General features: G+C 74.2%; 74 protein-coding genes (2 of these 74 only partly in view). 45 read left to right on the top strand and 29 right to left on the bottom strand.

Translation table 11 applies throughout. The features are described 5' to 3' along the window. Positions 1-288: the 5' portion of a LacI family DNA-binding transcriptional regulator gene (locus tag CLT72_RS07360; RefSeq protein ID WP_101410247.1), read on the bottom strand. The gene continues 738 nt to the left of window position 1, outside the view; the window shows 288 of its 1,026 coding nt (coding positions 1-288); the start codon lies at positions 286-288; its stop codon lies beyond the left edge, outside the window. Positions 289-784: 496 nt separating this feature from the next. On the opposite strand from CLT72_RS07360, the gene CLT72_RS07355 reads away from it, so the two are divergent. Together CLT72_RS07355 and CLT72_RS07350 are read left to right on the top strand one after the other, a co-directional pair. Further along, positions 785-2,143 (top strand): glycoside hydrolase family protein, encoded by a 1,359-nt coding sequence (locus CLT72_RS07355; RefSeq protein ID WP_144082212.1) that lies wholly within the window; start codon positions 785-787, stop codon positions 2,141-2,143. Positions 2,144-2,305: 162 nt separating this feature from the next. Then, the gene (locus CLT72_RS07350) at positions 2,306-3,133 is read left to right on the top strand and encodes a DUF72 domain-containing protein (protein WP_199184716.1); all 828 of its coding nucleotides are present in this window, start codon (positions 2,306-2,308) and stop codon (positions 3,131-3,133) included. 69 nt (positions 3,134-3,202) lie between these two features. Here the strand turns inward: CLT72_RS07350 and CLT72_RS07345 are convergent, their stop codons facing one another. The 8 genes from CLT72_RS07345 to CLT72_RS07310 all read right to left on the bottom strand — a co-directional run bounded on the left by CLT72_RS07345 (position 3,203) and on the right by CLT72_RS07310 (position 19,162). Continuing rightward, on the bottom strand, positions 3,203-5,257 hold the full coding sequence (locus tag CLT72_RS07345) for an amino acid adenylation domain-containing protein (protein ID WP_101410241.1): 2,055 nt from the start codon (positions 5,255-5,257) through the stop codon (positions 3,203-3,205). Then, entirely contained in the window at positions 5,254-8,130 is a 2,877-nt protein-coding gene (locus CLT72_RS07340) for a type I polyketide synthase (protein ID WP_101410239.1), read from the bottom strand. Before CLT72_RS07340 ends, CLT72_RS07345 begins: the two co-directional genes overlap by 4 nt. Continuing rightward, complete coding sequence (locus CLT72_RS07335; RefSeq protein WP_101410237.1) at positions 8,127-11,597, bottom strand: non-ribosomal peptide synthetase; 3,471 nt, start codon at positions 11,595-11,597, stop codon at positions 8,127-8,129. Before CLT72_RS07335 ends, CLT72_RS07340 begins: the two co-directional genes overlap by 4 nt. Beyond that, positions 11,597-11,863 carry a phosphopantetheine-binding protein gene (locus CLT72_RS07330; RefSeq protein ID WP_089000111.1) on the bottom strand — a complete coding sequence of 89 codons (267 nt, stop codon included), beginning with the start codon at positions 11,861-11,863 and terminating at the stop codon, positions 11,597-11,599. Before CLT72_RS07330 ends, CLT72_RS07335 begins: the two co-directional genes overlap by 1 nt. Beyond that, on the bottom strand, positions 11,863-14,130 hold the full coding sequence (locus CLT72_RS07325) for a polyketide synthase (RefSeq protein WP_101410235.1): 2,268 nt from the start codon (positions 14,128-14,130) through the stop codon (positions 11,863-11,865). Before CLT72_RS07325 ends, CLT72_RS07330 begins: the two co-directional genes overlap by 1 nt. Beyond that, on the bottom strand, positions 14,123-17,350 hold the full coding sequence (locus tag CLT72_RS07320) for a non-ribosomal peptide synthetase (protein ID WP_101410233.1): 3,228 nt from the start codon (positions 17,348-17,350) through the stop codon (positions 14,123-14,125). The genes CLT72_RS07325 and CLT72_RS07320 overlap by 8 nt, the downstream gene beginning before the upstream one ends. Positions 17,351-17,552: 202 nt before the next feature. Further along, the gene (locus tag CLT72_RS07315; protein WP_101410231.1) at positions 17,553-18,392 is read right to left on the bottom strand and encodes an aminoglycoside phosphotransferase family protein; all 840 of its coding nucleotides are present in this window, start codon (positions 18,390-18,392) and stop codon (positions 17,553-17,555) included. Between the two features lie 5 nt (positions 18,393-18,397). Continuing rightward, positions 18,398-19,162, bottom strand: coding sequence for a response regulator transcription factor (locus tag CLT72_RS07310; protein WP_199184507.1), 765 nt, complete (start codon positions 19,160-19,162; stop codon positions 18,398-18,400). Positions 19,163-19,694: 532 nt separating this feature from the next. Here CLT72_RS07310 and CLT72_RS07305 point away from each other — a divergent pair. The 4 genes from CLT72_RS07305 to CLT72_RS07285 all read left to right on the top strand — a co-directional run bounded on the left by CLT72_RS07305 (position 19,695) and on the right by CLT72_RS07285 (position 23,545). Beyond that, entirely contained in the window at positions 19,695-20,942 is a 1,248-nt protein-coding gene (locus tag CLT72_RS07305; RefSeq protein WP_101410227.1) for an MFS transporter, read from the top strand. A 170-nt stretch (positions 20,943-21,112) separates the two neighbouring features. Further along, a complete protein-coding gene (locus CLT72_RS07300; RefSeq protein WP_101410226.1) occupies positions 21,113-22,318 on the top strand; it encodes a peptidoglycan DD-metalloendopeptidase family protein in 1,206 nt (401 codons plus the stop codon). Between the two features lie 166 nt (positions 22,319-22,484). Further along, complete coding sequence (locus tag CLT72_RS07290; protein WP_158241986.1) at positions 22,485-23,189, top strand: hypothetical protein; 705 nt, start codon at positions 22,485-22,487, stop codon at positions 23,187-23,189. Then, positions 23,186-23,545 (top strand): winged helix-turn-helix domain-containing protein, encoded by a 360-nt coding sequence (locus CLT72_RS07285; RefSeq protein WP_101410220.1) that lies wholly within the window; start codon positions 23,186-23,188, stop codon positions 23,543-23,545. The genes CLT72_RS07290 and CLT72_RS07285 overlap by 4 nt, the downstream gene beginning before the upstream one ends. A gap of 24 nt (positions 23,546-23,569) precedes the next feature. On the opposite strand, the gene rph is transcribed toward CLT72_RS07285, so the two are convergent. Both rph and CLT72_RS07270 read right to left on the bottom strand, forming a co-directional pair. After that, positions 23,570-26,167 (bottom strand): rifamycin-inactivating phosphotransferase, encoded by a 2,598-nt coding sequence (gene rph / locus CLT72_RS07280; RefSeq protein WP_101410218.1) that lies wholly within the window; start codon positions 26,165-26,167, stop codon positions 23,570-23,572. A 1,604-nt stretch (positions 26,168-27,771) separates the two neighbouring features. Continuing rightward, complete coding sequence (locus tag CLT72_RS07270) at positions 27,772-28,263, bottom strand: FBP domain-containing protein (RefSeq protein WP_101410214.1); 492 nt, start codon at positions 28,261-28,263, stop codon at positions 27,772-27,774. Positions 28,264-28,334: 71 nt separating this feature from the next. Between CLT72_RS07270 and CLT72_RS07265 the strand changes: the two genes are divergently transcribed. Further along, complete coding sequence (locus CLT72_RS07265; protein ID WP_101410212.1) at positions 28,335-28,919, top strand: TetR/AcrR family transcriptional regulator; 585 nt, start codon at positions 28,335-28,337, stop codon at positions 28,917-28,919. On the opposite strand, the gene CLT72_RS07260 is transcribed toward CLT72_RS07265, so the two are convergent. Both CLT72_RS07260 and CLT72_RS07255 read right to left on the bottom strand, forming a co-directional pair. After that, positions 28,916-29,659 carry a GNAT family protein gene (locus tag CLT72_RS07260; RefSeq protein ID WP_101415003.1) on the bottom strand — a complete coding sequence of 248 codons (744 nt, stop codon included), beginning with the start codon at positions 29,657-29,659 and terminating at the stop codon, positions 28,916-28,918. The two genes, CLT72_RS07265 and CLT72_RS07260, sit on opposite strands and share 4 nt — an antisense overlap. A gap of 854 nt (positions 29,660-30,513) precedes the next feature. Continuing rightward, on the bottom strand, positions 30,514-31,776 hold the full coding sequence (locus CLT72_RS07255; RefSeq protein ID WP_101410210.1) for an FAD-dependent oxidoreductase: 1,263 nt from the start codon (positions 31,774-31,776) through the stop codon (positions 30,514-30,516). A 135-nt stretch (positions 31,777-31,911) separates the two neighbouring features. On the opposite strand from CLT72_RS07255, the gene CLT72_RS07250 reads away from it, so the two are divergent. After that, positions 31,912-33,489: a PucR family transcriptional regulator gene (locus CLT72_RS07250; RefSeq protein WP_101410208.1), complete on the top strand. Its 1,578-nt coding sequence runs from the start codon at positions 31,912-31,914 to the stop codon at positions 33,487-33,489. Positions 33,490-33,567: 78 nt separating this feature from the next. Here CLT72_RS07250 and recD2 read toward each other — a convergent pair whose 3' ends face one another. Then, complete coding sequence (gene recD2 / locus CLT72_RS07245; RefSeq protein ID WP_101410206.1) at positions 33,568-35,772, bottom strand: SF1B family DNA helicase RecD2; 2,205 nt, start codon at positions 35,770-35,772, stop codon at positions 33,568-33,570. 339 nt (positions 35,773-36,111) lie between these two features. On the opposite strand from recD2, the gene CLT72_RS07240 reads away from it, so the two are divergent. Both CLT72_RS07240 and CLT72_RS07235 read left to right on the top strand, forming a co-directional pair. Beyond that, the gene (locus CLT72_RS07240; RefSeq protein ID WP_101410204.1) at positions 36,112-36,573 is read left to right on the top strand and encodes a hypothetical protein; all 462 of its coding nucleotides are present in this window, start codon (positions 36,112-36,114) and stop codon (positions 36,571-36,573) included. Next, a complete protein-coding gene (locus CLT72_RS07235; RefSeq protein WP_101410203.1) occupies positions 36,570-39,377 on the top strand; it encodes a M48 family metalloprotease in 2,808 nt (935 codons plus the stop codon). The genes CLT72_RS07240 and CLT72_RS07235 overlap by 4 nt, the downstream gene beginning before the upstream one ends. A gap of 84 nt (positions 39,378-39,461) precedes the next feature. Here the strand turns inward: CLT72_RS07235 and CLT72_RS07230 are convergent, their stop codons facing one another. Further along, positions 39,462-42,917 carry a galactose-binding domain-containing protein gene (locus CLT72_RS07230; RefSeq protein ID WP_101410201.1) on the bottom strand — a complete coding sequence of 1,152 codons (3,456 nt, stop codon included), beginning with the start codon at positions 42,915-42,917 and terminating at the stop codon, positions 39,462-39,464. Between the two features lie 250 nt (positions 42,918-43,167). Here CLT72_RS07230 and CLT72_RS07225 point away from each other — a divergent pair, with 250 nt between their 5' ends. The 8 genes from CLT72_RS07225 to CLT72_RS07185 all read left to right on the top strand — a co-directional run bounded on the left by CLT72_RS07225 (position 43,168) and on the right by CLT72_RS07185 (position 51,115). Further along, positions 43,168-43,452: a GNAT family N-acetyltransferase gene (locus CLT72_RS07225; RefSeq protein WP_199184506.1), complete on the top strand. Its 285-nt coding sequence runs from the start codon at positions 43,168-43,170 to the stop codon at positions 43,450-43,452. A gap of 403 nt (positions 43,453-43,855) precedes the next feature. Then, positions 43,856-45,508 (top strand): family 10 glycosylhydrolase, encoded by a 1,653-nt coding sequence (locus CLT72_RS07215; protein ID WP_101410197.1) that lies wholly within the window; start codon positions 43,856-43,858, stop codon positions 45,506-45,508. Positions 45,509-45,582: 74 nt separating this feature from the next. After that, positions 45,583-46,122 (top strand): hypothetical protein, encoded by a 540-nt coding sequence (locus CLT72_RS07210; protein ID WP_101410195.1) that lies wholly within the window; start codon positions 45,583-45,585, stop codon positions 46,120-46,122. Positions 46,123-46,174: 52 nt separating this feature from the next. Continuing rightward, a complete protein-coding gene (locus CLT72_RS07205) occupies positions 46,175-46,927 on the top strand; it encodes an alpha/beta hydrolase (protein WP_144082209.1) in 753 nt (250 codons plus the stop codon). Between the two features lie 94 nt (positions 46,928-47,021). After that, complete coding sequence (locus CLT72_RS07200; RefSeq protein ID WP_101410191.1) at positions 47,022-48,602, top strand: phenylacetate--CoA ligase family protein; 1,581 nt, start codon at positions 47,022-47,024, stop codon at positions 48,600-48,602. A 3-nt stretch (positions 48,603-48,605) separates the two neighbouring features. After that, on the top strand, positions 48,606-49,046 hold the full coding sequence (locus CLT72_RS07195) for a DUF4188 domain-containing protein (protein WP_101415002.1): 441 nt from the start codon (positions 48,606-48,608) through the stop codon (positions 49,044-49,046). Then, on the top strand, positions 49,043-50,131 hold the full coding sequence (locus CLT72_RS07190; protein ID WP_101410189.1) for a GNAT family N-acetyltransferase: 1,089 nt from the start codon (positions 49,043-49,045) through the stop codon (positions 50,129-50,131). The genes CLT72_RS07195 and CLT72_RS07190 overlap by 4 nt, the downstream gene beginning before the upstream one ends. After that, positions 50,132-51,115 (top strand): nitroreductase family protein, encoded by a 984-nt coding sequence (locus tag CLT72_RS07185; protein ID WP_101410187.1) that lies wholly within the window; start codon positions 50,132-50,134, stop codon positions 51,113-51,115. It abuts the gene before it with no gap. A gap of 67 nt (positions 51,116-51,182) precedes the next feature. Here CLT72_RS07185 and CLT72_RS07180 read toward each other — a convergent pair whose 3' ends face one another. Continuing rightward, positions 51,183-52,472: an MFS transporter gene (locus tag CLT72_RS07180; RefSeq protein WP_101410186.1), complete on the bottom strand. Its 1,290-nt coding sequence runs from the start codon at positions 52,470-52,472 to the stop codon at positions 51,183-51,185. A 214-nt stretch (positions 52,473-52,686) separates the two neighbouring features. Here CLT72_RS07180 and CLT72_RS07175 point away from each other — a divergent pair, with 214 nt between their 5' ends. From CLT72_RS07175 to CLT72_RS07160, 4 genes are all read left to right on the top strand, one after another. Continuing rightward, complete coding sequence (locus CLT72_RS07175) at positions 52,687-55,635, top strand: MXAN_6230/SCO0854 family RING domain-containing protein (RefSeq protein WP_101410184.1); 2,949 nt, start codon at positions 52,687-52,689, stop codon at positions 55,633-55,635. A gap of 68 nt (positions 55,636-55,703) precedes the next feature. After that, positions 55,704-56,006 (top strand): type VII secretion target, encoded by a 303-nt coding sequence (locus CLT72_RS07170; RefSeq protein ID WP_101410182.1) that lies wholly within the window; start codon positions 55,704-55,706, stop codon positions 56,004-56,006. A gap of 10 nt (positions 56,007-56,016) precedes the next feature. Continuing rightward, positions 56,017-57,678 (top strand): alpha/beta hydrolase, encoded by a 1,662-nt coding sequence (locus CLT72_RS07165; RefSeq protein WP_486484197.1) that lies wholly within the window; start codon positions 56,017-56,019, stop codon positions 57,676-57,678. Next, positions 57,675-58,214: a hypothetical protein gene (locus tag CLT72_RS07160; RefSeq protein ID WP_101410178.1), complete on the top strand. Its 540-nt coding sequence runs from the start codon at positions 57,675-57,677 to the stop codon at positions 58,212-58,214. The genes CLT72_RS07165 and CLT72_RS07160 overlap by 4 nt, the downstream gene beginning before the upstream one ends. Positions 58,215-58,265: 51 nt before the next feature. Here CLT72_RS07160 and CLT72_RS07155 read toward each other — a convergent pair whose 3' ends face one another. Continuing rightward, entirely contained in the window at positions 58,266-58,433 is a 168-nt protein-coding gene (locus CLT72_RS07155) for an SIP domain-containing protein (protein ID WP_101410176.1), read from the bottom strand. Between the two features lie 50 nt (positions 58,434-58,483). Here CLT72_RS07155 and CLT72_RS07150 point away from each other — a divergent pair, with 50 nt between their 5' ends. From CLT72_RS07150 to CLT72_RS07135, 4 genes are all read left to right on the top strand, one after another. Then, positions 58,484-58,777 carry an ATP-binding cassette domain-containing protein gene (locus CLT72_RS07150; RefSeq protein ID WP_199184505.1) on the top strand — a complete coding sequence of 98 codons (294 nt, stop codon included), beginning with the start codon at positions 58,484-58,486 and terminating at the stop codon, positions 58,775-58,777. Between the two features lie 77 nt (positions 58,778-58,854). Further along, complete coding sequence (locus tag CLT72_RS07145; protein ID WP_199184504.1) at positions 58,855-60,564, top strand: ABC transporter transmembrane domain-containing protein; 1,710 nt, start codon at positions 58,855-58,857, stop codon at positions 60,562-60,564. Next, positions 60,561-62,579 (top strand): ABC transporter ATP-binding protein, encoded by a 2,019-nt coding sequence (locus CLT72_RS07140; RefSeq protein WP_101410174.1) that lies wholly within the window; start codon positions 60,561-60,563, stop codon positions 62,577-62,579. The genes CLT72_RS07145 and CLT72_RS07140 overlap by 4 nt, the downstream gene beginning before the upstream one ends. A gap of 138 nt (positions 62,580-62,717) precedes the next feature. Further along, positions 62,718-63,467, top strand: a complete 750-nt coding sequence (locus CLT72_RS07135) for a YqjF family protein (RefSeq protein WP_101415000.1) — start codon at positions 62,718-62,720, stop codon at positions 63,465-63,467. A 9-nt stretch (positions 63,468-63,476) separates the two neighbouring features. Here CLT72_RS07135 and CLT72_RS07130 read toward each other — a convergent pair whose 3' ends face one another. Further along, positions 63,477-63,971 carry a winged helix-turn-helix domain-containing protein gene (locus CLT72_RS07130; protein WP_486484196.1) on the bottom strand — a complete coding sequence of 165 codons (495 nt, stop codon included), beginning with the start codon at positions 63,969-63,971 and terminating at the stop codon, positions 63,477-63,479. Between the two features lie 384 nt (positions 63,972-64,355). Between CLT72_RS07130 and CLT72_RS07125 the strand changes: the two genes are divergently transcribed. Next, positions 64,356-68,711, top strand: coding sequence for a S8 family serine peptidase (locus CLT72_RS07125; protein WP_486484195.1), 4,356 nt, complete (start codon positions 64,356-64,358; stop codon positions 68,709-68,711). An 86-nt stretch (positions 68,712-68,797) separates the two neighbouring features. Here the strand turns inward: CLT72_RS07125 and CLT72_RS07120 are convergent, their stop codons facing one another. From CLT72_RS07120 to CLT72_RS07110, 3 genes are all read right to left on the bottom strand, one after another. Then, positions 68,798-69,298 carry a winged helix-turn-helix domain-containing protein gene (locus CLT72_RS07120; protein ID WP_101410169.1) on the bottom strand — a complete coding sequence of 167 codons (501 nt, stop codon included), beginning with the start codon at positions 69,296-69,298 and terminating at the stop codon, positions 68,798-68,800. A 346-nt stretch (positions 69,299-69,644) separates the two neighbouring features. Continuing rightward, complete coding sequence (locus tag CLT72_RS07115; RefSeq protein ID WP_101410167.1) at positions 69,645-71,456, bottom strand: serine hydrolase domain-containing protein; 1,812 nt, start codon at positions 71,454-71,456, stop codon at positions 69,645-69,647. Between the two features lie 10 nt (positions 71,457-71,466). Beyond that, a complete protein-coding gene (locus tag CLT72_RS07110) occupies positions 71,467-73,287 on the bottom strand; it encodes a glycoside hydrolase family 3 protein (protein ID WP_101410165.1) in 1,821 nt (606 codons plus the stop codon). A gap of 102 nt (positions 73,288-73,389) precedes the next feature. On the opposite strand from CLT72_RS07110, the gene CLT72_RS07105 reads away from it, so the two are divergent. Together CLT72_RS07105 and CLT72_RS07100 are read left to right on the top strand one after the other, a co-directional pair. Next, a complete protein-coding gene (locus CLT72_RS07105; RefSeq protein ID WP_101410163.1) occupies positions 73,390-73,959 on the top strand; it encodes a hypothetical protein in 570 nt (189 codons plus the stop codon). 232 nt (positions 73,960-74,191) lie between these two features. Beyond that, complete coding sequence (locus tag CLT72_RS07100; RefSeq protein WP_101410161.1) at positions 74,192-74,716, top strand: hypothetical protein; 525 nt, start codon at positions 74,192-74,194, stop codon at positions 74,714-74,716. A 185-nt stretch (positions 74,717-74,901) separates the two neighbouring features. Here the strand turns inward: CLT72_RS07100 and CLT72_RS07095 are convergent, their stop codons facing one another. Next, positions 74,902-75,843, bottom strand: a complete 942-nt coding sequence (locus tag CLT72_RS07095; RefSeq protein WP_350823169.1) for an alpha/beta fold hydrolase — start codon at positions 75,841-75,843, stop codon at positions 74,902-74,904. A 423-nt stretch (positions 75,844-76,266) separates the two neighbouring features. Here CLT72_RS07095 and CLT72_RS07090 point away from each other — a divergent pair, with 423 nt between their 5' ends. After that, a complete protein-coding gene (locus tag CLT72_RS07090) occupies positions 76,267-77,772 on the top strand; it encodes an aminopeptidase P family protein (RefSeq protein ID WP_101410157.1) in 1,506 nt (501 codons plus the stop codon). A 72-nt stretch (positions 77,773-77,844) separates the two neighbouring features. Here the strand turns inward: CLT72_RS07090 and CLT72_RS07085 are convergent, their stop codons facing one another. After that, on the bottom strand, positions 77,845-79,227 hold the full coding sequence (locus CLT72_RS07085) for a hypothetical protein (protein ID WP_101410155.1): 1,383 nt from the start codon (positions 79,225-79,227) through the stop codon (positions 77,845-77,847). 978 nt (positions 79,228-80,205) lie between these two features. On the opposite strand from CLT72_RS07085, the gene CLT72_RS07080 reads away from it, so the two are divergent. From CLT72_RS07080 to CLT72_RS07055, 6 genes are all read left to right on the top strand, one after another. Next, the gene (locus tag CLT72_RS07080; protein ID WP_101410153.1) at positions 80,206-81,147 is read left to right on the top strand and encodes an acetaldehyde dehydrogenase (acetylating); all 942 of its coding nucleotides are present in this window, start codon (positions 80,206-80,208) and stop codon (positions 81,145-81,147) included. Continuing rightward, entirely contained in the window at positions 81,144-82,154 is a 1,011-nt protein-coding gene (gene dmpG / locus CLT72_RS07075) for a 4-hydroxy-2-oxovalerate aldolase (protein WP_101410151.1), read from the top strand. Before CLT72_RS07080 ends, dmpG begins: the two co-directional genes overlap by 4 nt. A 101-nt stretch (positions 82,155-82,255) precedes the next feature. Beyond that, positions 82,256-83,062: a cupin-like domain-containing protein gene (locus CLT72_RS07070; protein WP_089000153.1), complete on the top strand. Its 807-nt coding sequence runs from the start codon at positions 82,256-82,258 to the stop codon at positions 83,060-83,062. Then, positions 83,062-84,315: an 8-amino-7-oxononanoate synthase family protein gene (locus CLT72_RS07065; RefSeq protein ID WP_101410149.1), complete on the top strand. Its 1,254-nt coding sequence runs from the start codon at positions 83,062-83,064 to the stop codon at positions 84,313-84,315. Before CLT72_RS07070 ends, CLT72_RS07065 begins: the two co-directional genes overlap by 1 nt. After that, positions 84,312-85,181: an HpcH/HpaI aldolase/citrate lyase family protein gene (locus CLT72_RS07060; RefSeq protein WP_101414999.1), complete on the top strand. Its 870-nt coding sequence runs from the start codon at positions 84,312-84,314 to the stop codon at positions 85,179-85,181. The genes CLT72_RS07065 and CLT72_RS07060 overlap by 4 nt, the downstream gene beginning before the upstream one ends. Further along, the gene (locus CLT72_RS07055) at positions 85,178-86,140 is read left to right on the top strand and encodes an ornithine cyclodeaminase family protein (RefSeq protein ID WP_101410147.1); all 963 of its coding nucleotides are present in this window, start codon (positions 85,178-85,180) and stop codon (positions 86,138-86,140) included. Before CLT72_RS07060 ends, CLT72_RS07055 begins: the two co-directional genes overlap by 4 nt. Position 86,141: 1 nt before the next feature. Here the strand turns inward: CLT72_RS07055 and CLT72_RS07050 are convergent, their stop codons facing one another. Next, complete coding sequence (locus tag CLT72_RS07050) at positions 86,142-86,636, bottom strand: MaoC family dehydratase (RefSeq protein WP_101410145.1); 495 nt, start codon at positions 86,634-86,636, stop codon at positions 86,142-86,144. Positions 86,637-86,789: 153 nt separating this feature from the next. On the opposite strand from CLT72_RS07050, the gene CLT72_RS07045 reads away from it, so the two are divergent. Together CLT72_RS07045 and CLT72_RS07040 are read left to right on the top strand one after the other, a co-directional pair. Then, positions 86,790-88,154: a hypothetical protein gene (locus CLT72_RS07045; protein WP_101410143.1), complete on the top strand. Its 1,365-nt coding sequence runs from the start codon at positions 86,790-86,792 to the stop codon at positions 88,152-88,154. A 170-nt stretch (positions 88,155-88,324) separates the two neighbouring features. Then, positions 88,325-89,896 (top strand): amino acid adenylation domain-containing protein, encoded by a 1,572-nt coding sequence (locus CLT72_RS07040; protein WP_101410141.1) that lies wholly within the window; start codon positions 88,325-88,327, stop codon positions 89,894-89,896. Between the two features lie 105 nt (positions 89,897-90,001). On the opposite strand, the gene CLT72_RS07035 is transcribed toward CLT72_RS07040, so the two are convergent. From CLT72_RS07035 to CLT72_RS07015, 5 genes are all read right to left on the bottom strand, one after another. Continuing rightward, entirely contained in the window at positions 90,002-91,243 is a 1,242-nt protein-coding gene (locus CLT72_RS07035) for an acyl-CoA dehydrogenase family protein (RefSeq protein WP_101410139.1), read from the bottom strand. Next, entirely contained in the window at positions 91,244-92,146 is a 903-nt protein-coding gene (locus CLT72_RS07030; RefSeq protein ID WP_101410137.1) for a phytanoyl-CoA dioxygenase family protein, read from the bottom strand. It lies immediately after the preceding gene. 13 nt (positions 92,147-92,159) lie between these two features. Next, positions 92,160-93,686, bottom strand: coding sequence for an aldehyde dehydrogenase family protein (locus CLT72_RS07025; protein ID WP_199184503.1), 1,527 nt, complete (start codon positions 93,684-93,686; stop codon positions 92,160-92,162). After that, on the bottom strand, positions 93,673-94,854 hold the full coding sequence (locus CLT72_RS07020; RefSeq protein ID WP_158241985.1) for an aminotransferase class I/II-fold pyridoxal phosphate-dependent enzyme: 1,182 nt from the start codon (positions 94,852-94,854) through the stop codon (positions 93,673-93,675). Before CLT72_RS07020 ends, CLT72_RS07025 begins: the two co-directional genes overlap by 14 nt. Positions 94,855-94,925: 71 nt before the next feature. Then, a complete protein-coding gene (locus CLT72_RS07015; RefSeq protein ID WP_158241984.1) occupies positions 94,926-96,158 on the bottom strand; it encodes an MFS transporter in 1,233 nt (410 codons plus the stop codon). Positions 96,159-96,431: 273 nt separating this feature from the next. On the opposite strand from CLT72_RS07015, the gene CLT72_RS07010 reads away from it, so the two are divergent. The 7 genes in view from CLT72_RS07010 to CLT72_RS06980 are tightly spaced (at most 38 nt apart) and all read left to right on the top strand, a layout consistent with a single transcriptional unit that may run on beyond the window. Further along, positions 96,432-99,725 (top strand): non-ribosomal peptide synthetase, encoded by a 3,294-nt coding sequence (locus CLT72_RS07010; RefSeq protein ID WP_101410132.1) that lies wholly within the window; start codon positions 96,432-96,434, stop codon positions 99,723-99,725. 38 nt (positions 99,726-99,763) lie between these two features. Next, positions 99,764-106,312, top strand: a complete 6,549-nt coding sequence (locus tag CLT72_RS07005) for a non-ribosomal peptide synthetase (protein ID WP_101410130.1) — start codon at positions 99,764-99,766, stop codon at positions 106,310-106,312. Further along, the gene (locus tag CLT72_RS07000) at positions 106,309-108,753 is read left to right on the top strand and encodes a beta-ketoacyl synthase N-terminal-like domain-containing protein (RefSeq protein ID WP_101410128.1); all 2,445 of its coding nucleotides are present in this window, start codon (positions 106,309-106,311) and stop codon (positions 108,751-108,753) included. The genes CLT72_RS07005 and CLT72_RS07000 overlap by 4 nt, the downstream gene beginning before the upstream one ends. Further along, the gene (locus tag CLT72_RS06995; RefSeq protein ID WP_101410126.1) at positions 108,750-109,781 is read left to right on the top strand and encodes an LLM class flavin-dependent oxidoreductase; all 1,032 of its coding nucleotides are present in this window, start codon (positions 108,750-108,752) and stop codon (positions 109,779-109,781) included. The genes CLT72_RS07000 and CLT72_RS06995 overlap by 4 nt, the downstream gene beginning before the upstream one ends. Next, a complete protein-coding gene (locus CLT72_RS06990; RefSeq protein ID WP_101410124.1) occupies positions 109,778-111,373 on the top strand; it encodes an MBL fold metallo-hydrolase in 1,596 nt (531 codons plus the stop codon). Before CLT72_RS06995 ends, CLT72_RS06990 begins: the two co-directional genes overlap by 4 nt. 29 nt (positions 111,374-111,402) lie before the next feature. Beyond that, positions 111,403-114,963: a CocE/NonD family hydrolase gene (locus tag CLT72_RS06985; RefSeq protein WP_158241983.1), complete on the top strand. Its 3,561-nt coding sequence runs from the start codon at positions 111,403-111,405 to the stop codon at positions 114,961-114,963. Next, a protein-coding gene (locus CLT72_RS06980) for an aspartate aminotransferase family protein (protein ID WP_101410120.1) crosses the window boundary here: on the top strand, positions 114,960-115,343 show its start. 933 nt of this gene lie beyond the right edge of the window; the window shows 384 of its 1,317 coding nt (coding positions 1-384); the start codon lies at positions 114,960-114,962; its stop codon lies beyond the right edge, outside the window. Before CLT72_RS06985 ends, CLT72_RS06980 begins: the two co-directional genes overlap by 4 nt.

Below are 115,343 nucleotides of genomic sequence, written 5' to 3'. Positions count from 1 at the left end.
GATGCCCAGCAGGAAGGGGTGGAAGAAGTCACGGCTGCCGCTCGGGAAGGCGGGCTCGTAGGTGAACACGCCGATGATCCGGTTGAACCGGGCGGCGAGCCGGCGGGCCACGGGGTCGGCGGCGTAGCCGGTCTCGGCGATGGTCCGCAGCACGCGGTCGCGGGTCTCGGGCGCGATGCGCACGTCGGCGTCGGCCCGGTTGTTGAGCACCAGCGACACGGTCGCCTGACTGACGCCGGCCAACCGCGCGATGTCACGCTGCGTGACGCGTCGGGGGGTAGAGGGCACGACTGGTCCTTCCGGTGCGGCTAATGCGTATTAGCGCTCGGCGTTGGGGAGGAGCCTGGCGGGCCGACCCCGCTTGTGTCAAGGGGTGGGCGAAGAGATTTCGCGGAGATGAAGTCGCAGTAGTAATGCGGATTAGCTCCGGCGTGACCGCTCGGCGGGCCCGGTGGCGGGGGAGCGCCAGCGGGGCTGTGGGGGCATCGCGCCGGGCGGTGGCCGAGCTCTTGACAAGACCCTTTCGGGTCGAGCAACATTCGAGAAGCATAGATGGTAATACGTATTAGCAGTCGACTGAGCGGCCCGCTTCGCCGCTGCGGTCAGCTTGTCGTCTCACCCAGCGTGACATCGCGCCGCCCTGCGGCCTGTCGCGCGACGTCCACAGTCGTCACCGGTGCGGGGAACCGTCCGCACCACCCTTCCGTCGACGGCCCCGCGCCCCGGCAGTTCGCCAGGGCGGCCGGGGCAGCCCCCACCTTCCCCCGACAGAGCAGGAACAGCGATGACGAAAGCACCCGTCCGAGTGCCCGCTCGCGCCGCCGTGGCGGCAGCCAGTGCGGGCATGCTGGCCGCCACCGTGGCCGGTGTCGCTCCGGCCGCCGCCGATCCGGCCTTCGACTTCCCGCGCTTCACCTACGCGGGCACCGCGTTCGACAAGAGCGCCCTGACCTACAACCCGACCGACGAGTTCATCTTCCCGAGCGTCATCCGGGCCGCCGACTACTTCCCCAACCCGCTGGGCACCTACTACCTGTACTACGCGCCCCACGAGCGGCCCGGCGGGATCGCCCTGGCGTACGCGGACTCGATCGACGGCCCGTGGACCGAGTACCGGGCCAATCCGCTGATCGGCAACACCTGGCTGCCCCACTACTCCACGGTCAGCCACATCTCCTCCCCGCACGCCATCTGGGTCGAGGGGGAACGCAAGCTGTTCCTCTACTTCCACGGCGAGAACTCGATCACCCGGTACGTCACCTCCGAGGACGGCATCCACTTCAGCTACGGCGGGACGGCGATCAGCCGCGACGCCAGCACCGGCGGGGAGACCTCCTACGCCCGGGTGTTCGAGCACGCCGTGCCGCGGCTGGGCAGCCGGTACCTGATGCTCTTCATGGACAACCCGACCGCCGCTCCGCCCGGGCCGACGGGGCCGGTGTCCCGGCGGATCCGCTGGGCGGTCTCCCCGGACGCGCGGACCTGGACGATCCAGCCCGACCCGATCGTGACCCCGCGCGGCATCCAGGGCCCGAACGCCTCCGGCCCGTTCTTCCTGCGCTGGAACGGCCGCAACCTGGTGATCTTCCACGCGGCCGACGGCAACATGCACGCCGTGGACGTCGGCGACGACTTCGACCGGGAGGCCCACCTCGGCGTCGTGCACGACTCGATGGTCGCCGCGCCCGACCTCGGGCGCTCGGCCGCGCCGACGTTCTACTTCGACGGCCGCACCGTGCACATGTACTACGAGGCCGGCGGGCGACTCACCGCGACGATCGGCCACGCCGTCGCCACCCTGGAACGGCCGGTACCCACCCGCGAGGTGGACTGCGTGGTGGACCGGCCGGTGCTGTGGCCGCCGAACCACCAGATGGTCGACGTGAGCGTGGCGGCGGACCTGCGCGACGGGGTCCTCGGCCCGCACGCGCTCAACCTGACGGCGGTGACCGGCGGCGACGCCGCGGACGTCGGCGACTTCACCGTCGGCACGCCCGACACCAACGGGCGGCTGCGGGCCGAACGCGACGGCGCCGGCGGGGACAGGGTCTACACCCTGACGTACGCGGGCCACGACGAGATCGGCCGCCCCCTCGGCTGCACCGTGACCGTCACCGTGCCCCACGACCAGGGCCGCGCCTGACCGCACCGGGAAGGGCGCCCGGCCGTACCGCACGGTGCGGCCGGCCGCCCGTGCGTGGACCCGCCCGGCGCGGCCGGATACCGTACCCGCGGCGCGGATCACCCCGCGTCCCGGCCGTCGAGCGGTGGGAGGCATCCGATGCGCCTGCACGTGGGGTGCGCCATGTGGACGCACAAGTCCTGGCAGGGGCGCTTCCTGGCGCACCCGCTGCCGGCGAACGAGCGGCTGCGCGCGTACGCCGGCTGGTGCACCGCCGTCGAGGGCAACACCACCTTCTACGCGACCCCCACCCGCGAGACGGTCGCCTCCTGGGCGCAGCAGACCGGCCCCGACTTCCGCTTCGTGCCCAAGCTGCCGAAGATCGTCACGCACGAGCGCCGGCTCACCGGCGCCGACGAGGAACTCCGGGCCTTCCTCGACGCCGTCGAACCCCTCGGCCCACGGGCCCACGCCCTCTGGATCCAGCTGCCGGGCTCGTTCGGGCCCGGCGACGTACCCGCGCTGGCCCGCTTCCTGCGCGGGCTGCCCGCCACCCACCGGTACGCCGTGGAGGTCCGCCACCCCGCGTTCTTCGACGATCCCCGGGCGGCGCGGACGCTGGAGGAGGCGCTCGCCGCGGCCGGCGCGGAGTGGGTCCCCTTCGACACGACCGCGTTCTTCCGTACCCCGCCGACCAGCGACGCGGAACGGGAGGCGTGGACCAGGAAGCCGCGCACCCCGCTGCGCACCCGCGCGCTGACCGACCGGCCGATCGTGCGGTACCTCGGCCGCGACGACCCCGCCCGTACCGTCGAGGGCTGGCAACCGTGGCTCGACGTGGTGACCGGCTGGCTGCGCGAGGGCCGCTCGCCGACGGTGTTCGTGCACACCCCGGACAACGCCGACGCGCCCGAGCTGGCCCGCCGGTTCCACGACGAGGTCCGGGCGCGCCTGCCCGGGATCGAGCCACTGCCGCAACCGGAGCCGGTCGGGCCGTCGACGCTGTTCTGAACGGACCGACGTACGCCGATCCCACCGGACGGCTACCCGGAGAATCAGGCGGGGGAGGTCCCGCCGCGCTCATCGACCTCCGGCCCTCGACAGCCCGGCGGCGACGTCGGCGGGTGCCACCCGCCTGCGCGCCCGGGCCGGTGGGACGGGCAGGGCCCGCCGGTCGACCTTGCCGTTCGCGGTCGCCGGCAGCTCCGGCAGGGCCACGTACCGCAGGGGCACCATGTGGTCGGGCAACTGCCGCGCCAGGAACGCGCGCAGCGCGGGCTCGGCCACGGCGTGCGGGTCGGCGTCGCGCTCGGCCACCACGTACGCCACCAGCGTCGCGGCGGCGCCCAGGTCGTCGCGTAGCAGCACGACGCTGTTGGCGACGAGCGGGTGCCGGTTGAGCACCGACTCGATCTCGCCGAGTTCCACCCGCTGCCCGCGGATCTTCACCTGGGTGTCGATGCGCCCGCCGTAGTGCAGGTGCCCGTCCGGCGACCACCAGGCCAGGTCGCCGGTGCGGTACACCCGCTGCGGCCATCCGGCGACCGTCACCTCGACGAACCGCTCGGCGGTCAGGTCCGGTCGCCCGGCGTACCCCCTGGCCAGGCAGTCCCCGCCCAGGACCAGCTCCCCGGGCACGCCCACCGGGGCCAGCTCGCCGCGCTCGTCGAGGACGTACGCGGCGACGTTCGCGATCGGCCGGCCGATGGGGACGGTGTCCTCGGGCTCGGGGCGGCGGCACGGCCAGGCGGTCACGTCGATGGCGGCCTCGGTGGGCCCGTACAGGTTGTGCACCTCGACCTGCGGCAGCGCCGCGGTGAGCTTGTTGACCAGCTTCGGCGGCAGCGCCTCCCCGCTGCAGATCACCCGGCGCAGACCGGCGCAGCGGGCCAGGCCGGCCTCCTCGACGAAGAGGGCGAGCATGGACGGCACGAAGTGCACGGTGGTCACCGACTCGCGGGCGACGACGTCGACCATCTCCTGCGGGTCGCGGTGGGCCTGCGCCTCGGCGGTGACCAGCGTCGCGCCGGTCATGAACGCCCACAGCAGCTCCCACACCGACACGTCGAAGGTGTACGGGGTCTTCTGCAGCACGACGTCGCCGGGGCCGACGCGGTACGCGTCCCGCATCCACACCAGCCGGTTGGCCAGCGACAGGTGCGTCATCTGCACCCCCTTGGGGGCCCCGGTCGAGCCGGAGGTGAAGATGACGTACGACAGCCCCTCGACGACCTCCTCCGGCGCCCGGTAGCCACGCCAGTCGACGGGCGCGGCGGGCAGGTCGCCCCCGGTCAGCGGCCGTACGGGCACGCACGGCTCGCCGCCGCAGCCCAGCGCGGCCCGCCCCGCGTCGTCGGCGAGCACCAGCGCGGCGTCGGCCGTGCCGAGCATGAGGTCCAGCCGCGGGCGCGGGTGGGACGGGTCCAGCGGCAGGTACGCGCCGCCGGCCAGCAGGACACCGAGCACCGCGACCACCATCTCGGGGCTGCGCTCGGTGCACAGCCCGACCACCGACCCGGGCCCCACGCCCTCGGCGCGTAGCCGCCCGGCCAGCGCCGCGGCCTCGTCCAGCACCTCGCGGTAGCTGCGCTCCCGTCCGCCCCCGCGCAGCGCGACGGCGTCCGGGGTGCGCTCCGCCTGGCGGCAGATCGTCTCGTGCACGGGCGTGCGCGGCGCGGGGGTGGGCGCCGGGTTGAAGCCGAGCAGCGTGCCGCGCTCCACCGGGCCGACCAGCGTGGCCTCCCGCACCGGCCGGTCCGGATGGGCGGTGAGCCAGGCGCGCAGGGTGTCCAGGCGCTCCCGCAGGTACGCCGGCTCCCCGGGCTCGCGGGCGAACCGGACCGGCACCCCGCCGAGGACCGCCGACGCCCCGGCGACATCCGTCCCGGGCGTGGCCAGCAGGACGTCCACGGCACCGCCCGGCGCGGGCGGGTCCGCCGCGCCGGCCGCGACGACGGCGTCCGGCCGCAGGCGGCGTGCCCGCTCGCGTACCCCCGTCAGGGTGCTGTCGGGGGACACCCGCACCAGGACGTCGCCGCGCGGGCCGCGCACCGCGACCGAGGTCGCGCCGGACAGGCGGTGGCAGAGCACGGCCGCCACCGCCGCGACCAGATCCAGCTCGTCGCGGCCGGTCATGCCGTCACCAGCCCGGCCAGCGCGCGCGGCGTCGGGTCCGCCGACAGCGCGTCGGCGGGGATGCGCACCCCGAACCTGCGCTGCACCTGGCTGATCATGCGGATGAACAGCAGCGACTCGCCGCCGAGGGTGAAGAAGTTCGCGTCCGGCCCGATCTCGGCGCTGCCGAGCAGCCTGCCCCACAGCTCCATGATCTCCTTGACCACCTCGTCCTCGCCGGTGACGGTGGGCTGCGGCGCCGGTTCGGCGACGGCCGCGCCCGGTGGTGGCGGCGCGGCGTCGAGCCAGTGCCGGGTGCGGGCGAAGGGGTACGTGGGCAGCGGGACCCGCCGCGCGGCGCTGTCGCCGCGCACCGCGGCCCAGTCGACGGACGCCCCGGCGGTCCACAGCCCACCGAGCCCGGCGAGGACGTCGCCGGCGTCGGCCCGCTCCGTCGGCCGGGGTTGCAGGGCGAACCCGGGCGCCCGCGACCCGCCCTGCCGGGCCGTACCGGTCAGCGCGGTGCCCGGCCCGACCTCGACCAGGACCGGGTCGGGCAGGCCCAGCCCGGTCAGCAGCGCGTCGTGGTAGCGCACCGGGCTGCGTAGCTGCGCGCCCCAGTAGCCCTCGGCGCGCGGCAGACCCTTGCCCAGCAGCGTGCCGTCGACCGTGCTGATCACCGGGACGGTCCGGGGCCGCCGGGCGACGCCGTCGGCCTGGGCGCCGAGCAGCCGCGCCGCGTCGGCCATCATCCGCGAGTGGAAGGCGCGCTGCGCGGGCAGCGCCCGGCAGTGCACCCCCGCCGCGTCGAGGCGTTCCCGCAACGCGGCCAGTGGTGCCACCGGCCCGGCCACCACCGTGAACTCGGGGGCGTTGCGGGCGGCGACGTCGAGGTCGTCCAGCCCCGCGAGGTGCTCCTGGAGGGCCGACGGCGGCGCGAGCACGGCCAGCATGGCGCCCTCGGGCGCGTCCTGCATCAGCCTGCCGCGGGTCGCGACCAGGCGCAGCATGTCGTCGGCGGCCAGCTCGCCGGCCAGCGCCGCCGCCGCGAACTCGCCGACGGAGTGACCGATCAGCGCCGCCGGGCGTACGCCCCACGACACCAGCAGCCGACCGAGCGCGAGCTCGTGCAGCGCCAGCGCGGGCTGGGTGACGTCGGTGCGGTGTACGAGCCCGTGCGGGTCGTCGTCGACCAGCACGTCGCGCAGGTCCAGGCCCAGTAGCGGGGCCAGCAGCGCGGCGCCGTGGTCGAGCTCCGCCCGGAAGGACGGATAGCGGTCGTAGAGGCCCCGCGACATGGCGGGGAACTCGGCCCCCTGGCCCGGGAACAGGAACAGCACGCTGGGCCGGCGCGCGGCCTCGCGCACGGGCGCCCTGCGCAGCCGGGCCAGCGCCGCCGGGACGTCGCGCGCGGCGACCGCGAGGCGGTGCGTGAAGTGCCTGCGGTACGTCTGCGACGTCAGCGCGACGTCGGCGACGGCCAGGTCGGGGCGCTGCCGCAGGTGCTCGCTCCACTGCTCGGCGGCCGCGCGGACGGCCTCCGGGTCGCGCCCGGACAGCACGATCAGCTCGGTGCGACCGTCGGCCGCCCCGGGACCGGACCCGGCCGGGCCGTCGGCCTCCTCCAGCACCACGTGGGCGTTGGTGCCGCCGAGGCCGAAGGAGCTGACCGCCGCCCGGCGCGGCCCGTCGGCGTCCCACGGGCGGGCCACGGTGTCCACGGTGAACGGGGTCGACCCGTCGAGCAGTTCGGGGCGGGCCTGCTTGAGGCCGGCCAGCGGCGGGATCTGCCGGAAGTGCAGGGCCAGCGCGGCCTTGATGAGCCCGGAGACGCCGGCGGCCGCGTCGAGGTGGCCGACGTTGGCCTTGACCGAGCCGATGGAGCACGCCCGCGCGCCCCGGCGGAACACCTCGCCCAGCGCCGCCAGCTCGATCGCGTCGCCCACCTCCGTGGCGGTGCCGTGCGCCTCCAGGTAGCCGACGGTGCCGGGATCGACGCCGGCGGCGGCGTACGCGCGGGTCAGCACGTCGATCTGCCCGGCGACGCCGGGCGCGGTGTAGCCGACCTTCATGCCGCCGTCGTTGTTCACGGCCGACCCCTTGATCAGCGCGTAGACGGTGTCCCCGTCGCGGCGGGCGTCCTCGGCCCGTTTGAGCGCCACCATGGCGACGCCGTTGCCGGGGACGGTCCCGGCGGCCGAGGCGTCGAAGGGCCGGCAGGCGCCGTCCGGCGACATGATGCCCTTCGTCTCGTAGAGGTAGCCGGCCTGCTGCGGCACCGCCACACAGGCCCCGCCGGCGAGCGCGACGTCCGAGTCGCCCGTACGCAGGCTCTGGCAGGCCAGGTGCACCGCCACCAGCGACGTCGAGCAGGCGGTCTGCACGGTCACGGCGGGGCCACCCAGGTCCAGCCGGTACGCGACCTTCGCGGCGAGGTGGTCCTTCTCGTTGCCCAGCACCACCGAGAGCAGCCCCTGGGTGTCGACCAGACCGGGGTGCGGGTACACGTGGTGCAGCGCGTAGTAGTTGAACCCGGCCCCGGCGAACACGCCGACCCGGCCGAAGGGTCGCCCGGTGGCCGAGCCGGCGGACTCCAGGGCGGCCCACGCCGTCTGCATCAGCAGCCGGTGCTGCGGGTCCATGGTCTCGGCCTCGCGCGGCGTGATGCCGAAGAAGGCGGCGTCGAACAGGTCCGGGTCGGCCAGCACGCCGCGCGCCGGCACGTACGCCGGGTCGTCGAGCCGCTGCGGGGGCACGCCCGCCGCCAGCAGCTCCCCGCGCGTCAGCTCACTGATCGTGATCTTCCCGGCGACCACGTTGGACCAGTACTCCCAGACGTCGGCGGCACCGGGGAACCGGCCCGCCAGGCCTACGATCGCGATGTCGCCGTTCATGAGGATGCGCCTGCTCCTTCGGTCTGTGCGTGCAGATGCCGGGCCAGCGTCTGGACGGTGGGGAAGCGGTAGAGGTCGGTCAGCGGGATGACCCGGCCGGCCAGCCGCTGCTGGAGCAGCCGGCGCACGATCGCCAGCCGCAGCGACTCGCCGCCGACGTCGAAGAACGCCTCGTCGACGTCGAAGTCGTCGGTGCCCAGCGCCTCCACCCAGGCGCCCGTGACCAGCTCCTCGAACTCGGCCAGCGACGCCGAGCGCGCGGCGGGCGCCGGCGCCGGTCGCCCCGCCGCGGCGGTGCCCGTCGCGGCGTCGGGCGGCGGCGCCCCGGCCAGCGCGGCCAGGGCCCGCAGGTCGACCTTGCCGTTGCGGTCGAGCGGGAACTCGGCCACGGTCACCCACTGCTGCGGCCGGGCGTAGGGGGCCAGCTCGGCCTCCACGGCGCGGCGCACGGCGTCGGCGTCCAGGCCGTCGGGCGCGGGCTTGAGGGCGGCGCAGAGGCGTACGCCCGTGACCGGGTCGCCGGTGGTGAACACCACCGCGTCGCGCACCCCCGGTCGCGCCCGCAGCCTGCGCTCGACGTCGACCAGCTCGACCCGGTGCCCGGCGATCTTCACCTGGCGGTCGTTGCGGCCCAGGAAGCGCAGCTGCCCGTCCGCGCCCCAGCGCACCAGGTCCCCGGTGCGGTACAGGCGTACCGGCGGATCCCCGTGCCGCACGAACGACGCGTCGGTGCGGGCGGGGTCGCCGAGGTAGCCGTCGGCGAGGCCGGTGCCCGCCGTGCGCAGCTCGCCGATCGCGCCCGGCGGGACGGGGCGCCCCGCCGGGTCGACCACGTGCAGGTCGGTGCCGCGCACCGGCGCGCCGATCGGCAGCGGGTCGGGCGTCGCGTCGGCGTGCTCGACGGACCAGGTCGTGGTGAACGTGGTGTTCTCGGTGGGGCCGTAGCCGTTGGTGACGCGCAGCCCCGGGCAGGCCCGCAGCACCCGGCGTACGTGCGCCGGGGAGACCACGCCGCCGCCGGTGAACACCTGCCGCAGCCCGGCGAACGCGTCCGGCCGGTGGTCGGCGACCAGGTGGAACACGCCGGAGGTCAGCCAGGCGTGCGTGACGTCGGTGGTGCGCAGGAACTCGGCCAGGCCGCTGGGCGTCGGCTCCCCGGGCGGGAACACCACCACCGTGTCGCCGTTGGCCAGCGGCACCAGCAGCTCCAGTGTGGACGCGTCGAACGCCAGCGGCGACAGCCGCATCATCCGCATGCCCGCCCGGTCGGCGAACAGCCCCGGGTCGTCGGCCAGCCGCAGCACCGCCCGGTGCGGGACGACCACGCCCTTGGGCACCCCGGTCGAGCCCGAGGTGAAGGAGACGTACGCGGTGCGCGCCGGGTCGGTCGGGGCCGCGCCGAGCGGGTCGTCGTCGCCTGCCGCGCCCCCGGGCCGCGCCACGCGGTCCGCGCCGGCCGGCGCGCCCGGGCGGTCCGGGCCGGCCAGGGCGCAGTCGGGGACGGTCGCGTACTCCGGGCCGGCCGGGGCCGTGCCGAGGCGGGCGCGCGGCGCGACCGTCGCGGCCAGGTGTGCCCGCCACTCGCCGGTGGCGTGCTGGTCGACCGCGACGTAGTGCGCGCCCAGCTGCAGCACGCCCAGCACCGCCACGGCCTCGGCGGCCGAGCGCGGCAGCTCCAGGAGCACCGCGTCGCCGGCCCGTACCCCGCTGGCGTGCAGCAGCCGCGCCTGCGCGACGGCGCCGTCGTGCAGTTCGCGGTAGGTCAGCGCGCGCCCGGCGTGCGCGTCGACCAGCGCGATCCGCTCGCCCGCGGATCGCGCGTGCGCCGCGAAGCGGCTCCACACGTCGTCGGCCGTGTCGTGCGACCCGCCCGTGCCCAGCGCCCGCAGCCGCGCGCGCTGCCCCGCCGACAGGGTGGTGACGTCGCGCAGGGCGGCGCCCGGCCCGGCGGCCAGCTCCCGCAGCGCCGCCTGGAACGACTCGGCCAGCTCGCCTGCGTCGGCGGCGGTGAGCGCCGACGTCGCGTACTCCAGGGCGAACCGGGGACGGTCCGACCACGACTGGAGGTAGAGCAGCGCGTCGAACACCGCGCCGTGGCAGTGGCCCTCGTGCACCCGCCAGGCGCGGCCCCCCGCGACCAGCTCGTCGGGCACCAGCTCGTGGTGGGCGGCGAAGCCGAGCTGCGCCAGCGGGTTGCGGCCCGGGTCGGTGGCGACGTCGAGCCCGGAGACGACCCGCTCGAACGGCACGTCGGCGTCGGCCGCCGCCTCGGCCAGCGACGCGGCCACGGCGCGTACGTAGTCCTGCGCGTCGAGGTCGTCGCCCGCCGCGCAGCGCACCGGGACGACGCGGGTGCACAGGCCCACGATGCCGGCCATGCCCGCCTCGAACCGCCCCGCCGCCGGCACCCCGAGCACCAGGTCGGTCAGGCCCGCGTGGCGGGACGCGGCCAGCGCCCACGCCGCCATGGCCACCGACGTCACCGTCACCCGGCAGTGCCGGGCCAGCGCGGTCGCGGCCCGCGTGGTCGCCGCGTCCAGGCGGAAGCGCAGGCGCGCGCCGTGGCCGTCGGCCTCGACGACCGGGGGCAGGTCCGTGGGGAGCGTGACCGTCCACGGCGCGCCGTCCAGCCGGGCCGCGATCCGCGCCAGCGCGCCGTCCAGCGCCCCGGACGCCTCCTGCGCGGCCAGCCGCGAGCAGACCCAGTCCGGCGACGGCGCGGGGCCGCTCGGGCCGGCGGCGGCGTAGAGCTCGGCGAACTCGCGCCAGAGCACCCCGATGCTCCAGCCGTCGGCGACCGTGTGGTGCACCAGCAGGGTGAGCAGGTCGCGCCGCCCGGCGCGGGTCAGCACGAAGACGACCGGTGGCTGTGCGAAGGGGCGCAGCAGCCGCGCGGCCGAGCGGCCGTACAGGTCGTGCACGGCGCGTACCGGGTCGTCGTCGGGCAGCGTCTGGTGCAGCAGCCGCGGCTCGTACGGCGCGGGCAGCACGATCCGCGCCTGACGCGGGTCGCGGACGAAGCGCGTACGCAGCGCCTCGTGGCGGGTCGTCAGCTCCCGCAGCGCCGTCCGGGTGCGGGCCTCGTCGAGCGGCCCGTCCGCCTCCAGCGTGAACATCAGGTGGTACGGCGCGTCGCGCTCGAGCAGGTGCGCGGCGAGCATGGCGCGCTGGCCGGGCAGCAGCTCCAGCTCGGCCGGCCGGCGTGCGGCCACCGGCGGGGCGGTGTCCACGTGCGCCACCGCGCCGGCCAGCGCCCGCGCCAGCGGCAGCGCCGACAGCAGCCGGGCGCTGTCCACGTGCGCCCCCAGCTCGCGCTGGCCGAGCGAGACCAGCGCGATGGCCTGGAGCGACGTGCCGCCCAGCCCGACGAACGACTCGGTGCCCGCCGCGTCGCGCAGCCGTTCGGGCGCGAGACCGAGCACCCGCGCGGCGAGCGGCGTCCAGGCGGAGAGATCCGGGGCGGCCATCACACGGTCTCCGCCACCGGCTTGTCCAGCGGCACCTGGCCCGCGACGTCCCGCAGGTCGGCGAAGCGGGGGTTCTCCAGCACGTGGCCGAACATCACCGCGAGGTTGAGTTCCTGGCGGATCAGGGTGCTCAGCCGCAGCGCGCTGAGCGAGTGGCCGCCGAGGTCGAAGAAGTCGTCGTCGTCGTCGACCGTGTCGACGCCGAGCACCTCCATCCAGAGCTGCTCGAACTCGCCCACCCAGGTCCGGTCGTGTACGTCGCGCATCAGTGCTGCCTCTCTGAGTCCAGTCGGGTCGCGGGGGCGTCCAGGTAGTGCCGGGTGGCCGCGAAGGGGTAGGTGGGGGCGGGCAGCCGGCGGCGGCCCGCGTCGTGCACGGGGTCCCAGGCGCCGGCGAGGCCCCGTTGCCACAGCGCGCCGACGATCGCCAGCAGCCGGGCGTGCCGGTCGGTGGGCAGCGCGGGCGCGTCCGGGCCCAGGTGCGCGGTGACGCTCGTACCGACCTCGATCCAGAGCGCCCCGTCGAGCTGCGGCGGCGCCGACGGTGCGGGCGGCTCGGCCGCACGCGCCCGCCAGTACGCGAGCCCGTCCGGCCCGTCCGGTGGCTGCCCGCCCGGCACGTGCACGGGCAGGTCGGCCGGGCCGAGCCGGAGGCCGTCGACGTCCGCGCCGCACACCAGCGCCAGCGCGTCCGCGACGGACACGACCCCGGCCACGACCGCGCACGCCACGGCGCCGAGGCCGGCGCCGGCCAGGGCACGCGGGGCCACGCCCCGGCTGCGCAGCGACCGCGCCAGGCCGACGCAGGCCAGCAGCCGGGTGCACCGCTGTCGTACGGCCTCGTCGAGGTCCCGGTCGCGCAGCAGCGCCACGCCCTCGTCGACGACCCGGCGGTACACCGGGTCGGCGTCGTAGTTGGGCCGGTTCCCGGTCAGCTCGCCGGCGCCGGTGAGGTGCAGCGCCACCCCGCGCGCCCGCGCCCTCGCGTCGACCTGCCGGGGCACGGCCGGCGCGCCGTGCGACCCGGTCAGGAACGCGGCCCGCCACGGCAGCTGTGCCCGGCCGGTGCGCAGCGTGTACGCCAGGTCGGCCAGCTCGCCGGGCGCGGTCTCCGCCACGCAGGCGACGGTGCGGTCCAGGCTGTCCTGCGCCACGGCGGCGGTCTTGGCGGAGACCAGGACCAGCTCGGTGACGTGGCGGCGCGACCGGGGCCGGGTGGGCGGGGCCTCCTCCAGCACGACGTGGGCGTTGGTGCCGCCGATGCCGAAGGCGCTCACCCCGGCGCGGCGTACGCCGTCGATCGGCGCCCAGGGCCGGGCCGTCGCCGGCAGCTCGAACACCGAGCCGTCCAGCCGCACCGCGGGGTTGGGCGTGGCGAGGTGGGCGATCGGCGGGACCACGCGGTGCTTCAGCGCCAGCACCGTCTTGATCAGGCCGATCACTCCGGCGGCGGTGTCCAGGTGCCCGACGACCGACTTGGCCGCGCCGAGCGCGCAGGGCGCCCGGTCGGGCCGGTCGCTGTCGAAGACCTGCCGCAGCGCCGCCACCTCGATCGGGTCGCCGAGCGCGGTGCCGGTGCCGTGGGTCTCGACCAGGCCGACGCTGTCCGGGTCGACGCCCGCGACGCCGATCGCCGCGGAGATCACGTCGGCCTGGCCGGTGGGGCCGGGCGCGGTGAAGCCCGCCTTGCGGGCGCCGTCGTTGTTGACCGCCGAGCCGCGGATCACGGCGTGCACGGTGTCGCCGTCGCGCAGCGCGTCGTCGAGCCGCTTGAGCACCACCACGCCCGCGCCGTCGCCGGGCACGGTGCCGTCGGCCGCCGCGTCGAACGTCCGGCACCGGCCGTCGGCGGAGAAGATCCCGCCGGGCTCGTGCAGGTGCCCGCGCCGCGTTGGCGGGGCCACCGTGGCGCCCCCGGCCAGCGCCATGTCGGCGTCGTAGGTCAGCAGCGCCTGCACGGCCTGGTGCACGGCGACCAGCGACGTCGAGCAGGCGGTCTGCACCGTCAGCGCCGGGCCCTGCAGGTTCAGCTTGTACGCGATGCGGGTGCCCGCGAAGTCCTTGTCGCTGCCGATGATCAGCCCCAGGCCGCCGGCCGCCTCGACCGCGCGCTCGTCGGGCCACACGTTGTCGAGCAGGTAGACGTTCAGGCCGGTGCCGACGTACACCCCGATCCGGTTGCCGTCGGCGGCGACCGGCGGGTGCCCGGCGTGCTCCAACGCGGCCCAGGCGCACTCCAGCAGGATCCGCTGCTGCGGGTCCATCAGCGCGGCGTCCGACGGCGAGTAGCTGAACAGCCGGTGGTCGAAGCGGTCCGCGTCGTGCAGTACCGCCCGGGCGGGCACGAAGTCGGGCCGCTCCACCACGTCCTTGGGCACGCCCCAGCCGAGGAGCTGCTCGGGGGTGAAGAAGGTGACCGCGTCGATGCCGTTCACCACGTGGTGCCAGAAGAGGTCCAGGTCGCGTCCGGCGCCGGGTACCCGCACGGCCATGCCGACCACGGCCACCGCCGCGCCGTCGTGCGGCTCAGCCACGGCGACCTCCCGTGGTCCGGCGCCGCTCCGCCAGCAGGGCCCGTCCCCGGTGGCGCTGCGCCACCCGCGCGTCGGCGACCACCGGTGCCGCCCGTTGCAGGTGGGCGGCGCAGCCGGCGACGGTGCCGGCGCGGAACAGGTCCGTCACGGAGACCTCCAGTCCCTCGTCGGAGAGCCGTTGCTGGAGTGCGATCAGCGCGAAGCTGTGCCCGCCCAGGTCGAAGAAGTTGTCGTGCAGCCCGACGTCGGCCCGGTCGAGCACCTCGCTCCAGCAGGCCCGGATGCGCTCCTCCAACCCGGTGCCGGCGGTGTGCCCGCGCGGTGCGGCGGGCGCGGTGGTGCTGCGGGCGGCCCGGCTGTCGGCCAGCAGGCGGGCGGTGTCCACCTTGCCGTGCGCGGTGAGCGGGACCGCCGCGACCGACAGGATGCGCGACGGCACCATGTACGCCGGCAGCGTCGCCCGGACGTGGGCGCGCAGCTCGCGTTCGGCGTCGGGGCCGAGGTCGCCGACGACGAAGGCGGCCAGCTCGTCGTTCTCCGCCGCGACGGCGCACGAGCGCACCGCCGGGTGGGTCAGGAACGCGCCCTCGACCTCGGCCAGCTCGACACGGTAGCCGCGCAGCTGCACCTGGGTGTCGTTGCGGCCGAGGTACACCAGGTTCCCGTCGAGGCCCCACCTGACGACGTCGCCGGTCCGGTACATCACGCCCCCGCCGTACGGGTCGGGCAGGAAGCGCGCCTCGGTCAGCTCCGGGTTGCCCACGTAGCCGTGCGCCACGAGCACACCGCCGCAGTACAGCTCGCCGGGCACGTTGCGGCCGGTCGGCCGCAGGTCGTCGTCGAGGACGTAGCAGCGCCCCGACGGCAGCGGCACACCGATGGTGCCCTCCCTGACCCGCGCCAGCTCCGCCGTGGGCGCCTCGAAGATCGTGACGTGGATGGTGCCCTCGGTGATGCCGTACATGTTGACGAAGACCGCGCGCAGCCCCGGCGCGCCGGCGACCAGCGACGCGACCCGCGACCAGCTCAGCGCCTCGCCGCCGAGGACGACGTAGCGGATGGGGGAGACCTCGTCGGCGTCCAGCAGCCGCAGGTACGGAGGCAGCAGCCGGTAGAGCGCGCCGGGGGTCTGGAACAGCACGGTGACGCCCTCGCGGCGCACCAGCGCGGCCAGCCGCTCGCGGTCCACCAGGTCGGCCTGGTCGGCGACGACCAGCCGCCCGCCGGTGCTCAACGCGCCCCACATCTCCCACACCGAGGCGTCGAACGAGAACGAGCTGGCGGCCAGCCACACGTCGTCGGCGGTGACGTCGAGGCCGGCGGGGGTCGGGTCGTTCAGCGCGTCCAGGCCGCCGTGCCCGACCATGACGCCCTTGGGCACCCCGGTGGAGCCGGAGGTGTAGATGACGTACGCCTGGTCGCCGGGCCCGGGGAACGCCGGCGCGACCACGGACACCCCGTCGAGGGTGTGCGCGTCGGCCAGCCGGATGGCGCGGCCCCGTGCCAGCGCCCCGGCGGTGTCGGCGGTGGCGGCCTCCACCAGCATGACCGGCAGGTCGGCGTTGGCCGTGATCAGTTCGAGGCGCTGTCGCGGGTACTCGGGATCCAGCGGCACGTAGACGCCGCCGAGCTTCCACACGCCCAGGACCGCCGCGACGATCGCGGGGGAGCGGCGTAGCAGCAGCCCGACGCGGTCGCCGCGGCCCACCCCCCGGTCGGCCAGCCCGGCCGCGATCCGCCCGGCCCACCGGTCCAGCTCGGCGTAGGTGACCTCCACGTCCCGATGGCGTACGGCCACCGCGTCGGGGGTGCGCGCCACGTGCTCGGCGAAGCGGCGCAGCACCGACGGGTGCTCGGCCGGCCGCCGCGTGACCGGCGGGTTCACCCCCTCGGTCAGCAGCAGCCGCTCCGCCTCGTCCACCATGCTCGGCTCGGCGTCCGGCCCGTCGACGACCGACCGCAGGAAGGTCAGGTAGTGCGCGAGCAGCGTCGCGACGGTCTCCGGGGTGAACAGCTCGGTGCTGTACTCGGCCCGCAGGAACGGCGTGGCGGTGGAGACGTCGAGGGTCAGGCCCAGGTCGAACTTGGTCACGTCGACCTCGACGTCGACCTCGGTGAGCGTCACCCCGTCGAACTCGGGGAAGGCGAAGGGGAAGTTCTGCACCGTCAGGGAGGTCTGGAACAGGGGCGCGTGGCTGAGCTGCCGTTCGCCGACGGTGGCCGCCACGATCTGCTCGAACGGCACGTCCTGGTTGGCGAACGCGGCCATGCAGGCCCGGCGGGCCCGCTCGACCAGCTCGGCGAAGCCGGGCCGGCCGGACAGGTCGAGCCGGATCGGCAGCGTGTTGACGAGGCAGCCGACGACGCGCTCCTCGGCCTCGTCCATCCGGTTGGCCACCGGCACCCCGATGACCACCTCGTCCTGGCGGGCGTAGCGCGACAGCACCGAGGCGTACGCGGCGAGCGTCACCGTGAACAGCGTCGTGCCCCGCGACCGGGCCCACGCGGTCAGGCGCTCGACCAGCCGTGGCTCGACGGGGTGGCGCAGCACCGCGCCGTCGGCGCTGAGCACGCTCGGCCGGGGGAAGTCGGTGGGCAGCGCGAGCTGCGGGACGTCGCGCAACTCGGCGCGCCAGAAGTCCAGCCCGGAGCTGTCGCGTGCGAAGCAGTCGCGTTGGCGCTGCGCGTACGCCAGGTACGACTGCGCCGGTTCGGCGTACGCGGCGGGCGTCCCCGACAGCGCCGCGTGGTACTCGGCCGCGAGGTCGCGCAGCAGCAGCCCCACCGACCAGCCGTCGCAGGCGATGTGGTGCACCAGCACCGCGAGGGTGTGCTCGTGCGGGCCCCAGGAACGCAGGAAGGCGCGCAGCACCGGGCCGTCGCCGAGGTCGAACGGGCGTCGGGCCTGCTCGGCCACCAGGGTGTGCAGGAAGGCCTCCTGGATCTCCCGGTCGGCCCACGCGCCTGTCTGCACCTCGACGTGCGGGTGCGGGGTGGGCGACACCCGCTGGGTGAGCACGCCGTCGACCAGCGCGAACGTGGTGCGCAGCGCGTCGTGCCGGGCGACCACGCGGGTCAGCGCCGCGCGCAGCGCCTCGGGCCGCAACGCCCCGTGCAGGTGGACGGCGAAGGCCACCACGTACGCCGGGTTGCCGGGCTGGAGCTGGTTGAGGAAATAGAGTCGTTCCTGAGCGAAGGAAGCACGACCGGTACGAACCATGGCTCGATGGTGGTCTGTGCGACGTCCCGCCCGGCAGAGCGAGCTTCCCCGCTCCAGCAGGGAAAACCTCCCGGTCGGGTGTCGGACGTCCCGCCTTCGCCGGACGCGGCGCGGCCCCCGGCCCGACGGGGTCAGCCGTCGGACCGGGGGCCGGTCGGGGTGCGTCGGGGCGGCCGTGCGGGGCCACCCGGTCGGGGAGTGCCTAGTACTCGCCGCGCCCGAAGGCGGCCAGCTCCGCGGAGTGTCCCGGGTTGCTGACGTACGTCGCGCCGATCGGGGCGGTGACCCGGCACCACGCGTCGAGGCGCGCCACGTCGATGCCGGCCGCCGCGGCCAGCTCGTCGCGCCGGCGCAGCATCTCCGCGCGGTCCAGGCCCTCCAGCACGTAGTCGACCGCGTCGAAGCACGGGTCGCCGGCGCAGGCCATCGGGTCGATGGCGACCAGGCCCTTCGCGCCGCCGGCGAGCACGTTGCCCAGGTGCAGGTCGCCGTGCAGCAGCACGGTGGCGGTGGGCGCGGCGAAGAGGTCGTCGCGCAGCCGCTTCGACCCGGCGAGGTCGGCACCCCGCCGCGTCGCCGAGTTGAACAGCACGTCGATCCAGTCCTCCAGCCGGCGCGGGGCGGCGGCCGGGTCACCCGCGCCGTGCAGGTCGTTGAGGAACGCGGCGTACTCCTGCGGCGACGGCGGTCGCGGCATCTTCTCCACCAGCGTGCCCGGGTGGATCGACTCGAGCAGCACCGCGCCCTTCTCCGCCGCCAGCACCGCCGGCACCCGCCCGCTGGGCGCGAACTGGCGCAGCATGTCGACCTCCTCGCGTACGGCGTAGCTGTCGGGCGACAGCTTCAGCACCGCCTCGCCGCGCGGCTGGCGGCACCGGAACACCACCGAGGAGTTGCCGGACTTGACCGGCTCGCCGAGGTCGAGTTCCCACCGCGCGACGAGCTCGTCGAGGCGTCGGGTCAGCGTGCCGACCCAGCGGTGCGCCGCCTTGCCGAACCGCGGCTCCAGCCGCTTCGCGACCGCTTCCAGATCCAGGGTCATCCCGCTCACCTCTCCGTCGATCTCGCGCCGGCGTACGCGGCGGAGCCGCCCGCCGCCGGCCGGGGGGTGCCGCCGTGCGCCCGGACCGACGGGGCGCCGCCGCCGGGCAGCGGGTGGGAGCCCGGCCTGTACGACCCGACGCGCTCCAGCCGGGCCTTGCGGGCGACCTCGATCGCCTCGTGCCGGTCCGACACGTTGAGCTTGCTGAAGATCGTCGAGATGTGGTTGCTGACCGTCTTCGGCGACAGGCTCAGCCGGGTGGCGATCGCCCCGTTGCGCATGCCGGACGCGATCAGCTCCAGCACCTGCCGCTCGCGCGTGGTCAGCTCCGGGAAGAGCTGCTGGTTGCGTGGTTCCCGCCCGAGCTGACGGACGATCTGGTCGGCCACGCGGGGGCCGAGGATCACCTCGCCCGTCGCCAGACCCCGGATCGTGCGGACGATCCCGTCGCCCGGGCAGCTCTTGAGCACGTAACCGCGGGCGCCCGCCCGCATGGCCGCGAAGACCGACGCCTCGTCCTCGACGGCGGTGAAGACCAGCACCGCGGTCGACGGTGACATCCGGGCGATCTCCTGCAACGTCACCCCCACCTGGAAGCCCGGCAGCTCGACGTCGAGCACGAGCACGTCGGGGCGCAACGACGCCACCGACCGCATCGCCTCCCGCGTGGTGCCCGCCTCGGCCACCACGGTCACCTCAGCCGAGGGCGACAGCAGGGCGTGCAGGCCCCTGCGTACCACCGGCTGGGCGTCGGCCAGCACAACTGTCACGGCGCGACGTTTTGCGCCGTCCGCGACGTCTCCCGGTTCCCGACTCATCGTATGAGCCGGTTCCGGGGTCGAGCCAACGCTGACCATTGCCACACCCCACCCGTCCTAACTGGTTCCGCGACGCCTCCCGGTCCGGAAGGCGTCGCGGAAGCGCCGACCGTGATCGGCGCGAACATTCTGACGGGCAATAGAACAACACATGAACTCGGTGTGGCAACAGCCATGTCAATCATCTGACGCATTTCCCGCGACCAATTAAATGAAAAGCGTCGAAGGCGATTCTCGGTCTGAATGGAGCAGGCCGCGACAGAACGGGAATGCCGGGACGAGGCGCCCGAAGGCCTGCTCACGCGGCCACGGAGGGCCGACCCGGCCGCCCCGGCTAGCGCATCGCCCGCCGGGCGTCCACGGGAGACCTTCCCTGGTCAGCCGGGAAGTCGTCCCGTGCCCCGTCCGCCGTACGCCCTGTCCCGCCCGGCGTCTTGGCCCGGAGGATTGACGCGACCGATCCACCACACCAGGATGTGCAAATATGCCGTTGTCTCGACTGCTCGATTATTCGTCGCGTCTGGTGCCGACCGATCCGCTGCGCAGGAAATTGATCGCGATCCGGCTGGCCGAATCGATCGGCAAGGGTGTCTTCCTCAGCGGCAGCGTCGTCTACTTCACGCTTCGCGTCGGGCTCGACGCCCGACAGGTCGGTCTGGGCCTGTCGGCGGCGGGACTGTCCGCCTTCATCTCGTCGGTCCTGTTCGGCGTCGTCGCCGACCGGGTGGGCGCGCGCCGGCTGCTCGTCATCCTCTTCGCCGCGCTGGCGGTGGGCTTCGGGCTCTACACCCTCGTGGACGGCGCGACCCACTTCTTCGTCCTGGTGGTCGCCGTCGGCTTCCTCGAGTACGGCACCGGCCCGACCAACGGCGCCCTCGTCGGCAACCTCGTGCCCGCCGAGGAGCGGGTCAAGCTCAAGGCGATGATGCGGTCGGTGTTCAACATCGGGTTCAGCATCGGCATCGGCGTGGCGGCCGTCGCCGCGCTCGACCAGCGGCTGCTCGTGCTGATCCCGCTCAGCACCGCCGCGCTGATGGCCGGCGCCGCGCTGCTGGTCACCCGCCTGCCCGACGTGCCGCCGCGTCCCGTGCCGGTGGGCTTCAAGCGCTTCGCCGCCGTACGCGACCCGCGCTTCCTCGCCGTCATCGGCGTCTCGACGGTGCTCGCCTCGCACGTCACCGTCATCCTGGTCACGATGCCGCTGTGGGCGCTCAACCGCACCTCGCTGCCGCACTTCCTGGTCCCGCTGCTGCTCATCTTCAACACGGTGTTCGTGATCCTGTTCCAGGTTCGGGCCAGCCGTGGCGCGGACACCGTCGAGGGCGCCGGCCGGCTCGCGCGGCGCTCCGGCTACTGGCTGGCGGGCGGCTGCGCCGTCATCGCGGTGAGCGCCCTCGGCGACAACGTCGTACTGGTCTGCGTCGCGATCGTCGCCGCGGTGCTGATCCTGTCGGTGGCCGAGGTCATGCAGGCGGCCTCGGGGTGGGGCCTCGCGTTCGGCCTCGCCCCCGAGCACGCGCAGGGCGAGTACCTGGGCGCGTTCGACCTGCACGTGATCACGCAGAACATCGTCGGCCCGGCCGCGCTGTCCGGCCTCGTCATCGCCTTCGGCTTCTGGGGCTGGCTCGGCATCGCGCTCGCCGCGCTGGCGGCGTCGGCGCTGATCATCCCGGTCGCGCACCGCAGCCGGGCCACCCTCGTCCCCGAGGCGGCCACCGCGACCAGCCAGTAGCCGCCGCCACGGGCAGGGCGTGCCGCCGCTGGCCAAGTCGTCGGCTGGCGGCGGCACGGGCGGACGAAACATACCTTCATTGCCGGCGGGTCAACATGTAGACAATCTTCTTCGTTCTGTCTATCGTCAGCACCACTTAGCGATGTCCTTCGATTTGAAAGAGGTCGTCAATGGTGCACTTCAGACGATGGGCCGGCATCGCCACCGCCCTGCTGGCGACGGAGCTCCTGGTCGCGGGCACTGCCGCGCACGCCGCCCGGCCCACCCCGGATCCGGTCCGGGTGAGCGTCGAGGACGCCGTGGCCGCCAAGCTGCGCGCCCAGGTCGACGCCGCGGCGGCGGAGCACGCGGACAGCCCCGCGGCGGAGGACGCCGCAAGCTCCAAGACCCGCGTGAGCGTCACCCGCAGGAACGGCCAGTGGGCCTTCGGCACCGCCGTCGCCGTCACCACCCACGAGAAGGACGTCCACCCCACCGGCGCGATCTTCATCGCCCGCGCCGAGGCCGGCACGTGGCGGGTGAACTTCGACGGCGAGGCCGGGTTCAGCGAACTGGCCGCCGAGTCGCCCCTGGTGAACAAGCAGGAGAAGGCGACCTTCACGCGTACGCCGGGCACCATGTACGCCGGCGGCGACTACCGGACCGGGATGGCCCTGCCCTTCGCGGTCGGCCAGACCTGGACGCTGACCGGCGGCCCGCACGGCTGGGGCGGCTCCGAGGCGCCGTACAGCTCGATCGACCTGGCCGGCGGTGACCAGGTGGTCCGCGCGGCGCGGGCCGGCACGGCGTACACGATGTGCACGGGCTGGATCCGGGTGATCCACGACCGGGGCTACTCCACCGACTACTACCACCTGTGGAGCAGCATCTCGGTCAACGGCGCCGCCGTCGGCCAGGGCGCCTACCTGGGCTACACCGGCACCGACGTCACCTGCGGCGGGGCGGCCTCCGGCCGGCACGTCCACTTCGGGCTGCGGCAGAACAGCGCCTACGTCTCCATCGGCGGGCACAGCATCGGCAAGTGGGCGTTCGAGAACGGCGCCGGCCCCTACCAGGGCGGCGCACGGCACGGCTCGACCTGGCGGGGTGCCGGCGGCGCTCTCTACAACTACGGGGCGCTGGGCTTCAACCAGGCGGTGGTCGACGCCAACGGCGGGGGCGCGGTGAACAAGCGGTCCGGGCCCGGCACCGGCTACGGCCTGCAGGGGTCGGTGGGCGACGGCGCGACCGTCACCGTCTCCTGCTCCGCCAACGGCACCACCCACACCGGGCGGTACGGCAGCACCGCGCTGTGGAACCGGCTGAGCGACGGCACCTGGGTGTCCGACGCCTACCTGTGGACCGGGGTGAACGGCCCGGTCAACGGTTGGTGCTGACCGTGCCCGACCGAAAGCCTCCGACCAGGGTCTCCGCCATCTCGGCGGGAGCCCTGGTCGCATGCGGGACCAACCGACCGCGACCGTCTCGGGCGGGGCGCTGGTTGGGTGGGATCCGGGCGCGAAGAGGCTGGCGCCAACAGGTTTGTTATGGAAACCTATTGGCATGACTTCAGACGTGGTTCCTGCCGGCGGCGATCCCCGCCGGCTCCTGGCCGACGTACGCGGCCTCGCCCGCCGCGTACGCCTGGCCCGGCGGGTGACGTGGCTGCCGCTGCTGGTGCTGGCCGTGGTGACCTTCGGCGCGATTCCCGCCTCCGGCGGGGGTCCCACGATCGTGAGCGACTGCCGGGTGGCCGACGGCGGTGAGGTGTGCAAGGTCTGGGAGCCGGTTGCGCAGCTCTACTGGCTGGCGGCGCTGCTGGTGGCGTACGCGGTGATCGCGGGCGGGTATCTGCGGGTCGCCCGGTCCCGGGGGGTCGACGCCCGGGTGCGGCCGTACGTGCTCACGGGTGCCGCGCTCACGGTCGTGCTGTTCGCCGCCGTCGCGGCGGGCGCCGGTGGGTGGATGGTCCCGGATCCGCAGCTTCTCGACCCGCACACCTTCGTGCGGGTGCTGTTCCGGCTGCTCACCCCGATCGGTGGGATCGGGCTGGCCCTGCTGGTGCTGGCCTGGCTGGAGCGGCACCACGCCCTGCTGGTGTTCGCCCTCGCGTACCTGGCGGTGGTGCTGGTGCCGATCGACTTCGGGTGGGGGGCCCACTGGGGCGGCCGGTGGCAGGCCGCGCCCATGCTGGTCATCACGGGCGGCCTGCTGCTGTCGGGCAGCGCCGGCTTCGCGCTCGCCCAGCGGCTGCGGCGGCCCCGATGAGCGACCCGGCGGACACCCCGGCGCCGGACGCGCCCGCGCATCCGGTCACCGACCTCGACGACGTGGTGCACCAGCGGGTCCGCCTCGGCATCCTCACCGTCGCGCACGAGGCCCGCCGCGTCGAGTTCGGGTTCCTGCGCACCCAGCTCGAGCTGACCGCCGGCAACCTCTCCAAGCACCTGAGCGTGCTGGAGGCGGCCGGCCTGATCGGGGTGGAGAAGGGCTACCAGGGCCGACGCGGCCGTACCTGGATCACCCTCACCCCCGCCGGCCACACCGCCCTCGCCGAGGAGATCGCACGGCTGAAGGCCCTCATCGCACGGGTCGAGAACACCGACACCCCGCAGGACCGGTGACCACCCGACACGGCCCCCGGCCGGTCAGGGCAGGATCTCGACGTACCCGTCGGTGGCGTGCAGGCGGATCCGCTGCCCGTCCCGGATCAGCCTGGTCGCGTTCTCCACCCCGACGAGGGCGGGCAGGCCGTACTCGCGGGCGACGACCGCCCCGTGGGTCATGAGGCCGCCCACCTCGGTCACCAACCCCCCGATTGCGACGAACAGGGGTGACCAGCTCGGGTCGGTGAAGGCGGTGACCAGGATGTCGCCCGGTTCGAGATGGGCCTCGGCCAGGTCCAGGACGACGCGCGCCCGCCCCTCGACGATCCCGCCGGAGACCGGGAGGCCGACCAGCGCGCCGGTCGGCACGTCGTCGCGCCGGTACGCCCCGGTGATGCCCTCACCCTCCGAGGTGAGCACCCGGGGCGGGATGAGCGTCCGGTACGACCTGAACGCCTCCTTGCGCCGGTGGATGAGCCGGTGGTCCACCTCGTTCGTGCGTACGACGTCGTGCAGCTCCTGGAACGTGAGGTGGAAGATGTCCTCCTGCTCCCGGAGCACGTCGGCCCGTACGAGGCGCTCGGCCTCCGCCAGCAGGGCCTGCTTGTAGATGAGGTAGCGGCTGACGATGGCGTACTTCGGGTACTCCCGGTAGCCGATGAAGGTGCGGACCCGGTCGATCATCCGCTTGGTCTCCGCCGCCTTCCGCTCCCCGTCCGGCAGGGCGCGCAGGCGCTCCAGGACCTCCCGTTGCTTCTGCTGTGCCTGCCGGCGTCCCTGCTCGAAGCGCCGCTTGCCGGCACCCGGCTCGAGGTTCCTGATGTTGTCGAGGATGACGGGCACGAGCGTGCTCGGGCGCTCGCTCCAGCGTGGCCGCGTGATGTCGATCTCGCCGACGCAGCGCATGCCGTACCTGTCGAGGTAGCCCTGGATGGCGTCGTGCGCCTCCCGGCCGCCCGGGAGCGCGACCAGCCCGTCCAGGAAGTCGTCGTCCCCGGCCTCCCGCAGGAAGGTCACGACCTGCGGATGCGGGCGGATGACGTCGGCGACGTCCAGGAGCGCCAGCCCCATCTCCGACGTGACGTTGTCAGGCGCGGACAACGTGAGCGTGTCGGCCGCGTTCCGCTCGCCGAGCCACGCCTGCAACCGCTCGTTGAGCCACCAGGTGGCCTCCATCCCCGCCATGATCGCCTGCATGCTCGACAGATCACCGAGGGCGCGCCTGTGCTCCTCGAAGGCCGTCAGGAGGAAGTCGAACAGCGCCGGCCCGGACACCGTCCGGATGTCGCGTCGCAGGGTGGCGATGGACGCCTGGCTGCGTTCGATCAGGTCGGTGACGATGGCCGGATCGGTCTCGATCGGGGTGGGCGCGCCGCCCCCCGGCGGTCCGGCCGGGCCCTGGTCGGGCAGCGACGGAAGGAAGTCGCCCCGGTCGACGACGCTCTGCAGCGCGTCGCGGACCAGCGGATCGGATCGCCCCACCATCTCCAGGAAGCCGGCGCGGCCCGCCGGCGAGGCCAGGGCCCGGGTGGCGTCCACGAACAGCCGCCCACCGGCCTCGTGCATCGGCGCCATGGCGGTCAGCTGCCACACGGAGATGCCCAGGGGCTTCATGGGATCGGTCATCATCTGCTGGTGCCCGACGGAGACGTAGACGCGGTTTCCCGCCTCGCCGGTCTCGGGGACGGGGAACAGCGCGGTGATCGGTCGGCTCTGGACGATCTCGAAGTCGTCGTCGACCAGGCACCATTCGATGTCCTGGGGACGGCCGAAGTGGGCCTCGATCCGCCGGCCCAACCGCACCAGCCGCACGACCTGCGCATCCGTCAGCGCCGGCTGCTCCTGCCGCTCGGGGGCGATCGCCTGTTCCCGCGTCCCGCCGGTCGGCAGGGCGTGGACGGCGAGCCGTTTGGCGGCGATCGTCCTGCCGATGATCTCGTCGTCGCGCACCCGGTAGGCGTCCGCGTTCACCAGGCCGGAGACCAGGGCCTCGCCGAGGCCGAAGCTGGCCTCCACGGAGGCGACCCTCCGGTTGGACGTGACCGGATCGGCCGTGAACAGGACGCCGGCGGCCTGCGGGAAGACCATCTCCTGCACGACGACGGCCATCTGGACCTCGCGGTGGTCGATGCCGTTGCGCTGGCGGTACGTCACGGCGCGCTCCGTGAAGAGCGAGGCCCAGCACCGGCTGACGTGCTGAAGGACCGCCGCCGGCCCCACGACGTTGAGGTAGCTGTCCTGCTGGCCCGCGAAGGAGGCGGTCGGCAGGTCCTCGGCCGTCGCGCTGGAACGCACGGCACAGGCGGTTCGCTCGCCGAGGTCGCGGAGAGCCCGGACGATCGCCGTGGCCACGTCGTCGGGGAGGACGGCTCCTTCGATGCTCCGGCGGATCTCCGCGCTGAGCGTACGGACCGCCTCCCGGTCGTCCGCGTCCAGGCGCGACAGCCGATCGAGCAGATCGCCGGCCGAGGGCGCTTCGGCCATGATGCGCCGGAAGGCGTGCGTCGTCACGCAGAAGCCTGCCGGCACCCGTACGCCGTCGATCCGCGCCAACGCCCCCAGGTGCGCGCCCTTGCCGCCCACGACGGCGACCTGCTCCTCGTCGACCTCCCGCAGAGCCGACACGTACCGCCCGGTCATCGCGACACCTCCGGGGCGGTCGTCCCGCGTCGCACGCCACCGGCCGGGCGGCGCACCGCCGACGGCTCCGCGCCGGCCGGCCGTGCCCGCATCCTCGATGCCACCAGCGATTCGACGCCACCGCGATCTCCGTGAGTCGGCACCAACACCCGCACGTCGCGCCCCATTTCTTCGGTTGATCCTGGTCCGGCCGACGATTGTGCGCCAAGGCCCGGGTCTTGCCGCAAGGCCCCGGGTGCGATATACGTTTAAGTGGGATCGAGTTCCCTTTGTTTACCGCCGCCCACTGAAATCATTTCGTGGCGATGACGCGTGCGGCGCCTTTCAGACCTCAGGCCTAAGCCGAGCAGTCCTTCCCGAACACCGTGCAGTGGACCGAGCACGACCGTGGCGGTCACTTCCCGGAGGCCGGAGCAGCCGGGTCTGCTGGCCGACGACATCCGCCGGGTTCGCCCGTACCCTCGCCGGGGCCTGAGCCCCGCGACACCGGACCGGGCCGGCGCCAGTTTCCTCGACGGGCGGCCGGCGGTTGTACGAGACGTGACGGGATCCTCGCCAGCCATCACCGCCGCCTCGGCGGTGGCGCAGCCCGAGTGGACGATCAGGTGGGCGGAGCGCGAGAACGACCGGCGACGGTGCGCGTACGACGCGGAGGTCGCGGCCTGGCGGCGGCACCACGACCACCTGGTCCGGCTGCGGATCGAGGCGGCCGGGTTCCTCGGCTGCACGCGGCCGCGGGCCGGCCTGCCGGTGGAGCTCGACGGCGACGAGGTCGTCTACCGGGTGCTGCCGGTCGCGGACCTGGTCGAGGCGGACGCGCGGCACGGCACGGGGCTGCCCCTCCCCGGTCCGACGGTCGTCACGGACGACGTCGCGGGCCGCGCCCTGCCGAGGGGCGTGCGGTGCGTCGCGACGGGCATGGCCGTGGTGACCAACCACCGCGTCGCCTTCGCCTCGCCGGGCGGGCGGCGGCGCGAGTGGCGGTACGCGGACCTGGTGGGGCCCGCGCACCATCCCGCGGCCCCGCTCACCCTGCTGCACGCCACCGACGGGCGCCGGCTGGCCGGGCTGCGGGTGCCGGCCGTCGCGGCCGTGAACTTCCGCTTCTACCTCACCCTGGCCTTCGCCGCCGCCACCGGCGGTCGGGCCGCCGTCGTCGGGCAGCTCGATGCGCTGCTGGCCGCCCACCGGCGCGCGCGACCGGCACCGCCGCAGCCGGTCCACCCTCATCAGGCGCCGCCGGGCGTGCTGCCGGCCGGACGTCGCGCGGCCCTGGCTGCCGCCGTCGTCGCGGTGGCGTTCGTGGCGCTGTCCTCGACGGTCCCGGTGTCGCCGTCCCGGGCCGGCGGTCCGGTCCCGGCCGTCAGCCCGGCTCCCGCCACCGCGCCGCCCGCGCCGCGACAGCCCACCCCCGGCCTCCGCGTGGACGTCGCGCTGCCGCTGGCGCGGTGGTACGCCTGTCCGCCGGACGGTCCCGGCGTCGACCCGGCTGCCGGTGGCGACGGTACGCGGCCTGGGCCCGGCAGGATGATCGTCGAGTCCTCGGCCCGCTCAGGTGGCGCGACGGGAGCGCTCGACCCGGCGGCGATGCCGCCTGCGGCGGTTCACGCGGTCACGGTGGCGACGAACGCGGCGACGTTCGCCACGGTCCGTTGGATCTTCTCCTCCACGGTGAGCGACTCGTGCAGCCGGGCGCCGGCGCCCGCGTCCTTCTTGCCCCGCACGTACAGCGAGCAGGCGAGGTCGCTGCACATGTAGGTGCCGACGGTGTTGCCCTGCTGCCCGGCCCTGCCCGCCCTCGGCGCGACCATCAGCGAGACGCCGCCGGTGGGCGAGGTCAGGCACATCGAGCACATGCCGCGCCGTGGCTGCGTGGGGGCGGGGCTGGGGCAGCGCAACGCGAGGGCCCGGGGCCGGCCGTCCAGCTCCGTGACGAGGTACGCGCGGTGGGGGGCGCGCGGATCCCGCCAGCCGAGGTAGTCCAGATCGTCCCACGGGCGCTCGGCCAGGTCACGCGGGACGGACAGGCGCCTGGCCTCGCCCTTGGTGCAGTTCACGAAGGCGGTACGGATCTCCTGCTCGGTCAGCGGCTTCATGCAACGCACGCTAATTTGCCTAAAGGTATTAGGCAAATGCATAATGAGTCATGGCGAGCGGGCGGAGGAGCATGGGCCGCGCAGGACTGACCACGGAGCGCCTGACCCTGGCGGGCGCCGAGCTGGCCGACGAGGTCGGCTTCGACCAGGTGACCGTCTCGGCGGTCGCCAGGCGGTTCGACGTCAAGGTCGCGAGCCTCTACTCGCACCTGAAGAGCTCCCAGGACCTCAGGACCAGGATCGCCCTGCTCGCCCTGGAGGAACTCGCCGACCGGGCCGCCGAGGCCCTGGCCGGCCGCGCGGGCAAGGACGCCCTGACCGCCCTCGCCGACGTCTACCGCGACTACGCCCGGGAGCACCCCGGCCGCTACGCCGCCGCCCAGCTGCGGCTCGACCCGCAGACGGCGGCTGCCAGCGCCGGCGGCCGGCACGCCCAGCTGACCCGGGCGCTACTGCGCGGCTACGACCTGAGCGAACCGGACCAGACGCACGCCGTCCGGCTGCTGGGCAGCGTCTTCCACGGCTACGTCAGCCTGGAGATGGGGGGCGGGTTCAGCCACAGCGCCCCCGACACGCAGGAGACCTGGTCACGGGTCCTGGACGCCCTCGACGCCCTGCTGCGCAACTGGCCCGCACCGGACGGCACGACGCGCTAGAGCCGGTGCCGGACCCAGACGTTGGGCTCGACGTAGACGGCGTGGTCGTGCGCCACGTCGCAGTGCACCGGCACCAGGGCCCCCGGCACGTGGACCGGCCCGCTGGTGTCGAACGGCAGGCCCGTCCAGCGACGCCAGTCGGCGAGCGTCCCGCTGATCGTCATCGACCGGGGGGCGACGCGCTCGATGCGCCCGCCCGCGCGGACGTGCACCCGCAGCCACGGGTCGACCGGTAGGCCGTCCTCGCGGACCTGCGCCGCGTACCGCACCATCGGCAGGTCGGGCAGGGTGTGCTTGCCGCTCGGCCGGACCGGCGCGACCAGCGTGTCGTAACCCAGTCCCGCGACGGCCTCCCGCATGGCGGCGAGCATCACGGCGGACAGCCCGGTGCCGCGGTGGTCGGGCCGCACGCAGATCTCCAACGCCGACACCATGTTCGGTTCGGCGCCGGTGAGGCGGTCGACGGCGGCGCGCTGGATCACCCGGTCCCAGCCGCCGTCGGGAAGCTCGGGCTCCGTCCAGCGCAACGGCACCGCGTACGCGCGGGCGACCGCCCGGGCGGGATCGGCGGGGTCCACGGCCGCGAACACGAAATCGGGATACAGGTCGTGGGCGACGTTGTAGTACACCGCGCCCATCGGGTCCCACAGCATGAACGGCGGCCACGCCCCGTCGAAGTCCTCGTCGAGGCAACGGCCGAGGTCGGGGCGGTCCGCGAGGCTCACGACGTCGAGGGTCACGGCGGAAACGTAGAGCGTCGGCCCCGCGCCGCGCACGCCGATTTCCTACGCTGTGCGCCGGGTCACGGCCGTCCCGACCGACCCGGCGAGCCGCCGCGTGGCCCGCGACCCGACGGGCGTTGGCCGGTACGCGGAGCCTCGGTCTATGGTGGCGCCGTGATCGTCCCCGGCCCCTCCCGGCAGCGCCGCACCGCGGCCCGCCAGGACCTCTGCGCCCCGTCGCGCACGGCCGCGACGGTCGGTCCGCGGACCCGCCCCGTGGCGGGTACGACCACCCGTCGCCTCGTCGTGCCGTCGGTCGCCCGCCGGGGCGCCGTCGCGCCGCCGACCCGGCGGGCGCCTCGCCCGCACCGCCCGCCACCGCCCGGTCGAGATCCACAGGACCGGCACCGGCGGGCGGAGCGCATCAGCGCTCCGCCCGTTCTTTTCGTCCCGAGCAGGAAGAGGAACCGATCGTGTACGTCGTGAACAGGCAGGCCGAGCTGGGGGTGCTCCGGATCGTCCTGGAGGAGCAGTACGAGCGGCACAGTACCCAGCTGGCGTTGCTGGCCCGGCAGGCGCGCCGGACGCGCTCGGACGGCGCGGACGTCGAGGCCACCTCCGCGCTGACCGCCGCCACGCGCCGCGCCCTCGGTGACATCGCCCGGGCGCTGCACTACCTGGAACAGGGGCACTACGGCACCTGCCAGGGATGCGGCCGCGACATCCCGATCGAGGAGTTGGCGCACCGCCCGGCGGCCCGCTACTGCGCCCCCTGCCAGCCGGGGTCGCACCGGCGATCCGCGCCACCCGCCGCCCTGCGGAGCGACGTCCGATCGTTGCCCGCCTCCCGTGGAACCTCCGGCGCGCCCGGCTCAGCGCAGCGGGTCGAAGGGGCGAAGCTCCACGGGCTGCCCGCCGCCGGCGATCTGCTCGGCGAGCAGTTCGCCGGTGAGCGGGCCGAGGGTGATGCCCCACATGCCGTGGCCGCCGGCGGCGAAGACGCGCGGTGACCTGGTCCGGCCGATCAGGGGAAGCCCGTCCGGGGTGCAGGGGCGCGAGCCGACCCACTCGTCGGTACGGTCGTCCAGGTCGGCGCCCCGCAGCAGTGGTCGGGCGGCCTCGGCGATGGCCGAGATGCGGCGCCGGTCCAGCGGCGCCTCGGCGCTGCGGAACTCCATCATCCCGGCGACGCGCAGCCGGTCGCCCAGTGGGGTGCAGGCGACGCGCTGGGCGGGGAAGTAGACCGGCCCGGCCGGCAGGTGCTCGATCGCGACGCTGAAGCTGTAGCCGCGGCCGGCCTGCACGAGGGTGCGGACGCCGAACCGCCGGGCGAGCTGGCCGAGCCAGGTGCCGGTCGCCAGCACCACCGCGTCGTAGCGCTCGTCGGTGCCGGCGGAGGTCACCACGCGCACGCCGCCCGCCTCGTCGCGCACGTCCACGACGTCCACGCCGGCCACGATCGCGCCGCCGCGCGCGCACACGGAGTCGGCCAGCGCGTGCACGTACTGCCCCGGGTTCACGTAGCGCTGGTCGTGCAGGCGGATGGCGGCGCCGACCGCGTCCGACAGGGAGGGCTCCACCTCGCGGGCCTCGGCCCCGGTCAGGACGTCGAACTCGATGCCCTGGCCCGCGGCGTGGATGTGCGCCAGCTCGTCGAGCAGCACCGACCGTTCGGCCTCGGTCCGGTACGCCGCGAGGAACGACTTCGCCTCGTGCGTCGGCGCCGCGACCCCGCCGGCCGTCAGCGCGTCGAACGCCGCCAGCGCCCGCCGGTTCATCGGGATGAGGGCCCGCATCGCGCGCTGCCACTTCGACGGCGTGCTGTGCCGCGCGAAGCCGGCCAGGAACCGCAGCAGCCGGGCGTCCGCGCGCGGCGGCACGTAGACCGGCGAGGACGGGCTGAGCACGGCGCGCACCCCGTAGCGCAGCACGGCCGGCTCGGGCAGGGGAGTGGTGATGCCGGGGGTGAGCCAGCCGGCGTTGCCCCACGACGCGCCCGCCGCCACGCCCGTACGGTCGAGCACGGTGACCCGGACCCCCCGCTCCTGAAGGAACCAGGCGGTGGCCAGCCCGACCATCCCCGCGCCGACGACGGCGACGTGCTGGGGGGTGGGCACTGACTCGACGGGGGACATGTCGTTTTCTCCTTCAGGTGCAACGGGGATTGCGGCCAATCCTGTCCCCGCCGGGCCGAGAGGTCATTGTCCGTCGCGGCCAAGGATCGCCCAGGTCGTTGGCCGGGTGGCACAAGACCGAGGCACAATCGCGGCATGCTCACCGTGGCCGGCGTGGTGGACGCGGCCGGCGCCGCGTTGCTCAAGGTCGTCGTCCCCGCCGGCGAGGCGGAGGTACGCGACGTGACCCTCGCCGAGCTCGACGACGCCACGCCCGGCCAGAGCGGCGACCTCGTCCTCGGCGCGGGCATCGCCACCCGCGAGCAGGCACTCGCCGTCGTCGCGCGCTGCCACGAGGCCGGGGCGGCGGGCCTCGTCCTCAAGCCCCCGCTGGCCGCGCACCCCGACGTGACGTCGGCCGCCACCGAGCGGCGCCTGACCCTGGTGGAGTTGCAGCGCCACGGCTCCTGGGCCCAGCTCGTCTGGCTGCTGCGCGGGGTGATCGACCGGGCCGTCGCGCCGGGCTCGCCGGAGACCGGGGAGCCCGGCGTGTACGACGAGCTGTTCGCCCTCGCCGACGCGACCGCCGCCGTCGTCGACGCGCCGGTCACGATCGAGGACGCCCGGTCCCGGGTGCTCGCCTACTCGTCGCGCCAGGACCGCACCGACCCGGCGCGCGTGTCGACGATCGTGGGCCGCCGCGCGCCCGGCGACGTGATCGCCCACTTCCGTTCCCGTGGCGTCTTCCGCAAGCTCGCGACGGGCAGCGAGCTGATCTTCGTACCGCAGGGCCCGGACGGGACGCTGCCCCGCCTCATCATCCCGATCCGTGCCGGAGGCGAACTGCTCGGCTCGATCTGGGCCGTCGTCGAGGGCCCCGTGCCGGAGGAGCGGCTGCGCGATCTCCAGGGCACGGCGTCGGTGCTGGCCCTGCACCTGCTGCGCCTGCGCGTACAGGCCGACGTCGCGCGCCGGGTGTCGGCCGACCGGCTGCGGGCCGTCCTGCGGGCCCCGGGCGGCATCGGGCGCGAGGAGTTGGCGCTGGCCGAGGGGCCGTGGCGGGTCGTGGCCCTCGGTGCGCACGGCGGTACGGGGGAGATGGTCGACAACCTCGCCCTGTGGGAGTCGATCACCCGCCGCCACGGCTGGCGCCAGCCGCTGCTCGCGGACGTCGGCGACGTCCTGTTCGCCGTCCTGGTCGACGGGGGCACCTCGCCCGGGTCGCGGCGGTGGATGGAGAAGCTGATCCACGACGTCGCCGTGCACGACCCGGGCCTGTACGCCGCGTCCGGCGGTGTCGCCCGGGACCTGACGGAGCTGCCGCGATCGCGCGCCGAGGCGGCGGAGCTGCTCGCGTTGTGCGCCCCGGCGGGGCGACGCGGTCCGGTGCTGCGGTTCGAGGACCAGTGGGCCGAGGTGGTCGTGCACCGGGTGGTCGGCGCGGTGCCGAGCGGCGACCTGCTGGTGGGTGGGCCGCTGCCCGTCCTCGTGGCCCACGACCGGGAGCACGGCACCGACTACGTCGCCACGGTGGCCGCCTGGCTGGACCAGCAGGGCGACCCGACGAGGGCCGCCCGACAGCTGCACGTGCATCCCAACACCCTCCGGTACCGGCTGCGTCGCCTCACCGAGGTCGTCCCCGTCGACCTCGGCTCGCCGCGCACCCGGCTGGCGTTGCAGATCCAGCTCGCGGCGCTGGACCGCGCGGGGTCCGCGCCCCGCCCGGCGGGTTGACAGCCGCGGGCAACCGGTGGGCCGGGCGCCCGGTTCGTCCCGACGGCTGGGCCCGGCGGCACGGGGACGTCGGACTGCTCAGGCGAGACGGTGGTCGAGGGCGGTGTGGCGGCGCCCGGCGCCGACGGTGCGGACGGCGGCGGCCAGGGCGCGGCGGGAGCCGACGAGGACGACGAGCTTCCTGGCGCGGGTGACGGCCGTGTAGAGCAGGTTGCGTCGCAGCATCATCCAGGCGCTGGTGGTCAGCGGGACGACCACGGCCGGGTACTCGGAGCCCTGCGAGCGGTGGATCGTCACGGCGTACGCGTGGGCGAGTTCGTCGAGCTCGTCGAAGTCGTAGTCGATGCTCTCGTCCTCGTCGGTGCGTACCGTCAGGGTCTGCTCCTCCGTGCTCAGGGCGGTGACGATGCCGACGGTGCCGTTGAACACGCCGGCCTGGCCCTTGTCGTAGTTGTTGCGGATCTGGGTGACCTTGTCGCCGACGCGGAACACCCGTCCGCCCAGACGCCGCTCAGGCTGCCCCTCGCGTGCCGGGGTGAGCCGCTGCTGGAGCAGCGTGTTCAGGGCCGCCGCGCCGGCCGGGCCGCGGTGCATGGGGGTGAGCACCTGGACGTCGCGGCGCGGGTCCAGGCCGAAGCGGGCGGGGATCCGGGCGCAGGCGACGTCGACGGTCAGGGCGGCGGTGGCGTCGGTGTCGTCGCTGGCGAACAGGAAGAAGTCGCTGAGGCCCTGGAGGAGTGGCGGCCTGCCGGCGTTGATCCGGTGGGCGTTGGTGACGACCCCGGACTCCGCGGCCTGGCGGAACACCTGCGTGAGCCGGACCCGGGGGATGGCCGGTGCGGCGAGCAGGTCCCGCAGCACCTCGCCGGCGCCGACCGAGGGGAGCTGGTCGACGTCGCCGACGAGCAGCAGGTGCGCGCCGGGCGGTACGGCCTTGACGAGCTTGTTGGCCAGGATGAGGTCCAGCATGGAGGCCTCGTCGACGACGAGGAGGTCGACGTCGAGGGGATTGTCCCGATCGTGGCTGGCCTCCCCGCCCGGGCGCAGCTGCAACAGCCGGTGCACGGTGGCCGCGGGATGCCCGGTCAGCTCCGACAGGCGCTTCGCGGCGCGGCCCGTCGGCGCCACGAGGGTGACCTTGGCCTTCTTCGCGGCGGCGAGTTCGACGATCGATCGGACGGTGAAGCTCTTGCCGCAGCCGGGCCCGCCGGTCAGTACGGCGACCCGGGAGGTGAGGGCGAGGCGGACGGCCTGCTCCTGCTCGGGGGCGAGGTCGGTGCCCGTACGGGCCTTCAACCAGGCCAGCGCCCTGCCCCAGTCGACGCCGGTGAAGTGGGGCAGCCGGTCGGCGCGGTCGCGCAGCAGCCGCAGCAGGGACCCGGCGAGGGACTGCTCGGCGCGGTGGAACGGCACCAGGTACACGGCCGTCGTCGGCTCGCCGTCCGGCCCGGGCAGCGTCTCGCGGACCACGCCCTCCTCCTCGACGAGTTCGTCGAGGCAGGCGGTGACGAGGTCGCCCGGCACGTCGAGGATCGTGACCGCGTCGTCGACGAGCTTCGGGTGGGGCAGGTAGCAGTGCCCGTCGTCGGTGGCCTCCGACAGGGTGTGTTGCAGTCCGGCCTTGACCCGCTGCGGGCTGTCGTGCGGGATCCCCACGGCCTGGGCGATGGTGTCGGCGGTCTTGAAGCCGATGCCCCACACGTCGGCCGCCAGCCGGTACGGCTCGTTCCTGACCACGGTGATGGCGGCGTCGCCGTACTGCTTGAAGATCCGTACGGCCAGGGAGGTGGACACGCCGACGCCCTGGAGGAAGACCATCACCTCCTTGATGGCCTTCTGCTCCGCCCACGCCGCGGTGATCTTCGCGGTGCGCTTCGGTCCCAGGCCCGGCACCTCGACCAGCCGGGCGGGCTCCTCCTCGATCACGCGGAGGGTGTCGAGGCCGAAGTGCGCGACGATCCGCTCGGCGAACACCGGACCGATGCCCTTGACCAGCCCGGAACCGAGGTAGCGGCGGATGCCCTGAATCGTGGCCGGCAGCACGGTGGTGTACGAGTGCACCTCGAACTGCCGCCCGTACTGCGGGTGCGAAGACCATCGGCCGGACAGGCGCAGGCTCTCGCCCGGCTGGGCCCCCAGCAGCGCACCGACCACCGTGAGCAGGTCGCTGCCCCGGTCGGTGGCCACCCGGGCGACGGTGTAGCCGGTCTCCTCGTTGACGTACGTCAACCGTTCGAGCACCGCGTCCAACACGGCGGAGGGTGCGTGGGTGGGGGCGGTCACCCGCCCATCCTGCCTCCCGCCGACGCCACGGTCCCCGCGGCCCGGCGCGGGACCGTGGCGGAGCCGTCCCGCGCGGACGGATCGTGGATCCCGCCGGTCCCCGGATACGCGGACGGCGGCGCGCTGGCTGGCGGGAGGACGTGCAAGGCGCGCAGAGCCGATGAACCACTGCCACCGGGACGCTGATACCTCTGCGGCATGAAAATACCTGTGTGGTATCAGGCAAGCGGAACCACACCGCCGCCGTCGAGGTCCGGCGCAGCCAGTCACGGTCCATGGAACAGACCGGAACCTTACTGTCGGGTTTTCGGGCTGGCGCCGTACCGGCACGATGATGTCGTGACCGAGCCCCAGAACGTCGCCGCCGATCTGGTCGTGGGCGCTGCCCACGCGGCGGTCCGTCGAATCGCCCCCGAGGAACTTCCGGTCTTCGACGAGGTGGCCGCCGGCTGGCGACGGCAGCTGTCGAAGGGACGCGTGAGCTGGTCCGTCCCGCAGGGTGGGGTCGGCTTCGGCATCGACGTCACCATGGTCACCGAACTCGTGCTCCAGGTGGTGGCCGCCGCCGTGGGCGAGGTTCTGGTCCTCGGTGCCACCACCGTCCGGGCCGGCCTGCTGCGTCGCCGCCGCCACGAACTGCCCGCCGCGCCCGACGCCCGGGCGGGGCTGGATCCCGAACAGGCGCGCCGATTGCGGGAGGCGTGCCACCGGCACGCGCTGGCGCTGGGCCTGGACCCCGACCGCGCGCGACTGCTCGCCGACGCGGCCGTCGGTGCGATGGTCGATCCGCCGGACGCATGACCGGACCGGGTGCCGGCGAGGCCCACCAGGAGGGTGGTCCCGGTGTCGGCGCGCGCCTTCCGCCGGACCGGCTCGGCTGGCTCTACGCACTCGTGCTGGCGTCCCTGGTCAGCGTCGGGATCAGCGCGGGCGGCCTCTACTTCCTCGCCGACCGTTCGCTCTCCCGACCCTGGGCGGCCACCGTCGACGTCTGCACCCGGGCCCACCCGGTGGAGGCGGCGGAGCAGTCGGCTGCCCGCGACCGCTGCCTGGCCGGGCAGTTCGGCCGGCGCGGTGTGGTCATGCTCGCCGGGGCCGGGATCGCGCTGGGCGCGGCGGCGGCGCTCGTCCTGGTCCTGCCGCTGGCCGACCGGCGTCGGCTTCGTCGCCGGCTCACCGTGCCGGGCGCGCAGGAACGCTTCGCCGATCTGTGCGACCGCAACGGGCTGGCTGGGCGACGCCGGCCGAGGTTGGTCGTCGCCGCCCCGCCCGTACGGCAGGCGTACACCACGGGTGGTGTGATCGGCCGGCCGACGGTGGTGCTCCCGGCGGCCGTCGCGGTGGCCCACGCCGACCCGGCGCGGTTCGACCCCGTGGTGGCGCACGAACTCGCGCACGTCCTCGCCCGGGACGTGGCCTGGGCGTCGGCCGTGCGCGGCCTGATCTGGTTGCCGGTGCCGGCAGTACTCACGGCCGGCCTGCTCGAGGTGGCCTTCTTCGGGCTGAACGCGACCTACCTGACGGCGCTCGGTCGCGCGGCGGTCATCGCGGTGCTGACCGCGCTGCTGGCGGCCGGGCTGCTGCGGCGGCGCGAGCGGGAAGCAGACCGGTACGCCGCCGGCGTCGGCCACGCCGGGCATCTGGCCGCACTGCTCCGTGCCGGAACCGTTCGTCCCGCGCGACGGCGTCGGCTGCTGGCCCGGCATCCGGACCCGGCGACCCGGGCGGCGGTGCTCGGCCGGCCGGCGGATCCGCCGGGTGGCATGACCCACGGGCTGGCGGTCGGCGCGGTCGCGATGCTGGCGGCGGGTGCCGCCGACGCCCTCGTGCGTGACCTCTTCCTGACCGCGCAGGCGGCCGTCGGCCCGCCCGTCGCGGTCTGGGTCGGGGCCGTCCTGCTGACCCTCGGGCTGTTGCCCGCGCTGGTCCGCCGGGCCGCCGCCGGGGCGGGCGGCTGGTGGCGGCCCGTTCTCGGCGCGGCCATCGGCTTCGCGGTGACGGCGTTCGTCGCCACCGCGCTGCCGGTTCCGGGAAGCTCGGGCGTCTCCGCCCGGCCGGACGTCCCCGTCGCGCTGTTCGTCGCCGCGCTCGCGGGGCCACTCGCCGCGTCGGTGGCCGGGCTCTGCGTGCTGCTGGCGCGGCTGGTGGTCGCCCTCCGGCCCGGGTCGGTCGGCTGGCGTTCCGCCACGTACCTGGTCGCGTTGGCCGCCGGTGTCGCGGTGCTCTGGCCGTTGCCGGCGGTGGCGTCCGTGCCGACCGACGGCCACGCGGCCCGCAACTGGCTGGTCTTCGCGCTGCCACGCAGTGGTTGGCCGCTGCTCGCGCTGCTGGTACCGGTGCTGGTCGGCCTGCTGCCGCGCGGGGCCGGGGCGGGACACCGACGCCCGCCGCGCCGGTGGGACCGGGGAGTCGTGGCGGTGGTCCTGACCGCCGTGCTGGTCGGTGCGGGGGCCGCTGTGTGGCGGACCGAGCTGTTCCCGCCGGACACCCTGGCCGAGGCGGTCCGGCAGGCCCAACAGCGCTGGCTGCTCTGCGCGCTCACCGGCTGGGCGGTCCTGGTGGTGCTCGCGGTCGGCCGCCGCGCCGGTGTCGGCCGGGCGTTGACCGCGGGCTGGGCGGCCGGCACGGCGGCGGCGCTGCTGCAGTACGCGCACGCCCTGGTGACCGGGCGGGCGGACGGGCTGGACGCCGCCGAGGCGCACCTGCTGGCCCCGCTGGCCTGGCTGGGTCATCTCGTCGCGTTCACCCTGCCGTTCCTGGTTTCCCGGCCGGTCCTGCCTGGACCCACCCGGTCCGCTGCGGGCAGCGCCCGCGTGGCCGTCGCGGCGGTCGGGGTGCTGGCGGCCCTGTTCGCGGTGGCGGTACTCGGTCCGGGGATCCCCGGGGCGTACGCCCCGCTTCCGGTGGCGGAGCCGGCCAGGCTCTCAGCGCCGTCGGCCGCTCCGACCGACCCGCCGGTGCCCGACGCCACCCCGGTGCCCACGCGGTCCGCTCCGGGGCGACCCGACCCCGGTCGGCCGCTCACCCGCGCGGAGGCCCGCCGGGCGGCCGGCGCGGTCAGGGCGGTGCTGCCCCGGGGGTGGCGGGTGCCACCCGACCGGCCTGAGGGCGGCGGCTCCCGGATAGAGCCGTCGGCCTGCCGGCCCCTGGCCGAGGACTCCTACCTGGACCGGCTCGGTGGAGTCGAACGGGTCCGGGAGCGGGCCCGCTACGACACGGTGCCCGGCCTCACCGCCACCGCGTCGGCCGAACTGGTGATCGAGGTCAGGTCCCACGCCGAACCGGTGCCCGCGTCGGTGCTCGCCGAGGCGGAGTCGGCGCGGCGGGCCTGCCCCCGGTTCACCGCCCGGGGTGGGGCCGGCCCGGCGCTCCGGTTCGCGGTCGACGCGCAGCCGCCGCCCGCGCTCGGTGAGCAGTCCTGGCGGGTGGACTACCGGCTCAGCGCGGGCAGCGGGCGGGCCCGTATCACCGGACGGTCGGCCTTCGTGATCGTCCGGGCGGGGCACAACCTCGTGACCGTCTACGCCGGCGCCGTCATGGAGCCCCTGGACGAGCGGCTGCTCGAGGCGGCGGTCGAGGCCGCCGTGGCGGGACTGGCCGACTGACCGGCGACCGTCGATCCGCCCACGGCGGGGCGATGGCCGAGGGGACGACGACCCGCGCGCGATCGTCGTCCCCTCGGTGGCGCGTCAGCGAATCGGTTCGACCCAGATGTTGCGGTAGTGGACGTTGAGGCCGGGGTCACCGTGGTCCTGCAGCCGGATCGGCCCCACGGCGGGTCCCTCCGGGGCGCCGTTGCCCGTGGGCCCGTTGATCACCGCGTTGTCGTGGACGGTGACGCCGTTCCACACGACGGTGACCCGGGCGTTCTCCGTCTTGACTCCGGCGCTGTCGAAGCGGGCCGCGCGGAAGGTGACGTCGTAGGTCTGCCACGTCTCCGGGGCGGTGGCCGCGTTGACCGACGGCGCGATCTTTCCGTAGATGGCGCCGCCCTCGTCGTTGGCCGGGGTGGTGTCGCCGAAGGAGTCCAGGACCTGAAGCTCGTAGCGGTCCTGTAGGTAGATTCCGCTGTTGGCACGGGCCTGGCCGGTGACGTCCGGCGGAAGGTTGGGCAGCCAGAATTCGACGTGCAGCCGGAAGTCACCGAAAGCGCGCCTGCTGCGGATGTCGCCGCCGAGGACCTCCACCCCGCCCTTGGCCAGCGGCCACGTCGCCGGAGTGCCGTTGGTGTACTCGAAGTTGTCGAGGTTGGACCCGTCGAGCAGCGTGACGCGGCCGGTGTCTCCTCCGGAGCCGTGGGCCTCGAACTCGTAGATCCGGGCCGCGTTGTCGGTGGTGCTGGTGGCCTTGGTGACGTTGAGTCGGACGTATCTGGCCTGGGTGGGGGAGATGTCGTGGGTGGTGGTGTTGGCGGTGTTGGCGGTGACGGTCACCGCGGTCGTCCAGGATGTGCCGTCGGTGCTGGTCTGGATGGTGAAGTCGCGGGTGTTCCAGGCGGTGTTCTCGCCGCCCGCGCCCGCGTGCCGTACGACGAAGCGGTTCACGCTCCGGGTGGCGCCCAGGTCGACCCGAAGCCACTTGTTCGTGCCCGACGAGCACCACTTGTCGCTGTTGCCGCCGGTCACGCTGCCGTTCACGGCCTTGGCCGGGCCCTCGGTGGCCGAACAGGAACTGTCGGCCGTCGCCGTCCTGCCCAGCGCGAGGTTCTCGGTGGCGGCCTGCCCACCGTAGGCCTCGAACTCGTAGATCCGGGCCGCGTTGTCGGTGGTGCTGGTGGCCTTGGTGACGTTGAGTCGGACGTATCTGACCTGGGTGAGGGAGATGTCGTGGGTGGTGGTGTTGGCGGTGTTGGCGGTGACGGTCGCCGCCGTCGTCCAGGATGTGCCGTCGGTGCTGGTCTGGATGGTGAAGTCGCGGGTGTTCCAGGCGGTGTTCTCGCCGCCCGCGCCCGCGTGCCGTACGACGAAGCGGTTCACGCTCCGGGTGGCGCCCAGGTCGACCCGAAGCCACTTGTTCGTGCCCGTCGAACACCACTTGTCGAGGTTGCCGCTGGTGGTCGTTCCGTTGACGGCCTTGGCCGGGCGCTCGGTGGCCGAGCAGGAGCTGTCGGCGGTCGCCGTCCTGCCGAGCGCGAGGTTCACGGGCGGCTTCTGCCCGGGGATGGCGTTGAGCGTGTACCACACCTCGGTGCTCCACAGCGACTGACCGTTGCTGGCCGCGAACGGCCGGGGTGATCGGACGTGCACCACCCGACCGGCCTTGAGGCCGTTGATCACCAGTGTGACCGTCTTTCCGTCCTGCGACAGCGTGGCCGACGAGACCGGCAGGGTCTCCTCGTCGACCTTCGGCCCGCCGTACGCGGCCGTCGCCACGTAACGCCACTGCTTCACCCGGTACCTGGTGGCCAGTGCCGTGGCGGTCGCCGCCGACAGCGGCTGGGTGTATTCGATCTCGAAGCCGTTGGGCAGGGCCCGCATCGCCCGCATGTCGAAGTGGTTGCCGCCGTTCGGGGCGATCTTCTGCAGGCCGTAGCTGAGCTTGCCGTCCTGCCCCCAGTTGCCGCCGCCGTGCAGGCCGCCGGTGTAGATGGCGCCGTCGGGGCCAACGCTGACCTCGGACACCCCCGCCTCCAGGCCCTGGGTCATCCTGAACAGCGCCCCCTGGTACTCGCCGTCGACCTTCTCCAGGTAGGCCCGCTGGAGCCCGCCGTAGGTCACGTCGCCGATGAGCATCTGCCCGGCGAAGGGGCCCTGCGTCACCATGACCGGGGTGCTCGGCGAGTTGCCGATCTCGTTCTGCGGCATCCACAGGACCGGCTGGACCACCGGGTTGTCGTCGAACGGCCCGGGCGGGTTCATGTAGTGGTTGAAGAAGCGGCCCTGCTTGACGTGCACGAGCTTCGACGACGGCAGCCAGCCACCCTGGTTGTCGGTGACGAAGATGTCGCCCTCGGGGCCCCAGCCGATGCCGTGCGGGGTGCGCAGGCCGCCGGCCACGTAGTCGACCGCGCCGGTGCTGCGGTTCACCCTGATGGTGGTGCCCCGGTTCGGGGCCGGTTGCGGGTCGGTCGTGGCCCCGCCGTAGTTGATGGACACCGAGAGGTTCAGGTAGAAGTACCCGTCCCGGTACAGCAGGCCGAACCCGAACTCGTGGAAGTTGCTGCCGAACGGCCAGGTGGCCACGGTGCGGTACTGGTCGGTCACGCCGTCGCCGTTGGTGTCGTTGAGTTCGGTGAGCTTCGCCTTCTCCGCGACGTAGATCTTCCCGTCGACGATCTTGATGCCCATCGGCTCCTGGAGCCCCGTCGCCACCCGTTGCCGGGTCACCTGGCCGGCGCTGGTGCTGCCGGTGACGTTGCCCAGGATCCACACCTCGCCCACGCTGGTCAGGGAGCCTCCCCAGGTGGACACGGCCAGGCGGCCGTCGGGGAACCAGTCGAACCCGGTGACCTGCGGCTGGAAGCCGCTCGGGCGCAGGTCGGTGAGGGTGTAGTTCGGGTGCACCGACGTGAGCGGCAGGCCGTCGCCGGGGGAGTCGCCACTGGCCTCGCATTCCTTGCGGCCGGGCGCGGTCACCCGCACGACGCCGGCGTCGGTGCTCAGCGCCGAGTCCGGGACGTCCACGAACGTGCCGGAGCCCGGCGTCTGCCACTGCAACGTGAGCTGCTGGCCGCCCGTACGCTCGAAGTGCTCGATGCGCAGGGAGTGGTATCCGGCGGTCAGGTCGACCGCGCCGTCCTTGGCCTCCGGGCCGTGCACACCGTCGTGGTCGACGATCAGGGTGTCGTCGATCAGCAGACGCGACCCGTCGTCGCTGATGAGCCGGAACGTGTAGCGTCCGGCCTGGGTGATGGTGAGGTTGCCGAGGGCATGGACCAGGAAGTGGTCCTCGATGCCGAAGTCCGCCGCGCTCGTCCAGTTGACCGTCGGCATGAGCTTGTCGACGTTCGGGGTCTGGCCGGCCTTCAGGGTGCAGAGCTTGTCCAGCGGCACCTGGAGGTCGAAGACGCGCAGGGTGACGCCGGGTTCCTGCGGGGGCGGAGCGGCAGCCGCGCTCGGCGAAGACAGCCACAGGCCGGCGACCGCCATGACGGCGGTGAGGGCGCTCGCGATGGGCACGCGTGCTCGTCGGGACGGTCCGAGCATTCTCTCCTCCAGGGGAGCGGGACAACGACGTACGTCGTCGCGCGGCGCTCGGGCTCAGCGGCGGGGCCCGGACATCGAACGGACATCGTTGTCATGTCCTGATGGTTGGCCTGGCACGCCGCTGCCTGGTGAGGCAACACTAGGATCCTTAAATCTAAATGTCTAGATGTTTGTGCGAGATCGTCTGAACTTTCGTCCGCACGGGCAAAAGTCGACACGCCGTGCCCGCGCGGTGATCTGACGTGCCGCCATGCCGCTCAGCCTCCGACCGCTCACGCTCGACGACACCGCAGCCGTCCACGACTGGGCACGCCTGCCGGATCCCCGCAACCTCGACTCGGCGGCGGCGCTGCGCAGGATCGGTATGCGGTACGAGGGCCCGATGCGTGGCACCGCCCACATCCGCGACGGCTGGCGCGACTCGGATCTGTACGCGGTCCCCGCCGACGACTGGGCCCCGGCCCGGTCGCACCTCACCGTCCCCGCCGGGCGTGGGAGCGGTAGGCTGTCGGAGCGGGTACGCGACGGCCGATGACGGGCCCCGACCACCCGCCTTCCTTCCGGCTCGCAGCTGCCAGTGAACATGTTGCGCGCCGCCCTGTGAAATCTTGGAGTACGTCTTGGCAGACATGACGCCGCCCGCCCTGAATCCCTTCGAATCAGAGGGAGACGGGGACGCCGACCGCGAACGCGGGCGAGCGGTGGACGTGAGCGCGGACGCGATGACCCGCATGCGCACCCCGTTCGTTCCGGCAGACAGTGACTGCGGCACCGCTGACGAGAGGCGGGCGTCGCGTTCCTGACGCGCCGCGCCGGAGTGGTCGAGGGCGACGACTCCGGCTGGACCCGCCACAGGATCGGCGTCCGGCCCTTAGCTGACCGTTAACTAACGCTCCAACTGGTTCACCAGGTGGGGCCGGACTGGGCAGACTGGGACGATGTCCGCCACTGAGTCGCCCGCCCGCCGCCGTCGTCGTACCCAGGCATTCGTCGCGGTGGTCGCCGCGCTCGCCGTGGCGGTCGCCCTGGGCGCCTGGTCGCTGCGGGACCGGGTGACCGGTGGACACGGCCTGCCGGAGCAGGGCGCCGTGACCGCCTCCGGTGCCGCCCCGGCGGATCGCGCCCCCGCCTGCGCCGGTCGACCGGCCCGGGCGCCCCGCGAGCTGCGGGGCATGTGGATCACGACGGTGAACAACATCGACTGGCCGAGCCGGCGGGGACTGCCGGCCGAGACTGCGCGGGCCGAGTTCCGGGGCTGGCTGGACCTGGCGGTGCGGCGCAACCACAACGCGGTCTTCGTGCACGTGCGCCCCAGCGGGGACGCGCTCTGGCCGTCGGCGTACGCACCGTGGTCGGAGTGGCTGACCGGGCGTCGCGACGGCCGTGACCCGGGCTGGGACCCGATGGAGTTCATGGTCGCCGAGGCGCACGCCCGCAACCTGGAGTTCCACGCCTGGTTCAACCCCTACCGGGGCGGGCAGCCGGCCACCGTCGGCGGGCCCGGCCCGAGGCTGGACCAGCTCGCTCCGACGCACCCGCTGCGGCGGCACCGCGACTGGGTGGTGACCTATCCCAGCGCCGACAAGCCCGGCAGCCGCCTCTACTTCAACCCCGGCATCCCCGAGGCACGCACGTTCGTCGAGGACGCGATGCTGGAGGCGGTCCAGCGCTACGACGTCGACGGCGTGCACTTCGACGACTTCTTCTACCCGTACCCGGAGGCCGGGCAGGACTTCCCGGACGACGCGACGTTCGCCCGCTACGGCCGGGGGTTCGCCGACAAGCGGGCCTGGCGCCGGGACAACGTGAACACGCTGGTCCGCGAGATGAGCGAGCGGATCAAGGCGATCAAGCCGTGGGTGAAGTTCGGCATCAGCCCGTTCGGCATCTGGCGCAACGACCGCACCGACCCGGCCGGCTCGGCGACCGCCGGGTTGCAGAGCTACGACGACATCCACGCCGACACCCGGCTCTGGGTCCGGCGGCAGTGGCTGGACTACGTCGTGCCGCAGCTCTACTGGCACATCGGGTTCGGCAAGGCCGACTACGCGAAGCTGCTGCCGTGGTGGGCGGCCACGGTACGCGGCACGCGGGTGCAGCTCTACATCGGCCAGGCCGACTACCGGGTGGGTGAGCGCGGCGCCTGGCGCGACCCGGCCGAGCTGACCCGCCAGCTCGCCCTCAACCGCCGTCACGGCGTCGACGGCAGCGTGCACTTCAGCGCCAAGCAGGTACGCGCCGACCGGCTCGGGGCCGTCAGCCGCTACAGCGCGGCCCACCACGCCGGCCCGGCGCTGGTGCCCACGATGGCGCACCTTCCGTCGACGCCGCCCGCCGCTCCCACGGTCACCGGCGCGCACCGCGCGAACGCCGACGGCGTGACGCTGACCTGGCGCGGGGACGGCGCCACGAGCTTCGCCGTCTACCGCGTCGACGGCGACGCGGCCCGGCTCGTGGGCACGGCCCGGGGCGCCGGCTGGGTGGACCGCACCGCCCCGGCCGACCGCCCGCTGTCCTACTGCGTGTCCGGCCTGGACCGCAGCGGCAACGAGGGCCCGCTCAGCGCCCCGGTCGCCGTCGGCGCGCGGTAGGAGACCACCCGGGCGGCAGCCGTCTGGCTGCCCCGGTCGCGGGGGCGGCCCGTCTCGCGGGCTACCCTGCGGCGGTGGTGGTCGGTGGGGAAGCGGAGCGGCTGGCGGCGTCGCTGGCCGACCGGATCGACCCGGTCACCTTCGCCGACCTGACCACGGACGAGGTCACCGCCCGCCTGATCGACACGGTGGTCGGGTGGGCGACGGCGCAGGGCTGGCGGGTCTACCGCCGGGCGGCGAGCGTGTTGCCGCTGCCACCGCCGATGTCCGCGCAGCAGTCGGTGCTCGACGTGGCGTGTGCCCGCCCGGACGGGCCGCCCGTCGTCGTCGAGGTCGACCACGGTACGCGCCGCCGCACGTGGGAGAAGCTGCTCGCCGAGGCCGACGCGGGACGGATCCCGCTGTGGGTGCGCTGGGGCGCCGGCCGGTTTACCGCGCCGCCCGCGCCGATCCTGATGGTGACCTGCGAGGTGAGCAGCCGTACGGACCCGACCGGCCGGGGCCGGGTGCACAGCCGTTCGCCGCGGGCCGACATGCCGCCGCCGACGCACTCGGCCGCGCGGGTCGAGACGGTGGCCGCCGTCGAGTTGCCGCTGCCGCCACCCGGGGCCTGAGCCGCGCGATCGAGGGCACCACCGAGTCGTCGCGCCGTGCCAGACTGTGATCATGGACGAGACGCCGAGCTTCCTTCGCCCGTTCGTGCTGACGCCGCCCGCCCGCCCGCACGAGCGGGTGGCGAACCTCGACTGGTACGTGCCGGATGGCGACGGTCCGCACCCCGCCGTGCTCCTCGTCCACGGTGGGCCGCTGCCGCCCGACCTGAACGTGGGTCCGCGTGACTGGCCGGTCTACCGCGGCTACGGCTGCCTGCTGGCCGACCTCGGTGTCCTGGCCGTCGCCGTCGAGCACCGGATGCGCGTCGTCGACGGCCCGCAGGGCCCCGCCACCGACTGCGCGACGGCCGCCCTCGACGTCGCCGCCGCCGTGGACCGGCTGCGCGCCGACCCGCGCGTCGACGGCGAGCGGATCGCCCTCTGGTTCTTCTCCGGTGGGGGACTGCTGAGCACGGACTGGCTGCGCGAGCGACCTTCCTGGCTGCGGGCGGTGGCGCTGACGTATCCGCTCCTCGCGCCGCTGCCGGCCTGGGGCGTCGACCCGCGCTTCGCGCCGGGCGCGGCGCTCTCCGGGCCGGGCGGGGCCGTACCGCCGCTGCTGCTCACCCGGGTCGGCCGGGAGCGTGCGGAACTGGCCGAGGCGGTCGCGGTGTTCCTCGACGGGGCGGCCGACGCCGACGTACGGGTGGAGGTGATCGACGTCCCGGGCGGACAGCACGGGTTCGACATGCTGGACCACACCGACGAGTCCCGGCGGGCGGTCGAGCGGGCGGCCGACTGGGTCTCGCAACGACTGGCCCCCTGACCGGAGCCGGCTGATCGGGGTAGGTGCGGATACTCAGCGCGGGGTCGGTGCGACGGCTCAGGCGTCCACGGCAGCGCCGGTCGAGGATTCACCCATGACCGAGACGTTGCGTCGATACTCCGATCCGTCACCCCTCGCGTCACCACGCCTGACGGCCGGCGAACGCTGGCGTCGGGCCCGTCTGACCATCTTCGTCCACGTGCTCGGGGCGGCGGCACGGCTGGCCGGACGCCACCCCGCCTCGTGGCGCTGGTCGGCCCGGCACCACCACCCGATGCTGGGCCGGCTCGCGGCGGCGAACGCGCGCGCGGGTTGTGCGCTCGCCGCGCTGGACGTGCCGGCGTACCGCGCCTTCCTGCGCGCCCGGCCGGCCGGAGCCGGCCGTCGGCTGCGGGACTTCCCGGAGACGGACAAGGTGAGCTACGTCGTGCCCTTCCCCGCCGCGCGGCGTTGCCGGGACGGGCGACTGCCGGACCGGGGCGTGGTGGTCGACGAGTCGGCCGGCTCGTCGGGCCGGCCCTTCAACTGGCCCCGGGGCGAGCGGGAACTGCGCGCCGTGCACCGCGACATCGTCGGCTACACGAGCCTGGTCTTCCCGATGCGCCGCCCGTTCGTCATCAACGCCTACTCGATGGGCGCCTGGGCGACCGGGACGACGACCGGCGCCGCCATGGCGCGGATCGCGGTGGTCAAGAACACCGGCCCGGACCTCGGCAAGATCGTCGACACGCTCCGCGAGTTCGGCCCGGACTTCGACTACCTGGTGACCGCGTACCCGCCGTTCCTGAAGCACCTGCGCGACCGGCTCGACGCCGAGGGCTTCGACTGGTCGCGCCACCGCATCTTCGCCAGCTGCGGGGGAGAGGGGATGACGGAGGCGCTGCGCGGCTACCTGGAGGAGCGGTTCCGCAAGGTCAGGTCCGCGTACGGCGCCTCGGACCTGACCATCGGCCTCGGCGCGGAGACCCGGTTCACGGTGTGGCTGCGCCGCCGCCTGCGCGACGACGCCGAGCTGCGGGCGGCGCTGCTCGGCGCCGACGAGCAGCGGCTGCCCATGGTGTTCCAGTACAACCCGTTGGCCACCTACCTGGAGACCAACGAGCGCCGGGAGTTGCTCTGCACGATGACCGGCCCCGACGTGCTCCAGCCACGGCTGCGCTACAACGTCGGCGACGAGGCGCTGCTCGTGCCCTACCGGCGGATCCTCGACCTGGTCCGCGTCGACCCGGATCGCTGGGCCGCGTGCCGCGCGGCGCTGGCGAACGAGCGGATGACCCTGCCGGTGCTGCTGCTGTTCGGCCGGCGCGACTCGACGGTGTCCTACCTGGGCGCCAACCTCTACCCGCAGGACGTGGAGTACGGCCTCTACACCGGCAACCCGTTCGCCGCCGAGATCAGCCGGTTCTGCCTCGCGCTGGTCGAGGACGCCGCGCTGGAGACCCGGCCGGTGATCCACCTCGAACTGCGACGCCCGCTGCCGGAGGCCGAGCGCGAGGCGCTGTCCGCCGCCTGCCGCAACGGCGTACGCGGGCACCTGGCGGCCGTGTCCCGCGACTTCGCGCAGTCGCTGACCGAGGATCCGGCCGCCGGCGACCTGCGCGTCGAGCTGCACGAACCGGGAGCCGGCCCGTTCGCCGGACAACAGAAGATCAAAAACGTCTACCTGGTGGGCTGAGTGATGCGTACCCGTGACTTCTCCCGCGCCCCGGCGCGCGCCCAGGCCGGCGCCATGTTCTTCGGCGCCACCCGCTACCGGAGCCCGCTGGCGATCCTGCGGCTCCTGCCGGCCTGGCGGCGGATGGTCCGCGACATGCGGCGCATGTCCGGCTACCGCTGGCACCGGATCTACTGGGAGTTCCCGTTCACCCTCGGCACCGTCGCGTTCTTCAGCGACCGCGAGGCCCTGCTGCGCTTCGCCCGGTCCCGGCACCACCGCGAGCTGATGATCTGGCTCACCGACGGCGACCGTCACGCTACCGCCGGCTTCATCCGGCTCTTCACGGCCGAACCCGACGGCTACTCCAACGGGGTGTGGCGGGCCGAGTCCACCGAGATGGGGCACATCCCGACGTTCACGCCGCTCGGCTCGGAGACGGTGGGACCGGCGGTGCGGCGATGAGCGCCCCGCCCGCACTGCACCGGGTCGTCGACCGGCGCGGCCTGCGCGAGTTCCTGGCGCTCACCGACCGGGTGTACGCCGGCGAGCCGCGCTTCGTGCCGCCGACGCGCCAGCAGGTGCGGCGCTGGTGGCGCGACGGCGTGCCGATGTACGTGCTGCGCGACGGCGCCACCGGCACGGTCGTCGGCCGCACCACGCTGCACACCGACGCCGCCCTCGACGCCAAGCTCGGCCGCCGGTGTCAGCTCTTCGGGCTCACCGAGTTCACCGATGCGGCGGCGCGACCGCTGTTCGAGGCGATCACCACCGCCGCCCGCGCCGCCGGCGACCGCGACGCGCTCTTCGGGCCGGTCGCGTTGCTGCCCAACCAGGCGGGCGGGGTCATCACCTCCGGGTACGCCGACCGGGGCTTCATCGACAGCGCCTGGAACCCGCCCCGGTACGTGAGCGCCTACGAGTCGTACGGGTTCCGCCGGCGGTTCGAGTCGGACACCTGGATCTGCCCGGTCACCGCCGGGGACGGCGTCCCGGCCGGCACCGACCCGGACGGCGCGGAGCTGACGGTGCACCGCGGCGACGTCCGCCGGCTCGCCGACCAGCTCGAACTGCTGCGCGGGATGCTGAACGCGTCCTTCGCGCAGCTCGGCTACTACACCGAGATCTCCGCCGCGCAGCTGCGCCGGCAGACCGACGGGCTGGCGTACCTGCTGGACGAGTCACTGCTGCTCTACCTCGCCAGGGCCGGGCGGCCCGTCGCGTTCGTGCTGTGCGTGCCCGACATCAGCGAGTTCGTGGTGCGGGTACGCGGCGACCTCAACCTGGTCAACCAGGTCCGGCTACTGGCGACCCGACGCCGCTACCGGCGGGAGGCGGTGCTGATCGTCAAGGGCGTGCTGCCCGAGCACCAGGGGCGCGGGTACCAGCGCCTGCTCTCCGCCGCGCTGCGGCACAACCTGCACGCCGGGGGATACACGACGCTGCGCAGCACCTACGTCGGCCGGGACAATCCGGCCTCCGCTGCGCAGTACCGGGCACTCGGCGGCCGGCCGCTGCACGGCTACACCTTCTACGAGAAGGCGCTGTAGATGGACCTCACGGCGTTCCGCGCGCTGGAGCCGCTCTGCTGGCGGGCGCCCAGCGCGCACAACACCCAGCCGTGGCGGCTCGACCACCGCGGCGGCGAGGTCCGGGTGGGCTGGGAGCCGGCGTACGCGCTGCCGGCGTCCGACCCCTCCGGGCGGGACCTGCGGCTGTCCCTGGGCGCCTTCGTCGAGACCTGCCTGATCGTCGCGGCCGACGCCGGGCTACGGATGCGGTTCGTCGCCGATTACCGCGTCGACGACCGCCGGGTGGGCTGGCTGCGGCCCGGCCCGCACCGCTACGACACCCCGTTCGACGCGGCGCAGGTGCTCACCCGCCGTACCCACCGGGGCCGGTTCTCCGCCGGTCCGGACGCCACGGTGGTGGCGGCCGTCGACGCCGTCGCCCGAGCCTCGGGCGGCGCGGTGCGCGTGGTGCCCGACGCCGCCCTGCTGGCCCGCCTGCTGCGGGTCGCCGACCGGTGGACGTACGCGGACCCGGCGGTGGTCCGCGAGTTGCGGTCGTGGCTGCGGCTCACGCCGGCGCACCCGGCCTACCACGCCGACGGGCTCACCGACCGCTGCCTCGGGCTGTCCGCGCGCGAGGCGGCCGCGCTGCGGGGGGCGCTGGCGGCGTACCCGGTGCTGCGCCGGCTGGGCCTGCCCCGGCTCCTCGCGGCGGCGTCCGGCAACCCGCTGGCGCGCGGCGGCGCCGTGCTCGTCCTGGTCGGACCGCCCGGCACGGACGACGCGGGGCAGGTCGAGTTCGGCCGGGTCCTCACGCGTACCTGGCTGACCCTGCACGCGGCCGGCCTGGCGGCGCACCCGCTGAGCCAACTCGTCGACACGCCCGCCACCCGCGACGCCCTGGGGACGCTGCTGGGCGTGGCGCCGCAGCGCCTGCTCCACGTGGCCCGCGTCGGCCGGCCGGTGGGCCCGGCGCCGCCCTCGGCGCGTCGGCTCGGCGGCGTCGGGCAGGGCGTCCGCTGACCCCTGGCGCCGGTGGCACCGCACGGTGGCACGTGTTCCCGGACGGAGGGGGCCGGCGCGTCCGGGGTCACGACGTCGGGCTGGTCGCGGGCGACCGGAACTCCGCCGGGTGGGCCGCCGGCTCCGCACCGGCGCGGCGGATCGGGGTGAACAGCCCGCCGACCGCGACCAGCAGACATCCCGCTCCGGCGACGAGGGCGACGGCGCTGACGCCGTACCGGCTCGCGGCCCACGTCAGCACCGCGGCGCCGGCCGGGCCGAGCGAGTAGTGCGTGCTCCAGAACGCCGAGGTGACCCGACCGAGCAGGCGGTCCGGCGTGATCTCCTGGCGCAGCGACATCGAGCAGATCCCGCCCACGCTGACGCCGCACAGGTACACCGCCATCAGCACGGTCACGCCCCGCACGTCCCCGACGAGGCCGATGCCGACGATGGCGAGACCGCACATGGCGTGCGCGCCGATCCAGGTCATGCCGAAACCACGGCGGCGGCGCAGGGGCGCCACCAGCAGCGCTCCGACGATCGTGCCCAGCGCCGCCAGGCCCAGCACCGTGCCGACGGTGCGATCGGAGCCGCCGAGGTCGTGCTTGACGTGGTAGACGAGGACGTCGGTGAGCCCGTACGTCAGGAAGATGAACACCGACAGCAGCACGGTCAGCGAGCGGAGCACGGGCTGCCGCCAGAGGAACCGGGCGCCGGCGAGGAACTCGGCCAGCCGGCTCTGCCGCCCGGCCGTGTCGTCGACCGCCGGTCCCTCGTCGGGTCGCCGCAGTCGCACCAGCCAGAGGCCGGCTGCCGACAGGGCGAAGCTGGCCGCGTTGACGGCGATGGCCGCCGGGGCGCCGAACCGGGCCGACACCGCGCCCGCGAGCAGCGGCCCCAGCACGGCAGCCGCCGCGTACGTGGTCTGGAGACGCCCGTTGGCCTCGGTGATCCTGGGAAGGTCGACGAGGTTGCGCACGGCGGTCACCGCGGCGACCTGGAACACCATGCCGGCCGCCTCGCAGATCGGCAGCACGACGAAGAGCAGCCACACCTGCGGGCCGCCGAGCCAGGCCAGGGGAACGAGGGCGTAGAGCACCAGCCGGAGCAGGTCGGCGGTGATCATCAGTTTCCGCCTGTCGTACCGGTCGACCAGGACGCCGCCGAAGATCCCCGCGCCGACGGACGCGGCGCCGGCCACGGCCGTGAGCAGGCCCATCCGGGCGACCGATCCGGTCGCGTGGAGCACGAGCAGCGGCACCGCGAGGTAGGCGAACGAGTCGCCGGCGGCGGAGAGCGACTGCGCGGCCCAGTAGGCGCCGAAGTCGCGGTCACGCCACAGCGGACGCCGGACCGGGTCGGTGCGTCGGCTCATGCCGGCGAGGGTATTCCGATGCCCCCTGCGAGCGGTGTCCCTGGCAGGCGAACGGGTGTCCTCCGGCCGGAAAACAGGGTGAGGCTGGCCGCGGTCGCCCCGTATGATCTTCCTCGCGGTGGGCGGCTCCCCGCGGTGCTTCCTTCTCACCCTTTCCTGGCAACTAGCGTCGCGACTCTCCGCCCACCGCTTTCGTACGGGGGAGGGCGCGAGCGTGGATGCGCTGGCCGTGGTGCTGCTGCGACGCACCGGCCGGGTCGCGGTGGTGGGCACGGGCGCCGCCCCTGCGGACGGTGCGGCCTGGGTGGCCGCGCTCGAGGCCGATCTGGCCGGTCGTGGCTGGCTGCTCCGGGACGACCTGCGCACGGCGGCGGCCCGGCTGCCGGCGGCGGTGCGGGTCCGGTGGGCCGACTGGCTGCTGGCGACCATCGACGAGCTGGTCGGCGCGGATCGTCCGATGCTGCCGCTCCACCGGTCGTTCCCCGACACCCCGCGCGACATCGAAGCGGTCTACGTACGGCGGCTGCTGACCCACCTGTTCGCCGTGCCCGGCGCGCCCTGCGTGCTGTGCGGCCGCGAGGAGGGTGGCGCGCCGCTCGACCCGTGCGGCCATCCCGTGTGCCCGGCCTGCTTCCCGCCGGAGCAGGTCACCGCGTGCCCGGTGTGCGGCCGGCGGCTGGCGGCGGACGACACGTACCTCACCGTCGTCGCGCCCTCGGCCCCGGTGCGCCGCCGGCTGCGGCGGGCGGGTGCGCCGGTCGAGGACGCGGTCCCGGCCGCGCCGCCGCTGCCGATGCGTCTTGCCGGGCTCGAGGCCGACCCGGTCGGCGCCGCGGTCCGGCTCCGCGACGAGCTTGTCGCCCGGCCTGCCGCGCTGAGCGAGTCCGACCGGGCCGACCTCGAGGTGTTGGTGAACGCCACCGCGCCGGGCAGCCTCGACTGGTTGCCCGAGGTGGTGCCCGCGCGGGAGACCCTCGCGCTGGTCGTCGCCTGGGCGCTGCACGCCACGGCGTGCACCCCCGGCTACCGCGACCTGGTCGCCGCGGCCCGGCGGCGGTGGTCGACCGCCACGGACGTGGCGCGGACCCTGTGGGCGTACTCGGGTGGGGACCCGGGGCTGGTCCTGCCGAGGCGGGACGACGGGTCGGAGGGCGCGGCCTGGCGCCCGGTCCACGAGCCCGCCGTCGTCGTGCGGGTCACCCGGGTGCGGGCCCTGCCCCGGCCGCTGCGGCGCGCGGTTCTCGCGCATCTCGACGCCTGCGGTGCCGCGGGCGCGGCGGAGGATCTGCGGCGGCACCCCACCGTCTGGAAGCGCCTCGGCGAGCGGCTGCACCCGTACGAGAACGTGGCCGCGCACCCGGCGGCGGCCGTCGCGTTCGCCGCGCTGCGCGGCACCCGCGCGGCCCGCGCCAGCGCCCTCGGCGCGGCCATCGTGGCGGCCTGCGCCCGCGAGCCCCGGCAGCTCGTGCCGACCGGGCACCCCGACGGCACGGTCACGGTCCGCGTGCGGACCCACGCGTCCCTGGTGGAGGAGGCCCTGGCCGGCGGTGACGTGGCGAGGGCCGCCGGCCTGCTCACCGAACGTCCGGGCGAGCTGTGGCGCCGGCTCGACCACCTGCTGCGGGCCGCCGGGGACGATCGGGCGGCGTACGCGGCCATCGAGACCGCCATGTGCCGGACGGTCGCCCGGGTGGCACCCGGCGTGCTCGCCGCGGCGGCGGCTCAACTCACCGGCCGCGCCGAGACGGTACGGGCGACGGCCGCCGAGCTGGCGGCGACCGCGCGGGCGCGGGCCCGCGCCGCCGCGCACGTCGGGGCCACCCCGCCGCTCGCCGTCGGCCTGGGCGACGTCCTGCGCGCCGTCGCGCGGGGCGTGCGCGGTGCCGGCCCCGCCTTCCTGCGGGAAGCGCTGCGGTCGGGCGGCGGGGTGCCTCCTCCCGCCGAGGTGCCGCCCGTGGCCGGCGCCGTCGAGGAGTCCGGGATCGTCGGTGGCCGTCCCGGTCCCGGCATGCCCCGGCGGGTGTTCCATCCCCGCGGCAGCGTCGTGACCACCTGGACCGAGCCCGAGCGACGCCCGCCGGTGCCCACGCCGGCGATCACCGCGGTACGCGGGCTGGTCGACGCCGAGTTGACCGCCCGCGCCGCCCGGCTCGGCCGGTTCGACGTGGCCGTCCTCGACGCCGCCCTGGCCGAGGTGCCCGCGCCGATGCGGGAGCGGGCCGCCTCGGCGCAGCTGGCGGGGTGGCCGAGGGGCAGTGTGCGGGCGCTGCCCGACGCGGAGGTGCTGCGGTTCTTCCTGCACTGGGAGGAGCCCGGTGCCACGCGGGTCGACCTCGACCTGTCCTGCGTGTTCTTCGATCCGGACTGGCAGCGGGTGGGCCACTGCGACTTCACCCGGCTGCGTTTCGCCGGCGACGGGGCGATCCACTCCGGCGACCTCACCTCCGCCCCGGCTCCGCTCGGGGCCACCGAGTTCCTCGACCTCCACCTGACCCGTCTGGCCGAGCACGGCGTGCACTACGCCGTGCCGACCGTCCTCAGCTACAACGCCGTGCCGTTCGAGGCCCTCACGGAGGCGGTGGCCGGCGTCATGCTGCCCCTCACCCGGGGAGAACAGTTCGACGGCGCGCGGGTCGCGCAGCGGTTCGACCTGCGCGGCAACGCCCGGATGTTGCTGCCGATGGTCGTGGACCTGCGCACCCGACGGTTGCTCTGGACCGACCTGACCCTGACCGGCCGTGGCTACGGCTACAGCGTCGACCGGCACGGTGACCAACTCGCGCGGGCGGCCGCCGACCAGTGGGAGCACTTCCTGGGCGGCCACCACGCCACGGTCCTCGACCTGCTGGCATGGCACGCGGTCGGGCGCGCCGACCGGATCCTGGTCGGCCACGCGGACCACACCTACTCCGAGGTACCGGCCGACGTCGCCGCCGTCCGCGCGGCGGCGTCGGCGGACACCGGCGGGATCCGCGTACCGCCCGACCTGGCCGGCCGCACGGTCCTGGCCGGCGCCGCCGACCCCGATGCGCTCGACCGGCTGATCCGCGTGCCCACCCCGGTCGCGCCGGGCTCGACGGTGGTGACGGTGACCGGCATGCCCGGCCATCCGTGGACGGTGCTGCGCGCCGGCGACGTGCTGGCCGGGCTGAGCACGGGCTGAGGCGACCGATCCGCGCGGTGCGTGGGGCGGTTATGTAGGCTCGCATCGATCTTGCGGGAGGCCAGTCAGTGATCGAACTACACGTCGAGCCGGAGTTGCTGGAGAAGGCCTCGCGGGTGTGCGACGACCTGCGGGACGATCTGCGGCGCGACGTGTCCGACGTCGGGGACGAGACGCGGGCCGCGGTCTCCGGCCTGCCCGGTTGGCAGACCCGGGCGGCGCTGGAGCAGCTGCGCTGGTCGTGGTCGGACGACCTGACCAGGTTGGACCGCTACCTGTCCCAGGTGGGCGACGCCCTGCAGGGCTGCGCGATGGACTACCGCTACAGCGACGAGGCCAACGCCGCCCGTTTCGACATCCACGGGCGGTGACCGCACGGTGGTGACGTACGCGGACCTGCGCGAGGCGCGCGTCGCCCCGCTCCGGGACGCCGCGCAGGCCTGGACGGACCTGTCCCGGGCCTGCGCGAAGCTGGAGGAGCGGTGTGGCGCCGAGCTGACCGGGCCGCTGCGCGCCTCGGGCTGGCAGGGCCCGGCCGCCAGTGCCGCGTTGGGCCGGCTGGGCGAACTCGATGACGAGTTCGAGGTCGCGAGCCTGCAGACGCGGACCGCTGCGAGCGTGTTGCGGGAAGCGGCGGAGGAGTTCGGCGACCTGCAGCGGCGGTTGGAGTCGGCCGTCGGTGCCGCCCGGTCCCTCGGACTGGCCGTCGACGAGGCCGGGCGGGTGTCCGCGCCGGCGGTGGCGGCAGGGGACAGGCACGACCCGGACGCGCAGACGATCCACCGTCGGCATGTCCAGAACGCCGCGATCTACACCGATCTCATCACGCGGATCGTCACCGAGGCCACCGAGGCCGACAGCCGGATCGCCCGCGCCCTGACCCGGCTGAAGGCCAGCGCGTCGGGACAGTTCGCCTGGGAGTACGACCGGGCCAACGACGGCGCTCTCGCCGCCGCGGCGGCGCTCGATCTCCGCGAGGAGAACATTCCGGCGCCGGGCAGCAGTCCCGCCGACGTGCACGCCTGGTGGAGCGGCCTGTCCGACGACGAGCGGCAGGTCTACCTCACCGCCTACCCGGAGCGGACCGGCGCCCTCGACGGGCTGCCCGCCACCGACCGCGACGCGGCGAACCAACTGGCGCTGCGTACGTTCGTCGGTGACGACGCCGGCCGGCACCGCGACCGGGACGACCCGCAGCGTGCCACCGCGCTCATGCTGCTGGACAAGCTGGAAGGCGCGGAGAACGCGGCGTCGAACGAGCGGCTCTACCTGCTCTCGGTCGATCCGACGGGTGACGGCAAGGCGGCGGTCGCGATCGGCGACCCGGACACCGCCGCCCACACCGCGGTCCTCGTGCCCGGCGTCGGCACCGAACTCGACGACATCCGCGGCCTGATCGGGCGGGCCAACGACCTGCGGGAGGCCTCGGTCGAGCTTGCCGGCGCCGGCGCCGACGTCTCCGTCGTGGCCTGGCTCGGCTACGACACCCCGTCGGTGAACCTCGACATCGTCAGCGCCGTGTTCGGAGCCAAGTCCGAGGCCGGCGCCCGCGCGCTCGACGGCTTCGTCGACGGGCTCCGCGCCTCCCACGACGACAGTCCCTCCCACGTCACCGCCATCGGTCACAGCTACGGGTCGACCGTCCTCGGCGAGGCCGCCAGCACCGGCGACGGCCTCGCCGCGGACGACCTGATCGCCGTCGGCAGTCCCGGCATGCGCGTCGAGAACGCCGGCGAGTTCACCATCGACCCGAGACATGTGTGGGCCGGCGCCGCGGCCGACGACACCGTCGTCGCCCGCCCGGAGGAGACGATCGGCTGGCTCGACGGCGTACCCGTCGTCGGGGAGTGGTTGGTCGACGGCCTCGTCGGCATCCACGGCCCCGCCCCGCACGACCCGGAGTTCGGCGGCAACGTCCTGCACGTCGACACCTCCGGCCACAGCGGATACTGGGCGCAGAACAGCCAGATGCTGCGCTCCCAGGCGGCCGTCATCGTCGGCGACTACGAGGCAGCCGCCCTCGACCACGGAAGAGCCCCGTGACCCTTCGTCACCGCACGCCCCGGTGGCACGCCGTGGCGGTGGCGGCCGTACTGGTGCCGGCCACCGCCTGCGCGGGCGGTGACCCCGGTCCATCGTCAGGAAGGGACGACCCGTTGCAGACCAAGGCAGCCGCCGAGGTGAGCACCCTGGCCGAGGCTCGTGCCCAGGCCGTCGCCACCACCGCCGGCGTCGCGCTGGCCGACTGGCGGACCAACACCTCACCCTGCCAGGGCCAGCGGGGCGAGATCGCCGACGACGGACGGTGGACGTTGAGCGGCTTCGCCGGGCTTCCGGTCCCGCCCGCCGACCAGATCATTACGCTGCGGCGCATCCGGGACATGTGGCGGCAGCAGGGCTACGAGATCACCGAGGACCGTACCTTCGCCGACGGCACCCGGGGCGCCGTGTCGATGCGTGACCCCGGCACCGGGATCACGATCAGCCTCACCACCACCGCGAGCCGGGACCGCGTCGCCCTGATCCTGGCGAGCGACTGCTACCGGCCCGCGGCCGGCGAGGACCCCGCCAACGCCTAGGGCAGCTCCCGGCGCGTCCGTGGGCGGCCGGGCACGCCCAGCCATCGGAGGTCAGTGCGGGGCGACCTTCCAGTAGCCGCCGAAGTACACGCGCTCCCTGGCGATGCCGCGCTCGGCGCACAGGTGCCGGCGGACGGTGGTGACCATCGTGGACTCGCCCGCGACGAAGGCGTACGGCGTGCCGGCCGGCAACGCCAGCTCCCGCAGCGTACGGATCACCGCTGCTCGACGAACCCACGACGTTCCTCGACGTCGACCACCAGGTCGAAGTGCTCGACCTGCTCACCGACCTCAACCTGACGCGCGGCACGACGATCGTCATGGTGCTGCACGACCTCAACCTCGCCGCCCGGTACGCCGACCACCTCGTCGCGCTGGCCGCCGGGAGACCGCACGCCGTCGGCGAACCGGCGCGGGTGCTGACGCGCGAGTGCGTCCGCGCCGTGTTCGGCCTCGACAGCCAGGTGATCATCGATCCGACGTCGGGAAAGCCGCTGATGCTGCCGATCGGCCGCCACCACGTGACGACCCACCCGCACCTCGGCGCGGACGTGGGCGGCTGACGGGTCGCCGAGCCCCCGTTCGCCCGAGCCATTAGGTGAGGCTAACCTGGCCCTCGATCGCTGGGAGGACGCAGCTCGTGCACACATCCGAGAAGGTCAGTGGAGGGACGGTCCTGCGCCGCGCCCTGCGTCGCCAGCGCGCTCGCGTGGTGGCCGGCACCGCACTGCTCTGCGCCCACCAGGCCACCGAGGCCCTCGTCCCGGTCGCGATCGGCGTGATCATCGACCGCGCGGTCGCCACCGGGGACGTACGGGCGCTGCTGCTCTCCCTCGCCGGTCTCGCCGTCCTCTTCACCGTCCTCGCCTTCGCCTACCGCACCGGCGCCCGCCTGGGGTACGCCGCGCTGGAGCAGGAGGCCCACCTCCTGCGCGTCGAGATCGCCCGCAGCGCCCTCGACCCGCGCGGGAACCGCTCGGGCATGCGCGACGGCGAGCTGCTCTCCGTCGCCGCCTCCGACGCCGAGCTGTCCGCGCTCGTCGTACGGGTCGCGGGGCTCTGCGCCGCCGCGTTCACCGCCATCGCCGTCGCGGCCGTCGCGCTGCTCGTCGTCGACGTCCCCCTCGGGCTGGGCGTGCTCGTCGGCGTGCCGCTGGTGGTCGTCGCCCTGCAACGGATGGCGCCGCTGCTCAGCCGGCGCAGCGCCGCGCAGCAGGAGGCCCTCGCCGCCACCACCTCGCTCGCCGTCGACCTCGTCACGGGCCTGCGCGTGCTGCGCGGCATCGGCGCCCAGGACCACGCCGCACGCCGGTACGCGGCCGCCAGCCGCCACGCCCTCGACGTCACCCTGCGCGCCGCCACCACCAAGGGCCTGCACCTCGGGCTCACCACCACGGTCAACGGCCTCTTCCTCGCGGCCGTCGCCGGCGTCGCCGGTTGGCTCGCACTCCAGGGCCGGCTCACCATCGGCGAACTCGTCGCCGTCGTCGGGCTGGCCCAGTTCATCGCCGAGCCCGTGCAGACGCTGGGCTGGTCCGTGCAGCTGTTCGCCATGGCCCGCGCCTCCGCCGGGCGGGTCGCCCGGGTGCTGGGCGCCGAGCCGCTCACCCGGCCCGGCTCCGCCGGTCCGCCCGCCCCGGCCCCGGCGCGGCTCGCCCTCGACACGATCGGGCACGCGGGGCTCGACGGGCTGTGCCTGCGGGTCGACGCCGGTGAGGTCGTCGGCGTGCTCGCCTACGACCCGGGTGACGCCGAGGCACTGGTGGCACTGCTCTCCGGCCGCGTGCCCCGCGAGGACTACCGGGGCACGCTGTACGTCGACGGCACGCCCGCCGAGGACCTGCACGTCGACGCCGTACGCGGCATCCTCCTGGTCGAGCCGCACGACGTGGCGTTGTTCGAGGGGACGCTGCGCGCCAACCTCGCCGCCGGCACCGACGCCGACGAGGCGGTCCTGCGCGCCGCCGTACGCGCCGCGGCGGCCGAGGACGTGCTCGCCGCGCACCCGCACGGCATCGACCGCCTGCTCACCGAGCGGGGCGCCAACCTGTCCGGCGGCCAGCGGCAGCGGGTCGGGCTGGCCCGGGCGCTCGTCGCCGACCCGCCGGTGCTGGTGCTGCACAACCCCACCACGGCGGTCGACGCGGTGACCGAGGCGCACCTGGCCGAGGGGCTGGCCGCGGCCCGCGCGGCGCCGGCCCGCGGCACGGTGCTGATCACCAACAGTCCGGCCCTGCTGCGCACCACGCACCGGGTGGCCGTCATCGACCGTGGACGGGTCGTCGCCGAGGGCCCGCACGAGCGGCTGCTGGCCGGCGACGCCCGCTACCGGGAGGAGGTCCTGCGATGACCGACGAGTCCGCGGTCGGCGCCGCGTCGAGGCAGCTGCTGCCCACGGCGGCCACCCGGCAGACCTGGGCGGCCCTGCGGGCCGAGTTCGCCCGGCTGCCCGGGCTCAGCGCCGCCGCCACCATCCTGCTGGTCGCCGCCGCCGCGACCGGGCTGGTCGCCCCCTGGGTACTCGGCCGCCTCGTCGACGACGTCATCGCCGGCTCCGACACGCCACGGATCGTGGCCTGGGCGGGCGTGATCGCGGGCGCCGCCCTGCTCGCCGGAGTCCTCACCGCGATCGGCGCCGCCCTCACCGCACGCCTCGGCGAGACCGTGCTGGCGCGGCTGCGGGAGCGGGTCCTCGACCGCGCCCTGCACCTGCCGTCGGCCACGCTGGAGCGGGCCGGCACCGGGGACCTGGTGGCCCGCGCCGGCGACGACGTGGCCGTGGTGACCAACGTGATCGCCACCAGCGGCCCCGCCTTCCTCGGCGCGCTGCTGTCCATCGTGCTGACCGCGTTGGGGCTCTTCGCCCTGGACTGGCGCCTCGGCCTCGCCGGGCTGGCAGCGGCCCCCGCGTACGCGTTGGCGCTGCGCTGGTACCTGAGGCGCTCGGTGCCGTACTACGCGCGCGAGCGGGTCGCGACGGGCGAGCGGACGCAGGCGATGGCCGGGGCGCTGCGCGGCGCGGCGACCGTGCGCGCCTACCGGCTGGAGGACGCGCACGTCGGCGGGATCGCCGACCGCTCCGCCGCCGCCCGCGACCTGTCGTTGGAGATCTTCAACCTGCACACCCGGTTCGGGCTGCGGATGAACCGGTCGGAGTTCGTCGGCCTCGCCGCCGTCCTGCTCGCCGGGTTCATGCTGGTGCGCGACGACCTGGCCACCGTGGGCGCGGCGACGACCGCGGCCCTCTACTTCCACCGGCTGTTCAACCCGATCGGCCTGCTGCTCTTCCAGGCCGACGCGGTGCTCCAGGCCGGGGCGAGCCTCGCCCGGCTCGTCGGCGTCACGACGCTGCCCGTCGGCGCCTCCCCTGACGCCGGCTCCGTGCCCGCCGCCGCGTCCGCCGGCTCCGCGTCGCCAGGCGGCTCCGCGCCCGGCAGTTCAGCGTCCGTCGGCCCCGCGCCCGACTTCGCGCGGCCCGACGGGTCCGGGGCCGGCCGGCCCCGACGGTCCGCGGGGCGGGCCGGCTCGGGACCCGCGGCGCTGGAGGTGGTCGTCGACCGGCACCGCTACGACGACGGGCCCGTCGTGCTGCGGGACGTCGTCCTCAGCCTGGCGCCCGGCGAGCGCGTCGCGCTCGTCGGCGCGAGCGGGGCGGGCAAGAGCACGCTCGCCGGCATCGCCGCCGGAATCATCGCGCCGGCCCGGGGCGCGGTCAGCCTGCGCGGCGTGCCGCTGGGGGACCTGGACGAGCACCGCGTCCGTCGCGAGATCGCCCTGATCAGCCAGGAGGTGCACGTCTTCGCCGGAACGCTCGGCGACGACCTGCGCCTGGCCGACCCCGACGCCACCGACGCCGAGGTGACCGCCGCCCTCGACCTCGTCGGCGTCACCGACTGGCTGCGGACGTTGCCGGACGGGTTGGACACGTGCGTGGGGGAGGGCGGACGGCAGCTCACCGCCGCCCAGGCCCAGCAGCTCGCCCTGGCCCGTCTCGTCCTCGCCGACCCCGCCGTCGCGGTCCTCGACGAGGCCACCGCGGAGGCCGGCAGCGCCGGCGCGCGCGACCTCGAGCGCGCCGCCACGGCGGCCACCGAGGGCCGCACCACGCTGATCGTCGCGCACCGACTCAGCCAGGCGGCCACCGCGGACCGCGTCGTCGTCCTGGAGCACGGGCGCATCGTCGAGCACGGTACGCACGAGCAGTTGCTGGCGGCCGGGGGCGGGTACAGCCGGCTGTGGCGGTCGTGGCGCACGCCCGTTCCCGTACTCCCGGAGGAGCGCGTCGGCGAGGAGGGCGCCGCCGGCCGGGCGCGGCCGGACGCGGCGCCGGACCGGGGTGTCGGCGCTACCCACGCCCCGGCGTGAGTCGGGCGGGGTGACGGTCGATCTCCCCTACGGGCGTCGGCGGGATCCAGGCCCCGCGTAGCCGGCGACGGCCCGGGGCGGCGGGCCGGGCGCCGCCCGCGTGACGTCGCCCGCCGGCGCGGAGGCAGGATGGGGTACGTGGACATCGAGCCGGTCGACTCGGCGCCCGGGCAGGCGTTCCCGTGGGCGCTCCTGCGGCAGCGCTGGGACGATCTGACGTTCCTGCACTGGGCGGTCGCGCCGGAACTCGTCGCGCCGCTGCTGCCCGCGGGCACGCGCCCCGACACCCTCGACGGGGTCAGTCACGTCGGGCTGATCGGCTTCCGGATGGTGGGGCTGGGCCTCGGGCGCGGGCCGGGTGTGCCGTACCTCGGCAGCTTCTGGGAGACCAACGTCCGGCTCTACTCGGTCGACGACACCGGCCGGCGGGCGGTGGTGTTCCGTTCGCTGGACGCGTCGCGGCTGGTCCCCGTGCTGGTGGCCCGGACGACGCTGCGGCTGCCGTACATGTGGTCGGCGATGCGGCTGGAGCGCGACGGCGACCGCTTCACCTACCGGTGCCGGCGCCGGTGGCCCCGCCCGGCCGGTGCGACCAGCCGCATGGTGGTGCGGGTGGGCGAGCCGGTCGCCGACCCGACCCCGCTGGAGCACTTCGTCACCGCCCGCTGGGGGCTGCACACCCGGGCGTACGGGCGGACGCTGCACCTGCCGAACTGGCATCCGCGCTGGCCGCTGCACCGCGCGGAACTGCTGCACCTCGACGACGAGCTGGTCGCGGCCGCCGGGTTGCCGGCGCCCGTCGGCGCGCCGGTCAGCGTGCTGTATTCCCCCGGCGTCCCGGTGCGCTTCGGTCCACCGGTCAGCCTGCGCCGGGCGCGGCCTGCCTAAGTCAGGCAGTCAGCCGGAGCCGCCGACCCTCGGCTGCTGATGGTCGGTCAGCCGGAACCCGACGCCGCGCACCGCGTCGATGGCGACCCCGGTGCCGAGGTCGTGGAGCTTGCGACGTAGCCGCTTGACCAGGGACTGCACGTCCGCCCTGCGTTCGCGCCCCTCGTCGTGCCAGACCGAGCGGTGCAGCTCGGCGTAGCTCCAGACCCGGATCGGCTCGGTGGTCAGGCAGGACAGCAGATCGTGTTCGAGCCGCGTGAGGCCCACCTCGCGGCCCCGGCTGCGGGCCGTCGACCGGGCCGAGTCGATCAGCAGCGTGTCGTCGTCCGTCGCACCCGGCGTGCCGGCCGGAGCCGGCGAGGACGGCTGGACTGGCAGCCGCGGCGGGACCGCGATCAGCCTGCGCAGCTCGTCGAGGTCGGCCACCAGCAGCAGCGGCGCGACGCCCTCCAGGCGTTCGGCCAGTCGTATCCGCTCGGCCGGCGACGGTGTCACCGCGATCACCAGCGGAAAGGGTTCGTCGGCCGGCTCTGGACCGTCCGGCACCGTGCCTTCGTCGCGTGCCCCCACAGCACCCACCCGGAAACTATGGACAGCCTCTGCCCATCTTCGTCATGGCCCTGACAGATGTCGGCAAGCGCCCCATCCGCCGGCCAACACCTAGTGACAAATTGCTTACGGCAAGTTCTTGATCGTCCATTCTTGTCGATCATAGTGTCCACACGGGCAGCCGGCGTGACCCGCGCGGTGCCTTGGGGGGCATGGAGGGGCCGGATCCCGCTCATCCGAACGGAGACGGGCCCCTGCGCCCTCCACCATGGCTCGTTCCACTCTGGGTCGTTCTGGAGGAGGCACCACCGAATGTTCACACGTCCACCCACGAGGCGCTTGGCCAGATCCCTGGTCAGCGCCGGTGCGGCGATGATCCTCGCCGCGACAGGCCTGGCCGCGACCGGGTCAGGCGCACAGGCCTCCCCGTCCGACAAGATCCGGCCGGAGCTCACGAAGGAGCTCCAGGGCAAGACCGAGGGCGACTTCTGGATCCGCTTCAAGGACCGGGCCGACCTCGGCGAGGCCGCGGCGATCAAGGACTGGGCCAAGCGCGGGACCGCCGTCGCCGACGCGCTGAAGAAGACCGCCGCCAACAGCCAGTCCAAGATCCGCGCCGAACTCGACGGCTCCGGAACTAAGTACGAGACCTTCTGGGCGACCAACGCGATCAAGGTCAGCGGCGGTTCGCTGACGATGGCGCAGAGCTTCGCCGCGCACGCCGAGGTCGAGGGCCTGTACCCCCCGGTCGCCTACGAGGTGCCCGAGGTCACCAAGGGCACCGACGAGAAGACGGTCAACGCCCTCGAGTGGGGCATCGCGAACATCAACGCCGACGACGTCTGGTCCCAGTACGGCGTCAAGGGCGCCGGCATCACGGTGGCCAACATCGACACCGGCGTCCAGTTCAACCACCCCGCGCTGGTGAACTCCTACCGGGGCAACAACGGCGACGGCACGTTCGACCACAACTACAACTGGTTCCGCGCCGCCGGCTCCTGCGCCGCGCCCTGCGACACCAACGGCCACGGCACGCACACGATGGGCACGATGGCCGGCGCCGACGGGGCCAACCAGATCGGTGTCGCCCCCGAGGTGAAGTGGATCGCGGCCAACGGCTGCTGCCCCAGCGACGCGGCCCTGGTCACGTCCGGGCAGTGGATGCTCGAGCCGACGGACCTCAACGGCCAGAACCCGGACGCCAGCAAGCGGCCGAACATCATCAACAACTCGTGGGGAACCACGCTGCCCTCCAACGACCCGTTCATGGAGGACGTCACGCTGGCCTGGACCGCGTCGGGCATCTTCGGCGTCTGGTCCAACGGCAACAGCGGTTCGGCGTGCCAGACCAGCGGCTCACCGGGCAGCCTGGTCAGCAACTACTCCGCGGGCGCCTACGACGTCAACAACAACATCGCCAGCTTCTCGTCCCGGGGCGCCGGCCAGAACGGCGAGATCAAGCCCAACATCGCGGCACCCGGCGTGAACGTCCGGTCGAGCATTCCGGGCAGCGGCTACGCCAGCTACAACGGCACCTCGATGGCCGCCCCGCACCTCGCCGGCGCGATCGCGCTGCTGTGGTCCGCCGCACCGGCGCTCGTCGGCGACGTCACCGCCACCCGCGCGCTGCTCGACAACTCGGCGATCGACAAGGCCGACGCGCAGTGCGGCGGCACCGCCGACGACAACAACGTGTTCGGCGAGGGCCGGCTGGACGCGCTCGCCCTGCTCAACGGCGCCCCGATCGGCGACAGCGGCACGCTGGCCGGCAAGGTCACCGACGCGACCACCGGCGCCCCGATCGCGGGCGCCACGGTGAGCCTGACCGGCGCCGCCGACCGCGAGCTGACCACCGGTGCGGACGGGACCTACTCGTCGTTGCTGCCGGTCGGCGACTACCAGGTCGCCGTTTCGGCGTTCGGCTACCAGGCGAAGACCGTACCGGCGGCGGTCGCCCGCAACGCGACCACGACGCTCGACGTGGCGCTGACCGCGGTGCCGAGCGTCACCGTCAGCGGAACCGTCACCGACGGGTCCGGGCACGGTTGGCCGCTCTACGCGAAGGTAACCGTGGAGGGTCAGTCGGGCGTGTCCGACTACACCACGCCCGTCAACGGCCGCTACAGCCTCAAGCTGCCGGCCGGCAGCACCTACAACCTGAAGGTCGAGTCGCAGTACCCGGGCTACCAGACGGTGAACAAGCAGGTCGTGGTCGGCGCGGGCAACGCCACGGCCAACGTGGCGGTGCCGGTGCAGACCAACGCCTGCACCACGGCGCCGGGCTACCGGTTCGGCTCCGACGGTGAGTACGAGACCTTTGACGGCAGCACCGTGCCGGCCGGCTGGTCCGTGGTGGACCACGCGGGCAGCGGCCAGGTCTGGAAGTTCACCGACGACGGCGCCCGGGGCAACCTGACCGGGGGCACCGGCAACTTCGCGATCATCGACAGCGACGAGTACGGCTCCGGCGGCAAGCAGGACACCTCGCTGGTCAGCCCGGTCGTCGACCTGACCGGCGTGACGGCACCGGTCATCCGGTTCAACCAGGACTACAACTGGCTGGGCAGCGACCGCGCGGACGTCGACCTCAGCCTCGACGGCGGGACGACGTGGACCAACGTGCTCCGGCAGGCCGCCGACGTCCGCGGCCCGAAGGTCACCGAGATCGCCGTACCGCAGGCCGCCGGCCAGGCCCAGGCCCGCGTCCGGTTCCGCTACTACGACGCCTCGTACGAGTGGTGGTGGTCGGTCGACAACGTCCTGATCGGCAGCCAGCTCACCTGCGAGCCGATCGACGGCGGCCTGGTGCTCGGGCACGTCCGTGACAGGAACGACAACGGCTACGTCAACGGCGCCACCGTCACCAGCGACGACCGGCCGACGGAGAAGGCCACCACCGTGGCGACGCCGGACGACCCGGGGCTCGCGGACGGCTTCTACTGGCTGTTCTCGACGCTGACGGACACCCACGGCTTCACCGCCCGGGCCGGCAGCTACGTCAGCCAGAGCAAGCAGGTCGACGTCCAGGCAGACTGGGCCACCGCGGCGAACTTCCAGCTCGCGGCCGGCCGGCTGTCGGTCAAGCCGGCCCAGGTCACCGGCTCGGCCCGGATGCCCAGCGGCAAGGTCACCAAGTCGTTCACGGTGACCAACACCGGCGGGGCCCCGGTCGCCGTCGAGTTCAGTGAGCGCGCCGGCGGGTTCGAGCTGCTGCGGGCCGACGGGTCCCGGATGAGCAAGCAGGAGGTGCTCGGCTCCCAGGGCGCGCCGGTGCAGCGGCTCGAGGTCCCGACCTCGTTCGCGGCCAAGACGTCCGGCAAGTCGACGGCGGCGGCGTCGCCCGAGGCCGGCCCGCAGGCCGCGCCCTGGACCGACATCGCCAACTACCCGGCCGTGGTGATGGACAACCGGGTGGTCAACCTCGGCGGCAAGGTGTACTCCATCGCCGGCGGCACCGGCTCGGCGTCCTCGGCGAAGAACTACGCCTACGACCCGGTCGCGCAGACCTGGACCGCGATCGCCGATCTGCCCGGTGCGCGTACCGCCATGACGGTGGGCGTCCTGGACGGCAAGATCATCGCGACCGGCGGTTGGGCGGCGGCCGGCCCGGACGGCACCACCTGGTCGTACGACCCGGCGGCCAACACCTGGACGGAGAAGGCCGACAACCCGGCGCCGCGCTCGGCGGCGGGCCAGGCGGTCGCGGGCGGCAAGCTGTACGCCATCGGCGGCTGCACCACGGCGTCCTGCACGCCGATGTCGAACGACGTCGTGCGCTACGACCCGGCCAACGACAGCTGGGAGACCCTGGCCGACTACCCGAAGTCGGTGGCCTTCCTCTCCTGCGGCGGGATCGACGGCATCGTCTACTGCACCGGGGGCAACGACGGCTCCGCCGCGCAGAAGGCGAGCTACGCCTACGACCCGGGCGCCAACACCTGGACGGCCATCGCGGACGCGCCGGCCGACAACTGGGCCAGCTCGTTCGCCGTGGCCAACGGCAAGTTCCTGGTCGTCGGCGGCTCGCAGGGCGGTGCCATCACCAACGTCGGCTTCGCCTACGACCCGGCCACCTCCTCGTGGTCGAGCCTGCCGAACGCCAACACCGCCCGCTACCGTGGCGGTGCGGCGTGCGGCTTCTACAAGGTCGGTGGCTCCTCCGGCGGCTTCACCGCGACGCGGGACAGCGAGGCGCTGCCCGGCTTCGAGGAGTGCGCCGCCAGCACCGCCGACGTCAGCTGGATGACGATCGACAAGACGGCGGCCACCCTGGCGCCGGGCGAGGCCGTCACGGTCAACGTCGGCATGTCCGCGAACGTGGACCAGCCCGGCACCTACACCGCCTCGGTCGCCATCAAGGAGAACACCCCCTACACGGTGGAGCCGGTCGCGGTCACGCTGAACGTGCTGCAGCCGACGACCTGGGGCAAGCTGATGGGTACGGTCACCGGGACGAGCTGCCAGGGCGCCAGCTCGCCGATCCCCGGTGCCACCGTGCAGGTCGACTCGTGGGCGATGTCCTGGACGTTCGCCACGGACGCCGAGGGCAAGTACGCCTACTGGATGGACCGTCGGAACAACCCGTTGACGATGATCGTCGCCAAGGACGGCTGGAAGCCCCAGACCCGCCAGACGAGGATCAACACCGCCACCCCCACGGTGGAGGACTTCGCGTTGTCGCCCGTACGCTGCTGACCCCGACCGTCGGCTGACAGGTCCGGCCCGCCTGGTTTGCGACCAGGCGGGCCGGACCGTGTCGGCCGTCGAGGAGGCCCCGACCCTCAGACCGGGGCGAGGCGGAAGCCGACCCCGCGGACCGCGTGGATCGAGGCCGAGGCGTCCAGCCGGGCGAGCTTGTGCCGCACCCGGCGGACCACCGAGTGCATGTCGGAGCCCCGCCCGAGGTGCACGTTGCCCCAGACCTCCAGGTGCAGCCGCTCGTAGGTCCAGACCTGCCCCGGCGCGCCGACCAGGCAGCGCAGGAAGTCGTGCTCCAGCCGGGTCAGCTCGACCTCGCGGTCCAGCCAGCGCAGCACCCGTCGGTCGGAGTCGACGCTCAGGTCGGCCGGCGGCGGTGTCGCGGGTCCCGCCACGGGCCCGGCCGGCGCGGTGGGCGCCGCCGGGGCCGCCGGGGGCGTCCCGGCGACGCCGAGGAACGTACGCGCCTGAGCGACGCTCGAGACGATGAGGAACGCCTCGGTCCCGCCGAGCAGACGCGCGAGCCGCCTGCGTTCGGCCGGCGAGGAGGCGATGCCGATGACCAGCGGAGCCACCCCCCTCATTGCCACCCCTTCCGGTGCCCCACCACGGCGGGACGGATCTCGCCACGACGCCGATCGATGGGTCCACTGACCCTAGTGACGTCGCGTCTCGCTGCGGTTAAAAACAGTGACAGGTAGGCGTCCATAAATTGCTTGCATTTCCCGGTCGGAGTAGGGGTGGGGCCCTTCGTGTGGGCTTGCCCCGTTCGACGAGGGCGGCGAGGGCGTCCGGCGCCCGGCAGCGCCCGACCACCCGCCCGTACGCGCTGAGCCGACCCGTGCCGGGGCCCGTCCGCGGCGGCCGGTCCTGCCCGGCCACGTCGAACCGGGCGCGGATGGACGCGGCCCGGAGGCCACGGCGACCGGGTCAGGTGCGGGCGGGCGACCAGCCGGCGGGAACGAGCCGGGCGGCGTCGCCGCCCTCGCCCGCGAAGAGGAGCCCGTCCCGGTCCGCCGCCACGATCCGATCGACGTAGACGCCCCGGCCCTGACTGGAGGCGTCGGTGGTGCTGCTGAAGCGCAGGTGGGTCGCCCGTTCGGGCAGCCCGACCGAGACCTGCCACCAGACCCGGCCGCCGAAGCCGGTGACCGTGCCGTCGCTGCTCCACCTCCGGTCCGAGTGGCGCAGCACCATCGGCGCCGACGCCCAGGTCGTACCCCCGTCGGTGGAGACCTCCACGCGGGCACTGTCGTAGCGGGGCTCGGTGTCGTACCAGAGCAGGAAACTGGCCGTGCCGCCCCGCGCCGCCCGACGCAGCGGGGCGGTGAGGGTGGCCGTGGCGAGGTCGCGCGGGTCGGCGCGCCAGGCCTCGCGGGAGCGGGGCCGCACCGGCACCGCCTCGGCGAGGTCGCGCGCGACGGCACGCCGGGCGACGTTGTTGCTGCCCCAGCCGCGATCCGGGTGCACCCGGTTGCTGAGCAGGATGACGAACGAGTGGGAGAGGGGGTCGACGACGATCGACGTCCCGGTGAAGCCAGTGTGCCCGAACGCCACCGGGGAGGAGAGCCCCGCCATGTACCAGTGCTTGTCGAGTTCGAAGCCCAGTCCGCGGTCGCTCTCCGGATAGGCCTGCTCCAGCGGGGCGTTGTGGTTGACCAGCATGGCGCGCACCGTGTCGGGGCGCAGGATCCGTCGCCCACGGTACTCGCCGCCGTTGAGCAGGGTCTGGCAGAGCACGGCCAGGTCGGCCGCCGTGGAGAACACCCCCGCGTGCCCGGCCACCCCGCCGAGCGACCACGCGTTCTCGTCGTGCACCTCGCCGTGCACCATGCCGCGCCCGGCGTACGGCTGGTACTCCGTGGCGGCGATCCGCGGGCGCCGCTGCGGGCCCGGGTTGTAGCCCGTGTCGGTCATGCCCAGCGGCGCCGTGACGTCGTCGGCGACGAGCGCGTCCAACGGCCGGCCGCTCACCCGTTCCACCAGCACGCCCAGCGCGATCAGCCCGAGGTCGGAGTACACGTAGCGGGTACCGGGCCGCACGCCGGCCGTGAGCGGCGTGGCGAGCGCGGCGGCGAACCGTTCGGCCGGCGTGGCGTACCTGCTCCACAGTGGCGCGAAGGCGGGCAGCCCCGAGGTGTGGGTGAGCAGCATCCGTACGGTGACGGTCTCCTTGCCGCCGGCCGCGAACTCGGGGACGTACCGGGCGACCGGCGCGTCGAGGTCCACGCGTCCCCGCTCGACCTGCTGCATGGTCACGACGGCGGTGAACAGCTTCGACACCGAGGCCAGGTCGAAGATGGTGTCGGGCCGCATCGGGAGCTGCTGGTCGGCGGGGAGTTCCACCCCGACCAGCCCGGGCGGCGGCCCGACTGCCGCGTACCTCACGGCGGAACCCACGGCGGCGTGCTGCACGACCACGCCGTCCTTGGCCGCCAGGACCACGGCGCCGGCGTACGCGGGATGCCCGGGGTGGTCCGGCGTCGGGTCGAGGTACGCCGCCAGGTCGGCGGACATGCGGTCCACCTGTTCCGGCAGCAGGCCGACCTCGCGGGCGTGCCCGGGGCGCAGCGTGTCGTGCCGGAAGTGGATGTCGGCGGGCGTGACGCTCGGCGGTGCCGAACCGGCCGGCGGCGGTGCGGCCGCGGCGGACGTGGGGGCGAGGGTCGCGCCCGACAAGGCCATGGCCACGGCCAGGCCGAGCGCGAGGGGGCGCAGCGCGGGCGGACGCAGCGACGACATGGGTTGCCTCCTACCAGCTCGTGCCGTGGCCGTAGGGGTGCAGCACGGTGCCCGAGCCGTCGGCCGTGGCGATGGTGACGGGCAGTCGGCCACGGGGGGACAGCTCGCCGTGCAGCGCGCGGACGAGGGCGTCCATCGCCGCCCGCGTGTACGAGTAGGTCGCCAGGTAGGTGCTCACGCCCGGCAGGTACGCGATGTCGTAGGGATCCCGGACCGCGACCACCACCACGGGCCTGCCCGCGCCGAGCAGGGCGGCGACCAGCCGCTGCTGGGTGCCGCGTGGATCGGTGACGGCGGTGTCCCACGCCTTGTTGGTCAGCACGACGGTGAGATCGTGCTCGGCAGCCAGGGCGGCCGTCTCGGCGATCACCTGGTCCGACGGCAGGGTCGCGGGGCGGGCGGTCACCCGGGCGTTCCGGGCGGCGAATCCGCCGGCCACGGTCTCCACCGGCGCGAAGGCGGCGCTGTTCCAGCCCGTGACCAGCACCGAGCGCCGCCCGGGGCGAAGCGGCAGCAGCCCGGCGTCGTTGCGCACGGCGGTGAGGGTCGGGTCGGTGACCCGCGCCACGGCGGCGAGGTGCGCGGGCGCCCCGACCGTGCGTACGGCCTGCTCGACGTCGACCAGGGGTGAACGGGCCAGGCCCTGCCGGTACTTCAGCGCGAGGATGCGCCGGACCGACTCGTCGACGCGCCGCTCGGTCAGCTCGCCGGTGGCGACGGCCCGCAGCACCGCGTCCCGCGCCAGCCGCAGGTCCGGCGGCATCAGGAGCTGGTCGGCGCCGGCCTTGAGCGCCAGCACGGGCACCCGGTCGTCGCCGTACTTGCGCCGCACGGCGGCCATGTTCAGCGCGTCGGTGACGACGACTCCCCGGAAGCCGAGTTCGCCGCGCAGTACGCCGGTGAGGATCGTCGGGGACAGCGTGGCCGGGTCGCCGGAGGGATCGAGCGCGGGTACCACGATGTGCGCGGTCATGATCGATTCGACGCCCGCGTCGATGGCCCGCCGGAACGGTGGCGCGTCGATGCGGTCCCACTCCTGGCGGGTGTGGTCGATGACGGGCAGGTCGGTGTGGCTGTCGGTGGCGGTGTCGCCGTGCCCGGGGAAGTGCTTCGCCACCGCCGTCGCGCCGGCGCCGTCCTGGAACCCGGCGACCTGGGCGGCGGTCAGGTCGGCGACCAGGGTGGGGTCGGCGCCGAAGGACCGTACGCCGATCACCGGGTTGCCGGGGTCGACGTTGACGTCGGCGATCGGCGCGTACGGCTGGTGGATGCCGACCTCGCGCAGTTCGCGCCCGGTGATCTCCGCGGCCTCGCGTGCGGCCCGGGGCGAGCGCCCTGCCCCCAGGGCCATCGAGCCGGGGAACTGCGCGGCGGGGGCGGGCATCCGCAGCACCACGCCCTGCTCCTGGTCGGTGGAGATGAGCAGGGGCACGCGACCCTTCGTGCCGTCGCCGACGGCGGCCCGCTGCAGTCCGTTGGAGAGGGCCGCGATCTGGCGCGGGCTGTCCAGGTTGTGCGACCACGAGAAGTAGCAGACGCCGCCGAGGTGGAACTGGTCGACGACCTCCGCCGGCGTCTCGACGCCGAACGCCGCGCGGTTGGCGGCACGGTCGGCGGCCGAGGGCTCGGTGGCGTCACCGCCGTAGACGTAGGTGGCGAAGAGTTGGCCGACCTTCTGCGGCAGGCTCATGTGCCGCAGGGTCGAGGTGACCCAGCCGTGCTCGCCGCCGGGCGGGCGCTCGGCTGCGGGGGAGCCCTGGACGGGCGGCGGGGCGAGGGTGGTCGACAGGGTGGCCACCAGGGCGGTCGCGGTAACGAGTTGGGCCTTCATCGACGACGACCTCTCAGTCCGGATGGCTGAAACTTAGCTACACATCGATGAATCGTCAAGAAGGTTTGCTACAGCACGCCGGGGCCGACGCCGTCCGCCGCAATGGCCCGGCGGGGTGCGGACGGGACCCGGCATCATCGGGCCGACGACGTCCGGCAGCGTGTGGTCGCCGAGGCGGAACCCGAAGGGCGCGGGCGGTGTCATGAAGGCCTCCCCACCGGAGGTACCCCTGACGACGCGGCGGACCCGCGTACGGACGCCGCCGCCGCCGACGCCGGGCTGCTGCGCTTCGCCGGCATCACCGTCGCCGCCAGCCCCGAGCCGGCACCCTCCGCGAGCGTCGCCTCGCCGCTGCCGGCGCAGCGGCCCGTACCCGTGGCCGAGGCGCAGCGCGGGGTGCGCTTTCCCATCCGTACGCCGAAGGTGCTGGGCCCGCCCGAGCGGGTGCTGGTCGCCGACCCGGACGGCGAGGGCTTCCACCGCGTGGCGACGCTGCTCTATCGCGGGGGCGCGCTGCGCCTCGACGCCTTCGACGGCCGTCTCGACCTGGTCTTCCACAAGGAGACCACCGCGCCGGGAGCCACGTGGGTGCAGGTGAACGGCGACTTCGCCCGCTCGCTGGGTTTGGACGCGTTTCGTGAGGCTGACGAGCCACTGCCGCCGGGACGTTGATACCTGTGGGGCATAAAGATACCTAAGTGGTATCGAGACGCCGGGGTTGCCCCGCCGGCCGTCGAGAATCCGGCACAGCGGTTCCCGGTCCATGGAACGGGCCGTAGGAATAATCGTGCCGGCGCCGGCCCGGGTGCGGACCCGGCGAGCCGATCCCGGGGCCCCCTGGAACCTCGGGGAGCCGGCCGGTGTCCTGACTGTGCACACACGAGTGGGACTTCGGGAGGCAGGGATGGGTGCAGGACGCGGGGTGTCGCTGGTAATGGTGCTGCTGATGGCGGGGTGTACGACGGCGGGGCGGCCGGCGACGCCGGCCGCCTCCCCGAACCGCGCGGCGCCGACGGGCGCGCCGTCGGCTGCGCCCCCCGGCTGCGGCTCCCGGGTGGAGACGGGGCCGCTGCCCGACTGGGCGGACGCCGGGTTCAGCGGGGACACCCGGATGCCGCACGTCCTCGGCGCGAGCGGCGAGATCGTGGCGATCCTGTTCGGACACCCGCTGAGGACGGTCAGGAGCAACGGGACGAACAACAAGGTCCTCTGGGTCGCCCACCCCACCACGGCGCCTCCCGCCGTGGCCACGGCGGATCCCCTCCGGATCACCGCCACCCTGGACGGCACCGGAACCCGGGTGACCCGGGAGGTCGCCGGCGGCCCGGGCCCGTCGATCGTGGACATGCCGCAGGCCGGCTGCTGGCGCCTCGAACTGCGCTGGTCGGGGCGCACCGACGTGATGGACCTCGTCTACGAGGACGGCTGACCTCGGCGGGCCGCAGCACACCGGGGGTGACCGGCCGGAGCAGCTCCGGGTGGGCGGGCGCGACGCCGCAGGCGGGCGGATCGCGACGCGGAGCGCGGCGGTAGAACGACCCGGGGCGGGCGGCGTCGCCACCGCCCGCCCCGGGTCGCGCTCGCCGTGACGCGGTACGCGTGGACGGGCTCCGGTCAGGGGGCGCAGCCGGTGAGGTCGGGGCTGGTCGGGGTGCCGGTGGCGGGTCCGAAGAACAGCAACGCGCAGGCGTTGAAGAAGGCGGGGTTCTCCTCGGGGATCCAGTGGCCGCTGTCCGGGGCGACGACGGTACGGACGTCGGCGGCCACCTGCTGGTAGGAGGCGGCGACGGCCGGCCCGAAGACGGCCTGGGCCCCCATGGCCAGCACGGGAATGGTCAGGCGCTTCGCCTGCGCGTGGGCCTGGTTGTCGGCGGCGTCGGCCGCCAGCGCCCGGTAGTACTCGTATCCCGCCGTCCGCTTCGCCGGGTCGGAATACGCGCGGTAGTAGACGCTGCGGTCGATCGCCTCCGGATGCTGCGTACGGTCGAAGAGCATCCCGAGATAGGTCGGGACGTCCTCGTTGTCCATGATGCGCTCGGGGATGGGCGCGGGTGAGGCGTTGAAGAGGAAGTGCCAGCTGACGCTGTAGAAGTCCTCCAGCCCGAAGCCCGGCAGCGGGCTTTCGACGACGCCGATCCGGCTTACCTCCGTGGGAAAGTCGCGGGCATAGTTGTAGGCGATCATCGCGCCGAGGTCGTGACCGAGCAGGGCCACCCGGGTGAAGCCGAGCTGGTTGACCGCCTGGCGGATCCGTCGCGCCGTGGTCGCCTTGTCGTAGCCGTCGGCCGGGACGGTGGAGGCACCCAGGCCGGGCAGGTCGAACGTGATCACGGTGTGCTGCCGGGCGAGGGTGGGCACTGTCTCGTGCCACGACCACGACGTCTGCGGCCACCCGTGCAGCAGCACCAGCGGCGAGCCGCTGCCGGTCATGGTGTAGCGCAGGGTCGCGCCGTCGACCGTGACGTTGCCCTGGCGTACGGTCTGCACGCCGACGCCCGCCGGGGCGGGCTCCGGCGCGGGCGCGACGGCGCCCGCCCCGGCGCCCGCCCCGCCCACGAGCGCCAGACCGAGGGCCGCCGCGACGGTGATCCGTCCTATGCGACGGCGCGAACCATGGCCGGGAACCTGCTCTACCGCAGAACTCGACGCAGACAATTTCATGGGCACTTCGCTTTCCGTGAGTTGGCGACCAGATCGGACGGTCGGATCATCAAACAAAGCGGAAACGGCGGCTTTCCTCAGCACGCCTGGGAGGCCGATCGAACGGCTGCGGAAAGGTTACAACGGATGTCAAGGCGTCGATCGATTGTGGCGTTGCGGTAAAATGCCTCGGCCCGCACCGCCGACACAAACGTCGATACCTGTGCCCGACCGAGACGGGCCGCGCTGACGACCGTGCCGGCGGGGCGCGTCCGGGTGCGCGGTGAGGCGTCACGACGGCTTTGCCGACGCTTCGCGGCGCGTGGCAGGATATCGACCATGACAAGCGACGAGCAGGTGAAAGCCAGCCACCGCAACACCCCGACGAGCGATCAGTTTCGCGCTTTCATCGCCTCCGGTTGGGCCAGTCCGGATGCGGCACCTGTCCCGCGCGCGGAGGTCGCCGACCACGCGGCCCGTCGCCGGGCGGCCTTGTCACGACGGTTCCCCGGTGAGCGCCTCATCATCCCCGCCGGCGGCCTCAAGGTGCGCAGCAACGACACCGACTACACCTTCCGTCCGCACACGGCCTTCGCCTGGCTGACCGGCCTCGGTTTCGACACCGAGCCCGACAGCGTCCTGGTGCTGGACCCGAGGCCCGACGGCCACGAGGCCATCCTGTTCTTCCGGCCGCTGGCCCCACGCGACAGCGAGGAGTTCTTCGCCGACTCCCGGTTCGGCGAGTTCTGGGTCGGGCCCCGCCCCACCATGGGCGAGTTGGAGCAGCGGCTCGGCCTCGGCACCCGGCACATCGACTCGCTCCCGGACGTCCTGGCCAAGGACGCCGGCGCGACCGTGGTGCGCGTCGTGCGGGGGGCCGACGGTGAGCTGGCCCGGCTCGTCGACGAGACCCGGGCCCAGGCGGAGTCGCCCGCGTCGGTCACGCAGCAGCACGAGGCGGACGAGGAGTTGGCCCGCCACCTGTCGGGGATGCGACTGTGCAAGGACGAGTGGGAGGTGGGCGAGATGCGCAAGGCGATCGCCGCCACCCACCGGGGCTTCGAGGCCATCATCGCCGGGCTGCCCGAGGCCGTCGGCAAGGAGCGCGGCGAGCGTTGGGTCGAGGGCCTCTTCGGCCTGTACGCCCGCCACGACGGCAACGGGATCGGCTACGAGACGATCTGCGCCTCCGGCGACCACGCCAACACGATCCACTGGACGAAGAACACCGGGCCGGTCCGTGAGGGCGACCTCATCCTGGTGGACGCCGGCGTCGAGGTCGACTCCCTCTACACGGCCGACATCACGCGTACCCTGCCGGTGACCGGCCGCTTCACCGACGTGCAGCGCAAGATCTACGAGGCGGTCCTGGAGGCGCAGGAGGCCGGCCTGGCTGCGGTGAAGCCGGGCAACAGGTTCAGCGACATCCACGCCGCCGCGAACGTGGTCATCGCCCGCCGGCTGCACGAGTGGGGCCTGCTCCCGCAGGGGGTGACCCTGGAGCAGACCCTGGACCGCGAGCGGGGCGGCTGGCACCGGCGCTGGATGGTCCACGGCACGTCCCACCACCTCGGCATGGACGTGCACGACTGCCAGATGCTGCTGCGCCAGGACTACATGGACGGCGAGCTGAAGCCCGGGATGATCCTCACCGTCGAGCCGGGCCTCTACTTCAAGGCCGACGACCTGCTGGCGCCGGAGGAGTTCCGCGGCATCGGCGTGCGTATCGAGGACAACGTGCTGGTCACCGAGGACGGCCACGAGAACCTGTCGGCGGCCATGCCGCGTACCGCCGACGACGTCGAGGCCTGGATGGCCCGGGTGCGCTCCGGCACGGTTGCCTGAGCCACCGCGCGCTGCCGGCCGGCACGCGCGGGCGCCGAGCGCCCGCGCGTGCCGGCCTTTCGTACCGGGGGCTCAGCCGCCGTGGAAGGTGCAGCCGATCCGCGCGCCGCCGGCCATGCTGACCACGCCGACGCCCGGATCGGTGCTGCCGCGCACGAGGCAGCCGGCGTACCCGTCCTCGTCGACGATGTCCCGGTCGGCCAGGTAGACCCCCCAGTTGAGGTAGAGCTCCCGCACTCCGCCGGCGCCGTCGGGGAACGGTTCGGCGGCGGGCCGGACCCGGCGTTGCAGCACGAACGGGCCGTCGACCGCGGCGTCGAGCCGGGCCCGCCACTCGTGGTCGCTCACCGTCCAGCCGGCCAGCACGCCGTTGCCGCCGTGCAGCAGCGTCGGCTTGAGGATCAGCTCGTCCCGCCGGGCCCGGGCGTACGCGAGCAGGTCGACCTCGGCCCCCTCGGGATCGGTGCCGCGCGGGCGTACGTGCCGGGTCCACGGCAGGAGCCGGTCGAGACAGGCCCGCTCGTCGGCGTCGAACAGGCCCCGGTGCCGGTCGTCGGAGAGCATGGCCAGGGTGCCCTTGTTGCCGTACAACTCGGCGTCCAGGCGGCTGAGCAGGCCGACCTTCCCCTGCTCCACGGCGACCAGCAGCGGCTCCACCTGGGGTGTCACCGCCGGATCGGCCAGGTCCTCGGGCAGGAAGTACCGCAGCACCACGTCGACGGCGCGGCCCGCCACCGTGGGCCGGCCCTGCGGGTACGTGAACTGGCCGAGGTGGCAGCCGATCGCCTCGACCCCGTGCGCGGCGAGCATCTCGGCGAGCACCTCGAGCCGGCTCCCGACGATCGGGAAGTTCTCGATCGTGTCGACCACGGCGACGACGGGCGGCCGGTCGGCGGGGATCATCGCGGCGCACTCGGCGTACATCGTCCGCACGATGCAGCCCAGCGTGTCCCGGTACCCCAACCGGTGCTCGTCGGCGAACTGCCGCAGCGGCGGGTACGCCAGCATCGCCCGGTTGATGTCGGCGCTCTCGAAGCCGCCGAGCGCGCTGGTGATGTTGAACTCGAGCAGGCGGAAGCCCGCGCCGTCGTGGTAGAGGTCCGCGCGACCGAGGGGGAGCAGCGAGCCGGCCCGGGCGCCGCGCGTGATCAGCGCCGTCTGGCGCGGATCCATCCCGACGGCCCGCGCCAGCGCGGTGAGGTCGCCGTCGAACACCCGCTCCGGCAGGGCGCGCAGCAGGTCGTAGACCGTGCGCAGGTCCCGGGCGACGGCTCGGCTCTCGGCCGCGCCGAGGAAGGCGGGGCCACTCATGAACCGGTCCCGGTAGGGCTCGAGGGTGGCCGATTCCCGGGCGGCGGCGGTCGGGTCCTCCGCCGACGCGTGGCGGGCGAGGTGCTCGACGTATGCGCGGCCCAGGGGTGACCTGTCCACTGCGGGCGGCCGGGTGGTCGTCATGGTGTGTCCTCTCGGGGCGGGTGGTGCGTCCGGTTCCGCGCGGGCGGGGCCGGGGGGTGCGGCGGCGACGGGCATCAGCCGCCGATCGGGCTCCGCCGACGGCGTGGGTCGACGTTTAGTCGGATGCCCTTTCCATCCGCCGATCCACTGCCGCCGACAATCGGGCGGACCGTCCGGAAATGCCGGCAGGTGGTGCTGACGATGATGGTCGCAAATGGTCGTGGCGGAGTCGACGCCGCAGTGCCGCCGTTGCGGCGACGGGCGCCCGCGCGACCACCGGGGGACGGTGCCGGTCGCGAAAAGAGCAGGACGGACGAACTGCCCGAAGCCGCACCGGAGTGCCGTGCGCGACGGGTCGGTATCGCGGCATCCGCTACCGGAGAAGGGTTCTGTGACGACCAGCACTCCAGCGTGGACTGTCGCGAGAGTGACCCATCAGTCAGGTCCACCCGGCGTGACCATCTGATAGCTTCGATGCCGGCGGATCGCTGCGGCTGACGGGAGTCGCAGAGTCCCATTGTTTGTCGTGCAGGTAGACGGGGGCTTCTTCGGTTATTACGTCGAGACTTCTGAGATCAAGCTATATGTCCGATTGTTGCTCGACGACGCGACAGTTCCGGCCCGACGGAAACCGCCGAACGACTCCCGGCCACGACGCGTGCCGACACACTGCGGCCCATTCGTCTGCCGACGACCCACCGACTGCGACGCCGCGAGGCCGCCCGCGCCGCGGTGGCGTCGCGCGGGCCGACCGGGCGTGCGGGCCCGGGGCCGACACGCCCGCGACGGCACCGGACGCCGCCCCCGCGCATCCGGTCACGAGCCGCCGGCGCGAGGTTCCGCCGGGCCGGCGCACATCGACATGGTGAGGACGACGCACATGAGAACCCACGACCCGGGCACCGCGAGCCCCGCGATCCGCCGCGCCCCCGCCCGGCGGCCGCGGACCGGCTGGCTCCGGCGCCCTGGAGGCACGCCATGAGTCTCGCACCGGACGTGACCGACGCCGATGTCGGCGTCGTCGGGCCCGCCACCGCCACCGCCACCGTCGCCGTCGTCGGCACCGGGGCGATCGGTCAGGACCTGATCAGCAAGATCCACCGATCCCCGCTGCTCGACTGCCGCCTGGTGGCCGGGCGCAACCCGGACTCGGCGGGCCTGCGGCACGCCGAGCGGTTCGGCTACCCCGTCACGGCCGCCGGGATCGACGCCGTACTGGCGGCGGAGACCGCGTTCGACGTGGTGTTCGACGCCACCAACGCGGCCTCCCACCTGCGCCACTGGTCGCTGCTGGAGCCGCTGGGCACGCTGGTGGTCGACCTGACGCCCAGCCGGGTGGGCCAGATGGTGGTGCCGACCGTGACGGGGGTGGAAGCGACGACCGGGCGCAACGTCAACCTCATCAGCTGCGGCGGCCAGGCGTCCATCCCGGTCGCGCACGCGCTCGCGGCCCGCTTCCCGGTGAGCTACATCGAGGTCGTCTCGACGGTGGCCAGCGACGTCGCCGGCCGCGGCACGCGGTTGAACCTCGACGAGTACGTGGCGACCACCCGGCACGCCGTCACGACGTTCTCGGGCGTGCCCGACGTCAAGGCGATCCTCAACATCAGCCCGGCGGTGCCGCCGGCGACCTTCCGGACGGCCGTGCACGCGCGGATCCCCGGCGCCGACGTCGAAGCGGTGCGCGCGGCGGTGGAACCGGCGGCCGAGCAGGTGCGCTCGTTCGCCCCTGGCTACGCCGTGACCGCGTGCACCGTGGTCGACGACCGGGTGACGGTCGCCCTCCAGGTCACCGCCCACAGCGACGTCCTGCCCCGGTACGCCGGCAACCTCGACATCATCAACTCGGCCGCCATCCTGGTCGCCGAGCAGCACGCGGCCCGGCGGGGCCGGGCGGCCCGGACGGAGGCGCTCCGATGAGCGACGTCGTGATCCACGACCCGACGCTGCGCGACGGCCAGCACGCGGTACGCCACCAGCTCGGGGCCGTCGCCCTGCGCCGGTACGCCGAGGCGGCGGACGCGGCGCGGATCCCGGTGGTGGAGGTCGGCCACGGCAACGGTCTGGGCGCGTCGTCGATGCAGGTCGGGCAGGCCGCGGTGAGCGACGACGAGATGCTCTCGACGGTCCGCGAGGCGTTGCGGAACAGCCGGATGGGCGTTTTCATGCTGCCGGGCTGGGGCACCTCCGACGACCTGCGGCGCGCGATCGGCCACGGCGCCGACGTCGTACGCATCGGTGTGCACGCCACCGAGACGTCGCTCGCCGAGCGGCACCTCGACGTCCTGCGCGAAGCCGGCGCCGAGGCGCACTGCGTGCTGATGATGAGCCACATGGCGTCCCCGGGCGAGCTGGCCGAGCACGCCGCGCGGGCCGTCGGCTACGGCGCGCAGGCGGTCGGGATCATGGACTCGGCGGGTCACTTCCTGCCCGCCGACGTCACCGAGCGGATCGGTGCGATCGCCGCGGCGGTCGACACGCCGGTGATCTTCCACGGCCACGACAACCTCGGCATGGCCGTGGCCAACTCGGTGGCCGCGGCGCAGGCCGGCGCCGGGATCATCGACGGTTGCGCGCGGGGCTTCGGGGCCGGCGCCGGCAACACCCAGCTCGAGGTGCTCGTACCCGTGCTGGAGCGCAGCGGCTTCGCCACCGGCATCGACCTGTACGCGCTCCTCGACGCCGCCGACCTCGCGGAGCGCGAACTCATGCCCGCCCCTCCGGTGACCGCCTCGATGTCCATCGTGAGCGGTCTGGCCGGGGTGTTCTCCGGGTTCAAGCACCGGGTGGTCGAGCTGTCCGGCCGCGCCGGCGTCGACGCGCGCGACGTGTTCTTCGAGCTCGGCCGGCGGCAGGCCATCGCCGGCCAGGAGGACCTGATCGTCGACGTGGTGGCGGAGCTGAGCGCGCGCAGGGCCGTCACGTGACCGGCCGCGTACCGCGGCCCTCAGCAGCGAGGAAAGGCGACATGGGAGTTTCGGACGCAGTGTCCAGTGCGAACGGGTCGGCGGGTGTCCCCGTGGCCCGTATGACGTTCGACGAGTTCATGGCCGTGGGCCCCGGCGGCCTGTTCAAGGCCGACGTGCCCGTGGTGATCGCGCTGCCGCCCGACGTGCAGGGGCTCGGCCGCGACGGTGTGGCGAGCCGGCTGGCCGAGATGACCGTCACCCTGTTCACCGAGCCGGGCGACAAGAACCACCCGGGGCGCTGGGAGACCCGCGACATCAAGCTGCGCGACTTCTTCGCCGACGAGCGCCACCTCACCACCGCGGGCACGTGGCACCGGGTGGTGTCGAACATCCGCAACAGCCCGGCGGACGTGAACGCCGTCATCGGCTTCGACGCGGAGAAGTTCTTCGGCTACGGCGACTCGCTGTACGCGGCGAACCTGTGGATCAGCCACCGTGGCGTGTTCACCAAGAACCACTTCGACGAGTTCGAGAACTTCAACATCGCGCTGGAGGGCCGCAAGCGGTTCATCATCGCCCCGCCCGGCTCCCGCGAGTACTACCCGCGCTCAGTGCTGCGCGGGTTCGGGGACAAGTCCCAGGTGTTCGACCTGGACAACGTCGACCTGGCGCGTTTCCCGCGACTGGCGCCCAAGCTCGCCCAGCGTCGCGACTTCGTCCTCGAACCGGGCCACATGCTCTACCTGCCGCTCGGCTGGTGGCACCAGGCCGAGTCGCTGGACGAGATGAACATCAACGTCAATTTCTGGCTGAAGTCGAAGAAGATCCTCCGCAGGCCGCACGCGCTCGGCGTCGCGCTTTACACGTACGCCTACCGGAGGGTCAAGGGTGTCTACAGCTACAAGCCCACCGAGGTGAACTCCTGATGAGCGAGCGCAAGACCATCACCCCCACCCACCGCTACCGCAACAACGACAAGCTCATCGGTGTGGGGAACACCTTCTGGAACATGTCCGAGGAGCACGGGGTCGCCGGCATCGTCGGCGACCTCTCCGACGGCGTGTTCCGGATGGACGACGGCCACGAGTTCGTCAACTTCACCGTCTGCTCCTACCTGGACCTGGACACCCACCCGAAGGTGATCGACGGGGCCGTCGCGGCGCTGCGCCGCTTCGGCGTACTGGACCACTGCATCCCGCGTACCCGGGTGCAGACGACGGTGCTGCTGGAGCTGGAGGAGTCGCTGGGCGAGCTGTTCGACGCGATGGTGATCAGCGCGATCTCCACGGCGGCGGCCAGCACCGGCCTGCTGCCGCTGATCGCGTCGGGGCACCTCGGCAACGGCACCCGCCCGCTGATGGTCTTCGACAAGAACGCGCACGTCTCGATGGCCAACGCCAAGCCGAACTGCGCCGACGAGACCGAGGTCGTCACCTGCCGGCACCACGACCTCGACTACCTCGAGGACATGTGCCGCACCTACGAGCGCGTCTGCTACGTCGTGGACGGCTCGGACAGCCTCGGCGGCTACGCGCCCGTCGAGGAGCTGGCCGTGTTGCAGGACAAGTACAACATGCTGGTCTTCTACGACGACTCGCACTCGCTGTCGGCGTACGGCGAGCGCGGCATCGGCTACGTCCGCTCGCACTGCCCGGTGCGCGACGAGCGGACCATCACCGTCGCGACCCTGAGCAAGGGCTTCGGGGCGGGCGGCACGGCCATCCTGCTCGACGGCTTCCCGAAGGAGACGCGGCGCATCGTCGAGCGCTTCGCGGGGCCGCTGGGCTACTCGCAGAAGATGAACGCCGCCGCGGTGGGCGCCGCGCTCGCCTCGGCCGAGATCCACCGCACCGAGGAGCTGACCCGGTTGCAGGGGCGGCTGCGGTCCAACATCGCGCTGTTCGACTCGCTGCTCGCCACCGAGCAGTCCGGCAGCACGTACCCGATCCGGGTCGTGCCGATGAGCGACGAGACCGTCGTCGAGGCGGCCCAGCGGGTCTTCGCGGCCGGGTTCTACACCTCGCCCGTGTTCTTCCCGATCGTCGCCCGGGGCACCGCCGGCCTGCGGGTCATGCTGCGCGCGGGCCAGACCGAGGAACAGATCACCAGGCTGTGCTCCGTGCTCGTCGAGGCGGGCGCCCGACCGGCCGCCGCGCGGCCCGAGCCGGTGGCCCCGTGACCGGCGCCGCGCGGGCCATTCCGCGCAGCATCCTCTACACCCCGGCGCTGTCGCTGGACCGGGTCGTCAAGGCGTGGTCCTACGACGCGGACGTGCACCTGATCGACCTGGAGGACTCCGTCCCGGCGGCCGAGAAGCCGGCCGCCCGCACCGTCTGCCGGGCCGCCCTGGAGAAGGCGCCCCGGCCGGAGAACGTCGCGGTCCGCATCAACCAGCTGGGCAGCGTCGCGGCGGTGCAGGACCTGGTGGCCCTCACGGAGTCCCCGGTGCGACCCGGCATCGTCATGATGACGATGGTGACGTCGGCGGCCGAGGTGGCCCTGGTGCGTCAGATCCTGGCCTCCGCCGAGGCGCATCCGGAGATCTACGTGACGGTGGAGACCGTGGAGGCGGTCGCGGAGATCGACGCGATCGCCGGGGCCAGCGACGGGCTGGTCCTCGGTTCGGCCGACCTGGCCGCGACGCTCGGGGTCGAGATCACCTGGGAGGCGATGCTCGCCGCCCGGCAGGCGATGGCGCTGGCCTGCGCGCGGCACGGCACCGCCTGCATCGACACCGCCAACTTCCGGCTCGCCGAGCCGGCCGTCCTGGCGCAGGAGACCGCCCGGGTGCGGGCGCTCGGCTTCCACGGCAAGGCGACGGTGCATCCGGGCGAGCTCGACGAGATCAACCGGGTGCTGCGTCCCCAGGCCGACGACCTGCGCCTGGCCCGCAGGGTGGCCGAGGCCGTACGGGCGGCCAACGGCGGGATCGCCGTGCTGGACGGCAACATGGTCGGCCCGCCGTTCGCCCGGATGGCCCGCGCCACCGTGGCGCGCGAGGACGCCTGGGCCGCCCGGTTCGACACCGGCGGGGTTGCCGGATGACCGGGCCGGTGACGGTCGACGCCGCGCAGATGGCGGGCACGTCCCAGCTGGTGCGGGTGATCGACACCCTCGGCGAGATGTTCGTGGACCTGGCGGCCGGCCGGACCGACTCCCCGGCACGGACCGTCATCGAACACGGCCCCCAGCGGGTCCTGCTGGTCAGCCCGGCGGTCTGGGAGCGGCGTGGGGTGGGCAGCGTCAAGATCACCACGCTGACCCCCGACAACCCCGCACGCGGTCTGCCGCTGATCCACGGGGTCGTCGCCCTGACCGACCTGACCACCGGGCAGATCACGGCCCTGCTGGACGGCGCCGAGCTGACCGCCGTCCGCACCGGTGCGGTCGCCGCACTGGCGACCCGATGGTGCGCCGCCGAGGACGCCGAGGACCTCGCGGTCATCGGCGCGGGGGTGCAGGCGCGAGCCCTGGTGCGCGCGGTGGCGGCGGTGCGCCGGATCCGCAGCGTACGGGTGTTCTCGCGCACCCGGCAGCGGGCCGAGCAGTTCGCCGACTGGGTCCGCGACGCGGTGCCCCACCCGGTGCACGCGAGCGTCTGCGACAGCGCCAAGGCCGCCGTCGCCGACGCGGCGATCATCTGCACGGCGACGTCCACCAGCGACAACACCCCGCTGGTCGAGGCGGACTGGGTGGCGCCCGGGGCGCACGTCAACGTCATCGGCGGCACCCACCCGGACGCGATCGAACTCGACCCGGCCCTCCTGGCCGACGCCCTGGCGGTCGTCGAGGACCGGAGCGCGGCGCTGGAGGGCGCCGGCGAGGTGCGGGCCGCCCTGGCCGCCGGCCTGATCGGCGTGGACGACCTGCACGAGCTGGGCGCGCTGGTCGGCGGCGAGGTCCGCGCCGACGAGCGGACCTCCGTCCTGCGTACGGTCGGGATGGCCATCGAGGACACCGCCGCCGCCGTGGCGCTGCACGAGGGGGCGACCCCCGTGGCGTAGGTCAGGAGGCGCTCTCCCGGCAGCGGACCATGAAGGAACGCTCGAAGACGATGACCGTCTCGCCGGTGGACTTCGTGCCCGTCGTCTCCACCGTGACGATGCCCTGGCCGGGCCGGGAGCGGCTCAGGCGCTTGTCGAGGATGCGGCTGGTGGCGTACAACGTGTCCCCGACGAACACCGGCTCGCGCAGGCGGACCTTGTCCCAGCCCAGGTTCGCCACCGCCCGCGCCGACAGTGCCTGCACGGTCATGCCGCCGACCAGGCACAGGGTGATCCCGCTGTTGACGAGCACCCGGCCGTACTCGCTGCCGGCGCCGTAGTGCTCGTCGAAGTGCAGCGGGTGCTGGTTCATGGTGAGCAGGGTCAGCCAGGTGTTGTCGGTCTCGGAGATGGTGCGGCCCGGCCAGTGCCGGATCACCATGCCCGCCTCGAAGTCCTCGTAGTCCCCGCCGTGCTCCTCGCGGTACTCGTTGCCCTGCACATGACGCAGTGTCATCGACAGCTCTCCCCGTGTCGGGTGTGGACGAACCGGCGCGGTCCCCGTCGGACGTGAATGTTAGTCTATGTCGATCTTCGTTTCGGAAGACACCGGCCCGCGGCGAGCACGTTTCCGCAGGCCGGCCCGACGTGCGACTGCGGGGAGCGTCAGATGACCGTGCGCGAGGACGTCCGCGGTGCGGCGTCGACCGGACACCCCTGGTTCGGCACCCACCAGCTCAGGCCGGCCGCGCCGGCGGAGACGATCCGCGAGATGCTGCGTCACGAGCTGCGCGACACGGGCTGGCCCTACCAGCGGCTGCTGCCCGCGGCGCCCATCGCCGTCCCGCGTGCATCGTACGCCCAGCTCTTCCGGGTGGCCGCCGCGCTGGTCGGCCTGCTCCGCCGCACCGCCCTGGAGACGGCCCCCACCACCGAGGGCCGGCTGGCGGCCTACCGCATGCCGCAGAGCGAGCACCAGCTCTTCGTCCGGGACGCGTTCGTCGAGGAGCGCTACCCGGACTCCGTCGTCCGGCCGGACGTCGTCATCGGGCCGCAGGGGCCGCAGTTCCTGGAGTTCAACGTCAGTGGCGCGCTCGGCGGCGTGGTGGAGACGCACTGCCGCCTCGAGGTGTGGCGCAGGCTGCACGCCGACGCCGAGGGCCGGACCCCGTTCACCTCCCCGGACCCGTTCGCCGTGCGCGCCGAGATGTACCGGTCGCTCAGCGCCGAGCTGGCGGCGGCGCCACGGATCGCCATCGTCGGCAGCGCCCGGGTCTACGGCGTGCAGTCGCGCTACTTCCAGCTGGAGGCCGACTACCTCAACAACCACGGCCTGACCGCCCGCTTCTTCGAGCCGGAGGAGCTGCCGCAGGCGTGGGACTGCCCGCCCCACCTGCGCTATCCGGTCGGGCTGCGCAACTTCACCATCCCGGACTGGCTCGACGCCGGCCTCGACACCAGCTACGTGCAGGACGCGCTCGACAACGGCTGCCTGCTCGTGGGCACCCAGACGTCGACCTTCATGCACAGCAAGCTCACCATGGGCCTGCTGTCGGAGGGTCGGCCGTGGATGAGCGCCGCCGAGCGCCGCCTCGTCGACCAGTACGTGCCGTGGACGCGGATCCTCTCGGACCGCGGGACCACCCGCGCGGGCCGCGAGGTCGAGCTGCTCCCGTTCGTCCTGGCCAACCGCGACCTGCTGGTGCTCAAGGCGGGCCTGGGCGAGAGCGGCAAGCAGGTGGTCATCGGCGGCGAGGTCGACCAGGCGACGTGGGAGTCGGCGGTCACCGAGGCCGCCGCCGACGGCACCAGCGTGGTGCAGGACTTCGTGGCGCCCCGCACGTGCCGGGTCGCGCTGGTCGCCGACGGCGCCGACGAACCGCACGACGCCGAGGTCGCCCCGGTGATCGGGCCGCTGCTGTTCGGCGGGCGCCCGGCGGGCCTGTTCTGTCGCTACTACGGCGACGGCTCCGCCGGCATCGTCAGCGCCCGGGGCCGCGAGAGCAGCTCCGACAACTGCATGGTGGCGGTCTGATCCACAGGGGCCGGACGTCGGTCGAGGGGCCGCGACGATAGGGGTTCGCGCGCCGGATCAGGTGTTGTCGCGACCGGGCACCCGTGTCACGATCGCTGCCACCGGATGCCCGTGCCGTGCGACCCGACGGTCGTACGGGCGCCCCGCCGCCGTCGAAGGAAGGACCTGCCATGCCTGCCGATGCCGAGGTGTCCGCGCGGCCGGCCGGGTGGGACCCCGACCGGGCGGTACCCGCGCTGATCTGGGACGCCACGGGACGTGCCGGTGACCGGACGGCCGTCGTCGGCGCGGACGCGACACTGACCTACGCGCAGCTGCGGCACGCCGTCGCCGGCCTTGCCGACGTGTTGCGTGGCCACGGCGCGGCGGCCCCGGTGGCCGTCCTGGCGCCGCGCGGCGCGGCCCAACTGGTGGCGTGCCTGGCGGCGTTGCACGCCGGAGCCGGCTACGCCTGCGTGGAGGCCAACCAGCCCCCGGCCCGGATCGAGAGCCAGCTGCGCGGCTGCGGGGCTGCCGTCGTGGTGACGGATCGCGACGACCCGCCGGTGCGCGGGCAGGTGGTGCTCCCCGTGGACCTGACCGGCTGGATCGCCGCCGGGGCGGCGGCGGAGCACGCCGGGGCGCTGCGCGGTCCGCTGCCGGTGGCCGCCGACCAGCTCGCCTACACCGTGTTCACCTCCGGCTCCACCGGCGTACCCAAGGTCGTCGAGATCCCGCACGCGGCCCTGGCCAACTACGCGGCCTTCGTGGCCCGACTGGCCGGCGCGGAGCGCGACCACGGCGGGCAGCTGCGCTTCGCCTCGGTGACCAGCCTCGCGACGGATCTCGGGCACACGGCGGTCTTCCCGGCCCTCATCGGCGGCGACACCGTCCACCTGGTGCCGACGGAGACCGCGACGGATGCCGACGACTTCGCCGACTACCAGGACGAGCACGGCATCGACGTCCTGAAGATCACCCCGTCGCACCTGGCGGCGCTGCTCGACGAGGCGCAGGAGCGGGTCCTGCCCCGCCGCCTGCTGGTCGTCGGCGGCGAGGTGTGCCGCTGGGAGCTGGTGGACCAGGTCCGGGAGCTGTCGGACGTGCGGATGGTCAACCACTACGGCCCGACCGAGACGACCGTCGGCGCGCTCACCTTCGAGGTGCCGACCGACCCGGCCGCGCGCCCGGACACCGCCACCGTGCCGATCGGCCGGCCGATCGACGACGCCCGCGTCGCCGTCGTCGACGCCGACCTGCGCCCGGTCGCCCCGGGCGTCGAGGGGGAGCTGCTGATCTTCGGGGCGGGGCTTGCCCGCGGCTACCGCGACGACGCCGCGCTGACCGACCAGCGGTTCCCGACCGGGCACCCCGACGGCCGGTGCTACCGCACGGGCGACCTGGTGACCCGGCACGCCGACGGTCTGGTGGAGTTCCACGGCCGCCGGGACGGCCAGGTCAAGATCCGGGGCCACCGCGTCGAGCTGGGCGAGGTGGAACAGGCGGTACGCCGCTGCGCCGGGGTGCGCCGGGCGGCGGTGGTGCCGGTCGGCGGGGCCGCCGGGCGCCTCGTGGCGTACGTCGTGCCCAGCGAACCGCCCGGGCCCACCGCCCGCGAGCTGCGCGACCAGCTCCGCGAGACGCTGCCCGACTACCTGCTGCCCGGCGCCGTGGTGTGCCTCGACGAGCTGCCCCGTACGCCCAGCGGGAAGCTGGACGTGCGGGCGTTGCCGGCGCCCGGCAGGCCCGGCGCGCGCCGGTAGCTGGCGACCCGGCCGCCTCGCACGCCCGCGTACCCGGGGCGTGGCGAGCCGACCACCGGCCCCGGGGTGCGCGCCGCCGGCGCCCGCAGCGGCGTCCCGTCGGCCTCAGTCGGCGAACGGGTCGAGCCCGAGCGCGACCCGCCCGATGAACGGGTAGCCGTCCAACGGCCCGAACGGCTGCATGAAGCCGCCCGCGCGGGCGTCGCGGTAGAGCCGGGACAGGGGGTGCCGGCTGCTGAAGGACGCCCCGCCGCAGATCGTCATGGCCCGGTCGACCGTGCTCACCACCGTACGGTTCGCGTGCAGCTTCGCAAGCTGCCAACCGCGTACGACGTCCCGGACGGCGCCCTCGGACCGCTGCGCCGGGTCGGCGGCGAACAGGGCGTCCACCAGGCGGCCGGAGCGCTCCAGCACCCCCCGGGTGGCCGCCAGGTCGAGCTCCATCGTGGCGATCTCCCGCTGCACGGACGGGTGGTGCGCCGGCGCCGTGCGCCCGGGCTGCCGGGGGGTCCTGGTGGCGTGCTCGACGGCGAACTGCCAGGCCGCCTCGGCGATGCCGAGCGAAGCGCCCAGCAGGGGAAAGTTGATCGCGCAGGAGCGGATCAGGTCCTCCGACGTCGGCGGACCGAACGGTCCGCCGATGGTGACCCGGTCGGCGGGGACGACGCAGTCCTCAAGCAGGATCGAGTGGCTGCCGGAGCCCCGCATGCCCATCGCGTCCCAGTCGCCCAGTACGGTCAGCCCGGGCGTACCGGCCAGGACGACGGCCTCGGCGTGCCGCCAGCCGCCCTCGGGGTCGGCGACCCGGACCGCGACGTTGAACGAGTCCGCGACGGCCGAGTTGGTGACGAACGTCTTGCGCCCGGTGATGACGTACTCGTCGCCCTTGTGGACGGCCTCGGTGAGCGCGGCGTTCCAGGACGCGCCGGGCTCGGTGGAGGCGCCGGCCATGATCAGGTCGGAGCCGCCCAACGCCTCCAGGATCGCGTCGAGCTGCGCCGCCCGGGCCCGGTCGCCGGCCGCCTCCGCCCGCTCCCAGCGGCGGACCTGGGCCCACACCGAGGCCATGTGCATGTTCGCGCAGATGGCGGTCGACCCGCAGCCCCGGGCCAGCCGGGAGACGGCCACCAGCACGTCGAGCAGGGAGTCGACCCCCAGCCCACCGTGGCGGGTCGGGGCGCACGCGGAGAGGACCCCGCTGTCGCGCAGGTCGGCGAAGTTGTCGGCGACGAACGTGTTGTCCCGGTCGTGCCGGGCCGCGCGTTCGGCGAGGGTGTCGAGGTGCCCCTCGGCGAGGGACACCAGCTCCCGGCCGGCGGCGGTCGTGGCGGTGAGTTCCCCGAACACCTACAGCATCCTCAGGATGGCGAGGAACTCCTCGGCCCGCTCGGCGTGGGGCTGCTGCGGGCCGTCGAACCGGGCGCCGGTCTCCGTCGGCACCGGCGTCGGCAGCACCCTCGGGAACAGCGGGCCACCGATGGGGTCACCGGGCCGCAGGCCGTGGTCCCACAGCAGCGGCAGGACGGCGTGCTGCGGCTGGAAGGTGACGCCGTCGCCCACCCACCGCGAGACGAACGCCCGGCGCTGCCGCTCGGGCCCGGTGCCGGTGGCGCCGTGCAGGGCGGCCGGGTGGAACAGGACGATGTCGCCGGGCGTCAGGTCCCAGCTCAGGACGTCCTGGTCGGCGATGTCGGGCACCGCCTCGAGTTCCTCGCGCCGCCCGAGGTGGGTGGCGCCCGGGGTGATCGGCACGTAGCGCCGGTTCCAGCGGTGCGAGCCGCGTACCACCTGGAGCGCGGCGGTGTCGGGAGTGCACGGGTCGAGGGGGATCCACATCGCGCACACCTGGTCGCCGGCGATGGGCCAGGAGCTGACGTCCTCGTGGAACGGCGTCGGCGCGCCCGATCCGGCCGGCTTGGCGAAGATCTGGTCGTAGAAGGCGGTGATCGCGGTGGAGCCGAACAGCTGCTGGGCGATGCGCGCGGCGGGGGAGAAGAACATGAAGTCGCGGAAGCCGTCGTGGGTCTTCCACATGAAGGCGTCGCCGGCGAAACCGCCGCCTCCCAGCAGCGCGGTGGCCTGCGCCAGCACGGTCGGGTTGGCGAGCAGGTACTCCACGCCTTCGGTGATCCGGCCGAGCCACTTCTCGTCGATCATGCCGGACAGCCGGACCACGCCGTCGGTGTGGAAGGCGTCGATCTCGGCGGGGGTCAGGTCACGCGGCGGTGCCTCGGGAGGGCTGATGTCCATGTGTGGTCCTCGGTCAGGGAAGACGTCGCCAGTGGGCGCCGAAGAGGGTCTCCTCGTCGGGCAGGCTGGGCGGCAGGGGATGGGAGACGTAGGTGTAGTTGAGGAAGTCGCGCCAGGTCACGTTCTCCGACCGGGAGCAGCCGCCCCAGCTGCCACTGGCGATGACCTGGGTGAACGCCATGCCGTTGTCGAAGCTGCCGCTGTTGCCCACGGCGGTCGACTGGTTGACCATGACCCGTCCGGCGCGCGCCCGCTCGGCGAGCCGGACGACCCGGTCGGGGCGTTCGGTGTGGATGCCGCAGCTGTGGCCCTGTCCGATCCGGGCCAACAGCGTCTCCACCGCCACCAGCGCGTCGTCGAAGTCGGTGAAGGTGCTCACCGTGAAGACCGGCGCCAGCTTCTCGCCGAGCATCGGGTCGTCGAGCGCCGGGACGCCGCCGGGCGTCAGCGGGGGCAACTGGGCCACCAGGGCGGTGGTCTTGGTCGGCTCGGTCAGGTCGATCCCGGCGGCGGCGGCGAGCACCGCGGCGGGTCGTCCCACCGTGTCGCGGTTGAGTTGCCGCCCGTCCGGCCAGAGCAGCGTACGCAGCCGCGCCGTCTCGGCCGGGTCGCACAGGTGGGCGCCCTGCCGGGCCAGCTGGTCGCGGAAGGCGGCGGCGATCCCGGCGTCCACCAGCACGTTGCTCTCCGACGAGCAGGAGGTGCCGTTGTTGAAGCTGCCGCCGAGCACGATCAGTTCCGCCGCGGCGGCGACGTCCGCCGAGGCGTCCACGATCACCGCCGGGTTGCCGACGCCCGCGCTGATCGCCGGGGTGCCGCTGCGGTACGCCCGGCGTACCGTGCCGGGGCCGCCGGCGGCGATCACCAGGTCGGCGGCGGCCATCAGGGCCTCGGTGGTCTGCCGGTCGGTGACCGGCAGGCACTGGACGAGGTCGGGCGGGGCACCCACCGACGCCAGGCTCTGACGCAGCAGGTCGACGGTGCGGGCCGCGGAGTGCCGGGCCCGGGGGTTGGGGGTGATGACCACCGCGTTGCGGGTCTTGAGCATCGGCAGGGCGTTGCCGACCACCCCGGAGCAGGGTGCCGTGGCGGGGCTGGCCACCGCGATCACCCCGATCGGCTTGGCCAGCTTGCGCAGGCCCCGCTCCGGCAGGTCCTCGATGATCCCGGTGGTGACGACCCCGTGCAGGTCGCGCAGCGTGCCGAGGACCCGGCGCCGGTAGAGCGTGAACAGGTGCTCCGGGTCGCCGAGACCGGTCTCCCGGTAGGCGAGGTCGGCCAGCGACCGTGCGGTGTCCTCCTGGTAGGCGGCCCACCCGGCGGCCGCGACCAGGTCGTCGATGCGCTCCTGCGGCCAGAACTCGACCTCCGCCTGGGCCCGTCGGGCGCGGGCCATGGTGGCGTCGACGTCGGGCGCGGCCTCCCCGGTGGACGACGCCGCATCGGACGCCGGCCCCTGCTGGCGGATCGCGGCAGGCCCGCCCGGCGGGGCGGTCAGCGTCGCGGCGGCGTCGGCCGCGCCGAGGTCAGCGCTGGACACCGGCGTGCTCCCGGTTCGAGGGGCGCGCCGAGCGTAGCCGACCGATGGTCTCCTCCAGCATCTCGTCGGTCACGGTGAGGGAGAGCCGCAGGTAGCCGGGCGCGCCCATCACCGAGGCCGGCAGCACCAGGAGGCCGTGCTCCTCCAGCAGGGCGGCGTGCGTCCAGTCGTCCGCGTCCGGCACCCGGGCCATCAGGTAGAACGTCCCCTCGCTGGGTTGGACCTCGTACCCGGCCTCGCGCAGGGCGTCGACCAGCAGGTCACGACGCTGCTCGATCGGCTTGACCTGCACGGCGTGCTGTTCGAGCTCGGGCAGGGCGAACAGCAGCGAGTTGTTCGGGAACGCCCAGCCGGTGGTCAGGCGCGCCACGGTCAGCGCCCGGCGCAGCACCGCCGGGTCGGGCGTGGTCGGCGGGATCGCCACGTAGCCGACGCGCTCGCCGGGCAGCAGCAGCGTCTTGGTGTAGGTGTGCACCAGGAAGGTGTACGGGTAGTGCGTCGCCGGGCTGGGACACGGCCGGCCACCGAACACGATGCGCCGGTACGCCTCGTCGGACAGCAGGTAGATCGGCCGGCCGTTGCGGGCGGACGCCTCCCGCAGCACCTCGGCGAGGGCGGCGAACTCGTCGTCGGTGTAGACCGCGCCGGTCGGGTTGTTCGGGCTGTTGACGATGACGGCGCTGGTGCGGGGGGTGATCGCCGCCGCGACGAGGTCCGCGTCGAGCCGCCAGGAGCCAGGCGTCAGGGCCACCGGACGGGGGACCGCCCCGACCGAGGCGATGATCGGCTCGTAGTAGAACCAGGCGGGGTCGAGGTAGATCACCTCGTCGCCCGGGTCGCAGACGCTGCGCAGGCAGATGGTCAGCCCGGCGAACGCCCCGTTGGTCAGGGCGACGTCGTCGGCGGCGAACGGCAGGCCGAGTTCCCGGCTGAGGGTGGCCGCCACCGACTCCTGGGCCGGCGGATGGTCGCGGGTGTAGGCGAACCAGTCGGTGTGCTGCGGGCTCAGGTGCCGTTGCAGGACCTCGACCAGGGCCGGCGCGGGGAACTCGTGCGGGTCGCCGAAGGCGAGGTCGATGACGCCCGGGCCGCCGCGCAGCCGCGTGTAGGACGACTGCTCGAGGTAGGCCCCCAACCGCCGGCCGTACGCGTCGGTCGCGTCGGTCATCTGCCGACTTATCCGGTGCTCCATCCTGCTCCGATCTCCACCCTGGTCCGTGGCCGGCGGGGTCGCCGGGTTCACACCTTGGCGGGTTGTGCGTCGGGGACTCTTGCGGGCAACTGACGCACGGACCGCGCGGAGAAGGTGGCGACGGTCACCAGACCGAGCACCCCGCCCGCGATGACCAGCGTCTGCGGTACGCCGATCCGCTCCGCCACCGGGCCGACGACGGCCAGGCAGAGCGGGCCCAGCACGAACGAGCCCATCGCGTCGTACGAGCTGATCCGCGACAGCGCCTCGTTGGGCACGTGGTTCTGCAGGGCGGTGTCCCACAGCACCTCGAAGATGTCGACGCAGACGCCGTTGACGAGCATCGACGCCGCGATCAGCCAGACCGGCGCACCGGCGGCGATCAGCGCGAACGGTGGGAGGAAACCGAAGGTCGCCAGCACCGCGACCCGCATCGGCCGACGGGGGCGGATCCGCATCGCCACCAGGCTGCCGCCGACCAGGCCGACGGCCTGCGCGGTGACGATCGCCGACCAGGCGGTGGCGCCGCCCAACTGTTCCTTGGCCGTCAGCGGTCCGAGCACGTAGATCGCCGAGAAGCAACCGTTGACGAACGCGAACTGCACGACCACCAGCCACACCCAGGACCGGGAGGTGAACTCCCGCCAGCCCTCACGCAGGTCGGCGAGGAGGGTGCTGGTGGCGGCCCGCCCGGGGTGGGCGACCTTGACGCCGGCGAGCAGCAGCGCCGAGCCGAGGAAGGTGGCCGCGGGCACCGCCAGCGCCCAGCCGGCGCCGAAGGCCGCCACGAGCACTCCGGCCAGGGCCGCGCCGCCGATGGTGGTGCTGTTGCGCGACAGCCGTAGCAACGCGTTGGCCGACTGGAGCTGCTCCGGGGCCACCACCTGCGGCACGACGCCGCGGGAGGCCGGCAGGAAGAGCGCGGCGGCGGCGCCGTTGACGGCGGACAACGCGACGACGACCGGCAGCGAGGGGCGGCCGGTGACGAACACCACGGTCAGGACCGCCTGCGCGGCGAAGGCCAGCAGGTCGGAGCCGACCATCAGGCGGAAGCGGTTCATCCGGTCGGCGAGGACGCCGCCGTACAGCAGCAGCGCGACCTGCGCCAGCGACCGGGCGGCGAGCACGAGGCCCAGGTCGGTGGCGGAGCCGCCGGGCGCGTCGAGGACGGCGAAGGCGAGCGCCACCGGGATCACGGCGCTGCCCAGCAGCGACAGCGTGCGGGCCAGGAACAGCATCCGGTACGACCGGTCGGCCAGGATCCGCAGGTCGTCGCGCACTGGCATCACCTCCGGTCGGACGGGTCGCGTGCCGGTCACCGGCGGCGTCACAGCGTGCCCATCATGTGGCAGGCAGACGGGTTGCCCAACCCCTAGGAGTCGGAAGAGATGTCGTGAATTGTGAGGTCAAACCCCTATAACGGCGCTGTTCGCTGACTGCACGCTCAGTCACCTGGTACAGATCGATGATCGGCACCCGCATCGGTGGGGCGTGCCCGCGTCCGGTGGTGACCCGGACCGTGGACCGGATCACCGACGGACAACGGAGGACCAGTGGGACGGCAGGAGCATCCGGTCGCGAGTGACGTCACGCAACGCGTGGCGCGGCTGTCCAGTTCGGCGCGGGCCCTGCTCGACGAGCGGCTGCGCGCCGGCCGCTCCGATCCGGCGCCCGTCGCCGGCGCCATCCCCCGGCTGGGTGCCGCCGAGGCGCCCCTGTCGTTCGCCCAGGAGCGGCTCTGGTTCATCGAGCGCCTGGAGGACGACGCCGTCCACCACAACGACGCCACCCTGCTGATCCTGACCGGCTCGCTCGACCGGGAGGCGCTGCGCAGGAGCATCGAGGAGGTCGTCCGCCGCCACGCGATCCTCCGTACCGCCTTCCGCCAGCTCGGCGAGCGGGTCGTGCAGGCCGTCACGCCGCCCGCCGCGCTGAGCATCGACGTGGTCGACCTGCCCGACGCCACCGCGCACCCCGACGACGCGGTGCTGCGGGCCGCCGTCGAGCGGGAGATGCGGGTCCCGCTCGACCTGGCCGCCGGCCAGAGCATGCGGACCGTGCTCTACCGGATCGCCCCCGACGTGCACGTGCTCGGGGTCACCGTGCACCACCTCGTCTGCGACCTGTGGTCGTTCACCATCTTCTGCCGCGAACTGGCCGCCACGTACGCCGCGTTCGCCTCCGGCGCCGCGACACCGGACCTGCCCGAGCTGCCCATCCAGTACGCCGACTACGCCGCCTGGCAGCGCACCGCCGTCAGCGAGGAACGGATGGCGGCCCACCTGCGCGAGCGGGTCGACGAGCTGTCCGGCGTGCCACCCCTGCTCGCCCTGCCCACCCGGGGCCCACGCCCGGCGGTGCAGCAGTTCGTCGGCGCCTCCGAGTGGTTCCGGCTCGGCGCCGCCGACGCGGACCGGATCCGCGCCCTCGGGCAGCGTCAGGGGGCCACCACCTACATGACCCTGCTCGCTGCCTTCACCGTGCTGCTCGCCCGGCACAGCGGGCAGCGGGACATGGTCGTCGCCAGCCCCATCGCGACGCGGGAACAGCACGAGCTGGAGCACCTCATCGGCTGCTTCCTGAACATGATCGTGGTACGCGCCGACCTGTCCGGCGAACCGACCTTCGCCGAGCTGGTGGGCCGGGTCAAGGCGGCCTCGCTGGACGCGTTCCGGCACCGCGACGTGCCGTTCGAGCGGATCGTCGCCGCGTTGCAGCCGGAGCGCAGCCGCAGCCACCAGCCGCTCGCGCAGGTCGCCTTCGTGCTCCAGAACGTGCCCACCAGCCGGCTGGACCTGCCCGAGCTGCGGGTCGACGTGCACCAGATGGAGACCGGCCGGTCCCGGATGGACCTGACGGTGAAGATCACCGAGACGGCCGACGGACTGGTCGGCGAGTTCGAGTACGACACCAGCCTCTTCACCGGCGAGTCCGTACGCGACATGGCCCGGCAGTTCGAGCTGCTGCTCGTCGAGGCGGCGCGGCAGCCCGACACGTGCGTGTGGCGGCTGCCGCTGCTCGACGACGCGCAGCGCCGACGGATCCTGCACGAGTGGAACGACACCGCCGTCGACCTCGGCCCCGAGGCGCTCGCGCACCGGCTGGTCGAGGCGCAGGCGCGACGTACGCCGGACGCGGTGGCGGTCGTCGAGGGCAACGTCCGTACGACGTACCGCGAACTCGACGAACGGGCCAACCGCCTGGCGCACCACCTGCGCGACCTCGGTGTCGGCGTGGAGGACCCGGTGGCGGTGTGCCTGCCGCGTTGCACGGCCGAGGTGGTGGCGATCCTGGCGGTGTTCAAGGCCGGCGGCTGTCACCTGCCGGTCAACCCGCGCGACCCGCAGGCCCGCCGCGACGCGCTGCTCGGCCAGGTCCGTCCGGCGGTCGCGATCTCCGCCGGGGACCTGTGCGACGAGGTGTGGAGCCCCGGCCGGCGCATCATCGACCTGGACGGGGAGTCGTCGCTGACCGCCACGTGCCCCGCCACCGACCCCGCCGTGTCCCTGCACCCGGACAACCTCGCCTACACGCTGTTCACCTCCGGCTCCACCGGGCAGCCCAAGGGCGTGCAGGTCACCCACCGCGGGTTCACCAACCGGATGCTGTGGGCGCAGCGCAACTTCCCGCTGGGCCCGGAGGACCGGGTGCTGCGCAAGGCCGCCTGCACCTTCGACGTCTCGCTGGACGAGCTGTTCCGGGCGCTGTTCAACGGCGCGGCCAGCGTGCTGATGCCCGAGACGGCGACCTTCGACCCGCGCCGGCTGGCGGGGGTCATCGCCCAGCACGGCGTGACCGACGCCGACTTCGCGCCGACCGCCCTGCGCGAGGTGCTGCTCACCGCCGACGCCGCCGACCTGAAGTCGCTGCGGCGGATCGTCTCGGGCGTGGAGGAACTCACCCCCGAGACGCAGCGGCTGGTCTTCGACCGGCTCGACGTCGCCATGTTCAACCTGTACGGCCCGACCGAGGTGTCGGTCTCCTGCACCGCCTGGCCGTGCGACCCCGCCGACGAGCGGCCGTTCGTCCCGATCGGCCGTCCGATGGCCAACGTCCGGGTGTACGTGCTCGACGAGGCGATGCAGCCCGTCCCGCCGGGCGTGGCGGGCGAGGTGTACGTCGGCGGCGCCGGGCTGGCCCGGGGCTACCTCGACAACCGCGCCCTGACCGCGGAGCGGTTCCTGCCCGACCCGTACGCCGGCACGCCCGGCGCTCGCGTCTACCGCACCGGCGACCTGGCCCGGTTCGGGCCGGACGGCGTCCTGGAGTTCCTCGGCCGGGGCGACGGGCAGCTCAACCTGCGCGGCTACCGCATCGAGCCGGGCGAGGTGGAGTCCGCGCTGCGCCGCCACCCGGCGGTCCGCGAGGCCGCCGTCGTCGTACGCCGGGACCCGCCCGGGCGCGACGCGCGACTGGTCGGATACGTCGTCGGCGACGGCCTGCCGGGCACCGCGGAGCTGCGCGCGCACCTGCGCCGGCGGCTGCCGGACTACCTGGTCCCGGCCGCCTTCGTGAGCCTTCCCGGGCTGCCGCTGACCAACCACGGGAAGCTCGACGTCGCGGCGCTGCCGCCCCCGGGTCATGACGAGCAGCCCGGCGCTGCCGGCGCCGACGGCCCGCGTGACGAGCGCGAGCGGGTGCTGCTGGACATCTGGTGCGACGTGCTCGGGCGCGAGGGCATCGGCATCCACGACGACTTCTTCGACCTCGGTGGCGACTCCCTCACGGCCACCCGGATCGTGGCGATGGCGGGCGCGAAGCTGGGGGTGGACGTCGAGGTCGCGGTGATCTTCGACGCGCCGACCGTCGCGGAACTGGCCGCCCGTCTCCTGCCCGGCCAGCCGTGACACCCGGTCCGACCCCTGTGCAGCGAGTGGAGAGCCAGATGACCGAGCACACCGGCGCGTTGACCCATGAGGCGACGGACGTCGTCAACCTGGGCGCCGCCCTGTCCCACCAGGCGCGGTTCCAGCCCGGCAGCCCCGCCCTGCACCTGGTGGCCGAGGACGGCTCGACCGACACGGTGGACTACGCGACGCTCGACGCCCGGGCCCGCCGCGTCGGCGCGGCCCTGGCCGGGCACTGCCGCCCGGGGGACCGGGTGCTGATGCTCGTCGGGGCGGGCGTCGACTTCCTCGCCGGCTTCTTCGGTTGCCTCTACGCCGGCACCGTGCCGGTGCCGCTGGCCGCCCGGCTCAACCGGGCCAGCGCCCCGGTGGTCGGCCGGATCCTCGACGACGCGCAGGCCACCGCCGTGCTGGCCGCCCGCGCGGTCACCGCCGCGGTCGACCTGGGCACGCTCATGCCCGGTCGCCGGCTGCCGGTCCTGGAGATCGAGTCCCTCGACGCCGCCCCCGCCGGCTGGCAGCCGGTGGTGGACGAGGGCGGGCTGGCGTTCCTCCAGTACACCTCGGGCACCACCAGCACCCCCAAGGGCGTGATGGTCAGCCACGCGAACCTGCTGGAGAACCTGCGGGCCATCCGTCGCTCCTTCGCCTTCGACGACGAGACCGTGATGGCCTCCTGGCTGCCCCCGCACCACGACATGGGACTGATCGGCACCCTGCTGACGCCCGTGTACCTCGGGGTGCCGACGGTGCTGATGGACCCGGCGACGTTCATCCGTACGCCCGTGCGGTGGCTCGAGGCGATCAGCCGCTACCGGGCCACCATCAGCGGCGGGCCCAACTTCGCCTACGACCTGTGCGTACGCAAGGTCGCCCCGGCCGACCGCGCCGCCCTGGACCTCAGCTCCTGGCGGGTGGCCTTCAACGGCGCGGAGCCGGTACGCGCGGCGACCCTGCGCGCCTTCGCCGAGGCGTTCGCCCCGCACGGCTTCGACGAGCGGGCCTTCCTGCCCTGCTACGGGCTGGCCGAGGCGACGCTCCTGGTCGCCGGGCGGGCCCGCCCGCAGCGCCCCGTCGTGACCACCGTGGCCGACGATGACCCGACCGCCTCCGCCGCCGCCCGCCCCGGCACGGAGGTCGTCGGCTGCGAGATCCTGCCCGAGGCGGAGGTCCGGATCGTCGACGCGGCCGGCCAGCCCGTCGCCGATGGCACCGCAGGCGAGATCTGGGTCCGCGGCGGCAGCGTCGTCGACGGGTACTGGAACCGGCCGGAGGAGTCCGCCCGCACGCTGCACGCCACCCTCGGCGACGACCCCGCCGACGGCCCCTACCTGCGCACCGGCGACCTCGGCTTCCAGCAGGACGGGCACCTGTACGTGCGGGGCCGGATCAAGGAGACGGTGGTCATCCGGGGCCAGAACCACTATCCGGACGACATCGAGCAGACCGTCCGCGCCGCCTGCCCCCGCCTCGGCGGGCGGATCGCGGCGTTCGGTGTGGACGTCGCCGACGACGGCCACGGCGTCGGCGAGGCCGTGGTCCTGTGGTACGAGACCCGCTCCGACAAGGCGTCGGACGAGGCGCCGGCCATCGCCGAGGCGGCCCGCCGTGCCGTGGTGACGGTGCACGGGCTGGACCTGCACCGGGTGCTGGCCGTACCGCCGGGCACCATCCCCGTCACCACCAGCGGCAAGACGCGGCGGGGCGACTGCGCCCGGGCGTACGCCGCGGGCAGCGCCACGATCGTCGCGGACGACCCCCTGCGCCCGGCCGCGCGCCCCGCGCCGGCCGCCGCGCCGGCGCAGGCGCAGCGGCTGCGGGTCCTGGCCGGCGGGCTGATCGAGGTCGACCCGGAGCGGATCGACCCGGAGCGCACCCTGCCGGAGCTGGGGTTCGACTCGCTGCGCGCCGTGGAGCTGCAACACCTGATCGAGGGGGAGTGGGGCGTCCGCCCGTCCCTGACCGACCTGCTGGGCGACAGCACGGTGGCCGAACTGGCCGCCGCGCTGCCGGCCGCGCCCGCGCCGGCCGACCCACCCGCCGCCGCGCCCGCCGCCGACCGGCCCTACCCGCTGTCGTACGGCCAGCGCGCCATCTGGTTCCAGGGCGCCCTCGCCGACGACCCGGCCAACCTCAACCTGTCCCGCGCCGTCACCGTCGACGGCGAGCTGGACGTCGACGCGCTGGCCCGCGCGGTGCGCGACCTCGGCGTCCGGCACCCGGCCCTGCTGACCCGCTACGACGACGCCGGCGCCGAGGTCACCCAGCGGGTGGTCGGCGACGCCGAGATCACGCTGGACGTACGCGACGCGACCCACTGGCCGGCGGGCCGCCTCGACGCCGAGATCGAGGCGGAACTCGGGGTCGGCTTCGACGGCCCGCCCCTGCTGCGCGCCGTGCTGTTCCGGCAGGCGGCGGACCGCCACACGCTGCTGCTGTGCACCCACCACAGTGTCATGGACGTGTGGTCGCTGGCGGTGCTGGTCGAGGACCTGGCGACCGGCTACGGCCGGCACGCCGCCGGGGACGACGCGGCGCCACCGGCGCCCACCGCCCACCCGGCCGAGTTCGTCGCCTGGCAGCGCTCCTTCCTGGACGGCGCGGCCGGCCGGGAGTTGACCGCGACGTGCCAGGCGCAGGTCGCCGACCTCGTGCCGCTGGACCTGCCGACCGACCGGCCCCGCCCGTCGGTGCGCACGTTCCGGGGCGCCGCCCACGCCTTCCGGCTCGGCCCCGACCTGTGCGCCGGGATCGACGCGTTGGCCGCCTCGCACGGGGTCAGCCGCACCGCCGTGCTCTTCGCCGGCTACGCGGCCGTGCTGTCGCGCTACGCCGGCCAGGCGGAGTTCCCGCTCGGCTTCGTGCACGCGGGCCGGGTCCGGGGCCGCTTCGCCGACCTGGTCAGCTACCTGGTCAACCCGCTGGCGGTGCCGGTGGACCTGTCGGGCGACCCGGAGTTCGGCGCCCTGGCCCGGGCGGCGCACGACGCGGTGCTGGCCGCCTCCGACCGCGCCGAGGTGCCGTTCGGGCGGATCGTCGAGGGGCTCGGGCAGGCCGCCGACCCCAGCCGCGGCGCGCTGATCAGCGCGGCCTTCGCCTACCAGCACGGGCGCGGCACCGACCGGCTCGGCCTCGCGCCGATGGTGCTCAACCACGAGGGGGCGCTGGGGGACTGGGCCGGGCTGCGGGTACGCAACCGGCCGGTGCGGCAGCGGGCCACCTACTACGACCTCTCCCTCTACCTGGGCGAGCACGGCGGCGAGCTGCTGGGCACCTTCGACTACAGCACCGACCTGTTCGACGCCGACACGGTGGGCGTGCTGGCCGAGGCGCTGACCGCGCTGCTCGCCGCGGCCGTCGCGGCGCCGGCGACCCCGGTCGGCGCACTGCCCCTGCTGAGCGCCGAGGGGCAGCGGCGGGTGCTGGTGGAGTGGAACGACACCACGGCCGACTACGACACCGACCGCTGCGCGCCGGAGATCGTCGCCGAGCAGGCCCGCCGGAGTCCGCACGCGCCGGCCGCGATCGACGACACCACCCGCTTGACGTACGCCGAACTGAACGCGGCGGCCAACCGGCTGGCCCACCGGCTGATCCGGCTGGGCGCCGGCCGCGGCACCCGGGTCGGCCTGCTGGTGCCCCGCTCCACGGTCAGCCTCACCGCCGTGCTGGCGATCCTCAAGACCGGTGCGGCCTACGTGCCGCTCGACCCGTCGTACCCGGTGGACCGGCTGCGGTTCATGCTCGCCGACTCCGGGGCCCGGCTGCTGGTCGCCGCCCCCGACGCGGCCGCCGACCTGCCCGACGTCGAGGTGGTCGACCCGGCCGGGGAGCCGCTCGCCGCCGAGGACGACCGCGACCCGCGGCCCACGGCCCACCCCGACGACGTGGCCTACGTCGTCTACACCTCCGGGTCGACCGGCACCCCGCGCGGTGTCCTCGGCCTGCACCGGGGCATCGTCAACCGGCAGCGGTGGATCATGGACCGCTTCCCGATGGGGCCGGACGAGGTGGGCAGCCACAAGACCTCGCTGAGCTTCTTCGACTCCGGCGGCGAGATGTTCCTCCCGCTCTTCGCCGGCGCCCCGCTCGTCGTGGTGCCCGAGGACGTCGGGCGCGACCCGGTCCGCCTGGTCGACCTGCTCGCCCGGCACCGGGTCACCCGCCTGGTGGCCGTACCGTCGCTGCTGCGGGCCATCCTCGACGGTGTCCCCGACGCCGGGGAGCGGCTGTCGGCGCTGCGCTACTGCCACTCCAGCGGCGAGGCGCTCACCCCGGACCTGGCCGCGCGCTGGCTGGCCGCCCTGCCGGGCTGCGTCCTGGTCGACCTGTACGGTTCGTCGGAGATCTCCGCCGACGTGACCCTGGACGTGGTCACCGGACCCGAGCGGGTCGGCAGCGTCGGTCGGCCCATCGGCAACACCCGGGTGTACGTCCTGGACGAGGCCCTGCGGCCGGTGCCGCCCCGCTTCGCCGGCGAGGTGTACGTCGGCGGGGCCGGCCTGGCCCGTGGCTACCTGGACCAGCCCGCGTTGACCGCGGCGCGGTTCGTCCCCGACCCGTACGGCAGCGGCGAGCGGCTGTTCCGCACCGGTGACCGGGGCCGGTTCAGCCACGACGGGCGGCTGGAGTTCCTGGGCCGGGCCGACCACCAGGTGAAGGTCCGTGGCTTCCGGATCGAGCTGGGCGAGATCGAGGCGACGTTGCGGGCCCACCCCGGGGTGGCCGCCGCCGTGGCCGCGCTCGCCGAGGCGCCGGGCGGCGGGGAACAGCGGATCGTGGCGGCGGTCGTGCCCCGGCAGCGCAGCGGGTCCCCCGCCTCGACCGGCGTCGGTCCGGGCGGGGCGCCGGCCACCAACCGGGTGTCGGACTGGCGGCTGCTCTACGACCGGATGTACACCGAGGCCGGTCCCGCCGAGGAGGCCCAGCAGGCGATCTGGACCAGCAGCTACACGGGCGCGCCGTTCACCGACGTCGAGATGGGCGAGTGGATCGACCAGGCGGTCCGGCGCATCCGCGAGCTGCGCCCCCGCCGGCTGCTGGAGCTGGGCTGCGGCACGGGCAACCTGACGCTGGCGCTGGCGCCGGACTGCGAGACGTACGTCGGCACGGACTTCTCCGCCGCCGGCCTGAGGGTGCTCGAACAGCGGCTCGACGCCGAGGGGATCGACCGGGGCTCCGTCACGTTGCTGCTGCGCGAGGCCGACGACGTCACCGGCATCGAGGCCGTCAGCTTCGACACCGTGGTGCTGCACTCGGTGACCCAGTACTTCCCCAACCACGACTACCTGCGCGAGGTGCTGCGCGCGGCGGTCACGGCCGCCGCGCCCGGCGGGCGGATCTACCTCGGCGACGTACGCGACCTGGACCTGCTGGAGGTGTTCCACGCCTCGGTGGAGCTGGGCGCCGAACCGGAACCCGGCCTGACCGTGGGCGAGCTGCGCCGCCGCGTCGCCGCCCGGGTGCTCGCCGACGACGAACTGGTGCTGGCACCGGACCTGTTCCTCACCGCGCCGGACTGGCTGCCCGGGGTGACCGGGGTGGAGCTGCACCTCAAGCGCGGCCGGCAGGCCAACGAGCTGAGCGCGTTCCGCTACGACGTCGTCCTGCACGTGGGCGCCGACCCGCAGCGCCCCGCCACCGACCCGCTGGACCCGCTGCGGCTCGACTGGGCCGGCGACGCCCTGGACGTCGCCCGGCTGCGCAGCCTGCTGCGCAGCAACCGCAACCGCCCGGTGGAGGTGCGCGGCGTGCCGAACGCGCGGCTGGTCACGGTCGCCGGCCCCGTACGCCGGCTGGCCGGGCTCGCCGACGCGGACCCGGTGACGCGCCCGGCGGGCGGGCTGCCGGCCGGGGTCGACCCGGAGGACTGCTGGAGCATCGGCGAGGCGCTGGGCCGGCGCACCTCGGTCGTGCCGTCGACCGAACGCGACCCGTACGCGATGGACCTGCGGTTCTGGCCGGCGGGCCGGCCCGACGACGCGGTCGGCTGGACGCCGCCGGGCACCCGGCGCGGCGGGTGGTCGGAGCTGGCCAACGACCCGCTGCGCGCCACCGCCCGGCGGGACCTGCTGCACGACCTGCGTACCCACCTACGGCAGCGGCTGCCGGAGTTCATGGTGCCGCTGCTGCACCTGGTCGACGAGCTGCCCACCACGGCGACCGGCAAGGTGAGCCGACGCGCCGTGGCGGCCGAGGCCACCGAGGCGATGGCCCGCCTCGGCGCGGGCGCCACGGCCCGGCCGCCCACGGCGGGCGGCGGCGGGCTCCAGGCCCAGGTCACCGAGGTCTGGCTGGACGTCCTCGGCGTCGGCGCCGTCGGGCTCGACGACAACTTCTTCGACGTCGGCGGCAACTCGCTGAGCCTGGTGCAGGTGCACATCCGCCTCCAGGAGCTCATCGGCCGGCAGTTCCCGCTGGTCGACCTGTACGAGCACACCACCGTGCGCAAGCTCGCCGAGCACCTCGGCGAGCCCGCGCGCCCGGCGGCGGAACCGCCCGCCGACCCCGGTCCCGACCGCACCGAGCAGGTGGCGAACCGCCGCCGGCTGATGCGCCAGCGAATCCAGGAAGTGGGAAGTCGATGAGCAGCGAGATGGACATCGCCGTCGTGGGGATGAGCGGACGGTTCCCGGGTGCGGCGAACGTCGCCGAGTTCTGGGAGCTGCTCCGCGACGGTGTGGACGCCGGCCGCCAGCTGACCCCCGCCGAGCTGGACGCCGTCCCGGCCGCGGAACGCACCGACCCGGCGTACGTGCCGATGTGGTCGGGCATCGAGGGCGCCGACCGGTTCGACGCCCAGTTCTTCGGCTACTCGCCGACCGACGCGACGCTGATCGACCCGCAGCACCGGATCCTGCTGGAGTGCTCGTGGGAGGCGCTGGAGGACGCCGGCTACGACAGCCGCCGCTTCCCCGGCGACATCGCCGTGTACGCCGGCTGCGGCCTGAACCAGTACCTGCTCTACCACCTGCTGCCCCAGCAGGAGCTGGTCGACTCCGCCGGCCGCCTCGGCATGGCCGTCGCCAGCGACAAGGACAACCTGGCCACCCGCATCTCGTACAAGCTCGACCTGACCGGGCCGAGCATGACGGTGCAGACCAACTGCTCGTCGGCCCTGGTCGGGCTGCACCACGCGATCGGCAGCCTGCTCGACTACCAGTGCGACATGGCGATCGTGGGCGCGGTCAGCGTCAAGAACCCGGTGCCGCGTGGCTACCGGCACGAGGCCGACGGCATCAACTCGCCCGACGGGCGCTGCCGGGCGTTCGACGCCGAGGCCGCCGGCTACCACCTGGGCGACGGCGCGGGCGTGGTGGTGCTGCGCCGCCGGGAGGACGCCGAGGCCGCCGGCGACCGGATCTACGCCCTGGTCAAGGGCTCGGCGGTGAACAACGACGGCGCCGGCAAGGTCAGCTTCGTGGCGCCCGGCCGGCCGGGTCAGGTGCGGGTGATCCGCCGGGCGCTGCGGGTCGCCGACGTCGAGGCGAACTCCATCCAGTACGTCGAGGCCAACGGCAGCGGCACGCTGATGGGCGACTCGATCGAGGTGTCCGCCCTGGAGGAGGCGTACGGACCCGCCGCCCCCGGCGCCGAGTGGGCCATCGGCTCGGTCAAGCCGAACGTCGGCAACCTCGACACCGCCTCCGGCGTGACCTCGCTGATCAAGGCGGTCCTCGCCGTGCACCACGGCGAGCTGCCGCCGTCGATCCACTACCGCAAGCCCAACCCGCAGACCTCGCTCGACCGGGGGCCGTTCCGCGTCAACGACATGCTGCGGGACTGGCCGGAGGGGGCGGGGCCGCGCCGGGCCGCGGTCAGCTCGTTCGGCGTCGGCGGGACCAACGCGCACGTCATCCTCGAACAGGCGCCGCCGCCCGCGCCGCCGGGGCCGAACCCGCCCGCCGTGCTGCTCACCGTCTCGGCGGCCGGCGGCGAGGCGCTGGCCGCCGCCGCCAACCGGCTCGCCGAGCACCTCGGGCGGCACCCGGAGCAGGACCTCGCCGACATCGCCTACACCAGCCAGGTCGGGCGGCGCGCGTTCCGGCACCGGGCCTTCGTGGTGGCCGCCGACGCCGGGGAGGCGGCCCGCGCGCTGTCCGCCGTCGGCGCGGCGGAGGCGTCGCCCGAGGCGACCCCGGTGGCGTACGCGTTCGGTGCCACCTGCCCCGACCTGGCCGCGCTGTGCGACGCCCTGCCCCGGCTGCGGGCGGAGGTCGACCGGGCGGCCGGCGAGCTGGGCCTCGACCGGGGCCCCGCCCCGGCGGGCTCCGACGCGGCCACCGTCACCGGGCAGCTCGCGCTCGCCCGGCTGCTGGCCGCCTGCGGCGTGTCCCCGGCCGCCGTCCACGGCCACGGCGCGGGCGCCGTGACGGCGGCCGTCGTCGACGGCCGCTGGACGGTGGCGGAGGCCGGGCGCGCCCTGCGTGCCGGCGGCCACCCGCCCGCGCCGGCCGGGACGCCGGCCGAGGCCGCCGTCACGCTGGCCGTCGGACCGGCCGAGGCGTCGACGCTGGCCCTGACCGACGACGCCGGCAGCCTCCGGGGGCTGCTCGGCGCACTCGGCGAGCTGTGGCGCCGGGGCGTCGAGGTGGACTGGGCCGCCCTGCACGAGGGCGCGTCGCGGCGTCGCGTCGGCCTGCCGACGTACCCGTTCCAGCGCTCGCGGCACTGGGTCGACCCGGTGGCCGTGGCGCCCGTGACCGGCACGGCGCCGACGGCCCCGGCCGCCGAGGCCCAGCCCGCCGCCGGGACGGTCCTCGAGGAGGCGGTGGCCGCCGTGTGGCGACGCCGGCTCGGGGTGGACCGGATCGGGCTGCACGACTCGCTGCTGATGCTCGGCGCGGACTCGCTCAACGCCGCCCGGACGCTGCGGGACCTCGCCCAGGCCTTCCACGTCGAGCTGCAACTCGGCGTGTTCCTGGAGACCCCCACCGTCGCCGCGCTCGCCGCGGTGATCGACGGCAAGCTGCGCGAGGCGCAGGAGATCCGGGCCGCGCTCGCCGCGGTCGCCGAAGAGGGAGCGTGAGCCCCGTGTCCGACGTCAGCTTCATCACCGTGGTCCCCCGGGTACGGGACCTCACGCAGTACTCGCAGACGGCGATGTCCGTCATCCGCCGCACCGACGCGGCGGACCTCGACGGGGTGCTCATCTTCACCGGCAGCGGCGCGGTGCTCGACCCCTGGATCCTGGCGACCGCCGCGGCGGCCGGCACCACCCGGCTCAGCCCGCTGGTCGCGGTGAACCCCGTCTACCAGCACCCGTTCACCGCGGCCCGGATGGTCGCCTCGCTCGGCCTGCTCTACCAGCGGCGGATCGACCTCAACCTGATCACCGGCACCGCCGTGAGCGACCTGGACGCGCTCGGCGACCGGCTGGACCACGACGACCGGTACGCGCGCCTCGCCGAGTACGTCGAGATCATGATGGGGGTGCTGGGCAGCCGCCGCCCGTTCAGCTTCGACGGGCGGTTCTACCAGGTGTCCCGGTTGCAGCTCACCCCCGGCCTGCCCGCGCACCTGCTGCCCCGGCTGTTCGTCGCGGGGCAGTCCCCGGCGGCCCGGCAGGTGGCCGAGCGGGTGGGCGCCACCAGCATCCAGATGCTCACGGCGGCCCGGCCCGACGCCGACGGCGCGCCGGCCGGCGCGCTGAACTTCGGGCTGCTGACCCGGGCGACGGCGGAGGAGACCGAGCGGGTCGCCGAGGCCCGCTTCCCGGAGGACCCGGACGGCGCGAAGATCACCGCGGTTACCATGGCCAACACCGACTCCGTCTGGAAGCAGCGGCTCTTCGCCGAGGCGGAGGCGGGCCACGGCGCCGTCACCGTCGACCCGGCGTACCGGCTCGCGCCGTTCCGCTCCGGCCAGGCGGACGGGCCGTACCTGGTGGCCGACCACGCCGGCGCCGTAGAGCGGCTGCTGGCCATGATCCGGGCCGGGGTACGCACGTTCGTGCTGGACACCCCCACCGACGACGAAGACTTCCACAACCTCGCAACGGTCGTCCGGAGCGTCCGTGACCGACTGCGGGTCGACCCGACCGAGGGAGCGCGATGAACCAGCCTTTCGCCAGCCACGACCTCGTCCACGCCCGGCCCAACCTGGCGCTGGAACCGCTGATCCACCGGTACTACGCCTGGCTGAACCTGGTGTCGCCGGTGCCGGCGGCGATGAACTTCGCCAAGCTGCACGTACCGCTGCTGCGCTCGTTCCTCGACGCACCGGCGCTGCACCGCCGCTCGGCGCGCGACCCGAAGCTGCGCGGCGGCATGTTCGTCGACCTGGAGGACGACCAGCTCGACGGGGTGTCCGACCTGGCGACCCGCCTCGCCGACGGACCCATGCCGGAGCTGTCGGCGGCGATGGACGAGCTGACGGTCAACCTGGAGAAGCTCGCCGACGGGTTCGACCTGACGCCCCGCTACGGCGAGATCCCGCCGGCCCTGCGCGGCTACGTCGAGCTGGTCTACGACCTCAACGACCACGCCCGGATCCGGCTCGCCGAGCGGATGCTCTACCGGTCGCGGCACTTCGACGAGACCGCCCACTCGGTGGACCTGTCGCTGGCCACCGGCGACGAGCGGCCCTTCGCGATGACCACGCCCCGGTTCCCGGGCAACGGGCACGTGCAGGCCACCATGCCGCTGCGGGACCCCCGCATCGACCTGCTCTTCTCCACCATGACCACGGCCCGCCCGTTCGGCGAGCTGCGGGAGGCGTTCGACGTCTCCGACGCCGACCTGGCCACCTTCAGCGGGCTGTTCTCCGCCGAGCCCGGCGGGAGCCCCGACCGCAACCTGGACGGCCCGGGGCTGCGGGTGCGCTACTTCGGGCACGCCTGCGTGGTCGTCCAGTCCGGCCCAGTCACCGTGATGACCGACCCGTTCCTGTCCGACGCCCTCGGCGACGGCGACCGGTACGCGTACGCCGACCTGCCCGACGTCATCGACTACGTGCTGATCACGCACGGGCACCAGGACCACCTCGAACTGGCCACCCTGCTGAAGCTGCGGCACCGCATCGGCACGGTGGTCGTGCCGAAGACCGCCGCCGGGGCGTTGCAGGACCCGTCGCTGCGGCTGTGCCTGGAGGCGCTCGGCTTCCCCAACGTGGTCGACGTGGAGCCGGGCGAGACCATCGAGCTGCCCGACGGGCAGATCGTGGTGTGCCCGTTCGTCGGCGAGCACTGCGACCTCGACATCGCCGCGAAGGTCACCTACTCGGTGCGTACCGGAGGGAAGAACCTCTACTTCGGCGCGGACAACCGCTGCGTCGACCCCGCCCTGTTCGGCCACATCCACGACATGATCGGCGACGTCGACATGGCGTTCCTCGGCATGGAGTGCGACGGCGCCCCGCTGTCCTGGATGTACGGCCCGCTCTTCTCCCGCCGCATCGACCAGAAGATGAGCCGCAGCCGCAAGCTCAACGGCTCCGACGCCGTCGAGGCGATGGGCATCGTGCGGCGGCTGCGGGCCCGGCAGGCGTACGTGTACGCAATGGGCCGCGAGCCCTGGCTGGTGTTCGTCATGGCCACGAACTACACCGACGAGTCGTACCAGCTCAAGCAGATGGCGGAGTTCTTCCAGCGCTGCGCCGACGTCGGGGTGCCGGCGCGGGAACTCTACGGACGGGCCGACCTGGCATGAGCCGCACCTGGACTTGCCGTTCGCAGTACGTGGCCACCCGCGACGGGACCCGGCTGGCCGCGTACGTCTTCCGGCCGGTCGGCCAGCGCGAGCCCGCGCCGGCCGTCTGGGCCCACGACCGCTACCACCAGGTGTCGCCGCGCCCCGGGCGCGACGACTTCCTGGCGGTGGTACGGGCGGAACTGGCGGACGTCGACCTCACCGACATCGACGACCTCGGCGTGGCCGAGGTGGCCCCCGGGGAGGTGACGCTGCGGGCCTTCCCGATCGCGCAGCGCCTGCTGGCCCGCGGCTACGTCGTGGTGGTGGTGGACAGCCGCGGCAGCGGCGCGTCGTTCGGCACCAGCGACGGTCCGTTCGGGGCGGCCGAGGCGACCGACACGTACGACGTCACCGAGTGGATCGCCGCCCAGCCCTGGTGCGACGGTCGGGTCGGCATGTTCGGCCGCTCCTACCTGGGGGTGTCGCAGTACCTGGCGGCGAGCACCGCCCCACCGCACCTGGTGGCGATCTTCCCGCAGATGGCGCTGTTCGACCTGCACCGCTTCGCCTGGGACGGCGGGGTGTTCCGGGACGACTTCGCCCGCGCCTGGGGCGAGGACGTGCGCGACCTCGACCTGCGTGGTCCCGTCGCGCCCCTCGACGACGACCCCGACGGTCTCCTGCTGGCCGCCGCCCGCGAGCAGCACGTGGCGAACCGGGACGTCCGGACGATGTTCGCCGGCCTGCCCGCACGCGAGTCCCGGCTGGCCGACACCGGCGAGGCGGCGTACCTGACCCGCAGCCCGTCGGAGCTGCTGGAGGCGATCAACGCCTCCGGGGTCGCCGTCTACCACCTGGGCGGCTGGCACGACGTCTGGGCGCGCGACGCGACCGAGTGGGCCCGCCGGCTGACCGTGCCGCACCGGGTGGTCATCGGTCCCTGGCCGCACACCGGGGGCGTGCTGGGCGGCGCCGGCTACAACCTGGCCGACGAGCACGTGCGCTGGTTCGACCACTGGCTGCGCGGCAGGGACACCGGGATCATGGACTCCCCGACCGTCCGGTACCACGTGCTGGGCGCCGACGAGTGGCGCACCGCCCGGTCCTGGCCGCCGGAGCCGGCGACGACCGGCACCTGGCACCTCGGCCCGGCCGGCGAGCTGGGACCGGAACCCCGGGTCGGTGAGGCCCGCCGGTACGAGGTGGACTACGCCACCACGTCCGGCAAGACCAGCCGGTGGGCCAGCGGCTACGGCTCGCCCTTCCAGCGGCCGGACATGACCGACAACGACACCCGGGCGCTGTGCTGGACCTCGGCGCCGCTGACCGAGGCGGTCGAGCTGGTCGGCGCCCCGCTGCTGCGCCTGGCGGCCCGGGTCTCCGACGGTCCGGCGGACGTCTTCGCCTTCCTCGAGTCGGTCGCCCCCGACGGCACGTCCCTGTACGTGACCGAGGGCTGCGGCCAGCTCGACGGCGCCGCCCGCCTGGAGATCGAGCTGCACCCCATCGCCTACCGGTTCGCGGCCGGCGAGCGGATCCGGCTGGCGATCACCGGGGCGGACGCCGACAACGCGCTGACCGTGGTGCGCGACGTCGCGCCGGTGCTGACGGTGCGCCACGACGCCGACGCCGCCCCGACACTGGAGCTGCCCCGCGCGGTGGCGTCCGAACGCCGGGACGCCGACGACGCGGTCGACGGGGTCACCGCCCCGCTCTCGGTGGCGCAGCGGGCGATCTGGTTGGCCGAGCAGGCCGGCACGAGCGGGGCGGCGTACCACCTCGCCGCGGCGGTCGAGCTGACCGGGCCGGTGGACACCGGCGCGCTGCACGCGGCGGTCGACGAGATCGTCCGGCGGCACGAGGCGCTGCGGACCACCATCGTCGAGATCGACGAGGAGCCGGTCCAGCGCATCCACCCGGCGACGCCGCTGGGCATCGCGCGGCTCGACCTCAGGGACTCCTCCGGCGACGGCTGGGCGAACGACGAGCGGGTGACGGGCCTGCGGGACCGCCGGTGGGACCTCGCCCGGGAGTGGCCGATCCGGGTGGCGACCGTGCTGCTGCCCGCCGACCGGACGGCGTTGCTGCTGGTGGTGCACCACGTCGCCGCCGACCCGACGGCGGCGGAGATCTTCTTCGCCGAACTGGCCCGGCTCTACCCCTCGTACGCGCTGGGGGAGCCGGTCCGGCTGCCGGACGTGCCGTGCCAGTACGCGGACGTGGCCCGCCGGCAGCAGGCCGAGCTCGCCGGGCCCGGCGCGGCCGACCAGCTCGCCCGTTGGCGGCGTTACCTGGACGGCGCCCCGCAGGTGATCACCCTGCCCACGGACCGGCCCCGGCCGCCGGTGCTGGACCACCGGGGCGGGTCGGTGCGCTTCGCCATCGACGACGACCTCGCCGCCCGGCTCGTGGCGGCGGCCGCCGCCGCGCGGACCAGCCCGTTCACCCTGCTGACCGCCGCGTTCGCCCGCACCCTTAACGCGTACGGCGCGGGCGACGACCTGCTGATCGGCACGCCGAGCCTGCAACGCGACGACGAGTCGACCCGCGACCTGATCGGCTGCCTGGTCAACCTGCTGCCGCTGCGGATCCGGGTCGACTCCGACGCCACCGTGGCCCAGTTCCTGCACGACGTACGCGGCGCGGTGCTGACCGCGCTGGAGCTGCGCCGGGTGCCCTTCGACACGCTGGTCGGCGAGCTGCGCCTGCGGCGGGACCCGGCGGTCTCCGCGCTGGTGCAGGTGTCCGTCCGCTTCGGTCGGGCGGTGCCGGACCGGTTCCGGCTCGGTGCGGTCGAGGCGCTGCGGTTGGAACCGCCGGAGTGGACCTCGGCGAAGTACGACCTGGCGCTGGCCGTGAACCAGGTCGGCGAGGACCGGATGGTGGGCAGCCTCGACTTCCGCCTCGCCCTGTTCGACCGGGCCACCGTCCAGCGGATCCTCGACTCCCTGCTGACGGTGCTCGACCAGCTCGTCTCCGACCAGGAGCGGCCGGTGGGAGAGGTGTCCGCCATGCCCCGCCGGGAGCTGCGGACCGTGCTCGACGGCTGGAACCCGGCGCGGCTGCCGGACGAGTTGGTCGGCCGGGACGACCTGCCGGCGGTGGCCCGCTGCTACGTCCTCGACGACCGCGCGCGGCCCGTGCCGGTCAACACCCCCGGGCGGCTCTGGATCGCCGGGGCGGGCGACGTCGACGACCCGTACGCCGGGACGCCGGGGGCACGGATGCGGGACACCGGGGCCACCGTGCGGTGGAGCGCGGCGGGACGGCTGGAACTGGTGCCCGCCGCCACCGGGCAGCCGACCGACCCGCCGCAGGCCGCCCCGGACACGGCGCAGCCGCCCGCCGCGCCGTCCGGCCCGGCGGGCGACGACGGCCGCTCCGAGGTGCTCGAGCAGCTCGGGCAGATCTGGGCCGCCCTGCTCAAGGTCGACGGCGTCGACCCCGGGGACGACTTCTTCGACCTGGGCGGCGACTCGCTCTTCGCGATCCGCCTGATCAGCCGGATCCGCAAGGCGTACCAGGTCCGGTTGTCCCTTCAGGACGTGTTCGCGGCGCCGACGCTGGGCGAGCAGGTCGACCTGGTCCGCGAACGGCAGGCGTCGTGACCGGGCCGGTCTTCTATCCCTGGTCCGCGCAGGAGGAGATCGATCCGGTCCGCGTGGCCGGCGGCGCGGGCAGTTGGTTCTGGGACGAGCAGGGCAACCGCTGGCTCGACCTGCACGCCCAGATGGGCAACCTGCATCTGGGCCATCAGCACCCGGCCCTGGTGGCGGCGGTGCGTGAGCAGGCCGGCCGGATGTGCACGATCGCGCCGTCGTTCGCCGTCGACGTCCGCGACGAGGCGGCCCGGGCGATCGTCGAGGTCGCCCCGGGGGACCTGGAGACGGTCCTGTTCACCACCGGCGGGGCGGAGGCCGTGGAGCACGCCGTGCGCATGGCGCGGGTGGTCACGGGGCGGCCGAAGGTGCTCGCCGCCTACCGGTCC

Source organism: Micromonospora sp. CNZ309 (assembly GCF_002846525.1).
This window is presented reverse-complemented; position numbering and strand designations above follow the sequence as displayed.

Bases quoted from the DNA above. Each gene is read 5' to 3' on its own strand.
- CLT72_RS07085 (WP_101410155.1), bottom strand. From the start codon at position 79,227: ATGACGACCACCCGGCCGCCCGCAGTGGACAGGTCACCCCTGGGCCGC.
- CLT72_RS07350 (WP_199184716.1), top strand. From the start codon at position 2,306: ATGTGGACGCACAAGTCCTGGCAGGGGCGCTTCCTGGCGCACCCGCTG.
- CLT72_RS07290 (WP_158241986.1), top strand. From the start codon at position 22,485: ATGACTTCAGACGTGGTTCCTGCCGGCGGCGATCCCCGCCGGCTCCTG.
- CLT72_RS07335 (WP_101410237.1), bottom strand. From the start codon at position 11,597: ATGGCCGCCCCGGATCTCTCCGCCTGGACGCCGCTCGCCGCGCGGGTG.
- CLT72_RS07020 (WP_158241985.1), bottom strand. From the start codon at position 94,854: ATGACCGACGCGACCGACGCGTACGGCCGGCGGTTGGGGGCCTACCTC.
- CLT72_RS07300 (WP_101410226.1), top strand. From the start codon at position 21,113: ATGGTGCACTTCAGACGATGGGCCGGCATCGCCACCGCCCTGCTGGCG.
- CLT72_RS07185 (WP_101410187.1), top strand. From the start codon at position 50,132: ATGGACCTCACGGCGTTCCGCGCGCTGGAGCCGCTCTGCTGGCGGGCG.
- CLT72_RS07345 (WP_101410241.1), bottom strand. From the start codon at position 5,257: ATGACCGGCCGCGACGAGCTGGATCTGGTCGCGGCGGTGGCGGCCGTG.
- CLT72_RS07005 (WP_101410130.1), top strand. From the start codon at position 99,764: ATGACCGAGCACACCGGCGCGTTGACCCATGAGGCGACGGACGTCGTC.
- CLT72_RS07070 (WP_089000153.1), top strand. From the start codon at position 82,256: ATGACGTTCGACGAGTTCATGGCCGTGGGCCCCGGCGGCCTGTTCAAG.
- CLT72_RS07200 (WP_101410191.1), top strand. From the start codon at position 47,022: ATGACCGAGACGTTGCGTCGATACTCCGATCCGTCACCCCTCGCGTCA.
- CLT72_RS07045 (WP_101410143.1), top strand. From the start codon at position 86,790: ATGACCGTGCGCGAGGACGTCCGCGGTGCGGCGTCGACCGGACACCCC.
- CLT72_RS07320 (WP_101410233.1), bottom strand. From the start codon at position 17,350: ATGGTTCGTACCGGTCGTGCTTCCTTCGCTCAGGAACGACTCTATTTC.
- CLT72_RS07065 (WP_101410149.1), top strand. From the start codon at position 83,062: ATGAGCGAGCGCAAGACCATCACCCCCACCCACCGCTACCGCAACAAC.
- CLT72_RS07215 (WP_101410197.1), top strand. From the start codon at position 43,856: ATGTCCGCCACTGAGTCGCCCGCCCGCCGCCGTCGTCGTACCCAGGCA.
- CLT72_RS07050 (WP_101410145.1), bottom strand. From the start codon at position 86,636: ATGACACTGCGTCATGTGCAGGGCAACGAGTACCGCGAGGAGCACGGC.
- CLT72_RS07355 (WP_144082212.1), top strand. From the start codon at position 785: ATGACGAAAGCACCCGTCCGAGTGCCCGCTCGCGCCGCCGTGGCGGCA.
- CLT72_RS07055 (WP_101410147.1), top strand. From the start codon at position 85,178: ATGACCGGGCCGGTGACGGTCGACGCCGCGCAGATGGCGGGCACGTCC.
- CLT72_RS07000 (WP_101410128.1), top strand. From the start codon at position 106,309: ATGAGCAGCGAGATGGACATCGCCGTCGTGGGGATGAGCGGACGGTTC.
- CLT72_RS07205 (WP_144082209.1), top strand. From the start codon at position 46,175: ATGGACGAGACGCCGAGCTTCCTTCGCCCGTTCGTGCTGACGCCGCCC.
- CLT72_RS07030 (WP_101410137.1), bottom strand. From the start codon at position 92,146: ATGGACATCAGCCCTCCCGAGGCACCGCCGCGTGACCTGACCCCCGCC.
- CLT72_RS07270 (WP_101410214.1), bottom strand. From the start codon at position 28,263: ATGAAGCCGCTGACCGAGCAGGAGATCCGTACCGCCTTCGTGAACTGC.
- CLT72_RS07115 (WP_101410167.1), bottom strand. From the start codon at position 71,456: ATGTCGTCGCTGCGTCCGCCCGCGCTGCGCCCCCTCGCGCTCGGCCTG.
- CLT72_RS07100 (WP_101410161.1), top strand. From the start codon at position 74,192: ATGGGTGCAGGACGCGGGGTGTCGCTGGTAATGGTGCTGCTGATGGCG.
- rph (WP_101410218.1), bottom strand. From the start codon at position 26,167: ATGACCGGGCGGTACGTGTCGGCTCTGCGGGAGGTCGACGAGGAGCAG.
- CLT72_RS07080 (WP_101410153.1), top strand. From the start codon at position 80,206: ATGAGTCTCGCACCGGACGTGACCGACGCCGATGTCGGCGTCGTCGGG.
- CLT72_RS07120 (WP_101410169.1), bottom strand. From the start codon at position 69,298: ATGAGGGGGGTGGCTCCGCTGGTCATCGGCATCGCCTCCTCGCCGGCC.
- CLT72_RS07340 (WP_101410239.1), bottom strand. From the start codon at position 8,130: ATGAACGGCGACATCGCGATCGTAGGCCTGGCGGGCCGGTTCCCCGGT.
- CLT72_RS07265 (WP_101410212.1), top strand. From the start codon at position 28,335: ATGGGCCGCGCAGGACTGACCACGGAGCGCCTGACCCTGGCGGGCGCC.
- CLT72_RS07105 (WP_101410163.1), top strand. From the start codon at position 73,390: ATGGCCCGGCGGGGTGCGGACGGGACCCGGCATCATCGGGCCGACGAC.
- CLT72_RS07250 (WP_101410208.1), top strand. From the start codon at position 31,912: ATGCTCACCGTGGCCGGCGTGGTGGACGCGGCCGGCGCCGCGTTGCTC.
- dmpG (WP_101410151.1), top strand. From the start codon at position 81,144: ATGAGCGACGTCGTGATCCACGACCCGACGCTGCGCGACGGCCAGCAC.
- CLT72_RS07285 (WP_101410220.1), top strand. From the start codon at position 23,186: ATGAGCGACCCGGCGGACACCCCGGCGCCGGACGCGCCCGCGCATCCG.
- CLT72_RS07315 (WP_101410231.1), bottom strand. From the start codon at position 18,392: ATGACCCTGGATCTGGAAGCGGTCGCGAAGCGGCTGGAGCCGCGGTTC.
- CLT72_RS06990 (WP_101410124.1), top strand. From the start codon at position 109,778: ATGAACCAGCCTTTCGCCAGCCACGACCTCGTCCACGCCCGGCCCAAC.
- CLT72_RS07180 (WP_101410186.1), bottom strand. From the start codon at position 52,472: ATGAGCCGACGCACCGACCCGGTCCGGCGTCCGCTGTGGCGTGACCGC.
- CLT72_RS07195 (WP_101415002.1), top strand. From the start codon at position 48,606: ATGCGTACCCGTGACTTCTCCCGCGCCCCGGCGCGCGCCCAGGCCGGC.
- CLT72_RS07090 (WP_101410157.1), top strand. From the start codon at position 76,267: ATGACAAGCGACGAGCAGGTGAAAGCCAGCCACCGCAACACCCCGACG.
- CLT72_RS07110 (WP_101410165.1), bottom strand. From the start codon at position 73,287: ATGAAGGCCCAACTCGTTACCGCGACCGCCCTGGTGGCCACCCTGTCG.
- CLT72_RS07235 (WP_101410203.1), top strand. From the start codon at position 36,570: ATGACCGGACCGGGTGCCGGCGAGGCCCACCAGGAGGGTGGTCCCGGT.
- CLT72_RS07330 (WP_089000111.1), bottom strand. From the start codon at position 11,863: ATGCGCGACGTACACGACCGGACCTGGGTGGGCGAGTTCGAGCAGCTC.
- CLT72_RS07255 (WP_101410210.1), bottom strand. From the start codon at position 31,776: ATGTCCCCCGTCGAGTCAGTGCCCACCCCCCAGCACGTCGCCGTCGTC.
- CLT72_RS07230 (WP_101410201.1), bottom strand. From the start codon at position 42,917: ATGCTCGGACCGTCCCGACGAGCACGCGTGCCCATCGCGAGCGCCCTC.
- CLT72_RS07190 (WP_101410189.1), top strand. From the start codon at position 49,043: ATGAGCGCCCCGCCCGCACTGCACCGGGTCGTCGACCGGCGCGGCCTG.
- CLT72_RS07140 (WP_101410174.1), top strand. From the start codon at position 60,561: ATGACCGACGAGTCCGCGGTCGGCGCCGCGTCGAGGCAGCTGCTGCCC.
- CLT72_RS07225 (WP_199184506.1), top strand. From the start codon at position 43,168: ATGCCGCTCAGCCTCCGACCGCTCACGCTCGACGACACCGCAGCCGTC.
- CLT72_RS07040 (WP_101410141.1), top strand. From the start codon at position 88,325: ATGCCTGCCGATGCCGAGGTGTCCGCGCGGCCGGCCGGGTGGGACCCC.
- CLT72_RS07305 (WP_101410227.1), top strand. From the start codon at position 19,695: ATGCCGTTGTCTCGACTGCTCGATTATTCGTCGCGTCTGGTGCCGACC.